We start from the raw sequence: 115,343 nt of genomic DNA, 5'->3' as shown, positions 1-115,343 counted from the left end.
CGCCACCGCCTGGGCCAGGTCGATCTTGCCCTTGAAGCGCTTCTGCAGGCCGTGCCAGTGCTTGAGGATTTCCAGCGTCAGGCGCGCCAGGCGTTCGGCATGTGCGGTCCAGTCGCCGCGCTTGCGCTCGGCCAGGGACGCCAGGGCGGCGCCGTCACGCGGCAGCGGGGCCTCGCCGTCCAGGATGCAGCTGTCCAGGCTGGCCAGCAGGATATCCTCGACCAGCGCGTCGACCTTGCCCATATCGCGGTAGAGCAGGCCCAGTTCGGTCAGCCCCGGCAGCTTGTTGCGCAGGTACTTGGCGGGTTCCGCCAGCTGCTGCAGCAACAGGCGCTGCAGCGCGCGGCGATGTTGCCACTCGGCCTCGGCCTGGGTCGGAAAACGCCCCTCCTTGACCACCCCGCCCTCTTCCACCAGCGCCGGATAGACCGTCATCGACAGCCCGGCCATCTTCGCCTGCGCCTTTTCCGCGACCTGGGCAAAACCCTTGGCCTCGACCGGCTTCTGCTCGGCCTTCTGCTGCGGCGGCGCCAGCGCGGCCTGACTGGCCTCGGCGAAGCGCGCAGTGAGTTCAGCCAGGTCACGCCCTTCACCAAGGAATTTGCCGCGCGCATCGACCACTTCGATGTTCATCTTCAGGTGGTTCTCCAAACCGGCAGCCGCCTCGGCCCAGGCCTCCTCCGGCACCCGCGCGCCGGTCATGCGCAGCAGCTCGCGACCCAGCGCCTCGGGCAGCGCGCCTTCGCCGAAAGCGATCTTGGCCAGCGCGGCACCGACGAAATCCGGCACCGGCACGAAGTTCTTGCGCAGTGCCTTGGGCAGGTTGCGCACCAGCGCCACGGCCTTGGTTTCCAGCAGCCCGGGCACCAGCCAGTCGAGCCGCTCGCTGCGCAATTGAGGCAACAGCGGCGCCGGTACGCGCAAGGTCACGCCATCGCGCGGATGGTTGGGTTCGAAATGGTATTCCAGCGGCAACTGCAGCTCGCCGATGCGCAGGTGATCCGGGTACTGCGCGGCGGTGACTTCGCTGGCCTCGCGGGCGAGCACGTCTTCCTCGCGCATGATCAGCAGCTGCGGGTTCTTCGCGCTTTCGCGCTTGTACCAGTTCTCGAAGCTGGCGGTCTGGTAGATGTCCGCCGGCAGCCGCGCATCGTAGTAGTCGAACAGGGTTTCCTCGTCGGCGAGGATGTCGCGGCGCCGCGCCTTGGCTTCCAGCTCGTCGAGGCGTTCGAGCAGCTCGCGATTGGCGCTGAGCGCGCGGGCGCGGCTGTGCATCTCGCCGCGCACCAGCCCTTCGCGGATGAACAGCTCACGCGCCGCCGGCGGGTCGATGGGCCCGTAATGCACCGGCCGGCGGCCGACGACGATCATGCCGTAGAGTGTCACCTGCTCGTAGGCCACCACCTGGCCGCGCTTCTTCTCCCAGTGCGGCTCGAAGTGGTTCTTCTTGATCAGATGCCCGGCCAATGGCTCGATCCAGTCCGGTTCGATCTTGGCGACCATGCGCGCGAACAGCTTGGTGGTTTCCACCAGCTCGGCGGCCATCAGCCAATTGGGCTTCTTGCGGCCGATCACGCTGGATGGATGCACCCAGAAGCGCCGCTGGCGCGCCCCGAGGAAGTCGCCCTCCTCGGTCTTGTTGCCGACCTGGCTGAGCAGGCCGGCGAGGATCGCCTTGTGCACCGCCGCATAGCTCTTGGCTTTCTGCGCCGCCTCGCTGGCTTCGGCCTGCTGGCGGAGGATGACGTTGACCTTGGTGTCCTTGGTCGGGACGGGTTGGGCGCTAGCCTCGGCCGGACGCGTGGAAGAGGCTTCGCCGTCTTTCACCCTACGTGCCTTGTCGGCGTGCTGTGGTTGGCCGGAGCCATCCACCGACCTGCCAGAACCGAGCTTGAGTTCGCGGGCGATCAGCGTCAGCTGGCGATGCGCGTCGCGCCACTCGCGCAGGCGCAGGTAGTTGAGGAAGTTCTTCCGGCACCAGCTGCGCAGCGGGTTGGAGCCCAGTTCCTGGCGCTTCTCTTCGAAACCACGCCAGAGGTTGATCAGCGCGGCGAAGTCCGAATCCGGGTCCTTCCATTGCGCATGCGCCTGGTCGGCGGCCTGCTGGCGGTCGGCCGGACGCTCGCGCACATCCTGTACCGAGAGTGCGCTGGCGACGATCAGCACCTCGGCCAGGCTGCCCTGCTGCGCGGCTTCCAGCAGCATGCGACCCAGTCTCGGGTCGATCGGCAGGCGTGCCAGTTGGCGGCCCAGCGGGGTCAGCTGGTTCTCGCGGTTGACCGCCGAGAGCTCCTGCAACAGGTTGAAGCCGTCGCTGATGGCCTTGCCATCCGGCGGCTCGATAAAGGGGAAATCCTGAATATCGCCCAGGCGCAGATGCAGCATCTGCAGGATCACCGCGGCGAGGTTGGTGCGCAGGATCTCCGGATCGGTGAATTCGGGCCGACCGAGGAAATCTTCCTCGCTGTACAGGCGAATGCAGATACCCGGCTCGACCCGCCCGCAGCGCCCCTTGCGCTGGTTGGCGCTGGCCTGGGACACCGCCTCGATCGGCAGGCGCTGAACCTTGGCGCGGTAGCTGTAGCGGCTGATGCGCGCGGTGCCGGAATCGATCACGTAGCGAATGCCCGGCACGGTCAGCGAGGTCTCGGCGACGTTGGTGGCCAGCACGATCTTGCGCCCCGGTCGCGGCTGGAAGATCTTCTGCTGCTCGGCCGGCGTCAGCCGCGCGTACAGCGGCAGCACCTCGGTGAACTTCAGATTTGCCTTGCGCAGCACCTCGGCGGCGTCGCGGATTTCGCGCTCACCGGGGAGGAACACCAGCACATCGCCGGGACGCTTGCCGACGCTCTGCTCGTGGGCGGCGATCTCGTCAAGCGCGGCGAGGATGCCCTGGTCGACGGTCAGGTCGTCCTCGACCCGGTTGCCGTCCTCGTCGATCTCGGCCGCCAGTGGCCGATACCAGGTTTCCACCGGGTAGGTACGCCCGGAGACCTCAACGATGGGCGCACCGTCGAAATGCTCCGAAAAGCGCTGCAGGTCGATGGTCGCCGAAGTAATGATGACCTTCAGATCCGGCCGCCGCGGCAGCAGGGTCTTGAGAAAGCCGAGCAGGAAGTCGATGTTCAGCGAACGCTCGTGGGCCTCGTCGACGATGATGGTGTCGTAACGCTCGAGGAAGCGGTCGTGCTGCGTTTCGGCCAGCAGGATGCCGTCGGTCATCAGCTTGATCAGCGAGCTGTCCTTGCTCTGATCCTCGAAACGCACCTGATAACCCACCAGCTCACCCAGTGGCGTGCCGATTTCCTCGGCCACGCGGGTAGCGACGCTACGTGCCGCGAGCCGGCGCGGCTGGGTATGGCCGATCAGCCCGTGCACGCCACGGCCGATCTCCAGGCAGATCTTCGGCAGCTGGGTGGTCTTGCCGGAGCCGGTCTCACCGGCGATCACCAGCACCTGATGCTTTTCCAGCGCGGCCTTGATCTCGTCGCGCTTGGCCGCGATTGGCAGGCTGTCGTCGTAGCGAATGCGCGGCACGCTCTGCCGGCGCGCCTCGACCTTGGCCACCGACGCCTGGAAGCGCTCCAGCCACTGGGCGAGTTTGGCCTCGTCGGGCTTCTTTCTCAGCTCGTGCAGCTGCCGGCGCAGGCGGTGGCGATCTGCGAACAGGGCCTGGTCGAGATTCTTCAGCAGGGTATCGATAGCGGGCGTTGCGTCAGTCATGGACAGCCGTGGGGCAATTCGTGAAGGGCGCGATTGTCGCAGATTTGCCCGGCCGGCCGAAGGGCAAGGGTGTTTGTGCAGGGACCGCGCCGGCATGCCGGCGCGGTATTCAGCCGATCAACGGATCCAGTGACCCCAGCGCGACTTCTCCTGCACCTGCTGGATGCGCATACTGCCGATGCTCTGCTCGGCCGCCGCGGCGATTTCGTCATCGATCATCCGGGTCGACAGCGATAGCCAGCTGGTGGCGAAGGCCAGCGCATCGCCGTGCAACTCCAGCGCCTCAATGGAGATGTTGCCGAGGTCGTCGCATTCGTTGTGATAGCACGGATCGAACGACTGGCCGGCTGCGCCGCCGTAACGCTGCGCCTGCTCCTCGGTCTTGATGTCCTCGGCGCCGGTGAACAGTCCGCCGAAGGCGATGCCGTCCTCGAAGAACTGCGCGTAGTCGGAGCGGAAGTCGATCTCTGTGCCTTCCGACGGCGCGTTGCGCAGCTGGAAATAGGTGCGCAGCAGGCGTTCGATGGCGGCCGAGCCGGGTGGGCCCTGCAGGCCGAAATCGGAGCCATCGCCGTCATAGATGAAGTTGGCGTAGTTCGGCGAACCGATCATGTCGACGTTCAGATAGGCCTTGATGCGCTGTTTCTCCTCGTCCGGCAACTGCGTGACATAGTAGGTCGAGCCGACCAGCCCGGACTCCTCCGCCCCCCACCAGGCAAAGCGCACCTTGTTTTCCGGCCGCGCCTTGCTCATCAGCAGGGCCATTTCCAGCAGTGCGGCGCTGCCCGAGCCGTTGTCGTTGATGCCCGCCCCTTCGAATACCGAGTCGAGATGCGCGCCGACCATGACCACGTTGCCCGGATCGCCGCGGCGCGTCTCGGCCAGCAGGTTGTAGGTCTCGGTCTGCTCGCGCACCACATCGACGTTCATGCTCAGTTGCAGACCCGCGCTCTGCGACCAGGCCACGCCGTTGTCATAGGTCGAGAACATCACCGGGATGCCGCCGCTGTAGTCCTCGCCCAGGGTCGCGACCAGCAGCCCCTTGCGGTCCTCGGTATCCCCCTGGTTGAAGATGATGGCGCCAGCTGCACCGGCCGCTGCCGCATTGCTCGCCTTCTGCCCGAACGGACAGGTGCCGCGCTGCATCAACGCGATGGCGCCAGCCGGAAAGCCGGCGAAGTCCTCGGGTTCACAGCCACTGGTGGAGGTGTTGCCAGCGCCGAGAGCCAGGTCGACCGACACGACCGGCGCGCTGACGTTGCCCGGATCGGTCTGATCGGCGTAAGTGAAATCCTCCTCCCAGACGTACTGCACCGGCTGCGGCGCCACGGCGCTCAACGTGCCGGGGCTGACCGGATAGAACGCGAGGAACGGGAAGGTCTGCACTTCGACGCGATAGCCGGCGCGCTGCAGGCGGCTGCGCACGTAGTCGATGGAAGCCTGATAGCCGGGCTGACCGGACGCACGATTGCCGTCATTCATCGTGGCGATGTCCTGCAACGCCTCCAGGTGCTTCATGACATTGCTCGCCTGCATGCAGCGCGGCAAACCGACCGGCGTGCCGACCAGCAAGGGCGAACGGCAAAGCGCGGCGTTGGGCTTGTCCGGCGTCCAGAAGTCGTTGAATTGCGAGGTGTCTACCTGCGGCGCCGCGAACGCGACACTGCCGGTGAGTAATGCGAGAGAAGCAACTACCCGAACAGCATTGTTTTTCTTGTGCATGGGTAACTCATCCTTGCAACGGATTGATGGGCAGGCCGCCTGTGGCTTGCGCCATCGTCCCCTACTGCTTTCAGCGGACGCGGCCATAGGGAGCTAGACCGAACGGCCGCCGTCTCGGTTCTGAGACAGCCGCCCGCCGGTAGCGCCGTTGATCGGGCTGCAGGGAACTTCATGCGAGGTGCTTCAGTGGCGCCTGACGGAACGGTGCTGCGAGCAGCACCGTCCGGCAACGGCGGCAGGCATTGCACCGGCCGCCGGAGAGCGTCGCGATCAGATGCGGAACTGGCCGACCAGCTGCTGCAGGCGTTCGGCCAGGCCATTGAGCTCGCGGGAGGTCTGGGCACCCTGGGCGGCGTCGCTGGCCACGCCGTCCACCGCATCGGCAATGTGGTGCACGCTGCGGTTGATCTCCTCGGCCACGGCGGTCTGTTCCTCGGCAGCGGCGGCGATCTGCGCGTTCATCGAATTGATGGTGCCAATCAGTGCGGAAATGGCGTCCAGTGATTCGCCGGCCTGGTTGGCCTGGCCACGGGTGCTCTCGCCTTTCTCGCCAGCGCGCAACATGGTGACGACGGTATTGGAGGTGGCGCTCTGCAGGCGGTCGATCATGCCCTGGATTTCACCGGTGCTCTGCTGGGTACGGCTGGCAAGGGCACGTACTTCATCGGCGACCACGGCGAAACCGCGCCCCGCCTCACCGGCACGGGCTGCCTCGATGGCCGCGTTGAGCGCCAGCAGATTGGTCTGCTCGGCAATGGCACGGATCACGTCGAGCACACCGACGATGCCTTTCACGTCCTGCTGCAATCCTTCCAGCGACTCACCGCTACCACGCAGCTCGCCCACCAGTTCGTGAATGTGGCGGATGCTCTGATCGACTATCTGCTTGGCCGCGACACCCTGCTGATCGGTTTCACGCGCGGCCTCGGCGGCACGCTGGGCGCTCATCGCCACTTCATGGGCCGCGGCCGACATCTCGTTGATCGCCGTGGCGACCTGATCGGTCTCGCTGCGCTGATCGGCCATGGCCTGTTCCGAACGCTGCGCATGGCTGGCCACCGCACCGACCAGCCCGCTCAACTGCGTGGTGGTACCGGCGACCTGCTGTACCAGCGAATGGATCTTCTCGACGAAGCGGTTGAACGACATGGCCAGCTCACCCAGCTCATCCTGGCTGGTGATCGGCAGCCGCTGGGTCAGGTCGCCGTCGCCCTGGGCCATGTCATCCAGGTTGCGCTTGATCAGCAGCAGCGGACTGAGCAGGGCATTGCTCATGAAGACGGCCAACAGCGCCATCAACGCCAGCAGCGCGAACGCCGACACCAGCATGATGGCTACCAGCCCATCGATGCGCTCCTGGAACTCTGCCCGGGCGGCCTGCACGTCACGCTCGACGCCATCCAGGTTCAACGACGTGCCGAAGACCATGTTCCATTTGGGCAGGAATTCGGCATAGCCGACCTTGGGTACCAGCACGCTGCTGTCACCCAGCACGAAGCTGTAGTCGACGTAGTGGCTGCCGTCCTGACCGGCGCGCACCAGCTCGCGAATGGCGTAGACGCCGTTCGGGTCACGGTAGTCGTAGAAGCTCTGGCCGATCTTGTCCTTGGTGTTGCCCTGCAGGATGCGCACGGCCTGGGTGTCGTAGCCCCAGAAATAGCCGTCCTTGCCGTAGGACATCCGCTCGAGAATGGCCACCGCCTGATCGCGCGCCTGCGTGTCGCCTTCGGCGGAGCGCTCGTGGATCGGCCCGATGGCGTTGCGTGCGAGTTCCACGTAATGCTTGAGCTCGGCACGCCGGTCCTGAATGAGGCTGTTGCGGGTGTGCGCTTCCTGCTGTTCGGCCAGAGCGCGCAGTTCGTATACGGCGATACCGCTGAGCAGGATGGCAAGCAGTAGAATCGGGCCCAGTGTGAGCAACAGCAGCTTCATTCGCAAACGAAGATTGGAGAGCATTCTGATCGACCCCTTAGGTACCTGGAGCAAGAGAAATTGCGACAAAAAACAGGCGCGGCTTAAGCACCAATCGCGCAAGTACCTTCGGGTTGTCGACCTGGGCGGATCTTTCTTTACCCCCCTGAACGACGAAACCCTGCCTGGCAGGGTTTCGCGATCGCCCGTGCTAGAGCGGTTTGCCCATCAAATGCGGAACTGACCCACCAACCGCTGCAGCCGTTCCGCCAAGTCATTGAGTTCACGTGTCGTTTGCGCGCCATGGACGGCATCGCTGGCCACGCCATCCATCGCATCGGCGATATGGTGCACGCTGCGGTTGATCTCCTCGGCCACGGCGGTCTGCTCTTCGGCGGCGGCGGCGATCTGCGCGTTCATCGAATTGATGGTGCCGATCAGAGCGGAGATGGCATCCAGTGACTCACCGGCCTGAACGCTACCAAGCGCTAATTCAAGCTGTGCGGCACGCTGCCGATGGACGCTGTTCGCAAAAACAAAAAAACCCCGCCGAGGCGGGGTTTTCGTCGAGGTGCGGAGGGGCGTTATTTCTTGTGGCCCAGCTTGCGCAACTCTTCATCGCGCAGCTCGCGGCGCAGGATCTTGCCGACGTTGGTGGTCGGCAGGCTGTCGCGGAACTCCACGAACTTCGGTCGCTTGTAGCCGGTCAGGTTGTCGTGCATGTGCTGCATGACCTGCTCCTTGGTCAGGCTCTCACCGGGCTTGACCACCACGAACAGCTTGATCGCCTCACCGGACTTCTCGTCCGGCACACCAATGGCGGCGCACTGCAGCACACCCGGCAGGGCGGCAAGCACGTCTTCCAGCTCGTTGGGGTAGACGTTGAAGCCGGAGACCAGAATCATGTCTTTCTTGCGGTCGACGATACGGATGTAGCCGTCTTCCTGAACGACACCGATGTCCCCCGACTTGAACCAGCCTTCGGCATCGATCACTTCGGCAGTGGCCTCGGGGCGCTGCCAGTACCCCTTCATCACCTGCGGGCCCTTGATGCACAGCTCGCCGATCTCGCCTTGCGCCAGATCCTGGCCATCGTCATTGATGACCTTGAACTGCGTCGAAGGAACCGGAATGCCGATGGTGCCGATCTGGATGTGCTCGATCGGATTGACCGAGGCCACCGGGCTGGTTTCGGTCAGGCCGTAGCCTTCGCAGATCGAGCAACCCGTCACCTGCTTCCAGCGCTCGGCTGTCGCCAGCTGCAGCGCCATGCCGCCCGACAGGGTGACCTTGAGCGCGGAGAAATCCAGCTTGCGGAAGTCTTCGCTGTTGCACAGCGCCACGAACAGCGTGTTGAGGCCGACGAAGCCGCTGAAGCGATACTTGGACAGGTCCTTGATCATCGCCGGCAGGTCGCGCGGATTGGAGATCAGGATGTTGTGGTTGCCGCTGAGCATCATCGCCATGCAGTGAAAGGTGAAGGCGTAGATGTGGTAGAGCGGCAAGGGGGCGATCAGCACCTCGCTGCCGTCATTGAGGTTCGAACCCATCAGCGCCTTGCACTGCAGCATGTTGGCGACGATGTTGCGGTGGGTCAGCATCGCGCCCTTGGCGACGCCAGTGGTGCCGCCGGTGTACTGCAGCACGGCGACTTCGTCGCTGCTCGGCGATACGTCACGCACTGCCTTGCCGCGACCCAGGGCCAGCGCATCGTTGAGCTTGACCGCCTTCGGCAGGCTGTAGGCCGGGACCATCTTCTTCACATGCTTGACCACCGCGTTGACCAGCATGCGCTTGAGCGGCGGCAGCATGTCGGCGACTTCGGTGATGACCACGTGCTTGATGCCGGTCTTGGGCAGCACTTCCTCGGCCAGGTGCGCCATGTTGGCGAGGCAGACCAGCGCCTTGGCGCCGGCGTCGTTGAACTGGTGTTCCATCTCCCGCGCGGTGTACAGCGGGTTGGTGTTGACCACGATGAGGCCGGCACGCATGGCACCGAACACCACGATGGGATACTGGATCAGGTTGGGCAGCTGCACGGCGATGCGGTCGCCGGGCTGAAGATCGGTGTTCTGCTGCAGGTAGGCGGCGAAATCGCCGGACAGCTTGTACAGCTCACCATAGGTCAGGGTCTTGCCGAGATTGCTGAAGGCCGGCTTGTCGGCGAAACGCTCGCAAGACTGCTTGAGCACAGCCTGGATGTTCTGATACTCATCGGGATCGATCTCGCTGGCGACACCAACAGGATACTTATCCTTCCAGAAGTTATCGGTCATGAACCCCACTCCTAAGCAACAGCTTTATTACTGCGCGATGGCAGCTGTTTTGTTGTGATTTGTTAACTTTTGTACCACTGATCGGGCTAAAAGCGTGCCCGAGGTTAGCAGCTTTGCCCAGGAGCGAACAGAGTCCGGAACGCGTCGATTCGACATAAAGTGACCGGAACATATGTCCCGGTCACTCAGATCGCGCCGCCCACTGCGGGCTGCGCCTGTCGTTATCAGGCGCTCTCGCGCAACTCCCGGCGCAGGATCTTGCCCACCGGTGTCATCGGCAATGCATCCCGGAACACGTAGTGCCGCGGCATCTTGTAGCCGGTGAAATTCTCCCGGCAGTAAGCCTGCAGCTCTTCCTGGGTGAGGCTCGGATCGCTGGGCACGACGAACAGCTTGACCGCTTCGCCGGACTTCTCGTCCGCCACACCGATGGCGGCGCAGGCGGCGACCTTAGGGTGGGCCATCACCACATCCTCGATCTCGTTGGGGTAGACGTTGAAACCGGAGACGATGATCAGGTCCTTCTTGCGGTCGACGATGCTGACGAAGCCGTCCTCGTCGATCACCGCGATGTCGCCGGTCTTCAGCCAGCCCTCTTCGTCCAGCACCTCGGCCGTCGCGTCGGGACGCTGCCAGTAGCCCTTCATCACTTGCGGCCCCTTGACGCACAGCTCGCCGCGCTCGCCGAGCGGCAAGGCGTTGCCTTCGTCATCGATGACCTTGACCGTGGTGCCGGGCACCGGCAGCCCCACCGTGCCGAGGCGCGAATGTTCGCCATGGGGATTGGCGCAGACGACCGGCGAGGTTTCCGTCAGGCCGTAGCCTTCGACGACGGTGCAGCCGGTCAGGCTCTTCCAGCGTTCAGCGACTGCCGAAACCAGGGCAGTGCCACCCGAGTTGGTGCCTTTGAGCCGAGAGAAGTCGACCTTCTTGAACTGCGGGTGAGCCATCAGCGCGACGAACAGCGTGTTGAGCCCGAGGAACGCGGAGAATTGCCAGCGCTGCAATTCCTTGACGAAGCCGTTGATGTCCCGCGGGTTGGTGATCAGCACGTTATGGTTGCCGGTCACCGTCATGCACATGCAGTTAACCGTGAAGGCGTAGATGTGATACAGCGGCAGCGGCGCGATCATCACTTCCTGGCCCTCACGGATGACCGGGTGGCCCTGATCGTCCAGTTGCTGCATGTTGGCTCGCACCTGTTGCATGTTCGCCACCAGGTTGCCGTGGGTCAGCATCGCGCCCTTGGCCACTCCGGTCGTACCGCCGGTGTACTGCAGCACGGCGACGTGGTCGAGTTCCAGCGGTGCGGGCTTGTGGCTGTGGCGTGCGCCATCGCGTAGCACGTCCTTGAAGGAAACGGCTTGCGGCAGGCTGTAATCCGGCACCATCTTCTTCAGGTGCTTGACCGCCGCGTTGACCAGCGCGCCCTTGAGCGGCGGCAACATGTCGCCGATGCGCACTTCGATCAGGTGCTCGATGGCGGTATCAGGCAGCACCTCCTGCACGTTGTGACCGAAGGTATTGAGATACACCAGCGCCCGCGCGCCGGAATCCTGGAACTGGTGACGCATCTCCCGCGCGGTGTACAGCGGGTTGGTATTGACCACGATGAGACCGGCGCGCAATGCACCGAACACCGCGATGGGGTATTGCAGCAGGTTGGGCATCTGAATGGCGATGCGATCGCCAGGTTGCAGATCGGTGTGGTGCTGCAGCCAGGCGGCAAAAGCGGCGGAGTGCCGTTCCAGATCGGAGTAACTGAGGGTAACACCCATGTTGCTGAATGCAGGGCGGTCCGCGTGGGTCTTGCAGGCACGCTCGAACACTTCGACGACCGAGCGGTAAGCAGCTAGATCGATATCGTTGGGTACGCCTGCGGGGCGTTTGTCATTCCAGAATTCAGGCTGCATTGTTATTGGCCTCGTTACCTGAGAGTGTCTGGCCCGCGCACGGCGGACTCTGGCGAACTTATCAGGTCGGCATCGCGACGCAACAGCCCAAGCCGTACAAATCACTGCTGTGAATCTTTCGTCACGCTGCCGAGGCCGTCCTCGCCCGGGACAATCGCGCTGCATGCCTCTAGAATGCAGCCCCAGCGCGCAGGGACCGGGCTGTGCCGGCTTGCGCGGAATCTGATTCGATCAGGCGCAGCAGTTGACGCGCCGCCCCAGCACCTGAGGACAGTCCATGAGCACCATCAGCAATACGCCCTACGCCGAACTGGAAGTCGGCCAGCAGGCGAGCTTCGAAAAACACGTAGAAGAACGGGACATCCAGTTGTTCGCGGCCATGTCGGGCGACCGCAACCCGGTCCACCTGGATGCCGAGTTCGCTGCCGGTACGCTGTTCAAGGAACGCATTGCCCATGGCATGTTCAGTGGCGCGCTGATCAGCGCCGCCGTGGCTTGCACCATGCCGGGGCCGGGCACCATCTATCTCGGCCAGACCATGAAATTCACCCGCCCGGTGAAGATCGGTGACACCCTGACCGTGCGCCTGGAAATCCTCGAGAAGCTGCCGAAGAACCGCGTGCGCATCGCCACCCGCGTGTTCAACCAGAACGATGAACAGGTGGTCGACGGCGAAGCCGAAGTGCTCGCGCCACGCAAGCAGGAAACCGTCGAACTGAAGGAACTGCCGGCGATCACCATCGGCTGAGCATTCCCGTGTTCACTGCCCCGTCGCGACGGAGGCAATCCGAGGGCGCCTAATTGGCGCCCTCGGCATTTCCAGCCATCCCTCCGTGCCCGGCACGGGGGACAAGCAGAACGCCATTACCGCCTTGGCCTACGCCCCGAGCAGTTCCCTGGCGGAGGATGCGTGTCGGATTCTCCGCGCCGACCATCCGGCGAGCAGTACAACAAGAACAACAACGGGACCCTCCCCATGCTTACTCGCTCGATCGCTTATCGGCGCCTGGCGGCGCTCGTCCTTGCCGGCTTCTCGCTGGCCATGCAATCCGCTTCGGCTGCCCCGCTCGACCCTGGCCCCGACGAGGCCCTGCTCTACTACCAGCGCGCCGATGGCGACTACAACGGCTGGGGTCCGCATCTGTGGAACACCGCCGACTGCAGTGGCAGTGCGGCTGAAACCAGCTGGGCGCAACCGCTCGCGGCGGTGGATACCGACCCGCAGTACGGCGCCTTGTACCGCATCCCTCTGAGCGCCGACGCCAGTTGCCTGAATCTGATCATGCACAAGGGCGACGAGAAAGACCTGGGCGGTGGCGACCTGACCTGGCGCTTCGACGAGCTGGGCCGTCGTGTCTTCACGGCCAGCGGCAACCCACAGCTGTCCAGCACGCCGCTAAGTGGCAGCACCGTGGCGATCAAGGGCGCGCGGGCGCATTGGCTCGATCCGTTCACGCTCGTACTGGTGGGCGGTGCGCCGGGCGCCAGCCGGGCCGAACTGCGCTATGCCAACGACGCCAGCATCCGCATCGACGGCGAAGCGCGCACCGTCAGCGGCGGACAGATCCTCGCACTGCAGCCGTCCACCCTGCGCAACGGCCTCAGGCGCCAACACCCACATCTGGCCGATGCCTCTGCATACCGGGTCACGGCAGGCGTACGTGACATACGCCGCGCCGTGATGAGCCAACTGGTGGTAATCGCCTATGACGCGGACGACCGGGTCATCGATGCCACCGAAGTGCAGACCGCCGGCATTCTCGACATGCTGTTCGCCTACAACGGCGAGCTGGGTGCGGCGCTCGATGCCGGAGGCGTTTCCTTCAAGCTCTGGGCACCGACCGCACAGCGGGTTCGCCTGCATGTGTTCGATGCCGCCAAGCGGCTGCTGCCTGGCTATCCCAGGCTCATGCGGGAGCGGCTCGGCGTCTGGAGTCTGGAAGGCCCGCGCTCGCTGGATCGCCAGTACTACCAGTACGAAGTCACCGCCTACCGGCCAAGCACCGGCAGGGTCGAGACGACGCTGGTCAGCGATCCCTACGCCCTGAGCCTGTCACGCAACAGCCAGTACGCCCAGATCGTCGACCTGAATGCCGCTGATCTCAAGCCTGCCGGCTGGGATGCCGTGCGTCCGCCGCACCCGGAGCGCCCCGAGGCGAGCGTGATCTACGAAACCCATCTGCGCGACTTCAGCGCCAGCGACACCAGCTTGCCGGCCGCGCTGCGTGGCACCTATGCCGCGTTTACCCAGCAGCACAGCAACGGCATGCGCCACCTGCGTGACTTGCAGAAAGCCGGACTCACCCACGTGCAGCTGCTGCCGGTGTTCGACATCGCCACCATCGATGAAGACCCCGCGCAGCGGCTCAATCTGGACGACCCCTTCGCCAAGCTCTGCGACCTGTCGGACCAGGCCCGTCAGCGCTGGGCCCAGTACTGCAGCGCAGCGAGCATCCGTCAGGTGCTAGAGGGCTTCGACCCGGCCAGCGGCCTGGCGCAATCGCTGTACAACGACCTGCGCGGGCTGGATGACTTCAACTGGGGTTACGACCCCTTCCACTTCACCGCGCCCGAGGGCAGCTACGCCAGCGACGCCGAAGGCGTGCAGCGCATCATCGAGTTCCGCCAGATGGTGCAGGCCTTGGCCGGCAATGGCCTGGCCACGGTGATGGACGTGGTCTACAACCACACCAACGCTTCCGGCCTGGCCGACAAGTCCGTCCTGGACAAGGTCGTGCCCGGCTATTACCACCGCCGCAACCCCGCCACCGGCGCGGTGGAAACCTCGACCTGCTGCGAGAACACCGCCAGCGAACATCGCATGATGGCCAAGCTGATGATCGACTCGCTGAAGGTCTGGGCCCGCGACTACAAGATCGCCGGCTTTCGCTTCGACCTGATGGGGCATCACATGCGCGAGCAGATCGTCGATGCCTATCGCGCCGTTCGCCGCATCAATCGCGACACCTACTTCTACGGTGAAGGCTGGGAGTTCGGTGAGGTCGCCGGCAATGCGCGCGGCATCAACGCCAACCAGTTGAACATGGCCGGTACCGGTGTCGGCACCTTCAACGACCGGCAACGCGATGCGGTCCGTGGCGGCAGCCCCTTCGACGGCGGCGACAGCATCCGTCGCAACCAGGGTTTCGCCAACGGCCTCTATCTGTGGCCCAATGAGTCGAGCGGCGCCGGGGCGCAGGAAAAAGCGCAACTGTTGCACGCCGCCGATCTGATCCGCGTCGGCATCGCCGGCGGGCTGCGTGATTACGAGTTCGTCACCGCCGACGGCAGCACGCGCAAGGGCAGCGAGATCGACTACAACGGCCAGCCCGCGGGCTATACGCTGGACCCGCAGGAAACCGTCAACTACGTCTCCAAGCACGACAATCAGACCTTGTGGGACAACAACCAGTACAAGTTCGCCAGCAGCCTGTCGGTTGCCGACCGGGCCCGCCTGCATCTGCTGGCGCTGTCGGTGCCGCTGTTCAGCCAGGGCGTGCCGTTCATCCATCTCGGCTCCGACATCCTGCGGTCGAAGTCCATGCAGCGCGACAGCTACGACTCGGGAGACTGGTTCAATGCGGTGGACTTCAGCTACCAGGACAACAACTGGAACAAGGGTTTGCCGCGTGCAGACAAGGACGGCGACAACTGGCCGCTGATTCGCAGGATCATCGCCGACCCGCAAGCCGAACCGGGCGCTGCCGACATCGTCACCGCAAAGCGGCGCTTTCTCGAGCTACTGAAAATTCGCAGCGACAGCGCACTGTTCCAGCTCGACAGCGCCCGCGAGGTGCAGCGACGCTTGCAGTTTCACAACACCGGCTCCGAACAGCAGCCCGGCGTGATCGCCTTCAGCCTTGCCGATGGCCCACGTGACGGCCGCGATCTGGACCGCCGCTACAGCTCGCTGATGGTGGTGATCAATGCCTCGGACAGGCGGATTCGCCTGCCGGGCGGGAACGGCTACCAGCTGCATCCGGTGCTCATGGGCTCGGTCGACCCGATCAGCCGCCAGGCCAAGGTCGCCAGTGGGGAGTTCGAGGTACCGGCATTCACGACGGTCGTGTTCGTCCAACCTCAGACACGTCGGTAAATCGCGCGCAAAAAAAAGGCGACCATAGGTCGCCTAAATGCCTTGCGTGCTCTTTGAATCTGTCGGGAATCGACTACTTCTTGTGCGCGTCCCGCCAGATGAAATATCCGAAGCCTCCGAGGAAGGCGACCATCAGGCCGACCGTGACCACCCCTGCGAGCACCACATTATCGACAAACATGAGACCTACCTCCGAAACCTGATTCGTGTTCGATGGGTTCAAGTTAAACCCGCTCCCGCCTAAAAAAATTGACCCCGGTCAATGGCCGCAAAGCAGCGCGCACAGCCGTGCGCAACGACTGATCCAGGTCAAGAAAACAGGGGTGTTGAAGGCAATAAACAGCGGGCAGGAGCAAAAGCCGATCGGCTAATAGCGAATCGATATGTGCAAATGTGGAGGGGGAACGCGGTTAACGCTTCTTCGGAGAGTGTTTACCCTTCTTCTTCGCCTTGCCCAGCGGCAGGGCCTGCTCGAAAGTCTTGCGCATCTCCTCGAGGCGTTTGTCGTTGAGGTCGTGAATGCGCTTTGCGCGCTCTGCACTGAAGTCGATCAACTTCTCGTCGCTGCTCATTTGCTCGGTCTCGTCTCGATCAGGCGGAAGGTCAGGTTGAGGCGCGGCTGCAGCACCTTGCTGGTCCGCGCGATCTGGTGTTGCCAATGATGCTGCGTCGCGCCCCTCATGACCAGCAGCGAGCCATGAGCGAGGACGAGCGAATATCGAATCCGCCCACTGCCCTTGCGCCGCAGATCGAAGCGCCGCTCGGCGCCGAGACTCAGCGAAGCGACCGTCGGGCAATCGCCCAGCTCGGGCTCATCGTCACTGTGCCAGCCCATGGCGTCGCGTCCGTCGCGATACAGGTTCAGCAACACACCGTTGAAGTGGTGGCCGGTCTCGTTCTGCAGACGCTCACGGATGTCGTGCAACAGCGGGGTCCAGGCCAGCGGATCATGTCGCAGACCGGAATAGCGATACCCAGCATCCGCGTCGCCATACCAGGCGACCAGGCGTGGTACGGCAACCTGGCGGCCATAGATTCGAATTTCGGGTTGCGACCAGGGCGTGGCGCTGATGAGCTCCTGCAGCCAGGCATCGGCGGTTTCGCTGTCGGCCCACCCCGGGCGGTAGTCCAGTGCCGCGTCCGGCAACTCGATCGATGAAGCGTGGCCAGGGTCGGTCATGAACACCTCAGACCTCGACGTCTACCCAGAGTCCCTGGCGCGGCAGCTCTTCGAGCTCGGCCTGGTCCTGCTCATCGGTCTCGCCGGTCGCCAGTTCCTCCGGGGTATAACCCCGGCGCTGACGCCGCCGCTGCTCGTCGCGCAGCATCTCGGCGCTCTCCTGCGGATGCCGTCGGTCGAGGGTAACCGCACTTTCGCCCGAACTCGGCTGCACGGGCACCACCGGTGCGATCTCCGGGCGCGGCTTGACCGCGTCCTGCTGGGCGTTGACCGGGAATACGCCTGATGGGATGGGTGGCAGCATGCTGGTTACCCTTCTTTACCGATGAATCGGCGTGGCACCGGCCAACTTTAACAGGACCGCTACACTTCATGCGTCACGCAGTCGCCATCGGTCGTCGCCCTGATGGCGACGTTCCGTTACCATAGCCGGCTTTTTCACAGCGGGAGGCAGCATGGCGCAGCAGTATCTACCGGGGCAACGCTGGATCAGCGACAGCGAGGCGGAACTCGGCCTCGGAACCATCCTCACCCAGGATGGGCGGATGCTCACCGTGCTCTACCCGGCCACCGGCGAAACCCGCCAGTATGCGACGCGCAGCGCGCCACTGACCCGCGTACGCTTCGTCCCGGGTGACGAGATCACCCACTTCGAAGGCTGGAAGATGACCGTGCGCGAGGTCGACGACGTCGACGGCCTGCTGGTCTACCACGGCCTGACCGCGCAGAACGAAGCCCGCACCCTGCCGGAAACCCAGCTGTCGAACTTCATTCAGTTCCGCCTGGCCAGCGACCGCCTGTTCGCCGGGCAGATCGACCCGCTGGCCTGGTTCAGCCTGCGCTACCACACCCTGCAGCATCAGAGCGCCCAGTTGCAGTCCTCGCTGTGGGGCCTCGGTGGCGTGCGGGCGCAACCCATCGCGCACCAGCTGCACATCGCCAAGGAAGTCGCCGACCGCATCGCCCCGCGCGTGCTGCTGGCCGACGAAGTGGGTCTGGGCAAGACCATCGAGGCCGGCCTGATCCTCCATCGCCAGCTGCTCTCCGGCCGCGCCAGCCGGGTGCTGATCCTGGTACCGGAGAACCTGCAGCATCAGTGGCTGGTGGAGATGCGCCGCCGCTTCAACCTGGAAGTCGCGCTGTTCGATGCCGAGCGCTTCATCGAGAGCGATGCCCGCAACCCCTTCGAAGACACTCAACTGGCGCTGGTCTCGCTGGAGTGGCTGAAGGAAGACGAGCGCGCCCAGGACGCCGCCTTCGCCGCCGGCTGGGACCTGCTGGTGGTGGACGAGGCGCATCACCTGGTCTGGCATCCGGAAGGCGCCAGCGCCGAATACACGCTGGTCGAACAGCTGGCTGAAGTGATTCCCGGCGTGCTGCTGCTGACCGCGACACCCGAACAGCTCGGCCTGGACAGCCACTTCGCACGTCTGCGCCTGCTCGATCCGAATCGTTTCCATGACCTCGATGCCTTCCGCGCCGAGAGCTCCAGCTATCAGCCAGTGGCCGAAGCCGTGCAGGAACTGCTCGACGAGGGTCGTCTCTCGCAGCAGGCACACCAAACTATCCACGATTTCCTCGGCGCCGAGGGCGAAGCCCTGCTGGCCGCCGCCACCGATGGCGACATTGAGGCCAGCAGTCGGCTGATCCGCGAGCTGCTCGACCGTCACGGCACCGGCCGCCTGCTGTTCCGCAATACGCGCGCCGCCGTGCAGGGCTTTCCCGAGCGCCAGCTGCACCCCTACCCGCTGCCCTGCCCGGCCGAATACATGGAGCTGCCGCTGGGCGAGCACGCCGAGCTGTATCCGGAAGTCGCCTTCCAGAGTCAGCAGGAACCGGCCGACGAGCAGAACCGCTGGTGGCAGTTCGACCCGCGTGTCGAGTGGCTGATCGACACCCTGAAGATGCTGAAGAAGTACAAGGTGCTGGTCATCTGCGCCCACGCCGAGACTGCGCTGGATCTGGAGGACGCGCTGCGCGTGCGCTCCGGCATCCCGGCCACGGTATTCCACGAAGGCATGAGCATCCTCGAACGCGACCGCGCCGCGGCCTACTTCGCCGACGAGGAGTTCGGCGCGCAGGTGCTGATCTGCTCGGAAATCGGCAGCGAAGGCCGCAACTTCCAGTTCAGCCACCATCTGGTGCTGTTCGATCTGCCGGCGCACCCGGACCTTCTCGAGCAGCGCATCGGCCGTCTCGACCGCATCGGCCAGCAGCACACCATCCAGCTGCACGTGCCGTACCTGGAAACCAGCCCGCAGGAGCGCCTGTTCCAGTGGTATCACCAGGCGCTGAACGCCTTCCTCAACACCTGCCCGACCGGCAACGCACTGCAGCACCGCTTCGGTCAGCGGCTGCTGGCACAGCTGGAAGAAGGTGACGACGATGCCTATCAACAGCTGATCGACGAGGCCCGCGCCGAGCGCGAGCGTCTCGAAGCCGAGCTGCACAGTGGTCGCGACCGTCTGCTGGAGCTCAATTCCGGCGGCGGCGAACAAGGCAAGGCGCTGGTCGAAGCCATCGAGGAGCAGGACGACCAGTTCGCCCTGCCGATCTATATGGAGCAGCTGTTCGACGCGTTCGGCATCGATAGCGAGGATCACTCGGAAAACGCCCTGGTGCTGCGCCCCAGCGAGAAGATGCTGGATGCCAGCTTCCCGCTGGGCGACGACGAGGCCGTGACCATCACCTACGACCGCGAGCAGGCCCTGGCCCGCGAGGACATGCAGTTCCTCACTTGGGAACATCCCATGGTGCAGGGCGGCATGGACCTGGTGCTGTCCGGCTCCATGGGCAACACCGCCGTCGCGCTGATCAAGAACAAGGCGCTCAAGCCGGGCACCGTGCTGCTCGAACTGCTGTTCGTCAGCGAGGTGGTGGCGCCGCGCGTGCTGCAGCTCAGCCGCTTCCTGCCGCCGTTGGCGCTGCGCTGCCTGCTCGACGGCAATGGCAACGACCTGGCCTCGAAGGTGGCCTTCGATACGCTCAACGATCAGCTGGAAAGCGTGCCGCGGGCCAGTGCCAACAAGTTCGTCCAGGCCCAGCGCGACGTGCTGGCCACCCAGATCGCCGCCGCCGAAGCCAAGATCGGGCCTCGCCACAGCGAGCGCGTTGCCGAGGCGCAACGCAAGCTGAAGGCTGGTCTGGATGAGGAGCTGGCGCGACTGGTAGCCCTGCAGGCAGTCAACCCGAGCGTGCGCGACAGCGAGATCGAAGCCCTGCGCCAGCAACGCGAAGACGGCCTGGCGGCATTGGAAAAGGCAGCCTTGCGGCTGGAGGCGATACGGGTACTGGTCGCCGGTTGAGCCGGCGGCGCTTTGCTCGGGCGTCCTGAAGGCGGGGGCCAGCCCTTCCTTTCAGGTCAACGCGCCAGCGGCTGAACCGCCTCGGTCTCGAACTGAGCGAGGCGGCGCCTTTCCCAGAGCGGCCTGGACGAAGCGCAGGTCGCCTATTCCTGTTCCTTGCGCGCGATACGCCAGTACGCTCCGACCCGTTCCGTCAGCGCCTTTGGCGGTTCGGCATACAAGCGCCGGCCCAGGCGCAGCGCGCCCTGTTGCAACTGTGTCCGCCGCTGCTCGATACAGCGCTGCAACGCTTCACGGGTTTCCGGTGTGCCGAACAGCTCGGGCTCGCCCTGCATCAGCTGCATCATCACTGCCAGGTCGTGGTCGTCACCCAGCGCATCGGCGACCTGCTTGAGCTGTTCCGCACGGCTTTCCAGCGCACCCGGCCAGCACGGCGAGAGCAGCTGGCAGTGATACCAGTGGTCCTTCACCCGCTTGCGCCACTCGTGCAGCAGCGTATCCGAGTCCGCCTTCTGCGCACGTGCGAGATCCCGCACTCCATCGGCGTAGGTTCGCCGAAAGCCCGCGGCGAGCAAGCCGAAGCCCTTGCCCGGCAATTTCCAGTGCTGCACCTCCCGAGTCAGTGCACGCAGATCACCCAGCACCTGCGTCACCTCCACATCGAAGCCGGTATGCACCTCGCCATCCGGCGCGGCGCGCTGCTGCAGGCGCAGACGGATCTGGCGGAACGCATCGCTGACGAACAGAGGCTGATCGGTGCGCGCCAGGGCGTCCCAGCTTTCCAGCATGGCGGCGGCATCGCGTGACTCGGCCAGGCGTCGCCCGGCATCGCGCAGCCGACGATTGTCGACGTTGAAACGCGCACCGAGCGGTTCGCGCACCAGCCGTAGCAGCGCGCGCAGTTCCTTGAAGCGCTTGCGCGCCTGATGAACGCCCTCGGCACGCTCGGACGGTTCGACACAGAGCGCCTGGATCGCCTTGTTGATGCGCCTCAGCGCAGCCTTGCGTACCTCTTTGGCAGCGTTGCGCGCTGGGCGTATTCGATAAGCCATTCGCGTTATTCCCTCAATGACACACTCCGCCGGAGCATCCGTATTGAGACCCGCGCGCCACGCCAGGTGTTATCCCGGCAATGTGAAGATTTTGTGTCAGCGACACCAAGATTTCGCCTCAACCGTAGCGCTTGCACGCCTCGATGGCCAATCCGCTGCCAATGCTGCCGAAACGGTTGCCTTCGACGTGCCGGGCCCGCGGCAACAGGCTGGCGACGCTGTCGCGCAATGCCGGAATGGCGCTGGAGCCGCCGGTGAAAAACACCGTATCGACCTCATCATGGCGCACAGCGGCATCCGCCAGCAGCTGCGCGATGCTGGCACCGATACGCTCGAGCAGTGACGCGATGGCACCTTCGAAACCCTGGCGCGTCAGCTCGACCTGCAATTGCGGCTCGATACGCTGGAAGTCGATGGCGAACCGCTCCGCCTCGGTCAGCTCGATCTTGCCCTGCTCCACCTGCATCGCCAGCCAGTGCCCGGCACGCTGCTCGATCAGGCGGAACAGCCGGTCGATGCCGGAGGGGTCGACGATGTCGTAGCGCATGCTCTGCAGTGCTCGTAGCGAGGCCGGCGCGTAGACCGCGTTGATGGTGTGCCAGGTCGCCAGGTTGAGGTGGGTGCTGGTCGGCATCGGCGCGTCGCTCTTCATCCGGCTGCCATAGCCGAACAGCGGCATGACCCCGCTCAGGCTGAGCTGCTTGTCGAAGTCGGTACCGCCGATATGCACGCCGCCGGTAGCGAGAATGTCCGCCTGTCGATCATCGACAGCACGGCGCTCGGGCGACAGCCGCACCAGCGAGAAGTCGGAAGTACCACCGCCGATATCGACGATCAATACGCGCTCTTCGCGTTCGATACGCGACTCGTAATCGAATGCCGCAGCGATCGGCTCGTATTGGAAGGATACTTCCTTGAAGCCGATCTTGCGGGCGGCGGCGGCCAGGGTGTCCGATGCCTCGCGGTCGGCCTGCGGGTCGTCATCGACGAAAAACACCGGTCGCCCCAATACGACTTCCTCGAATGGCCGGCCGGCGGCCGTCTCGGCACGCTGCTTGAGGGTACCGAGGAACAGACCGAGGATTTCCTTGAACGGCATGGCGCTGCCGAGCACGGTGGTTTCGCTTTTCAGCAGCTTGGAGCCCAATAGACTCTTGAGCGAGCGCATCAGACGGCCTTCGTAGCCTTCCAGGTATTCGCTCAGCGCCTGGCGGCCGTAGACCGGCCGGCGTTCTTCGAGATTGAAGAACACCACCGAGGGCAAGGTCGGTTGCTCGCCTTCCAGCGCGATCAGCGGATCGACGCCGGGACGCCACCAGCCGACCGTTGAGTTGGAGGTGCCGAAGTCGATGCCGCAGGCGCGGGCAGATGGGGCGTTGAGCATGGCGTATTCCACGGGTACTGAAAAAACGGCCGCGCAGTGTAAAGGAGGCGGCCCGCCAATGCAGGCCTATCGTCGGTTGACCGCTCGATGGCTTTCCTCAGGTGAAAAAAATGCCCGGCCATCGCTGGTCCGGGCATAAACCCCATAACGCAACACCGTATCAGGCAGGCACCGCCTCCGCGCCGGACGCATCGGCCGTCATCCCGGCAGTCATGCGCTTGGCATCGGCGCAAAAGGTCCGCGATGCCTGGAACAGGAACAGCATGGTCAGCAGCAGCGTCGCAGGTATCAGGTACATCGCCCCGTGCAGACCCTCGGCGCGGAAGGCCTCGGTCATCTCGCTGGCGCCCGCCGCAAGCATCGCTCCTTCGGCGAAGTGGTCCGAAAGCAGCCCCACCACCACGGTGCCCATGCCACCACCGAGCAGGTATAGCCCGGCGAAGAACAGCGCCATGGCCGTGGCCCGCAGACGCGGTTCGACCACGTCCTGAATGGCCGTGTAGACGCAGGTATAGAAGTTGTAGGAGAACAGCCAACCAATGCTGAACACCGCGACGAACACACCGACTTCGATGCGCCCGGCCAGCAGCGCATAGCCGGTCGCGACGGTGGCGATCAGCATGCTCACCGCGGCGAAAATCAGGCGCCCACGGGCGAAGCGCTGGTGGATACGGTCAGCGACCCAGCCGCCCAGGGTCAGCCCGAACAGACCGGTCAAGCCGACGATCACACCGGTGGCGACCGACGCCTGTACCAGCGAGACACCGTGATAACGCATCAGCAGCGGCACCATGAAGGCGTTGCAGGCATAGGTGGCGAAGTTGAACGCCAGCCCGGCCAGCACCAGCCACCAGAACGTGCGAATCGACAGCACCTTGCGGATCGGCTGCTGCACCCGCTCTTGGGAAACCTTGACGGTCTCGGCGGCGCCGCGCTTGGGCTCCTTGATCAGAAAGATGAACAACGCCAGTACCAGGCCCGGCACGGCGGCGATGAAGAAGGGCGCGCGCCAGCTGCCGAACGCCTCGACCATGGAACCGATGGTGAAGAACGCCAGCAGCAGGCCCAGCGGCAGGCCGAGCATGAAGATGCCCATGGCCCGTGAGCGCTTGTGCGCCGGAAACAGATCGCCGATCAGCGAGTTGGCGGCCGGTGCGTAACTGGCTTCGCCGATGCCGATGCCCATGCGCACCAGCAGGAAGCTCCAGAAGTTCCAGGCCAGCCCGTTGACCGCGGTCAGGCCGCTCCAGGCGGTGAGCCCCCAGCCCATGATCTTGCGCCGCGAACCGAGGTCCGCCATGCGCCCCAGGGGCAGCCCGGCAATGGCGTAGACGATGGTGAAGGCGGTACCGATCAGACCGAGCTGGAAATCGTTGAGGCTCCATTCCAGGCGGATCGGCTCGGCGATGATCGCCGGAATGGTGCGATCGAAGAAGTTGAACAGGTTTGCCAGGAACAGCAGAAACAGCACGCGCCAGGCGTTGGATGCTTGGGTGGAAGGCTGCATGACGTCGGTCTCGATTGTTCTTATATTCCGGCCGCAGACCAGCCGGGACTCGACGACGACTCTAGAGTCTATGCCTGATCCTGTCTCCGAACATCACCTTCGCTTATGCCGCGCGATGGCTCAGCGCCCGCGCCACTCGGCCAGCCAGCCCAGGCTGGCTGCGGTGCCCTGCTCCCCCGGTTTGTATTCGGCGCTCAGCCAGCCTTGGTAGCCGCTGGCCTGCAAGGCCTGCAGCGCTGCGCCGAAGTCCAGCTCACCAGTGCCAGGCGCGCCACGGCCCGGGCAGTCGGCGAACTGCACATGACCGATGCGCTCGCCCAATTGGGTGACGCAGCCGGGCACGTCCAGCTGCTGGCGTGCCATATGGTAGAAATCCAGTTGCGCCAGGCAATTGGGGTGATCGACCCGCTCAAGCAGCGCTTCCAGATCCGCCGCGCTGTTGATTAGAAAGCCCGGCATGTCGAGCGGATTGATCGCTTCGCAGAGCACGCGGATGCCGAGCATGTCGAAGGCGTCGGCGGTCTTCCACAGGTTGTGCTCGAGCGTCTCCAACGCCTGCTCACGGTCGACGCCTTCGGCGAGGCGGCCCGGCAGCACATTGACACTGGCCGGGCGCACCATCAGCGCATAGGTCAGCGTCTCCTGCAGGGCCGCATCGAAGGCCTCTTGCCGGTCCGGCACCGCCGCCAGGCCTGGTCCGCCCTGCAGCAGATCGCCGGCGGGCAGATTGATCAGCACCAGCGGCATGCCGGCGCGCTCGAGCTGCTCCTTCAGGCGAATGGCCGGCACTTCGTAAGGAAACTGGATCTCCACGCCATCGAAACCGGCGGTGCGGGCGGCCAGGATGCGCTCGGTGAGCGGCAGTTCGGTGAACAGCAGCGATAGGTTGGCGGCGATCTTCATTGGTCGCCCTCCCGGTACATCTGCACCAGCGTGGCGGGGTCACGCTCCAGATTGCCCTGGCTGCCGTGCAGGCGCATCAGCTGCGCGGCCAGGCCGCTCAAGGGCGTCGCCGCCCCCTGCTCGCGAGACAGCTTCACTGCCGTATCCAGATCCTTGAGTAGCGTGCGCACATGCCACTTCACCGGTTCGAACTCGCTCGCTGCCATCTGCGGGGCGAGGATCTGCAGTGGCTTGGAATCGGCGAAGCCGCCGGCCAGCGCCGGTGCCAGCAGGCTGGCGTCGACCCCGGCACGTTCGGCCAGGGCCACCACCTCGGCGATCACCAGCGCATTGCAGGCGACGATCATCTGGTTGCAGACCTTGGTCACCTGGCCGGCGCCGACCCCACCCATATGGGTCAGGCGTTGGCCCAGGTTCATCAGCACCGGCCGTACCCGCTCGACATCCTCGGCGCGGCCGCCGGCCATGATCACCAGGCTGCCGGCTTCCGCGCCCGGCGTGCCGCCGGACACCGGGGCATCGACCCAGCGCATGCCATTGCGAAATTCCAGCTCGGCGGCCATGTCGCGGGTTGCTGTCGGCTCCAGACTGGAATGATCGACCAGCAGCTTGCCGGCCTTGCCGCCCTCGGCGATGCCACCTTTGCCGAACAGCACCTCGCGCACGGCGGCGGTATCGGCAAGGCAGAGCAGCACGATGTCCGCCTCGGCACAGAGCTCGGCGGGCGTTGCCACCGCCTTGGCTCCCAGCTCGACCAGCGGCTGGCACTTCTCGGGCGAGCGATTCCACACCGCCAGGCGATACCCCGCCGCCAGCAGGCGTCGGCACATCGGCAGGCCCATCAGGCCGATACCGGCAAAAGCGAGGGTTGGCAGGTCGGACATGGGGCGGCTCCTTGGCGAACGAGGTCGTGATTCTAGCGCCGCACCGCCAGGAACGGCCAAACGATATACCGCCTGCTATCCTCGGCTGCTCGATGCCCACCATCTACTGTCACAATGCTACTGTGACTGATCCAGCAAATTGCCCGACCCACCGGAACGATCCGTCGCCGAGCGCCTCTGAAGGAGGCCCCGGGGCATCGCCTCGCGCAGACCCATCCGCTCAACGCACGCCCGCCCACGGCAACGCGCGTGCATCAGAAGACATCGCAGGAAACAAGCAATGGATTTAATTCAGATCATCGTCCTGGCCATCGTGCAGGGACTAACCGAGTTCTTGCCGGTATCGAGCTCGGCTCATCTGATCCTCTTCCCGCACTTGGTGGGTTGGGACGACCAGGGACTGGCATTCGACGTGGCAGTGCATCTCGGCACCCTCGCCGCCGTGGTTTGGTACTTCCGCCAGGAAGTCTTCGGCATGACCCGCGACTGGTTCGCGTCACTAGCCCGCCGCGAGCGTGTAGGTGACAGCCGGTTGGCCTGGGCGGTGATCCTGGGGACGATTCCGGTCGGCATCGCCGGGCTGCTGTTCAAGGACTTCATCGAAGTCCAACTGCGTTCGCCGTTGGTGATCGCCTGGGCGACCATCGGCTTCGGCCTGCTGCTGTGGTGGTCGGACGTGGTCAGCCGACGTGTCCCGCAACCGCGCGACGAGCACAGCCTGAGCTGGAAGGACATCCTGCTGATCGGCTGCGCCCAGGCGCTGGCACTGATCCCCGGCACCTCGCGCTCGGGCGTGACGATGACCGCCGGCCTGCTGCTGGGACTATCGCGCTCCGGTGCTGCGCGCTTTTCCTTTCTGCTGTCGATCCCGGTGATCGTGCTCGCCAGCGTGCTTAGTACACTCGACCTGGTGGAAGGCGGCGTGGCTGTTGACTGGACGGCGATGGGGCTGGGTGTGGTGCTGTCGGCGGTGAGTGCCTATCTGTGCATCCACATTTTCCTGAAACTGCTGGAGCGCGTCGGCATGCTGCCGTTCGTAATCTACCGATTGATCCTCGGTGTGGTGCTGCTGGTGCTGTTCACCGGCGCCTGAGCGCGAGCGACTCGATGAACGCCTTGCCGCGGTTCGCGATGCCATCGCGCTGCCGCGGCGCTAGCCAGAGCTACGTCGCGCTATCAGCCCTGGGGCAGATCGATCAGCAATGGGCCGAGCAGGACAGCTGCAATGCGCGCCTCGGTGAACATCTTCTCGGTCAAAGGCACATTTCGCACTTCCGCACTGCCAAGAGGTTGCGCCTGAATCCTCGCGACTTCTCTGAACGAGTAGCCATCTGCCCAAACCATGGTGGACCCACGCTTTTTATCGCACTTCACATTCGCTTCCTTTGCCTGCGGGGTGGCACATTGCACATATTCGGCCACTACAGATCACTTAGGTTTAGGGCCTGAAAAAAGTTCGTCACGTTACACGATATTTCTGCAGTGGATCGCGACGCGAAGGTTCCCAGCGGTCCTGCTCAGCTTTCCCTTGGCGCCACGCCTCTAGCACACTCTATAATCCATGCGCTTTTTCCGCTATTGAACCGGAGAACCCTCAATGCTGAAGCGCTCCCTGGCAGCCGTTGCCGGCCTTGCCCTGTCCCTGTCTGTTGCTAGCACTCACGCCGCCGAAACCCTGCGGGTTTCCGCCATCCCCGACGAAGCTCCGACCGAGCTGATTCGCAAGTTCAAGCCGCTGGGCGAATACCTGGAACAGCAGCTGGGCATGCCGGTGAAGTTCACTCCGGTGTCGGACTATGCCGCTGTCGTCGAATCCCTGGCCTCCGACCGCCTCGATCTCGCCTGGCTGGGCGGCTTCACCTTCGTCCAGACCCGCCTGAAGACCGGCGATGCGATCCCCCTGGTACAGCGCGAGCAGGATGAAAAGTTCACCAGCAAATTCATCACCGCCGATCCCGAAGTGAAGTCGCTGGCGGACCTGAAAGGCAAGACCTTCGCCTTCGGCTCAGTGTCATCGACCTCAGGTAGCCTGATGCCGCGCTATTTCATGCTCAAGGATGGCATCGAGCCGGAGCAGTTCTTCAAGCGCATCGCCTACTCCGGTGCCCACGATGCCACCGCCGCCTGGGTCGAGGCCGGCAAGGCCGACGCCGGCGTGCTCAACGCCTCCGTGTGGGACAAGCTGGTCGCAGCCGGCAAGGTCGACACCGACAAGGTTCGCGTGATCTCCACCACCCCGCCTTATTACGACTACAACTGGACCGTGCGCGGCAACCTGGACCCGGCTCTGGTCGAAAAGATCAAGGCAGCCTTCCTCGCCCTCGATCCGGCCAACCCGGAGCACAAGGCGATTCTCGATCTGCAGGCCGCCAGTCGCTTCATCGAGACCAAGCCGGAGAACTACGCAGGCATCGAAGAAGCCGCGCGCGCCGCCGGTCTGCTCAAGTGATGCCGCGTAATCATCAGCAATGAGCACGCTGCAAACACCGCCGGCGCAGGGCCTCGCTGTGCAGCCGGCGCTGAAGCTGGCCGGCGTGGGCCACACCCACGCCGGCGGCCAGATCGCACTGCGCGGGCTCGATCTGCAGGTCGCGCAGGGCGAGCGGGTCGCCATCATTGGCCCGTCCGGAGCCGGCAAGACCACGCTGCTGCGCCTGCTGGCCACGTCGCTCAAGCCTGACCAGGGCGATCTCGAACTGCTCGGCAAGCGCCCCTGGACACTCTCGAGCGGAGCGCGTCAACGACTGAGGACACAGATCGGCCTGATCCACCAGGCGCCGCCGCTGCCACCGCGACAGCGGGTGGTGACGGCGGTACTGGCGGGGCGTCTCGGCAAATGGTCGCTACCCAAAAGCCTGCTAAGCCTGCTCTATCCCCTGGACCGCCAAGGCGCTGCCGAGGTGCTCGGGCGCCTCGATCTTGCCGACAAGCTGTACGTACGCTGCGACCAGCTATCGGGTGGCCAGCTGCAGCGGGTCGGGATCGCTCGCATGCTTTACCAGACGCCGGAGCTGATCCTGGCCGACGAACCCGTCTCGGCCATGGACCCGGTGCTCGCCAGCCATACGCTGGGCGTGCTCAACCGCGAGGCCCAGCGTCGCAACGCCACTCTGCTGGCCAGCCTGCATGCGGTGGAGCTGGCACTGGAGCACTTCCCGCGGATCGTCGGCGTGCGTGACGGTCGCATCCTGTTCGACAAGCCTGCCAGCGAGATCGGTCCGGACGAACTGACCGCGCTGTACGCCAATGAGCAGCTTCAGCACGCCCCGTCGCCACCCGCTGCAGCGACCCCGCCACTGAACATTCCGCGATGCTGAACCGCGCAGTTGCCCGACACGATCCTGCCGCCGCGCCACGCCTGATGCTGACCCTGTTGGCCGTAGCGCTGCTGTGGCCGGGGATACGGCTGAGCGAGCTGGACCTGGGCGTGCTGTTCGACGGCAGCAATGCCGACACCATGGGCATGTTTCTGTCGGCGTTCTGGCCGCCGGAGCACGGTGGCGAATTCCTCGGCCTGCTCTGGCAGGCGACACTGGAGACCCTGGCGATCGCCACTGCCGGCATGAGCCTGGCTCTGGCCGTCGCCATCCCCTGCGCCCTGCTTGCCACCCGTGCCCTGTCGCTCTCGGCGCTCAGCCGGGGTGGTCGCCCGGCCTGGTGGGCGCAAGCGCTGCGCTGGCCAGTCCGCGGACTGCTGATCGTGCTGCGCAGCATCCCAGAGATCGTCTGGGCGCTGTTGTTCGTCCGCGCCGTGGGCCTGGGGCCGACCGCCGGCGTGCTGGCCATCGCCATCACCTACGCCGGCATGCTCGGCAAGGTCTATGCGGAAATCTTCGAATCGGTCGACCCGCTACCTGCCCGCGCACTGCTCGGTGCCGGTGCCTCGCGGATGCAGGCCTTCCTCTACGGCGTGCTGCCGCAAGCCACGGGCGAGATGCTGTCGTACAGCGTCTACCGCTGGGAATGCGCGATCCGCGCCTCGGTGGTAATGGGTTTCGTCGGCGCCGGCGGGCTGGGTCAACAGATGGATCTGTCGATGCGCATGTTCGCCGGCGGTGAAGTCGCCAGCATGCTGTTGACCTTCCTGGCGCTGGTGCTGTTGGCGGACTTGCTCAGCCGTCTGCTGCGCTGGAGGTTCGCATGAGGGTGCTGTCACGCCTGCTGATTCCAGCCGGGCTGGTCGCTGCCGTGGTGGCCGCCTTTGCCTTCCTGCAGCTGGAAAGCACCGCCCTCCTCAGCCGCGACGGCCTGACGCAGATGGCCGCCTACGCTTCGGGCTTCATGGCACCGGATCTGTCGGCCGCCCATCTGCAGGCGATCGCACACGGCACGCTGGAAACACTGGCGATGTCGGCCATCGGCACATTGCTCGCAGCCCTGTTCGGCTTGCTGCTGGCACTCCCCGCGGCGGGTCGTTTCGGCCTGCTGGCGCAGGCGGCATCACGCCTGCTGCTCAATGCGCTGCGGGCGATTCCGGAGCTGGTGTGGGCGGCCTTGATGGTGCTGGCCGCAGGGCTCGGGCCGAACGCCGGCACCCTGGCGCTGGCGTTGCACACCGCAGGCGTGCTGGGTCGGCTGTTCGCCGAGGCGCTGGAAAACATCCCACCGCAGCCCGGCGACGCCCTGCGCCTGGCCGGTAGCGGACGCATCGCGGCATTCTGCTACGGCACCCTGCCCTCGCTCTGGCCACAGCTGGTGGCCTACACGCTGTACCGCTGGGAAAACAACATCCGCATGGCCAGCGTGCTCGGCTTCGTTGGCGCCGGCGGCCTGGGCCAGATGCTCTACATGAGCCTCAGCCTGTTCCAGGAAGCCCAGGCCTCGACGGTGATCCTGGCCATGCTGGCGATGGTACTGGCGGTCGACAGCCTGAGTGCCTGGGCCAGGCAGCGCTGGGTAAGAGGCTAATCGTCGCGGCCGACTCCGTTGACTTTTGTGAACTGATTAACCGAACATCCGTGATGTCGTTTTGAGATCATCAAGGATGATGGAGTGTCGGCCCTACCGCGCCAGCTGTCTACGTTAAGAACCGTATTGGCATTGCTGGCGATCCTGCTCGATCCCTTCGGCCTGACTACAGCCACCGACGGCGCATCGTCCCGCCTGCTCAACCAATTGCAAGCCAACGCCTACGGCGATGCCGGCGCCAGAGAGCAAATCGCCGTTGTCATCATCGATGACGCTTTTCTGCGCCAGCGCGAAAGCCATTGGCCACTGCCCTACAGCGAACAGAGCAAGCTTTTCCGCCAGCTCCTGGCCTATCGGCCAGCCGCGGTCATGGTTGACCTGATGTACAGCTATGACCACTCTCGTGGACGCAACAGCGATAGCAGCCGACTCCTGTCCAACGTGTTCGAACGCTATCGAGCTGCCGGCGTGCCGCTGTATCTCGCCAACTCCGGCAGCGCTGAATCCAATGCCCTGCCGATCTTTACCGAAGTCAGCGAACCGGCACTCGTCAGCTGGAGCGGCTTTGAAGATCAGTATCCGCTGGCAGCCGAAACCGCATACGGCTGGATGGACAGTGCGGCCTTCGCGTTGTACCGAAGCTACTGCACGCGCCAGGTCTGCCCGCCGCTGCCAACCACGGCGCAGCTCGCCGGAGAGCAGCCGCCGATCGCTGTGCAATGGGGCGCTGACCCGGCGCGCGAGCAGGCGCTGGTCAGCGACATCAGCCAGTGTGCTTCATCATCCGGAGTCTGGAGCAGAATTCTCAGCCAGCTTGCTCAGGCGGTGTTCTGGCGCATCAGCGCGCCTGCGGAAGCACGCTGTCCGTATCACCTGACAATTACCGCGAGCGCTCTGGCTACGACCGTACCGGAGGAGCGCGCCTTGTTACGTGAGCTGCTTGGCGATCGCCTGGTTCTGGTCGGCGCCTCCATCAGCTCCGCCGAGGACCTCACCAGCTCACCGGTTCACGGCAAGCTACCGGGCGTTTACGCCCATGCCATGGCGCTCGATAACCTGATCGAGTACGGCCCGGACTACCTCGCCGCGCCACCGCGGCTGTTGGACACCGAAATCGATGTCCTGGACCTGCTCGAATTCTTCTTCGCTCTGGCCATTCTCTGGTTTCACTCGGCCCGCGCAGGACTATCGTCCAGACGTCGCCTGGCGTTCGCGCTCAGCGCGACGCTCTGTCTGCTGCTAATCAGCCTGCTGCTTTATCAGTTGCGTGTCGCTCCAGTGAACATCCTCGGCTTGTTGCTGCTGATTGGCGTGCTATTGCCAGAAGAACCGGAATGCCCCTCCCTCCCCTCGACCAGCACACGAAAGGAGTCATCATGCGCACACCCCTCACCCTGCTCTGCGCCCTGTTGCTCAGCAGTACCAGCTACGCGGCCGGATTGACCGTAGAGCAATACACCAACGATCCGATCGCCCTGCTTGATGCGGAGGGTCGTTTGCTGAAGAAGGTTGCACGCTCCGAGTTACCCGCCACACCACTGGCCGCACAGCAGTGGAATGACGATCTCGAACTGGTGCAGGTCGAGGTAGCCGGGCAGCTGGTCTGGCTGGACGGCGTGGATGTCCGCCTGAGTCAAGGCAAGACCGTGCCAATGCCGTGTGCAGCGCTACCCAAGGCCCGCGCAGAAAGCGCAACCAATCTCTCCACCATTGGTTACGGGGCCGGCTGTGCGAAGAACTGACCTACTGCCTAAGCCGGCCGCATTGGCGTCGGCCCTACTGCTGGCTTGTCTCGGCGGATGCAGCACGCTCAAGGGAGCACCCGACGCGCTGATCAATCTTGCCGGGCAAAGCACACAAAGCAGATTCCAGGGCAAATACCTGGAGCAGGAGGAGGTTCGCAGTTACTTCCGCCTCGATCCGCAACACACCCAAAACCTGCGACTTAGCTATGACGGTCGTAGCCTGCCAGCCAATGAAATCCGCCAACAGAACGTGGTGCTGATTCCTGCGCTGCAGAACTATCTGCAAGGCATCGTCGAACGCCTTGCCAAGGGTTGGCCTGGTGAGCAGCCACAGTTGCGGGTAACGGTCACCGACAGTTACTCGTTCGGGCCATCAGCCGACCCGTACGGCAATCTCTACGTGCCGCTCGGCATGCTGGAAAGCGTAGAAAGCGAGGACGAAATCGCGGCGATGCTGGCCCATGAAATGAGCCATGTGCTGCTGCGTCACCATGATCGCCGCCAAGCCTTCAACGAGCAGCGCGAACTGCTGACCAACATTGCCACTACCGCGGTCATTGCGACGATGGTCGCCGACTCTCGTCTGGATCGCGGGGCATCGAAGTGGAAGGTGGTCAGCAAGAATCCGCAAGCCACGCAAAAGGCTATCGACGATACAGTGCTCTACACCTCTCTCGCCAACACCTTTTCGGACAACGTATGGAACACGGCCTGGGGTCGTGCCCAGGAAGACCAGGCAGATCTGCTGGGGACCGACCTGCTAATCCGCGCGCATTACGCGCCGCGCGGTGCCAGCCATAGCCTGCAGCGGCTCAGCGACTTTCAGGGCAAGCAGGAACCCCTCATGGCCGGTTTCATACAGGCTAGACGGAGCGCGATGCAGGATTCGCTGCAGCGCCTCGACCTGAACGGCTTTACCCAGGAGATCAACACGTTCGTCAATCAGGGCCTGATGACGACCGTCAGCGCAGTCGGCCAGCACCTCACCCGCTCACACATGTCAGCCCAGCGTCGCGACGACGACCTGCGCCAATATCTGCAGCGCGAGTACGATGCCGAGCGCTACAACCGGGTGAATAAACGGAACTGGCTTACAGTCCGCAACGCCCCAAGCGTGAAAGCCTCACTGGACGCTTACAGGAACGCCTACGGAGCCAACGAGGCCCTGGCTCAGAAGAATCTCAAGGATGCCCGAACCTTGGCCGAGCGAGCCCTCAAGTCTCCGGTGGCTAACCAGCCAGGCATTCGTCGTAGCCTCTTCAACGTCCACATGGCAAGCGGAGACAAACGTCGTGCCCTGGCGCAGCTCAACGCGATCAAGGACTGGTCGCTAGCGGGACCGGAAGTCTACGAACAACTGGTTCACTACCATCTGAACAATGGCGATGCGGGTGCAGCGCTTGCGACCATTGAACGGGCTGAACGCCACCTGGGTTCACAGGAACAGTTCATTGTCGAAAAGATGCTCGCCCATAAGCTCAAGAACAATGAGAGCGAACTGCGCGCACTCGGCGAAAAATGCAAGCAGATGCCAAACCGCAAAGAAGTCTGCAAGAAGCTCGGCTGAACCTTGGGCACGCGACGCTGGCAACACTCCCAGCTCGCGAGCTTGGCCCCATTTCAGTGCAGTGCAGGTTTGCCGACGCGTTCCTGCACCAGCACCCAGGGTGCGACCACGACGGCCCAGAGGTCAGGATCGCGTTCCAGCCAGTCCTGCGCCCGCTCGGCCTGCATCTTCGACAGCTGCCCACCCTCGAGCCACACCGCCACCTTGGCCTGATCATCCTCGGCGACGGCCAGCGCGACCTCGACCAGATCGGCATCCCCAGCCACCTGCAGCAGCGCGCCGCGGGCGAAGAACGGCTGCAGTTCTTCCCAGGTAATCGCTGCGGTTTCGCCCAGCAGCTTGGCATAAAGAGTGCTTGCGTCGTCGGCCATGGGACTCACCAGATACGAAAAGGGCGCAATGATACCCGCGCCCCGATTCCCATCAAACGGTTGAATCTGCCGGCTGTGCAAACGGAGGAGACACTTCTACACTGTGCCGGTACAGTTGCCGGAGCGTTTCGGGATGTTCGCCTCTTAACGGCACTCCGGCCCGCAGGATTCAAACAATAACGATGCAAGTGGAGCACTTATGAAGACCAAGCAGCGTCTTTCGAAAATTTTTCTGGCAATGGCATTGACCGGCGCAGCCAGCTACACCCTGGCCGCAGACACAATCCGTATCGGTTTGGCAGGGCCGGTAACCGGGCCAGTGGCGCAGTACGGGGACATGCAGTTCATCGGGGCCGAAATGGCCATCGAGCAGATCAACAAGGCCGGCGGGGTGAACGGCGCACAACTGCAGGGCGTGCGCTACGACGACGCCTGCGATCCGAAGCAGGCCGTGGCGGTAGCCAACAAGATCGTCAACGACGAAGTGCAATTCGTCGTCGGCCACCTCTGCTCCAGCTCCACTCAGCCGGCGTCCGACATCTATGAGGACGAAGGCATTCTGATGATCACCGCGGCTTCCACCAGCCCGGACATCACCTCCCGCGGCTACGAGCTGATTTTCCGCACCATCGGCCTGGACAGCCTGCAGGGCCCGACCGCCGGCAACTTCATCGCCGACCACGTCAAGCCGAAGAACGTCGCCGTCATCCACGACAAGCAGCAGTACGGTGAAGGCATCGCCACAGCCGTCAAGCAGACCCTGGAAAGCAAGAACATCAAGGTCGGCCTGTTCGAAGGCATCAATGCCGGCGACAAGGACTTCTCCTCGCTGATCGCCAAGCTCAAGCGCGAAGGCGTGGACTTCGTCTACTACGGCGGCTACCACCCGGAACTGGGTCTGCTGCTGCGCCAATCCAAGGAAAAAGGCCTGAATGTGCGCTTCATGGGGCCTGAAGGCGTCGGCAACTCGGAAATCTCCGCCATCGCTGGCCCGGCTTCCGAAGGCATGTACGTGACGCTGCCGAAATCGTTCGATCAGGATCCGCGCAACAAGGAACTGGTTGAAGGCTTCAAGGCCAAGAAGCAGGACCCGAGCGGTCCGTTCGTGTTCCCCGCCTACGCCGCCGTGCAGGTCATTGCCGAAGGTATCGAGAAGGCCGGCAGCACCGACACCGACAAGGTGGCCGAGGCGCTACGCAGCAACACCTTCGACACCCCGACCGGCATGCTCGCGTTCGACGAGAAGGGCGACCTGAAGGACTTCAACTTCGTCGTCTACGAATGGCACCAGGACGGCACCAAGACCGAAGCCAAGTAATTTCCATCAGCCTGACGAAGCCCACACTCGCTTGTGGGCTTTGTTTTAAGCAGGCGGCCCAGCCAAAAGCACCCGGGCCGCCCTGCCGTACCTGTAATTCAACGAGCGGCCTGAACAGCAGGCCCACCTCGAACCGATGCCGTGCGTGATCCGCAGGGCACCGTACCGCAGTGGCGCCGTGCCAGGGTGTGCGGTGCGTTCGACGTGGGCAGCGCAGCAGACCGAAACGCAATTGCAGGGACTTCGGGAGAGCAGTGATGCCTGAGCTTTACCACTACCTACAACAGCTGATCAACGGGCTCACCGTTGGCAGCACCTACGCGCTGATCGCCATCGGTTACACGATGGTGTACGGCATCATCGGCATGATCAACTTCGCCCACGGCGAGGTGTACATGATCGGCTCGTATGTCGCCTTCATCGCCATTGTCGGCCTGTCCATGATGGGCCTGGATGCACTGCCTATCCTGATGATGGGTGCGTTCGTCGCCGCCATCATCGTCACCAGCGCCTACGGTTACAGCATCGAACGGGTCGCCTATCGCCCCCTACGTGGCAGTAATCGCCTGATCCCGCTGATCTCGGCCATCGGCATGTCGATCTTTCTGCAGAACGTCGTGCTGCTGGCTCAGGACTCCAAGGACAAGGCGATTCCCAACCTGATGCCGGGCAATCTGGTGTTCGGTGAAAGCACCATGAATGGCGTGGTGATTTCGTACATGCAGATCCTGATCTTCGTGGTCACCTTCGTCGCCATGTACGGGCTGACGATGTTCATCTCGCGCTCACGCCTTGGACGCGCCTGCCGCGCCTGCGCCGAAGACCTGAAGATGGCCAACCTGCTGGGCATCAACACCAACGGCATCATCGCCCTGACCTTCGTCATCGGCGCTGCGCTGGCTGCCATCGCGGCGGTGCTGATCAGCATGCAGTACGGCGTGATCAACCCGCACATCGGCTTCCTCGCCGGCATCAAGGCGTTCACCGCCGCGGTACTCGGCGGCATCGGCAGCATTCCGGGTGCCATGCTCGGCGGCCTGGTGCTCGGTGTAGCCGAGGCCTTCGGTGCCGACATCTTCGGCGACCAGTACAAGGATGTCGTGGCGTTCAGCCTGCTGGTGCTGGTGCTGCTGTTCCGCCCCACCGGCATCCTCGGCCGCCCGGAGGTGGAAAAGGTATGACCGGCAATCTCCGTACAGCCTTCTTCAGCGCCCTGCTGGTCATCGCCGTCGCGGTGCCGGTATTCGGCCTGAAGCTCACCACCGTCGGCATCCGCGTCGAAGTGCACGGCGCCGAAGCCGGTACGTTCTGGATCATCGCCGCCTGCGCGGTGGCCATGTTCTTCTGGCAGCTGTTCCGCACACACCTGGCCGCCGGCTGGGCCGCCAGCCCCAACCTGCCCAGCGTGCCTGCCGGTGCCGGCAGCTTCCTTACCCTGCCCTCGACGCAACGCTGGATCATCCTGGCGCTGATTCTGGTGGCGCTGGCGTGGCCGTTCTATGGTTCGCGCGGCGCGGTGGACATCGCCACGCTGATCCTGATCTACGTGATGCTCGGCCTCGGCCTGAACATCGTCGTCGGTCTGGCCGGCCTGCTCGACCTGGGTTACGTCGGCTTCTACGCCGTCGGTGCCTATACCTATGCGCTGCTCTCGCACTACTACGGGGTCGGGTTCTGGACCGCACTGCCCATCGCCGGCGCGATGGCGGCGCTGTTCGGCTTCCTGCTCGGCTTCCCGGTGTTGCGCCTGCGCGGTGACTACCTGGCCATCGTGACCCTCGGCTTCGGCGAGATCATCCGCATCCTGCTGCGCAACATGACCGATCTCACCGGCGGCCCGAACGGCATCAGCGGCATCGACAAACCGACGCTGTTCGGCCTGTCCTTCGACCGCCGTGCAGCCGAGGGCATGCAGACCTTCCACGAGTATTTCGGCGTGGCCTACAACTCGGTGAATAAGGTGATCTTCCTCTACCTGATCGCCCTGCTGCTGGTGCTGCTGACGTTGTTCGTGATCAACCGTCTGCTGCGCATGCCGATCGGGCGCGCCTGGGAAGCCCTGCGCGAAGACGAGATCGCCTGCCGCGCGCTGGGCATGAACCCCACCGTGATCAAGCTCTCGGCCTTCACCCTCGGTGCGACCTTCGCCGGTTTCGCCGGCAGCTTCTTCGCCGCACGTCAGGGGCTGGTATCGCCGGAGTCGTTCACCTTCATCGAGTCGGCGATCATCCTCGCCATCGTCGTGCTGGGCGGCATGGGCTCGCAGCTCGGGGTGATCCTCGCCGCCATCGTGATGATCCTGCTGCCGGAGCTGATGCGCGAATTCAGCGAATACCGCATGTTGATGTTCGGCGCCCTGATGGTGCTGATGATGATCTGGCGTCCGCAAGGCCTGCTGCCGATGCAACGCCCACACCTGGAGCTGAAGCAATGAGCCGCCCGATTCTAGAAGTACGCGGCCTGATGATGCGTTTTGGCGGCCTGCTGGCTGTCAACGAGGTGGGGCTGAAGGTACATGACAAGCAAGTGGTATCGATGATCGGCCCCAACGGCGCCGGCAAGACCACGGTATTCAACTGCCTGACCGGCTTCTATCAGCCGACCGCGGGGGAAATTCTCCTCGACGGCACGCCGATCCACGGCCTGCCCGGCCACAAGATCGCCCGCCAGGGCGTGGTGCGCACCTTCCAGAACGTCCGCCTGTTCAAGGACATGACGGCGGTGGAAAACCTGCTGGTGGCGCAGCACCGCCACCTGAACACCAACTTCCTCGCCGGTCTGCTGAAGACGCCGGCGTTCCGCCAGAGCGAACGCGAGGCCATGGAGTTCGCTGCACACTGGCTGGAACAGGTGAACCTTACGGATATCGCCAACCGCCCGGCGGGCACCCTCGCCTACGGCCAGCAGCGCCGCCTGGAAATCGCCCGCTGCATGATGACGCGCCCACGCATCCTCATGCTCGACGAGCCGGCCGCCGGCCTGAACCCGAAGGAGACCGAAGACCTCAAGGCGCTGATCGCCATGCTGCGCGACGAGCACGGCGTCACCGTGCTGCTGATCGAGCACGACATGAAGCTGGTCATGAGCATTTCCGACCACATCTACGTGATCAACCAGGGCACCCCGCTGGCCAACGGTACGCCCGAGCAGGTCCGCAACAACCCGGACGTGATCAAAGCCTATCTGGGAGAGGCGTAAGCATGCTGACTTTCGAAAACGTCTCGACCTTCTATGGCAAGATCCAGGCCCTGCACGGCATCAACGTGCAGGTGGAACAGGGCGAAATCGTCACCCTGATCGGCGCCAACGGTGCCGGCAAATCGACCCTGCTGATGACCCTCTGCGGCTCGCCGCAGGCGGCCAGCGGCAGCATCCGCTTCCAGGGTGAAGAGCTGGTCGGCCAGCAGACCTGCGACATCATGCGCAAGGCCATTGCAGTGGTACCCGAGGGGCGGCGGATCTTTGCTCGTCTGACCGTTGAAGAGAACCTCTCCATGGGCGGTTTCTTCACCGGCAAGGCCGATTTCCAGGAGCAGCTGGACAAGGTGCTCGGCCTGTTCCCGCGACTCAAGGAGCGCTATCAGCAGCGCGGCGGCACCATGTCCGGTGGTGAACAGCAGATGCTCGCCATTGCCCGCGCGCTGATGAGCAAACCCAAGCTGCTGCTGCTCGACGAGCCATCGCTGGGCCTGGCGCCGATCATCATCCAGCAGATCTTCGAGATCATCGAACAGCTGCGCGAGGATGGCGTGACGGTGTTCCTGGTCGAACAGAACGCCAACCAGGCGCTCAAGCTGGCCGACCGCGGTTACGTGCTGGAAAACGGCCACATCGTCATGCAGGGTAGCGGCGAGGATCTGCTGACCGATCCGAAGGTGCGCGACGCCTACTTGGGCGGCTGACACCACAACCATACTCGACGAACGAAGCCCTGCCAGCCGGCGGGGCTTTTTCGTTTTCAGCCATACCCATCGCGCCGCCAGACGAACCCGGGCGCTGCGCGCACAGTCGAACACCCGCTATTCTTCGTCGAACCGCCTCTCTCACCTGATGCCCGTCAAGGAGACCTCATGATGCGCCACTGCCTACTCGGCCTGCTCATGGCTGCCAGCGTCACTGCCAACGCCGCGGTACAAACCCAGGAAATCCCCTACACCGCTGCCGACGGCACCAAGATGATCGGCTATTACGCCTACGACGACGCCATCGAAGGCAAGCGCCCCGGCATCGTCGTGGTGCACGAATGGTGGGGCCTGAACGACTACGCCAAGCAACGCGCCCGCGACCTCGCCGAGCTGGGCTACAGCGCGTTGGCAATCGACATGTACGGCGAAGGCAAGAACACCGATCACCCGAAAGACGCCATGGGCTTCATGCAGGCCGCCTTGAAGGACGCCGATGCGGCCAAAGGCCGCTTCAATGCCGGGCTGGATCTGCTCAAGGAGCAGGCCCAGACGGATAACGACAAGCTCGGCGCGGTGGGCTACTGCTTCGGCGGCAAGGTGGTGCTGGACATGGCGCGCCAGGGCGTGCCACTGGACGGCGTGGTCAGCTTCCATGGCGCATTGGCCACCGAAACCCGCGCCGCGCCGGGCAGCGTCAAGGCGCGCGTGCTGGTCGAGCATGGTGCCGAAGACAGCATGATCAGCAGCGATGACATCGCCGCGCTTAACGTCGAGATGGTCAAGGCTGGCGCCGACTACCAGTTCGTCAGCCTGCCGGGCGCCAAGCACGGTTTCACTAACCCCGGTGCCGATGCCCATCAGAAGAACGGCCTCGACGTGGCCTATCAGAAAGCCGCGGACGAACGCTCCTGGCGCGACATGCAGCGCTTTTTCGAAGACACCTTTGGCACGTTGGCGACCGCCCGGGCGCAGTGATCGGCTCGCTTCTCGACCGTGATTCGTCCCGGCGGCACGCCTGCCGCCGGGGCGCGTGCTAGCATTGCGCGCACAATTCACCGTCGATCACGAGTCATGGCCGAACACGATTTCCGCTACACCCTGCTCAACCCCGCCCACACCCTCACCGAATGCCGCGCGCTGGCGCCGGGCCGCTATCAGGTCACCGGTAATGGCGGCTCGATTCGCAGCGGCGATGTACTGATCGTCACGCTCAAGGGCAGCCGCGACCTTTCCCAACGCCTGACGGTGGAGAAGGTCCGCCACCTGATCAACCCACCCGGGCAATGGATGGCCGTGGCCAGCGGGCCGGTGTTCCGCGAACTGGAAATTCTCAACTGGCAGGTTTCCTGCGACAGCTGCGGCAAGCAGCTGGACTTCGAGTTTGCCGTCGACGCCAAGCTCGGCGAGGCCGCACGCAAACCCGCTGCCCAGGCACGCATCACCGAACTGGGCTGGTCCGGCCAGAACGACCAACACCGCTGCCCCAGCTGCCAGAAGGAGCAACAGGCATGAATTCACGAATCCTGCCTTTTATCGCAGCCCTCGGCCTGACAGGCTGTGCCACCGAGCAACTGGAGCTGCGAAGCGACGTCACCTACATCGCCGAATGGATCGGCGATGACGCCGTGATCGGCCGCACGCCCGTCTCGCTCACGCTGAGCGACGGCCGCGCGTACGGCAACGCGGGCTGCAACCACTGGTTCGGCAGTTACGAGCGCGATGGCCAGCAGATCCGCTTCAGCAACCTGGGCAGCACACGCAAGATGTGCGCGGAACAAATCATGGAGCAGGAGCACCACTTCCTCGATCTGCTCAATCGCGTCGAGCGCTGGGATGTCTCGAACATCGACCAGCTGCGCCTCTGGCCCGCCCAGGGTGCCCCGCTACGGCTCTGGCCGGAACAGGAATAACGCGCCAAATGTGCGCATGCAGCAAGGCATGCGCACTGCGATCAGGCGCCGCGGCTCCTTTACCGGCTCCGCGCGTATACGCCCGTCATGCGGTCGAAAAGCGGATCAGCAATCGGCAAAGGCCTGTTTTTTAGGCCTTACGCCCACTCCACTGCTTAATCCTCACCCATCGCGACCTCCCCCAGCGAAACTGGCACATGCAGTGCATAGTTTTATCCAGCCAGTTTCGGGGACCTCGGTACAGGCAGGCCGAGAATCCCCTCTTTTATTCGTCAGCTCGGTGAGCGGCCCTTTTATCGATAAACCTCTCGGCGAAAGATCAGGGGTTTGGGGCCTTGGTAGATGCCGAAGGTGGCAAGGCCTCTACTTGCCTCCCATCCTTCGCCATACCAGTCATACCAGAGCCATTCGGGCACGTCGGGGAATCCGGCCCGGACGCTACCGCGCCTTTGCGGCGAAGCCAGAAGCAACTGACCCTGATAGCCACTTCTATCGCTGGATACAGACGGCAGGCTTCCCGTCACCAGTTCGCCGGTAGCATCGCTCAGATCGGGTTCAGACCACTTCGGCGCGCTACAGACATCCTCCGTTTCCGGCAGGAAAACACCAGGCACTCGCCAGCTCTCGATCGTCCAGGGAAGACTGAGCGGCTGCAGCTCCGAACCATGAGCATTGCCGACACGCAACCGCCCCAAACGAATTTCGCTGGCCTCGTAGGGCAGTTCATATGACTGGCAGGCCTCCGTTCCCACCATATGGCAGACGCCATCGGCATCGGTTAGAGCGGTCGCAGAAAAGCGCTGCAGGATCGAGAAGGGCAAATCATCGGCGCCCGGAGTCGGACTCTCAGAGTCATACTTCAGACCGTCTCCCGACCACTCGTACTCACGCTGGCCATCCCTATCCTCGGCATCGGTCAAGGCGGAATCCTGCCCAGGAAAGCTCAGCTTAGCCGTCAGTTCCCGCTCACCGTCCAGGGTCCACCACGTGCTGGGCAAGGCCGACGACAAACGCCAGAAATCGCCACGATCATAGTTTTTCGTCGTACCGCCCTGACGGTTCTTGCCCGTTACCATCAGTCTCGGAAACACGCCATAGGGCACCAATTCCCGCTGATAGCTGAAGCCATCGCAGCTGTTCAGGCTGGCGGCACCGGAGACGTCCAGCCAGGCCGGGATAAAACGACCGACCAGCCCGCTCTCGCCACCACCGACGGTCTCACCGAAATAGTGGCCGGATGCCGGCGTGGCCTTCAGCTTGAAGATCCCCACTTCGGGCATCACGACGTTCTCTTCGGTCTGGGCACCGAGCTTGTGATCGTAGCTAGATGGCTTCAGCTCCTCGGGATTACTGCCGTCCTCCGGCTCGACCAGCAGGCTGCTCAGCGAAATGTCGTTCAAGCGAAAGTTGGGCGTGGCGGGGTTGCCACATAATTGATCCGCCTGCAGGGATTGGCCATTGGCCTGCCAGGCGACGGCCTTGATCCGCAGCGGGAAGCCATCGCCGGCATGCCGGAAAACCGGGCAGTCATCATCGTTGACGACCGCCAGGGTACAGGCCGAATCCGTCTCCAAGCACAAACCGTATGGCTTGACCACGAAGTCATTCGACTGACCGACCATGACCAGGCCGCTATCCGGCTCCTCGTAACGCATGCTCAGCCTGAGCAGGCCTGCATCCGGGTAGCGCAGGCGAATCGCCGCCTCGGCCTGGGCATTGAAATTCAGAGGCACGAGGGTGAAGCCTGAAGACTGGCGGGAAACCGAGACATCATTCACCTTCAGAGCCGGCGCCCCGAGAATCTGTCCCGGTTGCGGATCGATGTAATCGGATGCGAAACCCACTTCGCGCGCCTGCGCGTCCGAAAATCCCGGCACGCAACGCAATGGATCATTCGGATTGCTTTTCACCGCCCGTACCAGCAAATCATGCTGTGTCTCTTGAGCAGACAGATGTGCCGGAATCTCGTCTACAACGAAGCCACTTTCCAGCATGGTCAGCCTGCACTGGGTACTCAGGGCAGCCGAGCCGATCTTGCACAGCGTCTGGCTAAGAGGCTTGGCTGGAGGAGTGGAGGAACCCACGCTCAAGGTCGCCGAGCCGACTTTTCCGGCTCTGAGCGCGTAGGCACCGGAACCGCCCGTGAAGGCTCCGGCATTCTGGGTGACCGTCGTCCCCTGAGTCACTAGCACATCGGCAAGTACAGGGTCCGTATAGAATGTATTGCACGTCGCATCGAGGCAGGCCCTGAGCGTCGCGGCCACCGGGTTGCACGTCAGGCCGGAGCTCGGAGCGATTATCTCGAAATGGTCGATCTGCTGACTGACCGGGTTCATCTTGCTGGCGCATACCCGAAGGTCGTCCAGCTCATGGACATTGTTGGAGCCACCCGTGGAGCCCGTAAGGGTCAGGTAGAAATTATCCGGTAGCGCCGCCTGCCCTGGGCTGTCCAGCGCGTTGAACGTATCCACCAGTGTGGTGAAGCCTGACCCCGTGTTTCTCTCGACTTTCACCATCGCCTTTCCGCTCACCGTACTGTCGACGGTAATACGATAGGTGTGCCCCGGCCCAGCGGACGAGCCGGACACGTCGATGCCCGGACTCAGATTGGCTGCAGTTCCCCGCAGATAGGCATAGCCACTAGCGCCCGATCCGGAACCCCGGATGGCCACGGAATCCTGGCGAGCACCGGGGCCGCCAATACGGTCCTCGGTTGGGTTGGAAAAGTTGCCGTATTCGTCCAGCGCAATACCCAGCCAACCACCTGCGAAACCACTTTCGCCATGGCCCTGGGCATATCCCAGCGAACCACCGAAACCACCTGGCTGTGGCGTGTGGGCCGCATTCGACAGAGTGATCGCCAAGCCGTCGGCGCCATTGCCGTTATAGGCGTAGTACTTGAACTGCACCTGAATGTAATTGTTCTTGGCTGGTAGCAGGCGCTGGACCGTTGCGCCAGTGGCGACGTTCCCGCTGTTATCAGTCAGGCGCAGACGGTTGCTGACGATCCGTGGCACACCGAAACTGCCATTACGACTGGTCACCGCCCAATCGAGGCCAAGCGTACTGCGATTGAAATTGTCGTCCAGGCAAATCAACGTGGTCTCGCTGATACACAAATCGACCGGTGTGGTCGCGGCTGGTCTACAGATGCCGTAGACCCTACTGTTCCCGCTACCATTGATAGTTCTATCGTGCCAATCGGCAGCCTGGACATTGCCATGCACCGTGCTGTTGCTCAGGCTGACCGTATTGTTCGTGGTGATATTGCCGGTGACACTGCTGTCGTTGATCTCGATGTCATTCGAGGTCAACGAAATATTGCCGATGAGCGTGAGGCCATTACTCAGGGTGATCTTGCAGCAACCACCGCTGACGTTGCCGGTAATGCTGCCGCCGCTAAGATCCATGGCGCCGTTGCTGGCCGATACATTACCGGTGATCGTCGTGCCGCTGGTCGTCACGCCATTGGTGCCCGAAACATGGCTGGTCACATTCCCAGCGCTCAGAGTCACCTTGCCGTTGCCGGTTACCGAACCTCGTACGGTGGTACCGGCTAGGTCGATGGCTCCCGAGTTGGACAGCACTGAACCGAAGATGCTGTTGCTGTTGATCGCGTTGATGGTTCCCCAGTCGGAACGCAAGGTAATGTTCTTCGACGAAGTGCCGACGGTGTTGTTGTTCAGCGAAAAGCCGTTGTTCGCTACGACGGTGATATGACCGAGGCTTTCAAACAAACCGGTCGCGACCTGCAACACATCGCCCGAGGCCAGGGTCACGCGTCCAGTACAGGTGAAGGTACTGCCGCTTCGACTCCAACTTCCACCCTGACAGTCTGGTGGGTTACTCGGCGTCAACCAGCCGCCACTGCCGAAACTGTAGGTCGCCGCCTGTGCGGCACCATTAGCCAGCAACAGCACGAACAGCAATAACCACGCGAGGCCGATACGGCTCATGGTATTTCCCTCCCCAGCTCCACCACGGTGGAGAGCTTTCGATAGGCATAGTCGGGACTGCCCACACTCGAATATTCCGCCGTGGCGACGATGCGCTGAATCACGATGCCCTGCAGGTCCTCCTCATGCAGATCATTACGCTCCACCCGCTCACCGACAGGGCACTCGACTGTCACCACGAAACCATCCAGCCCTGGCACGCTGAAAGGCGGCGCTGTACATGTCTCATCGTTCAGAAAACGTGAAATCCCCCACTCCAGCCCCGCCCGCGCCGCCTGATAAGCGCGAGTCTGCTGCAAGGTGAGGTTATTGGTGGCAGTTTGAGTGGCTGACATGCGCCACATCGCGGCGATAACACCGGCAATCACGATGATCAGGAACATCGCGGCGACGAGTCCAAAGCCGTGCTGCCTCTGTAGGAGCGGGCCGTGCCCGCGAAGCTTGTGCATGGGCCCGGTTCGCGGGCATGGCCCGCTCCTACGGGGGGCTTTGGGATCAGGGCGCATTGTCGACGTGGACCTGTTGCAGCAGGGTGATGGTTTCGCCGTCCTTGCTCAGTGACAGACGGAGGGTAACGAGGCCGTTACGGGTGTTGGTGGCGGGCTCGTAGGTGAAGGTGCAATTGGATGCCGCATTGACGACAACTGCTGGCGTAAAGGCGCTGGAGCCATCCAGATTCTCCGATGTCGCTCGTAGTAGTTCGTCACCCCCACAGTGGTATATCAGGGTTTCCCTGGCGAGGTAAAAGCGGCGTTGAGGCGAAGCATACTTGAATCGAAAATCTTGCAAGCTGGCCTCTAGCACCCCGTTATTCCAAGTGAATTCTTTAGGTGAAATTACGGAAACTTGGGGTTCCTCTGCGATGGGACCCGTAGGGTAGATAATCAGCCAGTGCTTTTCACTGCTGTTTGACTCCAGAGGACTAAGTATCTCTATCTCGCAATCGGCACTTGTCTGAGTGCAGGCAGGCGGGTCCATACGCGGACCATCAAGCTCTGGCTGGTTGGCGCGATATCGCCCGGCAGCAGCTATGTGCAACAACCTCAACTCGTTGTTATTCACTACAACAATCGAGTTCGGCACCGCCAGCCGGATATCCCGCGCCATACGATTGAGCGCGCTGGCGGCGAGGTCGGTGAGTTCGGCGCGGCGGCTTTGGTCGGCGAAGCCTTGCAAGGGGCGGGACATGACGGTGGTGATCATGACCGCGACGATGCCGGCCAGGGCGATGACCATGATGAGTTCTACTAGGGTGAAGCCGCATTCGGCGCTCTTGCTGGAGCGGGTTTGCTGGCGGTTCGTCGCTGCACTGGGGGGACAGCTCGCGAACAAGTTCGCTCCTACATTAGTTTGTGGGAGGGCTAGATACATGCGTCACCCCCCGCCTCATCGTATTCGCCATAGCAGGTGCGCCAACCAACCAATTGCAGGTCCTGACCTGATGGATCTGTGACGATAACGGTCACCTGTATAGCGTCAACTCCATTAAGGCCATTCTCTATTTCTATGGCTTTAACTCGTACCGGATAGCCATCCAAACCAATTTCATTACCATTAATGTCATAGGGCTTATTGGTGGCCAGCTCGTGATACTTCCTGACATCTTGAAAGCAGGATCGCTCGTTACAATCGCTCGGCGTAATTTGAGAATACGACTGTTGCAGAATCTCTTCCATATACGCCTCGGCAATATACAAACTCTGCTGCCGCAACATCGGGTCGGCGGAGCGAGCGGTGATGGAGGCCATGGCGGAGAAGAGTGCGGCGGCGGCGATGCCGATGATGACAATGGTGATAACCAGTTCGACGAGGGTCATGCCGTGCTGCTTGCGGGGCGTGGCGCGTGCCGGGTGGTGGCTGGGTTGCCGGGGGGCTGCAAGCGGCGGCATGGTCAGTTCCTTCTGCAATCGGCAGCGGTGACGGGCAGGCTGCTGCCGGGCCAGGGCTCGAAACGGGGTGCTTCGCCGGCGGCGGTCGGTGCGATATAGCGGAAGCCGCAACGGCCCGTGCCCAGGTCGTAGGTGTTCTTGTGCACGATGCCATCAGCACCTGCGCCGTCGAAATCTGTCTCCATGCCGGCGGCGATCAGCAGGGAATAAGGTTGCGCGGGATAGCCGAATTTCACAGCTATGGCCTGCCCTTCCAGAAATATTTGCTGCTCCTCTTCGCCCATGCCGATGCCCGATAGCCGGGCCTTGGCATTGACGATTGCCAGCGCGCTGCGAGCCGCACCCAAACCGGCATTGACCCGCGCCGCACGGGCGTCGGCGGAAACGTCGAAAAAGCGTGGCAAGGCGAAGGCCGACAGGATGCCGAGAATGATGATGACCATGATCAGTTCGATCAGGGTAAAGCCGCTCTGCCTGGTCATTTGGCCAACCCTTCGCCGGTCCGTCGGGTGGATGGCCATCCTGTGGAAAAGCATGCGGCGGTTTCCAGCAAGGGTCTGGTGGTTGGCTTGTTGGTGGATGGGTGAAGCGTCATCCACCCTACGGTTGGAGGTAGGTTGTGGTTGAGACGCGTAGCGTCGAAGCCCAACGAGCATCGAAGCGATGGCAAGCACGAGCCGTCGGGGTCGGCCGATAGTTCGCTCGTTGGGCTTCGCAGGCTCAACCCAACCTACGGTTCGGGTCATTGGCCCACCTCGATAAAGCCGGTGGCGGCGTGGACGGTGAATGAAAGGCCGCCAACCGTTACGATGTTATTCCCGACGCTGCAATTAATAGAGGCATTGCTCGTAATACAACCGAGCGAATTGAACTCGATATCCATCCCGCTCTGAACTTCAACATCAGCCGGAGGCTTAATTGGATAGTTTTTATCGGAAGGGTCTTTGATCTGGACACCGTTGCAATCGCCAGTCCCGTAAGCCAGCCCATAACCGCGGTTGTCTACTGTTACCCTAACCAGGCAACCGCTCGCCACTGCCAGTTTCTGAGCATAGCGAACGGCAGAAAGAGTTTCTTCAAAATAAAAGCGCTCATCGAAGACCTTGCGGTCGAAAAAGCGCGGGACGGCCACGGCGGAAATAATGCCGAGGATCACGATTACCATGATCAACTCGACGATTGTAAAACCGCGTTGTTTAATCATTGGCCAGCCTTTTTATCCAAGCGGGTTTGAAGGCAGGAGTTGACCACCCCCAAGAGATTTGTGGCAACCCGGCCAGAAACCGGGTTGCCATGCAGCTGCAGGGAAGGATGAGATCCGCCAACCGTAGGTCGCAGCTAATTCAGGATATCGGCAGGTCTCCCCCCGCCCTACAAGGCTAACTAACAACCGCTAGTCAAAACCGCAACTTGTGGCGGAGTGACAACCGGAGGGGTAGCGGTTGTTGCAGACGCAGCAGTGTAAGTGACCCTGCAGTTAGCTCCATCAGCAGCACCGTTTGCTATTACGACACCGGGGGTGGTCGCAGTATCGAACTCAGTCGAACTAACCTGCGCTGCAGCCAAAATACCGGCAACTGTTGGGTAACCCAACCCATCAACTGCAACAGAGGCGCCTTCGAGTTCAATAGCAGTAAGCGGATCTCCCGAGCCATCAACTCCATTCTTTGCCAGCCATGCCGAATGTACAATTGCTGATGCTGATTTCATGGAAGCAGCAACACCCTGTAGGGTTGCTGCTCGCGCATCCCCTCCCAAGTTTGCAAACCTCGGCAATGCAAACGCCGCCAAAATCCCCAAAATCACAATCACCATAATCAATTCGATCAAGGTAAAACCGCTTTGTTGTCTCTTCATGATGCAGCTCCTGTTTTACGTTCAGTTAAAGGTGACGAAAACTTCGCCGGTATTGGCGTTGTATTCGATGACGTCGTCGCCGCCATCGAGGTTGTAGGTGTACCGGCAGCGGGTGCCGTTGGCCGTGGCGGTGAATGCCGGATTGGTGCCGGTCAGGCTGTGCGAGGAGGCCTGCAGCAGGTTGCTCCAGAGGTTGCGGCATTCATCGGCGGACATGCTGGTGTTGGCGAGCGGGGTACCGCTGCGCTCGGTGCCGATGGGCCAACCGTCGGCGTTGACATCGATGGCGCCGTTGCCGTAGCCCTGTACGTTGATCTGGCAGTTGCCGGCCAGGCAGGCATTGCTGCCGCCGCCGCGATTCAGTTCGTATTGGCCGCGCACAAGCGAGACGGCGGATGTGAGCGCACCGCCGGCGCTGCGCACGCTGGCGCGGTGGGCGTCCTTCGCCGAATCGATGAAGTGGGGCAAGGCCACCGCGGCCAGGATGCCGAGGATGGCGATGACCACGACCAGCTCGATCATGGTGAAACCCTTGTGTCGTTGCATCGTGCCTCCGCGGCTTTTGTGGAATGTCGCGATTAGTGTGCCCATCACCCCCTCCCCTGCGCCGCGCTACCCAGTTCCCACATCGGCAGAAACACGCCGAGCGCGAGAATCAGCACCATCACGCCCATGGCCACGATAAGGATTGGCTCGATGGCATCGGCCAGCTGCTTGAGGTCGTAGTCGACTTCCTGCTCGTAGAAGTCGGCGACTTCGATGAACAGGTCGTCCAGCGCGCCGGTTTCTTCGCCGACGGCCATCATCTGCAGTACCAATGGAGTGAACAGGCCGGAGTTGTGCGCCGAGCGGGTCAGCGCTTCGCCGCGTTCGACGCTTTCGCGGATGCCGAGAATCGCCTGGCCGATATGCTGGTTGCCGACACTGGCGCTGTTGATCGAGAGCGTCTGCAGCAGCGGCACGCCGGCGCGATACATCATCGCGAAGGTGCGGGTGAAGCGCGCCAGGGCGATACGTTCGAAGATGCCGCCGACGATGGGCAGGCGCAGCTTGATGCGATCCCAGCGCAGCCGACCGGCGTCGGTTTCGATCCATTTGAAGAAGGCGTAAAGCCCGCCAACGATGCCCAGCAGCAACAGCCACCAATAGTCGCGCATGAAATTCGAGGTGCCGATCAGCACGCGCGTGGCCCACGGCAGTTGCGCATGGAACTGGGCGAAGACCTTGGCGAACGCCGGGATCACCAAGAGGTTGATGACGCCCAGCGCCACCCCCATGGCCACCAGCACGAAGATCGGATAACGCGTGGCCTGCTTGATACGCTTGCGGGTCTCGCGTTCCAGCTCGAGATAGGCGGACAGCTGCTTGAACGCCTGATCGAGCTGGCCGGTGTTCTCACCGACGCTGACCATGCTGACGAACAGATTGTTGAACACCTTGGGATGGGCGTTCAGCGCGACCGCCATGGACTGGCCACTCTCAAGACTGGCGCGCACGTCCTGCAGGATGCCGCGGAAATACAGGTTTCGATTGGATTCGGCCAGGCCGCCGATGGCGCGAATGATCGGCACGCCGGCCTTGTTCAGGCTGTACATCTGGCGGCTGAAGATGATCAGTTCGTCCAGATCGACACGTTTGCGCCGCAGCTTCTCGCGCAGCACGGCGAACACGTCGACGCTATCGGCCTGGGCACGCTCCGCATCGATGGTCAGCGGGGTGATCTGGCGCGACACCAGTTCGCTGGCCACGGCGTCAGCGCTGGCGCCATCGAGCGCCCCGCTGACCCGTGCGCCGCGCATATCGCGGCCGGTATAGCGGAAGCTAGGCATCGGCACGCACCCCGCGAAGCGAGCGGATGACGCCCGTGGCGCTGGCGCCTACGGTCGCGATGAGCAGGAGATTAGCGACGATCACGCGATCACCTCGTCGTCCGCCAGGGTCGCGCAGACCTTCAGCACCTCTTCGATACTGGTGACGCCGGCAATGGCGTAATCCAGCGCGCAAGCCGCCAGTGGTCGATAGTGCGCCTGCTGGCGCGCGGCCTCGGCGAAGCCTTGCGGGTCGCCGCGGCGCAGGGCGGCGATCATCGGTTCGTCCAGTTCCAGCAGCTCGTACACACCGACACGGCCGGCATAGCCACTGTTGTGGCATTGATGGCAACCACTGCCGCGCTTGAAGCGGTTGTCGCGCAGCGAGCCGCCGTGCAGCGCCTCCAGCCAGGCCAGTTGCCGAGGATCGGGCTGGTCGTCCTCCATGCAGTTCTCGCACACCCGGCGAATGAGACGCTGGGCCAGCACCGCATTCAGCGCGGTGGCGACGAGGAAAGGCTCGACGCCCATGTCGATCAGGCGCATGGCCGAGGTCAGGGCATCATTGGTGTGCAGCGTCGAGAGCACCAGGTGGCCGGTCAGTGCGGCGCGCAGGCCGATCTCGGCGGTTTCCTGATCGCGGATCTCGCCGACCAGGACGATGTCCGGGTCCTGGCGCAGCGCGGCGCGCAGCACGCGGGCGAATGTCAGCTCAATCTTGGCGTTGACCTGCACCTGGTTGATGCGCGGCAGGCGGTATTCCACCGGGTCTTCGACGGTGATGATCTTCTTCTCCGGGCTGTTCAGCTCGGAGAGCCCGGCATAGAGCGTGGTGGTCTTGCCCGAGCCGGTCGGGCCGGTGACCAGCACCATGCCGTGCGGGCGTTGCAACAGGCGCCGGAAGCGTTCGAGCATCGCCGGCGGCATGCCGGTGCCGTCGAGCTTGAACATGGCGCCGCTCTGGTCGAGCAGACGCATGACCACCGACTCGCCGAACTGCACCGGCATGGTGGAAACCCGCACATCGAGGTTGCGGTTCTTCACACGGATGTTGAAACGGCCGTCCTGCGGCAGGCGCTTTTCCGAGATATCCAGACCGGACATGATCTTCAGGCGCATGACCAGCGCCGAGGCGACGCGGTGCTCCTTCATCACCTGCTCGTTGAGCACACCGTCGATACGCTGGCGAATCCGCACCACGCCTTCGTCCGGCTCGATGTGGATGTCCGAAGCCTTCATCTGTACGGCGTCCTCGAACAGCGTCTGCAGCAGGCGCACCACCGGCGCATCGCTGTTGCTTTCGCCCAGGCGCGAGAGGTCGAAGTCGCTTTCCTGCAGTTCACCTTCCAGCTCGCCGGCCAGCGAGGCGATCTCGCTGGTACGGCGGTAGAGCTGATCCAGTGCGCCGAGCAGCTCGCTTTCACGCACCACCGCCGGGTGAACGCGCTTGCCCAGCAGGCGCTCGATCTCGTCCTGGGCGAAGATGTCCAGCGGGTCGGTCATGCCCACCAGCAGGCCGTCACCCTGGCGGGACAGCACGATTACCCGGAAGCGCCGGGCGACCGCCTCGGGCAGGCTCTGGGTCAATTGGTTATCGAACTTGTAGTGCTTGAGTTCGACGAAGGGAATCTGCAGCTGCTCGGACAGCGCACGCAGCAAACGGCCTTCGTCGATGAAGCCGAGGTCGAGTACCGTGCGCCCGAGCTTGGAGCCGGTGCGCTTCTGGTCCTGCAGCGCCTGCTGCAGCTGCGCCTCGCTGATCAGGCCGGCCTGGACCAGCAGATCGCCAAGACGAATCTTGCGCTGACGCATGTCTTGCGCGGTCATCGGGCACCTCCGAGTACGCCGGCACGTTCAGCGGCGAAGCGCCGCGAGTTGTCATCGAGCCCCTGCCCTTGCGCGGCCAGGCGGTAATGGCGCGCCGCCCGGGCGGGCTGATCGATCTGCTCCAGCGCGATGGCCAAGCCCAGCTGCCAGGCCGCCTGCTGCGGCTGGGAAGCGACCAGCTGGCGATACACCGCTGCGCTGCCCGCCCAGTCGCCGACCTGCTGTTGCAGAGCCGCCAGCAATGCGTGATAGCCGGGGTCGCTCGCCAGCGCCGGCGCGTTCTGCACCAAGGTGGCGAGCGCGGTTTGTTTGTCGCCACTCTGCAGCTGCCCACGGGCGAGCAGCATGCGCAGCTCGGCATCGAACGGTCGGCTTTGTAGCTGGGCGGGCAACCAGGCGAGCAGTGGCTCGATCTGTCCAGCCGCCAGGTAGGCGCGAGCCAACCAGCGCGCCGCCTCGGCATTGTCCGGCTGCGCGGCATGGAGCGCCTGCAGCAGCTCGATGGCACGGGGGAAGTTCCGCTGCTGCAACGCGTCGCGCGCCTGGGCCAGCGGGTCCGGTCGATGACTGCCGATCTGCACGGTGGGTGTGGTGGCGACCTGGGGTCTGGCAACCGGCGCCGGGGCTGGCTCGGCGACCGGCTGCACATCCGGCGCGATAGCCGGCACGGTGTTCGCGTCGGGCGCTGTGCGGGTGACCCAGTCCGGCAGACTCGCTTCGTCCAACGCCGGCTCGGCGAAAGGCAGGTCCAGATCCTCAGGGACGGTCACTGGTGCACCATCCATATGGACTTCCAGCCAGAGCTGCGCATGGCCAGCGACCGGCTCGAGCCGATCACGCACGTCGAGGCGATCGGTCATGCCGATCAGCAGTACCTGCACCTGGTCGCCCTGCTGTTCGACACGCCAGAACAGGCTCAGGCCGTTGCTCTCCACGCGGCCGTTTCGCGGGCCACCGGCGAGCGTAACGTCCGGTAGACGCAGGCTGATCGCGCCGCCCTCGTCGGTGCGCTGGTAGCTGATCGAGCGATCGAGCAGCAGTTGCAGCACGAAACGGTCGCCGTCTTGCTGCGGCAGGATATCAAGGAGCTGAGTTGAGGGCACCGCAGCGGTCATCGCAGCGTCGACAGGCGCTTCCGGCACCACCGGGGTTTGCGCGAAACGTTCGAACAGTGCCACCGAGGCCGCAGCGACCAGCACCACGCCAGTCAGCGGCAACAGCCAACGGCGCAACCGTGCTGATCGCTGGCGCCGGGTTGCGGCTGTTTCATCGACGGCCTGCATGTCGAGGAACGGGCTCTGCCCGCCGGACGCCGCGCCGCGCGCTTCGAGATCGCGCAGCATGTCGTTGACCAGGCTCATGGCCGCACCTCGGCCAGCTGCGACAGCCAGGGCAATGCACTTAGCAGTAGGCTCAGTGTGGCCGCACCCGCCAGCAGCGCCCAGCGCAACGGAAGGGCTGCACGCAGGAACGGTCGCGCGCCCTCGGTATCGGCCAGGGCGCGGCGCACGTGTCGGCTGGCGACGCGTCGCTGGCCTTCGCCAAACGCCGCCATCAGGCACTTGTTCGCCAGGATGTTGAGCAACCGCGGAATGCCACCGCTGCCCTTGACCAGCAGGCGAATCGCAGCCGGCTTGAACAGCGGTTCGCCTTGATAGCCGGCCACCGCCAGACGTTCGTGCAGGTAGCGCCGGGCGTCGCTGACATCCAGCGGGCGCAGGCGGTAGGAGAATGTGATGCGCTGGCGCAACTGCCGGAAACTCTCGCTGGCCAGCGTAGCGTCCAATTCAGGTTGACCGAACAGCACCACCTGCAGCAGTTTGCGCTGCTCGGTTTCCAGATTGGTCAGCAGGCGCAGGGCCTCCAGCGTTGCCGGTGGCAGCGCCTGCGCCTCATCGATCAACAGCACGGTGCCCTTGCCCTGGCCGGCCAGCTCGATCAGCCGGCGATGCAGTGCCGTCAGCAGTCCGTGGTTATCCAGCTGCTCGACCCGCGGTACGTGCAACTCATGGGCCAGCGCCTGGCGCAGCGCCATGGGCCCGAGCGCCGGGTTCGGCAGCCACGCCAGCTGGTAATGTTCGGCATCCAGTTGCTTGAGCAACGCGCGGCAGAGCAGGGTCTTGCCGGTGCCCACCTCGCCAGTCACCTTGATGAAGCCCTCGCCTTCGGCCAGCGCCACGCGCAGCAGGTTCAGGCACGCCTGGTAAGGCGGCAGGCGAACCATGAAGCCGGTATTCGGCGTCAATGCGAATGGCTTTTCCTGCAGGCCGAAGAATGCTTCGTACATACCGGCGCCTACCTGACCTGGCGGAACGAATCGGCGCTGCGGCGCAGCTCGTCGAGCCAGACCTGATCGTCGATCACCTGCGGGCGCACCAGGATGACCAGTTCGGTCTGCTCGAGCGATTTGCGTTGCTGCTGGAACAGGCCGCCGACGATGGGCAGCTTGGAGGCCCAGGGAATGTTGGCGTCGTTATTGCTGTTGCGGTTTTCCAGCAGGCCGCCGATGACCACGACCTGACCGCTGCGCGCACGCACGATGGAGTCCGACTGGCGCGTGGTGGACAGCGCCAGCGGCAGGTTGAAGACGTTGTCGGAACCGCCGAGCTGGATGCTCTTGTTCTGATCCTGAACGCGGCTGACGGTGGGCCGGACGTGCAGAGTGACCTGGTCGTTCTCGTCGATCTGCGGGGTAACGTCCAGCGAGATGCCGGAGAAGAACGGCGTCAGGGTGATGTCCAGGTCGGGCGCCGTGGTGCCGCCCGCCAGCGACGTGGTGGTGGTCGAAACATCGGTGACGAAGAACTCGTCGGTGCCGACCTTGATCACCGCCTTCTGGTTGTTGAGGGTGGAAATCCGCGGACTGGAAAGCACCCGCACATCGCCCTGGGTTTCCAGCAACTGCAGCACGCCGCTGAAGTCGCCGACGCTGACCGCAGCGCTGAACACGCCACCGACATTGTTGACGCCGTCGAGTGTGTCGCCCTGCACACCCAAGGCGAAATCGGCGTTGCCCATGGAGCCCAGCTGTGCCCAGTTGATCCCGGACTGGAAGCCGTCGGACAGCCTCACTTCGAGAATCTTGGTCTCCAGAATCACCTGCCGCTGCAGGTTGCGCTGCGCCTGTTGCAGAAAGCGCTCGACGCTCTGCTGGTCGGCACTGGACGCACGAACCACCAGCAGGCCGGCCTGCGGGTTGACCACCACGCTGTTGCCCGCCTCGCTGCCGATCATCATCGCCACGACTTCGCGCACCTCACTCCAGAAGTCGACGGTGCTACTGGTCAGCAACTGGCTGGCATTGACGGTGCTGGAGGTCGAGTTGGTCGTGGTGCCGCTTGCGCCGGTATCAATGTTGTCGCTGGTGGTGACCTGGCCGGAGCTGACCCGGGTATCGGTCATGCCCTGACGCTGCAGGTTGAGGTAGTTCAGGTCATAGGTGCGGGTGACCGCGGTATTGGCCTGGATCTGGTAGCCATAGCTGGTGCGGCGATAGTCGTAGCCGTAGCTGTCGCGCACCGCCGCGAGCACTTCTTCCAGCGTCACGTTGCGCAGGCTGAAGGTGATGTTGCCAGTCACCGCCGGGTGCACCAGCAGGTTCTGTCCGGCGTTGTCCATCAGGCTGAGGAAGAATTCGCGGGCCGGCATGTCGTTGGCGACCACATCGAAGCGCGGGCCACTGACCGCCGAACTGCCGTCGACACTCAGCGGCGGAATCAGCGCAGCCTGTACCGACGGCGGCGGCAGCGCCTTGGCCTGGGTCTGCTGCAGGCTTTCCTCGAACAGACGGTTGCTCTGCTCGTAGAGGCGCTTGTCACCGTCCTCGAATGTCTGGCAAGCGGCCAGCAGGCAGAACAGGCTCAGCAAGCCGAGACGTGGCAAAAGGGTCGGCATCATGGTCGGGTTTGGCTCGGAGTGATGATCGGGGCAACCAGATGCAGCGTTTGCTGCTGGCCATCGCGCTCGATCAGGACGGAATTCGTGTGGATGGCCAGGACTCGGGCATCGGCCAGGGTGTCGCCGACACGCAGCGATTGGCCGTTGAGCACCGCCCTGGCGCTCTGTGCACCACGGAAAATGGCTTGCAGGTGCAGCGTCGCCGGTGCCTGACGCTCCACTGCCGCGGTCACGAACGCCGCGGGCGGGCGGGTGGGATCGAGCGCGTAGGCCGAAGCGGGCAGCAAAAGGAGCAAGCACAACGCACGAGAAAAATCAGACACCAACCCACCCCGCTTCGCGACTCAAGGTATGCAGCTCCAGCGTGATCCGCGCCTGGTCCGGCCCGGCCTCATCGATGTGATAGTCCAGGCTGTCCCAATGCAGACGCCAACCACTGTTCTGCACCGCCTGCAGGTAATCGAGCAGGTCGAAGTAGCCACCTTGCAGGGTCAGACGCAAACCGTGCCGATAGAAGCTGACCGCCGCTGGCGGCGCATCCTTCGCTGCATCCGTGGCACTGGCGGGCAACTCCAGCGGCGCGCTGAAACTCTGCAGCGCGACCATCTGCAGTTGAGGCTGCCGGCGCAGCAGGTCCTGCAGCAGCGCTTTCATACGCGCAGGCGAAACCAGTGAGCGAGTCTCCTCGTCGATGTTGCGCAGAATCTGTTCGCGATTGGTGAGCGCCACATCGAGGGCATCGCGATAGGGACGATTGGGATCGGCTGCGAGCTTGGCCTGGAGTTCGCGCAACGCATTGTTCGCCTCCAGCTGACGGGCTTCGGCGAGACGCAGCTGGCTGTCCTGATGGGCGATGCGCCCGGCGAGCGGCTCAGCCACCAGCAACAGATAAAGCATGCCCAGCAGGGACGCGCCGACCAGCACGCTCAACCACTGTTCGCGCGGAGCCAGCGTCTGCCAGCGCTGTCGCAGGCTTTGCATGGCGTTATTCATCGTCGCCCTCCTCAGCCGCACGAGATGCCAGGCGGAACGCCAGCATGCCACTGTCGTCGCGCCGCAGATCGAAGCTGCCGAACTCGCGCCCCTGCAACGTCTCGCTGCGCCCGAGGCTTTCCAGATAAAGCGGAAGCAGTTCCTGATCCTGACTCAACCCACGCAACAGCATGTCGCTACCGCCCGCCTGCAGACGGATGCGGGTCAGCCAGAGCCCGTGCGGCGGGTGCCGATCGGCCAGGGCCGTGAGTACCGGCGCGAAGCCGCCACGCAGCTGGCCGTCGAGCGTTCGCAGATGCGTTGCGAGGCGCTGCAGCTGGCGGTTTTCCGCTTCTCGCTCCGCCAGTTGCGCTGGCAGCCGGGTATCCAGCGTCGGTTCCCGATAGTTAGCCTTGAAGGCGGCCAACTGCGCCTCCGCAGAGACTGCCTGCGCCTCGGCCAATTGGCGGTCCGAGGCGCGCTGCTTGAGATTCCAGCCCTGCCAGGCAGCGTGCGAAGCCAGGGCAAGCGCCAGCGCACATGCGCCAAGCAGCAGTTGCCGCGGGCGCGGACCACCCTGCTGACGACGTTCGCGCTGATAGAGATTGACGTTCTGCATCATGCCGCTTCCTGACGCAGGGCGGCGCCGACGGCGCCAATGCAGAACGCCTGCTGCGCCTCGGTCAGCTCGACACCAGGCTGGCCGGGGAACAGTTCACGCAGGTCGAGGCGTTGCAGGTTCACCGCCAATCCGCTGGCCAGCCCCTGATATGCGCGTTCGCCATCCTGCTTCATAGGCAGCAACATCAAGCGATTGATATAGCCCTTGCCGAGCTGGCTCTCGAAATAATCGAGCGAACGCTGGATTTCCAGTGTCGTACTGCTCAGATCCTGAGCAGCGCGCGCCAGCCCTTGCTCGATACGCCGAGCCATGTAGAGATCGGCGCCGTTCTGAATGCAGATCAGGCCTTCGCTGGTGCGCAGGCGCAGCAGTGCGAGATTCATGCCTTCGGCACCGGCGAGCGAGCCCAGGTTGCGAAACGCCATCTCGGTGATGTCGATGCTCGCCATGTACAGGCCGGCCTGGCGGACGAGCTGGGCGTAGTGCTGCATCCGGGCTTTCTCGAGAACGGCGCAATAGACCATGCGCGTGCGTCCGCGATAGGCGTCCTCGGGCAGCGCGAAGCAGTCGATCACCACATCATCCAGCGGCTGGCTGATCATGTCCTTGATGCGCCAGCGCATGGCGTCACGCAGCTCCTGCGGCGGCACTTCAGGCGCTTCGAGAAGGAACATCTGGTATTCGGAAGGATGCAGCAGCACGTTCGTCGGCAAGCCCTGCAAGGCACGTTCGCTCACGGCCTTCTCCAGCAGCGCTGCCTGCACTTCGGCGCTACCTTCCAAGTGTTCGCAGTACGGCAGCATCGGCCGTGCACCGGGCCCCCGAACGACCTGCGCCAATGCAATGCCTTGCGGACCAGCCTCGATGCCAAGCATGCCGGCTGGTTTTGATTTCTTGGTTTTGGAAAACAGACCCACCAATGGCTCCCTCGCCAAGACGTCGGTGCTCAACTGCCAACAAGCAGAGAATCGATACTGAGGGCGTCAATAGATAGCACATTGCCATCCTGCGTGACTCTAACAATATCCGATGAATGCGTCCAAATATTGTCGTAAATCAATCGCGCAACAAAAAACCGTCAACCTAAGGACGTCAAAGATCGCGCGCATTCTGGGTCAATTAATTATCTGGCGCTATATCGGCCTAAGCCCTTTCGTCGCTCGAATTCATCACAAACTTCGTATCTGACGAACGGTGCCAGCGGAGGGCTTATGCGACGGACAAAGGAACTGAAGCTCTAGAACAGGGTGAGCTGCTCGAAACCACCACGCAGATCGACCAAGCGTACGCCGACACCGATCAAGCGAACCGGCCGGGCACCACGGGAAAAGGCGATGGCGAGCAGATCAGCGTAGTCATCGAGTTCGAGTCCGGCGCCGGCCTGCTCCATCGTGGTCTGGGTGAAGTCATGGAATTTGAGCTTTACGAAAGGCTTGCCGGGCCGATAGCCGCTGTCCAGGCGTGCCATGCGCGCAGCCAGCTGCTGCAGCAGCTCCGGCAAACGCTCAAGGCACGCCGCCAGATCCGGCAGATCGCGGTCGTAGGTCTGCTCTACGCTCACCGACTGGCGCCGACTTTCCACCTGTACCGGGCGCTCATCGATGCCCCGCGCCAGCCCCCAGAGCCGCTCACCGAAGGCGCCGAACTCGCGAACCAGGTCCAATCTGCGCCACTCGCGCAAGTCGCTACAGGTGCGGATGCCGAGCCGGCCCAGCTTCTCGGCGGTGACCCGACCGACGCCATGCAGCCGCTTGACCTCCAGCATCTGCACGAACTCGTCGACCTGTGCCGGGGTGATAACGAACAGGCCGTCGGGCTTGTTCCATTCGCTGGCGATCTTGGCGAGAAACTTGTTCGGTGCTACGCCCGCCGACACCGTAATGCGCAGCTGTTGCCAGACCCGACGGCGGATGTCCTCGGCGATACGCGTGGCGCTGCCGGAAAAATGCTCGCAGGCGGTGACATCTAGATAGGCCTCGTCCAGCGACAGCGGTTCGATCTGCTCGGTATAGGTGCGAAAGATGTTATGGATCTCACGCGACGCTTCCCGATACACGTCCATCCGTGGGCGCAGGATCAGCAAGTCAGGACACAATTTCAGCGCATGCCCGGAAGCCATGGCCGAGCGAATACCGTATGCACGCGCCTCGTAATTGCACGTGGCGATGACCCCGCGCCGGTCCGCAGCGCCGCCAACCGCGATTGGCCGCCGAGCCAGGCTGGGGTCGTCGCGCATCTCGATCGCGGCGTAAAAGCAGTCGCAATCGATGTGGATGATCTTGCGGAGAATGGACTGACTCACGGAAAACGGAGCACCAGGCAGGAGTGAACGAATCTTCAGCGCAGCAGGTCGGTTATTGAGATGGTAAGTCCTTTATTACCCGATAGCCGGAGGTTCAGATGAAAATCTTGTACGCAGGCATCATCGCACTGGGCAGCTTGTTTTCCGCAGTCGCACTGGCCGACCAGGACATGATGAACACTCAGTCGCAAGGCACCAACATTCAGCAGGAAAAGAAGGGCGAGGGTATGGTTCGCGAAAACGAAGACGGCGGCGCCGACCCGAAGATGAAAGAGGAAATCCAGGAAGACTGGCGCGAGGATGCCGAGAAGCGCCGCGAGAGCGATGTCATGAAGCCCGAGCAGCGCGGCTGAGCAACCAGCCTCGTCAAAGCTCCAGCGGGTACGGTTGCACCAGCGCTTTGCCGTAGCCGTCGATGAACTCCAGCGGCATACGCTTGGGTTTCCCGCTGGAGAGTTCGATACAGACGAAAGTCGTCTGTGCACGCAACAGCGTTGCACCATCGGCTGGCCTGATCAGCTGGAAATTGCGCTTCATTTTCAAACGCTGATCGGATTCCGAAATCCAGGTTCCCAACTGCAGCAGGTCGCCTTCGTAGGCTGCGGCCAGATAGTCGATCTCATGCCGGAGCACCGCCATGGCCCGATCCAAGCGGCGATAGTCGTCGATGCCCAACCCCAGACTCTGCGAATGCTGCCAGGCACACCGCTCCAGCCAGGTCACATACGCAGCATTGTTGGCATGGCCCAACTCGTCGATATGCTCGAACTGCACCTGCAGGTCGATGGTGAACGCGTCCGCCTGATCCCAGCTCATTCGTTGCAAGCCTCGTTGGCCGTTTGCGATGACCTATGAAACCGTAGTCGCCGCGATGAGTCACGCCTGTTCCTGCGAGCAATGACAAGACATTCAGCGCAGCGCGACTCAGCCGTCTTTTCGGCCGCGCAAAACAAAAAGGGCCATCTCATGAAAGATGACCCCTTGAAGCCCAAAACGGGCAATAAAATGGCGTCCCCTAGGGGACTCGAACCCCTGTTACCGCCGTGAAAGGGCGGTGTCCTAGGCCACTAGACGAAGGGGACGAAACCTTCGTGAACCTGCCGAACAATCTATCGGCAAGCCGTGATTGGTGGAGCTAGACGGGATCGAACCGTCGACCTCTTGCATGCCATGCAAGCGCTCTCCCAGCTGAGCTATAGCCCCGGATTTATCGTCTCTCGACGCGCGATGCGAACATCGCTGAATAATGGCGTCCCCTAGGGGACTCGAACCCCTGTTACCGCCGTGAAAGGGCGGTGTCCTAGGCCACTAGACGAAGGGGACGCAAACCCTTCAAGCGCAACCCGTATTGCTTATTCGGCAAATACAAGCTGGTGGCAAATTCTGCTCTTCGAGATTGGTGGAGCTAGACGGGATCGAACCGTCGACCTCTTGCATGCCATGCAAGCGCTCTCCCAGCTGAGCTATAGCCCCATCTCGAGGACGGGGCGCATATTAGGGGCGCCCCCAGGTAGTGTCAACAACAATTTCCAACGGGCCGAAGATTTTTTGGCATTAGGAACAACTACTTACCACCGACGAATGGTAACGGCTGCACCTCCGGGCAATGCAGGTCGCGAGCACTGCCCCTGCTCGGCACTCAGACAATCGTCGCTGCGAGCTTCTCCCACTCCTTGGCTTCCTTCTTCGACGCACCGCCGAGCAACTCGAGTGCGTTGCGCAGGCGGAAGCGCGTCAGATCCGGGCCGAGAATCTCCATGGCGTCGAGTACCGATACCGAACTGGCCTGCCCGGTGATGGCGGCGAACATCAGCGGCATTACATCGCGCAGCTTGAAGCCAAGATGTTCCGCTACCTGGGTGATGCACGCGGTGATGCGCTCCTTTTCCCACTGGCGCAGTGCTTCCAGCTTCCACAGAATCAGCTGCATGACCTGGCGCACCTGCGTCGCATCGAGCTTCTTGTGGGCGAACAATGCGGGATCCAGCGGCAATGCACCGGAGAAGAAGAAGCCAGCCAATGGCGCGATCTGGCTGAAGGTTTCGACGCGCTGCTGCACGTGCGGTGCGATCTGCATCATGTACCGCGGATTGAATGCCCACTTCTGCACTTCGGCAGCGAATTGCTCGACCGGCAGCTCGCGCAGCCACTGGCCGTTCAGCCAGGAGAGCTTCTCCAGATCGAAGATCGGCCCACCGAGCGATACACGATTGATGTCGAAGTGCTCGATCATCTCGTTCAGCGTGAATTTCTCGCGCTCATCAGGCATCGACCAACCCATGCGCCCGAGATAGTTGAGCATCGCCTGCGGCAGGAAGCCCATACGCTCGTAGAAGGTCACCGAGGTCGGATTCTTGCGCTTGGACAGCTTGCTCTTGTCCGGATTGCGCAGCAGCGGCATGTAGCACAGCTGCGGCTGCTCCCAGCCGAAGTACTCATACAGCTTGATCAGCTTGGGCGCCGACGGCAGCCACTCCTCGCCACGCAACACATGGGTGATGCCCATCAGGTGGTCGTCGACCACGTTGGCGAGGAAGTAGGTCGGCAGGCCGTCGGCCTTCATCAGCACCTGCATGTCCATGCGGTCCCAGCCGATCTCGACGGTGCCGCGCAGCATGTCCTGCACCTGACACACGCCTTCGCTCGGCACCTTCATGCGGATCACATGGGATTCACCAGCGGCGATGCGACGCTGAGCTTCGGCCGGATCGAGGTGCATGCAATGGCCGTCATAACGCGGTGTTTCCTTGTTCGCCATCTGCTCGGCACGCACCTGATCCAGGCGCTCGCTGCTGCAGAAGCACGGGAACGCATACCCCTTGGCGACCAGCTCGTCCGAGTACTTCTTGTAGATTTCGCCGCGCTCGCTCTGTCGGTACGGGCCATGCGGACCGCCAACGTCGGGGCCTTCGTCCCACTCGATGCCCAGCCAGCGCAGTGCGTCGTAGATCTGCTGTTCGGATTCGCGGGTCGAGCGCAGCTGATCGGTGTCCTCGATGCGCAGGATGAATTGGCCACCGTGCTGGCGGGCGAAGCAAAGATTGAACAGCGCGATGTAGGCGGTACCGACATGGGGGTCGCCGGTCGGGGACGGCGCGATACGGGTGCGGACGGTGGTCATGTTGGTCTCGAATCCAGGCCACGGAAGAACACGGCGACCGGCGGCTGGGCAGGTCGCACGCGGAAAGGCGCGATGTTAGCAGGCGGACCTCTTCGGGCTCCACCAGGCGGGCATCCGCGACTGGCTGCGGCTGCGTCCGCAGCGGAAGAAGCGCGTCCCGACGTTTCCTGAATGCAAAGGAATTTCCACGACTGTAACAGTTTATTTCTAAGACCTAACGCTGCTAGATTGCCCGGCTGTCCTCCATGGCAACGAGCTTCGACATGCCCGCCACGCTGAAACGCCGACTCTTCATCTTCTTGACTCTTGTGCTGCTGGCCGCAGCCGCCCTGTTCGCCCACTGGTTCTTGATCGGCCGCCATTACGAGCACACCGACAATGCCTACGTGCAGGGTGAGATCACCCGCGTCTCCAGCCAGTTGGCCGCGCGCATCGAGCGGGTGCACGTCGAGGACAACCAGCATGTCGAGCGCGGCGACCTGCTGGTGACGCTCGAAGCCGGGGATTTCCGCCTTGCGCTCGAACAGGCCCGCGCCAACCTGGCGATCCACGAGGCCGAGCTCGCCCAGGTGCGCAGCCGCCTGACCCAGCAGAACAGCCTGATCGCCGCCAGCCAGGCCGCCCTGGACGCGGCACAGGCGAACCTGGAGCGCAGCCAGCTCGACCTGTCGCGCGTCGAGGCGCTGCGCAAACCCGGCTTCGTCTCGGAAGAGCGCGTGACGACGCTGTCGGCCGATGCCCGCGTGGCCCGCTCGCAGCGGCAGAAAGCCGGGGCGGACCTGAACGCCCAGCACCAGCAGGTCGACACGCTCGAGGCGGAGGTGCAACGCCTGCAGGCACTGATCGGCAGCGCCCGCGCGCAGATCGAGCAGGCCGAGTTGAACCTCCAGCGCACCGAGATCCACTCACCCATCAGCGGCGTCGTCGGCCAGCGCTCCGCGCGTACCGGGCAATACGTGGCGGTCGGCGCCTATCTGATGTCGGTGGTGCCGGACGAGGACATCTGGGTCCAGGCCAACTTCAAGGAAACCCAGATCGGCCGCATGCGCGAAGGCCAGGTCGCCGAGCTGACCTTCGACAGCTTTCCCGATACGCCCATCGAGGGCCGCGTGGCGAGCCTCTTCCCGGCTTCCGGCGCGCAGTTCAGCCTGCTGCCGCCGGACAATGCCACCGGCAACTTCACCAAGGTGGTCCAACGCATTCCGGTCAAGCTGACCTTCGCCCGTGACAACCCGCTCGAGGGCCGCATCCGCCCCGGCATGTCGGTGGAAGTGAAGGTCGACCTTCGTGGCCGCTGATGCGCTGACCCGCCCGGTCGGCGAACCCAGCCGGCGCGACTGGATCGCCGTGATGAGCGCCATGCTCGGCGCCTTCATGGCGGTGCTGGATATCCAGATCACCAACTCGTCGCTCAAGGACATCCAGGGCGCGCTCTCGGCCACGCTGGAGGAAGGCTCGTGGATTTCCACCTCCTACCTGGTGGCGGAAATCATCATGATTCCGCTGACCGCCTGGCTGGTGCAGTTGCTCTCGGCACGCCGATTGGCGGTCTGGGTGTCGATCGGTTTTCTGATCTCTTCCCTGCTCTGCTCCTTCGCCTGGAACCTTGAAAGCATGATCGTCTTCCGGGCGCTGCAGGGCTTCACCGGCGGTGCGCTGATCCCCCTGGCTTTCACGCTGACGCTGATCAAGCTGCCGGAGCACCACCGCGCCAAGGGCATGGCGCTGTTCGCCATCACCGCGACCTTCGCCCCGTCGATCGGCCCGACGCTCGGCGGCTGGCTCACCGAGAACTGGGGCTGGGAGTACATCTTCTACATCAACGTGCCGCCGGGCCTGGTGATGATCGCCGGCCTGCTCTACGGCCTGGAGAAGAAGCCGCCGCACTGGGCGCTGCTGAAGAGCACCGACTACGCCGGTATCGTCACGCTGGCGGCCGGCCTCGGCTGCCTGCAGGTGTTTCTCGAAGAAGGCCATCGCAAGGACTGGCTCGAATCGAGCCTGATCGTCGAGCTGGGCGCCATCGCCCTGCTGAGCCTGATCCTGTTCGTGATCCTGCAGCTGTCGCGGCCCAACCCGCTGATCAACCTGGGCATCCTGCGCGAGCGCAACTTCGGCCTGACCAGCATCGCCAGTCTCGGCATGGGTCTCGGGCTCTACGGTTCGATCTACCTGCTGCCGCTGTACCTGGCGCAGATCCAGCAGTACAACGCCCTGCAGATCGGCCAGGTGATCATGTGGATGGGCATTCCGCAGCTGTTCCTGATTCCGCTGGTGCCCAAGCTGATGAAGATCATCCCGCCGAAATGGCTATGCGCCGCGGGCTTCGCCCTGTTCGGCCTGTCCAGCTTCGCCTCGGGGGCGCTCAACCCGGACTTTGCCGGTGACCAGTTCCATCCCATTCAGATCATCCGCGCGATCGGTCAGCCGCTGATCATGGTGACCATCTCGTTGATCGCCACCGCCTACGTGCAGCCACAGGACGCCGGCTCCGCCTCCAGTTTGTTCAACATCCTGCGCAACCTGGGCGGCGCCATTGGCATCGCCCTGCTCGCCACCCTGCTGGACAGCCGCACCAAGGTCTATTTCGACTACCTGCGCGAAGCGCTGGTGCCGACCAACCCAGCGGTAGCCGAGCGCCTGAGCACCCTGGCCGCGCAACTGGGCAGCGAGCAGGCGGCGCTGGGCCGACTCAGCGAGATCACCCACCAGCAGGCGATGATCATGGCCTACAACGACGCCTTCCACTTCGTCGGCATCGCCCTGGCCATCAGCATGGTCGCGGTGATGCTGACGCGCGCACTGCCGCAGGACATGCAGGCCGGCGCGGGCGGCCACTGAGCTGCCGTCAGACCTGCAGCAGCCGCTCGCGCAGCTTGTGGATTTCGTCGCGCGCCTCGGCGGCCGCCTCGAACTCCAGATCGCGCGCCAGGCTCAGCATTTTCTCTTCCAGCTGACGAATCCGCTTGGTGATCTCGCTCGGCGAACGCAGATCGTTCTCGTAGCGCGCACTCTCTTCCGCCGCCCTGGCCTCGCCGCGCCGCTTCTTGCTGCGCGAGCCGGGGACCGTGGCGCCTTCGAGAATGTCCTGCACATCCTTCGTGACGCCCTTCGGCACGATGCCATGAGCCTCGTTGAAAGCGATTTGCTTGGCACGACGACGCTCGGTCTCGTCGATGGCGCGCTGCATGGAGCCGGTGACGTTGTCCGCGTAGAGAATCGCCCGGCCATTGAGGTTGCGCGCGGCGCGGCCGATAGTCTGGATCAGCGAGCGCTCGGAGCGCAGGAAGCCTTCCTTGTCCGCATCGAGAATCGCCACCAGCGACACCTCGGGCATGTCCAGGCCTTCGCGCAGCAGGTTGATGCCCACCAGCACGTCGAAAGTGCCCAACCGCAGGTCGCGGATGATCTCGACCCGCTCCACCGTGTCGATGTCCGAGTGCAGGTAGCGCACCCGCACGTCGTGATCGCCAAGGTAGTCGGTCAGGTCCTCGGCCATGCGCTTGGTCAGCGTGGTGACCAGCACCCGCTCCTCCTTGGCCACGCACTTGCGGATCTCCGACAGTAGATCGTCGACCTGCGTCAGCGCCGGACGTACCTCGATCTGTGGATCGACCAGCCCCGTCGGACGCACAACCTGCTCGACCACGCGGCCTGCATGTTCGGCCTCGTAAGGGCCGGGTGTCGCGGAGACAAAGATGGTCTGCGGGCAGATCGCTTCCCATTCGTCGAAGCGCATCGGCCGGTTGTCCAGCGCCGATGGCAGGCGAAAGCCGTATTCCACCAGGGTTTCCTTGCGCGAGCGGTCGCCCTTGTACATCGCGCCGACCTGCGGCACCGACACGTGGGACTCATCGATCACCAGAAGAGCATCGGCCGGCAGGTAGTCGAACAGCGTCGGTGGCGGCTCGCCAGCATCACGCCCGGACAGATAGCGCGAGTAATTTTCGATGCCGTTGCAGTAACCCAGCTCCATGATCATTTCCAGATCGAAACGCGTGCGCTGCTCCAGACGCTGCGCCTCCACCAGCTTGTTCTGGCCGCGCAGATAGTCGAGGCGCTCACGCAGCTCGTCCTTGATCTTCTCGATGGCATCGAGCAGGGTCTCGCGCGGCGTCACGTAATGACTCTTGGGGTAGAAGGTGAAGCGCGGCAGCTTGCGGATCACTTCGCCGGTGAGCGGATCGAAGGCCGACAGGCTCTCCACCTCGTCGTCGAACAGCTCGATGCGCACCGCTTCGAGGTCCGATTCGGCCGGGAACACGTCGATCACGTCGCCGCGCACACGGAAGGTCGCGCGAGCGAAATCCATGTCGTTGCGGGTGTACTGCAGGCCGGTCAGCCGGCGCAGCAGCTCGCGCTGATCGAGGCGGTCGCCGCGATCGACGTGCAGCACCATCTTCAGATACGACTGCGGATCACCCAGACCGTAGATGCACGACACCGTGGTGACGATGATCGCATCCGGCCGCTCCAGCAGCGCCTTGGTCGCCGACAGGCGCATCTGCTCGATATGGTCGTTGATCGAGGCGTCCTTCTCGATGAAGGTGTCGGACGATGGCACATAGGCTTCCGGCTGGTAATAGTCGTAGTAGGAAACGAAATACTCCACCGCGTTGTTCGGAAAGAACGCTTTGAACTCGCCATAGAGCTGCGCAGCGAGCGTCTTGTTCGGCGCCAGCACCAGCGTGGGTCGCTGCACGTGGGCGATGACGTTGGCAATGCTGAAGGTCTTGCCCGAGCCGGTGACGCCCAGCAGCGTCTGGTGCGACAACCCCGCCTCGATGCCTTCGATCATCTGCCGAATGGCCTCCGGCTGATCGCCGGCCGGCTTGAAACGGGTGACCAGTTCGAACTTGGACATTTCGCCTCTCTAGGTAACGTGTGCGAGCTTGGCAGCCGGACTTTCGACAGCCATCCAGCGGCTTGGCGCGACGGCGAGCGAATCCTGAAATCCGCTGCCAGCGATGGCGCGCAAAGCTGAGAAACCGCCCATCTTTTCAGTACGCAAAACGCACCGAAAGTGATCAGAAAACCTCGGTAGCATATCGCAGGCAACAGGCATGACCGCTATACTACCGCCCCGTTTGCGCATCACCCTGCGCGCCGACGCGAGGGTGGTGAATCTAGTCACTCTTCTCTTTCGAGCCCCCTCACCATGAGTTTGTTCTCTGCTGTCGAAATGGCGCCGCGCGATCCTATCCTCGGCCTCAATGAAGCCTTCAACGCCGACACGCGGCCGAACAAGGTCAATCTCGGTGTCGGTGTCTACTACAACGAAGAAGGCCGCATTCCGTTGCTGCGCGCCGTGGTCGAAGCCGAGCAGGCCCGTATAGCTGCCCACGCGCCCCGCGGCTACCTGCCGATCGAAGGCATCGCCGCCTACGACGCTGCCGTACAGAAACTGCTGTTCGGCGAGAATTCTCCGCTGATCGCCGAAGGCCGGGTGGTGACTACCCAGGCGCTCGGCGGAACCGGCGCACTCAAGGTCGGCGCAGACTTCCTCAAACGCCTGCTACCGGACGCCGTGGTTGCCATCAGCAACCCGAGCTGGGAAAACCATCGCGCGCTGTTCGAGTCGGCCGGCTTTCCGGTGCAGAACTACAGCTACTACGACGCCAGCAATCACGGCATCGACCGCGCCGGTCTGCTGCAGGACCTGAAGAACCTGCCGCCGCGCTCCATCGTCGTGCTGCACGCCTGCTGCCACAACCCGACTGGCGTCGATCTGAACCTGGATGACTGGAAGCAGATTCTCGACGTGCTGCGCGCCCAGGATCACGTGCCGTTCATCGACATCGCCTACCAGGGCTTCGGCGACAGCATCGAAGAGGACGCTGCCGCCGTGCGCCTGTTCGCCGAGTCGGGCATGACCTTCTTCGTTTCCAGCTCGTTCTCCAAGTCCTTCTCGCTGTACGGCGAACGCGTCGGCGCACTGTCGATGGTGACTCAGAGTCGCGAGGAGTCGGCACGCGTACTGTCGCAGGTCAAGCGCGTGATCCGCACCAACTATTCCAACCCGCCGACCCATGGCGCCATCATCGTCTCCGCTGTACTCAACAGTCCGGAACTGCGCGCGATGTGGGAAGCCGAGCTGGGCGAGATGCGCAGTCGCATCCGCGAGCTGCGTCTGAGCATGGTCGAGCAACTGGCGGCCAAAGGCGCGAAGACGGACTTCAGTTTCGTTGCAGCGCAGCGCGGCATGTTCTCCTACTCCGGCCTTACGGCCGAGCAGGTCGAGCGACTGCGGGTCGAGTTCGGCGTCTACGCTATCAGCACCGGCCGAATCTGCGCCGCCGCACTGAACCGCAACAATATCGGTCACGTCACTGACGCCATCGTTCAGGTGCTCTGACTCGATCCGCCCGGGGCCTTCTCAGACTCCGGGCGCGGCGTCGTTCCTTGCGTTGCAAAGGGTTGACTTCTCTTTTGCAAACAGTAGGATACGCACCGTTGTTCCGCGATAGCTCAGTCGGTAGAGCAAATGACTGTTAATCATTGGGTCCCTGGTTCGAGTCCAGGTCGCGGAGCCAAATTTCTAAGCCTCGGTTGATACCGGGGCTTTTTTATTGTCGCCGGACTCTCACCAGGGACCATGTCCCAGGTTATTCGCTTCGCTCACCCCTCCGGGGCCGCGCTGAAGCGCGTTCTGCTGGCGCAGTCGAGTCCAGGTTGCCGAATCCTACTCGGTCAGCGGTTCACCCAGACGCTGACGCCACCAGCCTTGCGCAATCAATGAGCAGCCCCAGCCCAGCAGCACACCCAGAACATTGGCCAGCATGTCCCAGCGCGAAGCGGTCCGATAAGGCAGCAAGCCCTGACCGATCTCGATCGACAGCGCTGCAATAACTGTCAGGCTCAGTCCCCACAGGAATGGCACCCGCGGGAACGCCAGGCGAAGGGTAAACGCCAGCGCGGCGAAACCCAGCAGATGATGCAGCTTGTCTTGCTGATCGAACAGCTGCGGTACCGGCTCTGGCTTCAAGCCGTTGAACAAGACAATCGCCAACACGATCAGGAAAGGCAACACTCGCATATAGGGCATCAGGTGGCGTCTCTCACATCAAGGGATCAAGCAGAACAGAGGGAAGCGCCCTCACCGCGACCTCTGACCCGGAAAGAACCATAAAGATCAACGCGTCAGCCGAGCGGCATTTTTCAGCGAAGTGACACAAACAAAAATGCCCGCATCCTTGGATGCGGGCATCAGGCAGAGCCTACGCGGTCAGACCGGGCTCAGGCCTCGGCCTTGCCGACAGCGGACTTGATCAGGGTCTGCAGTTCACCCTTCTCGAACATCTCGAGGATGATGTCGCTGCCTCCGACCAGCTCACCGTTCACCCACAGCTGCGGGAAGGTCGGCCAGTTGGCATAGGTCGGCAGGTTGGCGCGAATTTCCGGGTTCTGCAGGATGTCGACGTAAGCGAACTTCTCGCCACAGCCCATTACCGCCTGGGTCGCACGAGCGGAAAAGCCGCACTGCGGGGCGTTGGGCGAACCCTTCATGTAAAGCAGCACCGGGTTGTTGGCGATCTGTTCTTTGATGGTTTCGATGATATCCATGGAGTACCTCGGCTAGACACGGTTGCCGCGCATTGTAACGGAAAAAGCGTGGGAAAGCCGAGCGGAGGACTCGGCTTTGTTGCGGCGCAAAGGCCGTCAGCACGGCGATTCAGCCCACCGGAGGCCGTGGGCTGCGGATTTGCGCCTATGCTCGCTTTCTGGATAAGATCGCGCCTTTCCCGTTTCGTCGCTCCCCGTGCGACCCCCAGTCGTCGGTCCCCTTTTTCTGTCGAAAAGCACTGGATCGCGCTGCGGCAATAAAGGTAGTTGATATGAGCGCAAGGCATTTTCTCTCACTGATGGACTGCACGCCCCAGGAGCTGAACAGCCTGGTCCGCCGCGGCATCGAGCTGAAGGATCTGCGCGAGCGCGGCGTCCTGTTCGAACCCCTGAAGAATCGCGTGCTGGGCATGATCTTCGAGAAGGCCTCGACCCGCACCCGACTGTCGTTCGAAGCCGGCATGATCCAGCTCGGCGGCCAGGCGATCTTCCTGTCCCCACGCGACACCCAGCTCGGGCGCGGCGAGCCGATCAGCGATTCGGCCATCGTCATGTCCCGCATGCTCGATGCGGTGATGATCCGCACGTTCGCCCACTCGACCCTCACCGACTTTGCCGCCAACTCGAGCGTGCCGGTCATCAACGGTCTTTCCGATGACCTGCACCCCTGCCAGCTGATGGCCGATATGCAGACCTTCCATGAGCACCGCGGCAGCATCGCCGGCAAGACGGTGGCCTGGATCGGCGACGGCAACAACATGTGCAATACCTATATAGAAGCCGCCATCCAGTTCGACTTCCAGCTCAAGGTCGCCTGCCCCGAGGGCTATGAGCCCGACGCCGAACTGATGGCGCGCGCCGGTGATCGCGTGCAGGTAATGCGTGATCCGCGCGAAGCGGCTGCAGGCGCACACCTGATCAGCACCGACGTCTGGGCCTCCATGGGCCAGGAAGACGAGGCCGCCGCGCGCCTGGCCACGTTCCGCCCCTATCAGGTGGACCGCGCTCTGCTCGATTGCGCTGCCGAGGACGTGCTGTTCATGCATTGCCTGCCGGCCCACCGCGGCGAGGAGATCAGCCACGACCTGCTCGACGATCCGCGCTCCGTGGCCTGGGATCAGGCCGAGAACCGCCTGCATGTACAGAAGGCGCTGCTGGAGTTTCTCGTCGAGCCGGCCTACCACCACGCATGAAGCACGAGCCGCCGCTGCTGCAACTGCGTGACCTGGCCTGCGGCTACGGCGAGCAGAGCATCGTCCAGCACCTCAACCTGCATCTGAACCGCGGCGACATCGGCTGCCTGCTGGGCCCGTCCGGTTGCGGCAAGACCACTACGCTGCGTGCCATCGCCGGCTTCGAGCCGGTGCACCAGGGCGAAATCCACCTGGCGGAGTCGGTCATTTCCCGCTCGGGCTTCACCCTGGCGCCGGAGAAGCGCCGCATCGGCATGGTCTTTCAGGACTACGCGCTGTTTCCCCATCTGACCGTGGCGGAAAACATTGCCTTCGGGATTCGCAAGCAGCCTGACTGCTCGCGAATCGTCTCCGAGATGCTCGAACTGGTGCACCTGGCCGCCCTTGGCAGACGCTATCCGCACGAGCTCTCCGGGGGACAGCAGCAGCGCGTCGCACTGGCCCGCGCCCTGGCGCCCGAGCCTGCACTTTTGCTGCTGGACGAGCCGTTCTCCAACCTCGACGTCGAACTGCGTCGGCGCCTCAGCCATGAGGTGCGCGAGATCCTCAAGGCACGCAACACCAGCGCCATTCTGGTTACCCACGACCAGGAAGAAGCCTTCGCCGTCAGCGATCAGGTCGGCGTGTTCAAGGACGGTCGCCTGGAGCAGTGGGACACCCCGTTCAACCTTTACCACGAACCGCTGACGCCCTTCGTGGCCAGCTTTATCGGCCAGGGCTATTTCATCCGAGGGCAGCTGCTAGACCCGGAAACCGTGCAGACCGAACTCGGTGTGATTCGCGGCAACCGCGCCTACACCTGGCCGGCAGGCAGCTCGGTGGATGTGCTGCTGCGCCCGGATGACATCGTCTACAAGCCGGACAGCCCGCTGCGGGCGCTTATCGTCGGCAAGACCTTCCTCGGCGCGTCGACGCTGTACCGGCTGCAGCTGCCCACCGGCAATCAACTGGTGGCGATCTTCACCAGCCATGCGGACTACCCCACCGGGCAGGAAGTCGGCATCGCCATCGCCGCCGACCATCTGGTGGTCTTTCCGGCACAGGGCAGCGTCGCCGCCCATGAAACGCTGCAGCCGACAACAGCGGCGCGCTAACCCTTCTGCCGGCGCTGGCGGAAGAACTCGCTGAGCACCATCCCGCACTCCTCGGCCAGCACACCACCCTCGACCAGCACCCGGTGGTTGAGAAAGCCCTGATCGAAAAACTGGCCGCGACTGACAACCACGCCGGCCTTCGGCTCGGTGGCGCCATAGACGACGCGCTGGATCCGCGAATGCACGATCAGACCGGCGCACATGCTGCACGGCTCCAGCGTGACGTAGAGCGTCACACCGGGTAGCCGATAGTTCTGCAGCACCTGCGCCGCATCCCGCACCGCGACCATTTCCGCATGCGCACTGGGGTCGTGTCGGGAGATCGGGCAGTTGAAGCCGCGCCCGATGATCTGTCCATCCTGCACCAGCACAGCGCCGACCGGCACCTCTCCCAACGCAGCGCCCTGCGCCGCCAGCGCCAGGGCTTCGCGCATGAAGCGCTCGTCCTGGCTGCGGTCGATGATCTGCGGCTTCCTCACTGCCCTACTCCGCCCTGTCTCATACCACCTCGATCGCTGCCATCAACCCGGTTTCCATGTGGTCGATGACATGACAGTGAAACATCCAGACACCCGGATTATCGGCGACCAGCGCGATACGGGCCGCCTCGTTCTTGCCCAGCAGGTAGGTATCGGTGAACCACGGATCGATCTTGCGGCGATTGGACGAGATCACCTTGAAGGTCATCCCGTGCAGATGAATCGGATGCTGGTACTGACTGAGGTTGCGCAGCTCGAAGATGTAATGGCCATCCTTTTTCAGCGTCGCAATCGGGCGATCGGCACAGGTCTTGTCGTTGATGTCCCAGGCCTCGCCGTTGATCTGCCAGAAGGTATAGGCGCCGCCCTGTGCGGCGTCTGTCGACAAGGTACCGGCCCACTCGAAGTTGAAGCGCAGCGTTTCCGCGCGCTGCAGATCCGGCTCCGCCACGGGATTGGCCGGCAACGCCGGCGGCCAGTCGCCGGCGACTTCGTCATGCGCCACCGAGCGCAGCGTCGCCAGCCGTAGCGGACCATTGCGCAAGGACAGCTCCGTGCCAGCGTCCGGCACCTTCAGCGCCAGGTCGATACGCATGCCCGGACCGAGCCAGTACTCCTTGCCCAGCGGCATCGGAACGACCGGATGTCCATCGAGCGCATAGATGCGCGCCTCGCTATCTGGCAGGTTCAGGCGATAGGTCAGGGTGTTGTCGAGATTCAGCAGCCGCAGCCGCACGACCTGCCCGGCCGGCAGATCAAGCGTGGGCGCATGTGTGCCATTCACCGTCGACAGCACGCCCGGCGTGCCGCCACGGGCCGCCTCGCGCGGCACGCTGAATTCGGTGAACGCCCCCTGCTTGTCGACATGCCAGCTTTTCAGGTTGAGCGTGCGCTCGTGCCTGAAACCGCTTGGTTCGCGCTCCTCGACAATCAGCGGACCGACCAGCCCGCGACCTAGCTGCGCGGCACTGCTGGTGTGCGGGTGATACCAGAAGCTGCCGGCATCGTGCAGCTGGAAGCGATAGTCGAAGAACTCGCCGGGCAACACCGGCAACTGCGATACGTAGGGCACGCCATCCATTTCCAGCGGCAGACGAATGCCATGCCAATGGATGGTGGTGGGCTCGGGCAGATTGTTGATGAAGCGCACCCGCAGCCAGTCGCCCTGACGGCCACGCAGCTCCAGGCCAGGCGCTTGCCCGCCATAGGCCCAGGCAGGCGTGACGTGACCAGGCACCAGCTCCACGTCCAGCGGGGCGGCAATCAATTCGTAGTCATGAGTGGTGATGTCGGCCGGGCGACCGAGCCAGTAGCGCGCGCCACTGCCGGCGAGACCGACGACACCAAGACCGGCCAGGCCGGTGAGAATCTGTCTACGGGTAAAGGACATGCATGGGCTCCAGCCAGTCCGAATTGATGGGCCCATCAGGCTCGACGCGCCTCTCTGCGGAGGCTGCGCATAGCATGAGGGCAGCCTGGGCTGCCCTCATTGCTTCAGATCATTCCCACTCAATCATCAATAGGTCGCCTAAACCCGCATGGTTAAAGGGACAAATTTAATCGATATAGGTTTTACCGTCACATTTACCGCCATTCCGCCAGCATCTATATTGCGCGGTGATGGAGCTATTCGGACAGTGAAGACTTAGCGGTCGCCGGCAATTTTAGCCGTCTTTAGCATCCTTGACCAATGCCGTCGGATGCGGCAAAACCAGAGCCTTTACGCACAATCCGGGGTTGGGCGGGTTTATTGAAGTTTGTTGACGCATGGTGATCCGCTTGCAAGGACTAAATAACTGTCTCGCTTGAAATAGTCGACATAATCGCCCTTAACTTAATGATTAGAAAACTTGTTCATGGAATGTGTGCAGTTCCCTAGCCTGTTAGCCACTAACATTCGCATCATCCCATCTCCTGAACCAGTCGCTCCATTTCTTGAGCGAATTGAGGCTGGCATATGTGAAAACCCTGCACCACTGCGCAGTCTGCTTCTTCCAACCATTCAAGCTGCTCACCAGACTCAACGCCCTCGGCGGTAACCGTGAGCTCCAAGGCCTCGGCGAGCCCAACGATTGCCTTGATGATCAAACGGTCATTAGCAGAACTTAGCGCGTTGCCAATGAAGCTGCGATCTATCTTCAACCCGTCGAACGGATAACTTCGTAGGTAATTGAGCGAAGAATAGCCCGTACCGAAGTGGTCCATGGTCAGGCGTACGCCTAATTCCTTGAGCGCATTGAGGGTTGCTAACGCACCTGCGGACTCATCCAGCAAAATGCTCTCGGCAACCTCCAGCTCAAGCCGCGAGGCAGCCAGACCGGCTTCCGTCAGTGCCCGCTGAACATCCAGTCGGAGGTCGCTCTGACGGAACTGGACAACGGACAGGTTGACTGACACGCAGATATGCTCGGGCCAGCGTGCTGCTTCGTTGCAGGCCTCATTTAACACCCATCGTCCGAGCGGAACGATGAGCCCGGTTTCCTCCGCTAGGTCAATGAAGTGCGCCGGGCCGAGCAACCCCTTCAGTGGGTGCTGCCAGCGCACCAGTGCTTCAGCTCCGATGATGTGCATACCATTTGTTCGATAGCGCGGCTGATACTGAAGCGCCATTTCCCCCATAGCCATGGCTTGCCGCAGGTCCATCTCAAGCTGTCGTCTTTGTAATAACCGCTGGTTCATTTCGCTGGCGTAGAACCGCCACGTGGCACGTCCATCTTCCTTGGCCTGATAGAGCGCAATGTCCGCACAGCGCAACAGCTCGTTCGCCTCGGTCGCGCCCTGCGGCGCAAGCGCAATACCGATGCTTCCGCCGACGAAGATGTTCTGGCCTTCGTATACGATCGGTTGTTTGATCTGATCGATAAGGCGTACACAAAGCGCCTCAATGCTTTCCTGGGAGCTTATGCCATCAAGTACCATGATGAATTCGTCGCCGCCAAGCCGAGCGACGAGGTCTTCGTTGCGCGTACAGTTAAGCAAACGGAGCGACATTTCCTGGAGCACCAGATCGCCTGCAGCGTGCCCAAGGGTGTCATTTACTGGCTTAAATCGATCCAGGTCCAGACTGATCATTGCCAACGGCCTATTGGCTCCCAGCTTGCCGGCCAGAAAACTGTGCAAGTTGTTACGATTGGGCAGGCCAGTCAGAGCGTCGTGCATGGATAGATGCTCTACCTGCGTCTGCGCTTTTACCTCCTCGGTGATGTCGCTGGCGGTACCTCTGTAACCGACACATTTCCCGTCCGCCATGATCGGCCGCGACGCCAGGCGACAGATCCGAACGTCACCGTTACGGTCCGAATACTTGCAACGCAAGGGTTTTCTGCTCTGTGTATGTAACCACAGCGCGATACCCTGCGTATCAGCCTGAAGCAGCTCATCTAGCGGGCGTCCCAGCCATTGGCTGGCTTTGAATTCGGTGACGCGTTCAAACCGTTCGGAGAGGTATATCAACCTCAAGCGCTCATCGGTTTCCCACAACCAGTCCGATGCAGCCTCGGCGATATCACGAAAGCGCTTCTTGAATCGCCCCTAGTTTCGTAGACACCTCCAAGCCTCATAATGAGGCCCAACAGGAGGTGCCATGAGCAACCAGCGTTACCCCGAAGAATTCAAGATCGAAGCGGTCAAGCAAGTCACCGAGCGCGGTTTGCGCGTTGCCGATGTGGCGGAGCGTCTAGGCGTGTCCGCGCACAGCCTGTACGCCTGGGTAAAGCGCTACAGCAAGCCCCAAGCACAGCGGCAGCAGGTAGATGATCAACAGGCCGAGCTGCGTCGCTTGCGCGCGGAACTCAAGCGGGTGACCGAAGAGCGAGACATCCTAAAAAAGGCCGCCGCGTACTTTGCCAAGGAGTCCGGCTGAAGTACGCCGTCATCAGCAAGCTGTCGGTGGAGTACCCGGTACGGCGTCTCTGCCAGACCCTACAGGTACATCCCAGCGGTTACTACGCCTGGCTGGCCGAGCCGAAATCCGCACGCGAGAAGGAAGATCAGCGCCTGCTCGGATTGATCAAGCATGCCTGGCTGGAAAGCGGCGGGGTCTACGGCTACCGCAAGATCCACGACGACCTGCGTGAGCTGGGCGAGTCCTGTGGCCGGCACCGCGTGGCTCGCCTGATGCGGGTGGAGGGGCTGCGTTCGCAGACCGGTTATCGTCGGCGCCCCGGCTATTACGGCGGTAAGCCGACGGTGGCTTCGCCCAACCGCCTGGAGCGGCAGTTCAAGGTCAGCGAGCCGAACAAGGTCTGGGGCACCGACATCACCTACATCCGCACCTATGAGGGCTGGTTGTACTTGGCGGTGGTGCTGGATCTGTTTTCGCGCCAGGTGATCGGCTGGTCGATGAAACCACGGATGTGCAGCGACCTGGCCATCGATGCGTTGCTGATGGCGGTCTGGCGGCGCAAGCCCAGGCAGGAGGTGATGATCCACTCCGACCAGGGCAGCCAGTTCAGCAGCTCGGACTGGCAGAGCTTCCTAAAGGCCAACAACCTAATCAGCAGCATGAGTCGACGCGGCAACTGTCACGACAACGCGGTCGCGGAAAGCTTTTTCCAGTTGCTGAAGCGGGAGCGCATCCGACGGAAAACCTACGGCACTCGCGAAGAAGCCCGCAGTGATGTGTTCGATTACATCGAGATGTTCTATAACCCCAAGCGCCGGCACAGCAGCGCTATGCAGCTGTCGCCAGTGGAGTTTGAAAAGCGTTATTTCCAGAGCTTGGAGAGTGTCTAGGAAAGCCGGGGCGATTCATAGGTACCACTCTGCGATCACAACTAAACTGGGTATTGACATACCAACGGCAGAAGAAGAATCAGCGAACCCTGACAAAGCGGACGACATCTACATCGGAGCAACCAAGCGACTTCGCGAACTCACGCGTACCAATAAGCAACTCCTACTGAAAGAGAATATTGCCTACGGATTCCACCGCAATATGCTGGCGATGAAGCCTGTAGGCATCCTGTCGAGCCTCCTGGGAATCCTCTACGGATTGCTGATTGCAAAGGTTCTGCAGATCACGCCTCCCCATTTTTACCCCGTGCATTTTGCAGACCCGGGGCTCGCCGCTGGCTTGACGCTGCTTATTTCGATGGCGTTACTCGCGGCCTGGCTGCTGTACTTCGATCAGAGTGCCGTCAGACGTATGGGGTTTGTGTATGCGGAACGTCTGTTTGAGTGCCTGTCGTCGCTGACTTCTTCAGCATCACGAAAGAAGGCACCAAAATCGACATCTACAGTATGATCCCCTCCGGCTGCACTCTCGTGCAGCCGGCTGAGCTGCTGGGATAAGGGGCAGGATCAAATTAACTGGAGAACTGCCACAACTTCAGCGATGAAATAACATCACTGAAAGCTATCTAGCAACCAATAATCGCACCAAAGTCTGCCCCTGTACGCCGCAGCGGGTTGTCCCGATAAGGCACTGAACCGCACGATGCCCCATCCAACCAGACTCATGGAGTCCGAGATGGAACATCTATCGCCTACGCCCGGAGCGTCAATCTCCGAGACCGGCCAGTCTCTTCCGATGCCTGACACGGAAGCCTACGAGGCACTGCCGCAGTTTCCGAAGCGGAGCCCCCTGCCCTTCCGGCGCACCATTCGGCGACAAGAGCTGAGGCAGATCATCCCGCTATCTGAGACGACCATCTACGAGATGGAGCGTCGTGGCGAGTTCCCTCGACGCTTTAACCTGACACCACGTTGCGTAGTGTGGGACTTGGCCGAGGTCGAAGCATGGATTGAGGAGCGCAAGCAGGCGCCTCGCAGAGAGATCAGCGGCCCGGATGTCCGCCTACGGAAAACCCGCCCGGTTCGGGCGGGTTCGGATCAAGCATGAGGCCTATGATTGCCTTAGCCGACCAGAGCCCCCAGTTCCTCAGAAGTCGAACGCGGTAGACGCCGACTTTCCTTGGCCAGATTGACCTGCAAGGCCACTCGCGCCACTTCCAGTACATCTCTGGCTAGCGAATAGCTGCCCCTGGCCTGCAACCAGGTCAGCACATCCGCCAGGTGCCAGATCGACGCACTGCCCTCGTGCACAGGTGCCGGGAAGCTGCCCGGGTTGGCCAGCATCAGTTTGCGCATGTTCTGTCGCGATACCCCGACCATTTCGGCCACGTCGGTCAGGCCGACCAGATCCGGGGCGACCTCGATCAGCCTGGCCGAGGGCACTGCACTGCGCACATCGGCCAGTGCACTGCGCACAGCCGCATCTGCATTCTCCGCCTCGCGAATGAACTCCAGCGCCAGCCGCCCCGGCTGACCGATACCAACCAGGGCATCGTCGCAACCAGCTTCGCCAAGGCGTTCGACCAGCACATCCGGGTTCCGGTCATCATCGGCGAGCTGGTATTTCAGAGTGAAGGTGTATTCCATCGTGCTACTCCTCTGCGCCGTCGGCAGCCTCTTGCGGCTTACGGTGCGCGGTGCAGTTATCCACGACGCGTCGCAAGGCGCGTGCGTGGTTACCAGGGCTCTTTGGCGTGCTCCACACGCTGGTGATGCAGAACTCGCCGCAACGACACTCCTCGTCGTTGTAGGGACAGTAGATCCGTCCCCAGGCGTGGCTGCCGCCAACTTCGATGCGCCACCCCTGCCCTTCGGCATGCTTGAGCGCTTCTTCGACCTCTTTCTTCGGATGTGCGGGACGGGCCATTAATGATCTCCAGTATTCCCATGACTCGACAGGTTGTCAAGTGACAACCTGTCCATTCCTTTAAACGGCGGCACTCAACACCGGCACGGTCACATTGTCCGGCAGCAGCTTCGGTACATGAGTCCGACCATCGACCCAGGCATCAACCATATCGGCCCACTCTTGCAGCATGTGGCGGCGTTGCTCAGCGTATTCGGCCTTGTTGTAGACCGAGCGCGAGGAACGCCCGTCCTCATGCGCCAAGCACTTCTCGATCCAGTCACCATTGAAGCCCACTTCGTTGAGGAGCGTGGAGCCAGTCCTGCGCAGGTCGTGAACAGTGAACGGCTCCAACGGCAGCCCCGCTTCCTTGGCACGCGATGCGATAAGTTGGGTGATCCGGTTCAAGGTGGCGTGCGACATGCAGCGGTGGATGTCATAGCGCGAGGGCAGCACGAACCTCGAGCCTGCAGCACACGTGTGCAATGCCACGAAGATGTCCAGAGCCTGGCGCGACAGGTGGACCACGTGAGGATTGCGTCCCTTCATACGCTGCTTGGAGATCGTCCACGTGGCGTTCTCAAAATCCACCTCATTCCAAGTAGCTTCGATCAGCTCGCTTTTACGCACCAAGGTCAGCAGTACCAGGCGCAAGGCCAATCGAATGGTGGGGTACGCCGCAATCGACTCCAACTGGTGAAAAGCCAGGCGAATCTCGGTCGGGGTCAGCGCTCGGTCTTTCGGCACGAAGGTGGCGATCGATGCTGCCTTAACACCGTCGGCCGGATTCTCCACCTTCTCACCGTGCAGGATTGCAAACGCAAAGACCTGCTTCACGATGTCGCGAATGTGGACGGCCGTTGCCGGCGCACCACGCCCCTTCACCTTGGCGCAGAGCATGCGGAGATCGTCTGCAGTGATTTCGGTCAGGAGACGGTTCTCGAAGACCGGCAGGATGTCGCGATCAATGATGCTCTTACGCATGGATCGCGTGCTGTCGGCCATACGCGCATCAGTCAGCCATCTCTTCAGCATCTCACCAAACGACTTGGCAGCGGTCAGTCGCCGCTTGGCTCGCTGTTTTTCCAAGGAGGGTGATATACCCTGGACAACCATTCGCTTGGCATCCAGCAGCTTTTCGCGCGCCATGGCCAATGAAATCCCCGCTGGCCCATACCGTCCGATGGTCAGCGTTTCCCGGCGTCCATTGAGACGGTAATCGTAGCGAAAGGTGACGGTACCGCCGGGCGATACCGTTACGTACATCCCGTCGCGATCGGAAGCCTTGTAGGGCTTGGCTTTGGGCTTTAGTTTGCGCAGTGCGGTGTCGGTCAGCATTGAGGTTTTCCTCCTGTTCAGGACGGCTTTTACCGTCCAGGCTCAGGAGACCTGCTGATGCCGGGAAAGCCGTATGGCGCAAGCTTTCCGGAGGAGAGATTTACCGTCAAAGACCGGTTTGGTCTCGATAGTAAACGGGAGGGTCCGAATCCGGGCATCGGTTCTTACCGTTACCAGTACCGCCAAACCATCCCGCTGCCTGGCGATAGCTACCGATAGGTGCCGCGACGTATTTTATTATAAATCAACACGTTACAGCATCTTATCGATAGGTACCGATAATCCCCGAAGGACCTGATATCACTCCCACTCGATGGTGGCCGGCGGCTTGCTCGACACATCGTAGGTCACGCGGGAGATGCCTTCGATTTCGTTGATGATGCGGTTGGACACCTTTTCCAGCAACTCATAAGGCAGGTGCGCCCAACGTGCGGTCATGAAGTCGATGGTTTCCACCGCTCGCAGCGCGACGACCCAGGCGTAGCGGCGGCCATCGCCGACCACACCGACCGATTTCACCGGCTGAAACACCACGAAGGCCTGGCTGGTCTTGTGGTACCAGTCGAAGTTGCGCAGCTCTTCGATGAAGATGTGATCCGCGCGACGCAGTAGGTCGGCATATTCCTTCTTCACTTCGCCGAGGATGCGCACACCCAGACCCGGGCCCGGGAACGGGTGACGGTAGACCATGTCGTAGGGCAGGCCGAGCTCGAGACCGATCTTGCGCACCTCGTCCTTGAACAGTTCACGCAGCGGCTCGACCAGCTTGAGGTTCATTTCCTCCGGCAGGCCGCCGACGTTGTGGTGCGACTTGATCACATGGGCCTTGCCGCTCTTGGCGCCGGCCGACTCGATCACGTCGGGGTAGATGGTGCCCTGGGCGAGGAACTGGATGTTGTCCAGCTTGCTGGCTTCTGCATCGAACACGTCGATAAAGGTACGACCGATGATCTTGCGCTTCTTCTCTGGATCGGCCTCGCCCTCGAGGTTGCCGAGGAACTGTGCCTCGGCGTCGGCGCGAATCACCTTGACGCCCATGTTCTCGGCGAACATGGCCATCACCTGGTCACCCTCATGCAGGCGCAGCAGGCCGTTGTCGACGAACACGCAGGTCAGCTGGTCGCCGATCGCCTTGTGCAGCAGCGCCGCAACCACCGACGAATCGACACCGCCGGAAAGGCCGAGCAGCACGTTGGCATCACCGACCTGAGCGCGCACCTGGGCGATGGCGTCTTCGACGATGTTGGACGGCGTCCACAGCGCTTCGCAGCCACAGATGTCGAGAATGAAACGGGAAAGGATGCGGCCGCCCTGGCGGGTGTGGGTCACTTCCGGATGGAACTGCACGCCGTAGTAACGGCGGTCGTCGTCACCCATGGCTGCGATCGGGCAGCTCGGCGTGCTGGCGAGAATATGGAAACCTTCCGGCAGCGTGGTCACCTTGTCGCCGTGGCTCATCCACACGTCGAGGCCGAACACACCGTCGTCATCCATGTGGTCTTCGATGCCGTCGAACAGCTTCGACTTGCCGACCAGATCGACGCGGGCATAGCCGAACTCGCGAACGTCGGAGCCCTGCACCTTCCCACCCAGCTGCTCGGACATGGTCTGCATGCCGTAGCAGATGCCGAACAGCGGCACACCGAGATCGAACACGGCCTGCGGCGCGCGCGGGCTGCCCGCCTCGTGAACCGACTCCGGGCCGCCGGCGAGAATGATGCCGCGTGGCGCGAAGGCACGGATGTCGTCCTCGCTCATGTCCCACGGATGCAGCTCGCAATACACGCCGATCTCGCGCACGCGGCGGGCGATCAGCTGGGTGTACTGGGAACCGAAGTCGAGGATCAGGATGCGGTGGGCGTGAATGTCTTGGTGAGCCATGAGCTTTCCTTCGGAAAGAGCCTGAAGCTGAAAGCCGGAAGCTGGAAGCCGAAGCCAGGATCTCTCCCCGCTCCCGCTGCCAGCTTCCGGCGCCTGTCTAGCTGAGCGGATCAACCCACTCGGTAATTCGGGGCTTCCTTGGTGATCTGCACGTCATGCACGTGTGACTCGGCCATGCCGGCACCGGTGATACGCACGAACTGCGGCTTGCTGCGCATCTCGTCGACGGTAGCACTGCCGGTATAGCCCATGGATGCACGCAGACCGCCCATCAGCTGGTGGATGATCGCGGCCAGCGAGCCCTTGTACGGTACGCGGCCTTCGATGCCTTCGGGGACCAGCTTCTCGGCGCCGGCGGCGGAGTCCTGGAAGTAACGATCCGAGGAGCCCTGTGCCTGGGACATGGCACCCAGCGAGCCCATGCCGCGGTAAGCCTTGTAGGAACGGCCCTGGAACAGCTCGATTTCGCCCGGGGCTTCTTCGGTACCGGCGAACATCGAGCCCATCATCACGGCGTTGGCGCCTGCAACGATGGCCTTGGACAGGTCACCGGAGAAGCGGATACCACCGTCGGCGATCATCGGCACGCCGGTGCCTTCCAGTGCGGCGGATACGTTGGCGATGGCGGAGATCTGCGGCACGCCGACACCGGCGACGATGCGTGTGGTGCAGATTGAGCCCGGGCCGATACCGACCTTGACCGCATCGGCGCCGGCCTTGACCAGGTCCAGCGCAGCTTCGGCAGTGGCGATGTTGCCGCCGATCACCTGCACCTGCGGGAAGTTCTCCTTCACCCAACGCACGCGATCGATCACGCCACGGGAATGGCCGTGGGCGGTGTCCACCACCACCACATCGACACCGGCAGCAGCCAGTGCTTCGACGCGATCACCGGTATCGGCGCCGGTACCGACCGCTGCGCCAACGCGCAGACGCCCCTGGCTGTCCTTGGAGGCCAGCGGGTAGGTCTTGGCTTTCTCGATGTCGCGGAAGGTGACCAGGCCGCGCAGGTGGAAATTGCCGTCTACCACGAGCATCTTCTCGATGCGGTGCTTGTAGAGCTCAGTCTTGATTTCTTCCAGGGCGGTGCCTTCGAGCACGGTGACCAGCTTTTCCTTGGGCGTCATGATCGCCGCGACCGAGTCGCCGGCATTGGGCGTGAAGCGCAGATCTCGACCGGTGACAATGCCGACCAGCTTCTTGCCGGACACTACCGGAAAGCCGGAGAAGCCCAGTTCATGCGCCTTGCGCAGCAGCTCGCTGATCTTGGTTTCCGGCGTGACGGTGACCGGATCGTGAACGATGGCGGTCTCGTGACGCTTGACCTTGCGCACCTCGGCAGCCTGCTGCTCGATGCTCATGTTCTTGTGGATGATGCCGATGCCGCCTTCCTGAGCCATGGCAATGGCCAGGCGCGCTTCGGTGACGGTGTCCATGGCCGCGGAAACCAGCGGAATGTTCAGCTCGATTTCGCGGGTCAGACGGGTCTTCAGGCTGACATCCTTCGGCAAAACCTCGGAATATCCCGGGATCAGGAGAACATCATCGAAAGTCAGGGCTTCTTGGCTGATACGCAGCATGGCGGGGGCTCCCAGGCGGGAAAAAGGAAGCGCGGCATTATACCCACGCACCCCTTCACGCTCAATGCGGATGTGAGGCGCGTCGCGCACGGCGAAATGCGCGGCATCGCCGAAATGACCGATCGGTCACGGCCGATCAATCACCAGCGCCACCTTGAAGCCCAGGCGTTCGGCGAATTCATCGAGAAACGACTGGCGAAGGCCGGCCTCGCCCCAGCCATTGAAGATAAAGCCGAGATTGGAAAAGCCGCACGCCGGAATGAACAGGAAGCCGTTGATGTCGTCTTCGAAGCCACACTCCGGACAGGTAAAATTGTCGGTCTGCTTAGGCATCCACTCGTCGAGGCTTTCAAACAACGCCTCGCCAATCTCGCGACGGCATTCGGGGCAGCCTGCCTCCTCGGCGAAATCCCGTGTTGGCGTGTAGATGCAGCGCTTGGTCACCACTTCAAGGCCGTTGATGGCCTCGCCAAAAGGCAAGCGTTCCGGATGCTGCACGACACTGCGCGCGCCGGAAGCGATAGCGTAGCCCATGCCGCCAACGCCGCGACCGCAGGTGGTCGGCAGCGCCTCGACGATGCGCCGCTCGGCCAGCCAGCGCAGAATCATCCGCGCCTTGGCTTCGTGCGCTGGAAACGTGGAAATGCGCGGCACAATGATCGCTTGACTGTGGCTCATGGCGGCTCGGAACGGGAGATGAAGAAAGGCCGCGCAGCTTAGCGCCACCCATTGGCCGGTCAAGGCCCGCTGGACGGACGCGAAGCAGTTTCGGTTTCCGCCTGGCCGCGCCCGGCTTATCATCGTCGCCATGCTCAAAGATCCCTTCCAGCGTCTCAATCTCGATCGCGAAGTACTGACCGTCAGCCAGCTCAACGGCCGCGCGCGGCTGCTGCTGGAGGACGTGTTCGCCCAGGTCTGGGTCGAAGGCGAGATTTCCAACCTCGCCCGCCCGGCTTCCGGCCACATCTATTTCACCCTCAAGGACAAGAACGCCCAGGTGCGTTGCGCGTTGTTCCGGCAGAACGCGGCGCGGGTACGCCAGGCGCTGCGCGACGGCCTGGCGGTGCGGGTACGCGGCAAGGTCTCGCTGTTCGAGGGGCGCGGTGATTACCAGCTGATTCTCGATACGCTGGAGCCGGCCGGTGACGGCGCTTTGCGCCTAGCCTTCGAGGCACTCAAGGAAAAGCTCAGCGCCGAAGGTCTGTTCGCTGCCGAACGCAAGGCTGCCCTGCCCGCCCACCCGCGGCGCATCGGCATCGTCAGCTCGCCGACCGGCGCGGTCATTCGCGACATCATCTCGGTGTTCAAACGCCGCGCGCCGCAGGTCGAGCTGACGCTGATTCCAACCGCCGTGCAAGGTCGCGAAGCCACCGGACAGATCGTCCGCGCACTGCAGCTGGCCGATGCCCAGGGCTTCGATGCGCTGATTCTGGCCCGCGGCGGCGGTTCGCTGGAGGACCTCTGGTGCTTCAACGAAGAAGCGGTGGCGCGCGCGGTGGATGCCTGTGTCACGCCGATTGTCAGCGCCGTGGGCCACGAAACCGATGTCTCGATCGCCGATTTCGTCGCCGATGTTCGCGCGCCGACGCCATCCGCGGCCGCCGAGCTGCTGGCCCCCAGCAGCGCCGACCTGCAACACCGGCTGAGCGGGCTGCAACAGCGCCTGGTGCTGCGCATGCGCGACCGTCTGCACCGTGACGCCATGCGACTGGAAGGCCTGACCCGTCGCCTGCGCCACCCCGGCGAACGGCTGCAGCAGCAGGCCCAGCGCATCGACGACCTCGAGCAGCGCCTGCTGCGCGCCGTTGACCGTCGCCTGTGCAGCGGCCGGGAGCGTCTGGCCCGCCTGGAAACACGCCTGGCCGCGCAACACCCGGGGCGTTCGCTGAATCTGTTGCGCCAGCGCCTCGAACACCTCTCCTCGCGTCTGCCGCGAGCGATGCAAGCCAATCTGAAAGGCCGCCGGCAACAGCTACAGGGCCTCGCCCAGACGCTCAATGTGGTCAGCCCGCTGGCTACGCTCAGTCGCGGCTACAGCATCCTGCTCGACGAGCGCGGCCAGGCGATCCGCAGCGCCAGCCAGACGCAACCTGGCCAGCGCCTCAAGGCCAGGCTCGGCGAGGGCGAATTGGAGGTGCGGGTGGAAGACAATCATCTGACACCGGTCACGCTGCCGCTGCTCTGACCGGCGGACGCCAGATGGCCAGCCTTTTCCCCAGCGCAGCTTTACGCGAGGATGGGCCGTTTATTCCAGCGGATCCTTTCATGCCACGCCTTCTCGCCCTGCTGTTGTGCCTCGCCCTTCCCCTTTGCGCCTATGCCGAGGGCTTCATCACCCGCCTGCTGAACAAGCCTGTGCCCGGCGGTGTTGCCGTGATCGAGCTAGGTGACGGCGCTAGCGCACCGCAGGCTCGCTATCAGGGCAAGCCGACCCTGGTGTTGCGTGAGGATGGCAAACGCTGGATCGCCATCGTCGGCATCCCGCTGTCGGTGAAGCCGGGCGCGCAGCAGCTGGAGATCGATGGTCGTCCCCAAACCTTCCAGGTCGAGAGCCGCGACTATCGAGCGCAGCACATCACGCTGAAGAACCAGCGCCAGGTCAATCCGAATCCGGCAGACCTCAAGCGCATCGAGCGCGAACTGGACGAACAGACCCGCGCCTACCGGCAGTTCAGCGCCAACCAGCCAAGCAATCTGTTGTTCGATCGCCCGGTGGACGGCCCGCTGTCGTCGCCGTTCGGCCTGCGCCGCTTCTTCAACGGTGAGGAACGTAACCCGCACTCGGGCCTGGATTTCGCCGCCAAGAGCGGCACGCCGATCAAGGCACCGGCGGCGGGCAAGGTCATACTCACCGGCGACTATTTCTTCAACGGCAAGACAGTCTTCGTCGACCATGGCCAGGGGTTGATCAGCATGTTCTGCCATCTTTCCGAGATCGGTGTGAAAGTCGGCGACCAGCTGGCACGGGGTCAGGTGCTCGGCAAAGTCGGGGCAACCGGGCGTGCCACTGGCCCCCACTTGCACTGGAACGTGAGCCTTAACGACGCGCGAGTCGACCCGGCCATCTTCATCGGCGCGTACAAACCCTGAACCACGAGGAAGCACTGCGATGCGTATCAAGGCAACGGATTCCACCCTGCTGATCATCGACATCCAGGAACGCCTGTTTCCGGTGATCCTCGACAATGCAGCCATGGCCGAGCACACCGCCTGGCTGCAACAGGTGGCGCAGCGAGTCGGTGTGCCGGTGCTGCTGACCGAGCAGTACAGCAAGGGGCTCGGCCCAACGATCGCCGCCCTGCGCAATGGCGTGGATGACGCGGCCATTGTCGAGAAGCTGCATTTCTCCGCGGCCGGCGATGGCGAACTGTTCCAGCGCCCGGGTGGCGAACGCCGGCAGTTCATCATCTGCGGCTGCGAGACGCACGTGTGCGTGCTGCAGACGGTGCTGGACCTGCGCGCCCGTGGCAACGAAGTCTTCGTCGTCGAAGAAGGCGTCAGCTCGCGGCGGGCCAGCGACAAGGCGCTGGCCCTGGAGCGCATGCGCCAGGCCGGCGCGGTGATCGTCTCGCGGGAGATGGTTGCCTTCGAATGGATGGAACGCGCCGGCACCGAACTGTTCAAGAGTATCAGCCGCGAATTTATCCGCTGACCCACCACACCGACAAGCCGCCGCGGCCAAGGCAATTTGCCAAGGCCGCGCCCTCACCTCTCAATGGAGATTCACATGTCTGACGATCTGGCCGGCTGGCTGGACTGGCTCAGAGCCCACCCCGAACTGCAAACGCTGCTCGCCAGCGCCACGCTGATCTTCGCTGCCTGGCTGTCCAACTGGATCGTCAAACGCATCCTGGTGCGTGGCCTGTACCGCCTGCTGCGCCACACCCGCGATGGCGAACTGCAGGATTTCGGCATCATCAAGCGGCTGTCGAACATCGTCCCGGCGCTGGTGCTGTCGCTTGGCGTGACGACCGTACCGGGCCTGCCGGAGGCCGCGGTGACCGTGGTGCAGAATGTCTGCGGCGGCTTCATCGTGCTGACCATCGCACTGGCCCTCGGCGCGGTGCTCGACATCATCAACGTGGTCTACCAGCGCCGGCCGGACGCCCGCCTGCACCCGATCAAGGGCTATCTGCAGGTGGTGAAGATCGTCATCTATGCGATCGCCACCATCCTCATCATCGCCACCCTGATCGACCGTTCGCCGCTGATCCTGCTCTCCGGCCTCGGTGCCATGGCGGCGGTGCTGATGCTGATCTTCCAGGACACCCTGCTTTCGCTGGTGGCCAGCGTACAGATCACCTCCAACGACCTGATCCGCGTCGGCGACTGGGTGGAGATGCCGCAGCTCAATGCCGACGGCGACGTGATCGATATCGCGCTGCATACCGTGAAGGTGCAGAACTGGGACAAGACCATCACCAGCATCCCGACCAAGCGCTTTATCTCGGATTCGTTCAAGAACTGGCGCGGCATGCAGGAAAGCGGCGGCCGGCGCATCAAGCGCAGCCTGTATCTGGATCAGCAGAGCGTGCATTTTCTCGATGCCGACGAGCGCAAGCGGCTGTATCGCTTTAGCCTGCTGGAGGATTACCTGGTCAACAAGCGCAAGGAGATCGACGAGTGGAACGCCAAGCTCGCCGAGCGTGGGCAGGACCCGGTCAACACCCGCAGGGTGACCAATCTCGGGACGTTCCGCGCCTATGTCGAGCGCTATCTGCGCGCCCACCCCGGCGTGCACCAGAACATGACGCTGATGGTGCGCCAGCTGAGCCCGACTGCGGACGGCCTGCCGCTGGAAATCTACTGCTTCACCAATACGGTGGCGTGGACGCAGTACGAAGCCATCCAGTCGGACATCTTCGACCACCTGCTGGCGATCCTGCCGGAATTCGGTCTACGGGTATTCCAGCACCCAAGCGGCGGCGATGTACGCGATTGGCGCGATTCACTGCGCCAGCCGGGCGCGCCAGCATTGCAGCAACCGGAAGGACATCCTGCCGAGGAAAGAAGTTAATCGTAGGTTGGCGCTGAGGCACGAAGCCGCTGAAACCGCCTTGAGCGCTGCCCATGCGTCATCCCTGATGCCAGCGCCGCGAGCCGCTCCAGCACGCCCCGCGCCTCAGCGCCAACCTACGTCCGGAGCGAGGCGAACCCTCGCTCCTTTACCGCCGTTGTCTCGTTAGAAGCTCATGTCGACCCGCGCCCAGTAGGTGCGGCCCGGTTCGTTGACTCGGCTGGTGGGCTCAAGGCCGTAATCGGCGAAGCCCGCACTGCCGGCTAGATTGAGATGCTCGCTGTAGGCCTTGTCCAGCAGGTTGTCGACGCCCGCACTGAGCTTGAAGTTCTTGTTCAGCCGGTAGGCGCCGTTGACCGCCAACACGCCGAAGCCGGCGCTCTCGTCGAAGTCCTTGCCGACCACCGTGCCCTGGTTCTCTGCAACCCGACCCTGCGAGGCGACCACGCGCCAGAGGCCGCTGGTGCTCCAGTTGTCTCGCTCGTAGGTCACGCCCAGACGTCCTTCCAGTGGCGGGATCTGCGGCATGGCACGATCGTCGCTGCGGTTCTTGCCCCAGGCATAGGCCAGACTCGCATCACCCTTCCAGTTGCTGGTGAAGCGGTAGCTGGCGCCCATCTCGGCTCCAGCGATGGTAGCGTCGATGTTGCTGACCTCGGCGCGAAGCATGCCGGGCATTACGCCGGGCACATAGCTGAACAGAATGTAATCCTCGACCAGGCCGGCATAGACGGAAACCCAGGCCTCCAGCGGCCCCTTGGCGTATTGCAGGCCGACGTCCAGCTGCGTGGTCTTCTCCGGCCGCACCGAGTCGAAGGGTTGCAGCGTGCCCACCGGGCCGGGATTGGAAACGAACAGCTCCCAATAGTCGGGGAAGCGTTCGGCATGGCCGAGGCCGGCATACCAGGTCGCGGGCAGGCTGACGAGCTCCTCCTCATAGCGCAGGAAGCCGCTGTAGAGCGTGTCGCGACGCGTTTCACCGGCAGTAGGGTTGTCCCAGTTGCGGGAAACGATGGGCATGCTCGAAGCGTCATGACTGCGGAAGAACTCGCGCTCGTCGGTCGCTTCGTGCAGGTCCAGACGCAGGCCGCTGATGAGCTTCTCGCGCTCGCTGAGCTGCCAGGTCAGCTCGCCGAAGACGCCGTAGCTGTGCAACATCGCGTCCGGCACCCAGGGCAGTACGTCGCTTCCCGCAGCGGTGACCATCTGGTTGGCGGCGCCGGCCGGGTTCATGACCTTGCGGTGCTCGCTACGCTGGGCATCGACCCCGGCCTTGAGCTCGACATCCGTCCATTGCCAGGTGCCGACCAGCCGGCCACCCAGCGTACGTCGGTCGACCCGCGACAGCGTCGGGTTGGGCATCATCATCGACGGCACGAAATCGCGCAGGCTGTAGTTGTCCATGATGTGGTCGGCGTAGTTGTAGTAGACCTGCGCCTCCAGCCCGTAGAAGGTCTCGCCGAGATTGGTCTTCTCGAAGCGCAGCCCCAGGCTCTCACGCTGGAACTGGCTGCCGTCCATCCCGCGCCCGGCATAGCGTGCGTAGCCATCGCCGCGGCCGGCGGTCAGCTCGACCAGGGTGTCCGCATCCGGCGTCCAGCCCAGGGCGATGTCGGTGTTCCACTTGTCGTAACGCGACGGCACGGTATCGCCGTTGCCATCGGCGTAATCGTCAGCCTGGGAGCTGTTGGCCATCAGCCGCGCATAGCCCTGACTGTTGCCGGCGGCGGCGTCCAGGTTGCGGTCGAAGCGACCGTTGGAGGCGGTCAGCAAGCTGCCGTTGAGGCGATAATCCGGCTCACTGAACTGCTCCGGCTCGCGCTCGAAGAGCACGGTGGCGGCCGAGGCACCTGGCCCCCAGAGCACGCTCTGCGGCCCTTTGATGACCGTGAGCTTGTCGAAGGTGTCCGGGCTGATGTACGAGCTCGGCGAATCCATGCGATTCGGGCAGGCGCCGAGCATTTCGCCGCCGTTGGAGAGCAGTTTCAGGCGCGAGCCGAACATGCCGCGGAACACCGGATCGCCGTTGACGCCGCCGTTACGCACGGCGGAAAAGCCGGGAATGGTCTTCAGGTAGTCGGCACCGTCGCTGGCCGGCATCGGCTGACGGGGAATCTTGGGGTCGGTCACCACGGTCAGTGGGGACTGCTGGCCGACGCCGGTAATGACCATCGGCGCCAGTTCAACGGCTTCGGCGTGCTCCGCATGGCCGGCATGCTCAGCCTCCGCGGCCAGTGCGCCACTGGCGAGCATTCCCAGCAGCGCGGCATGGGCGAACTGCCAACGCAGGCGGGATGGTTGAATCGAAAAACGCTCAGACAGGCGCGCTCGCGCCGTACAGCCATGAGTAATGCTGGACATAAGAACTTCCACTTCTGCATGTGATTAGGCCGCAACGAGGCGGCTGGTTGCGGTCAGCAGTGGAGATGCGGTGGGGCGCGGGGATGGCCGCTGCTGCGTCGCAGCGCAGGAGCCTGCGGCTGCTCGGGAAGTGGGTGGAAGTAAGCCGGCGCGTGGCTAGGCAGCACCAGATCGACGGACAGGCTGAGCGGCGGATTGACCGTCAACAGCTCGCAGTAGCCGCAGAGTTCGAGCGCTGCCAGCCAGGCGGGATCGCCCGCACGTGCCTGGCCGTGATGACCGTGAGCGGTTGGCTCATGCTCGGCATGGTGATGATGCTGCGCACTGGCCTGGGCGGCCTGGACTGCCGAATACAACGGGCCGACATGGATCATCAGCATGGCGAACAGGCCAAGCCAAATGCTCATTGTCGAATACCGTTTGCGTGTCACCGGCGTGTCCTTCGTGACATGACCCTATGGATTGGCGGGATGATCGCACAGCCTTTTCGCCCCGTCCGCTGCGACATGAGGCCGCAATAGAGTCGAGCAATCAATCTTCTCTTTTCACCTTCGGACCAGCACAAATCACCTACAAGGTCTGAATACAGCAATAAACCATCAATTTTCTATCACGACTTGCAAGACCCAACCATGAAGCAATAGCTTTGCACCATAAACCACTGCCCGTACTGGGCAAACAAGTTGCTTGCTCAAGCTTCACCTGGGGAAACGCCATGACCATGCTCAAGAACCCGTCGAAAAAATATCGCGCCTTCCCGGCCATCGACATTCCGGATCGCACCTGGCCGTCGAAGACGATCACCCAGGCACCGATCTGGCTGAGCTCGGATCTGCGCGACGGCAATCAGTCGCTGATCGAGCCGATGGATGCCGCGAAGAAGATGCGTTTCTTCAAGACACTGGTGCAGGTCGGCATCAAGGAAATCGAGGTCGGCTTCCCCTCTGCTTCGCAGACCGACTTCGACTTCGTCCGCGAGCTGATCGAAGGCGGGCACATCCCTGACGACGTCACCATCCAGGTGCTGACCCAGGCGCGCGAAGACTTGATCACCCGCACCTTCGAGTCGCTGAAGGGCGCCAAGCAGGCCATCGTCCACTACTACAACGCCACCGCGCCGAGTTTCCGCCGCATCGTCTTCAATCAGGACAAGGCCGGCGTGGTGAACATCGCGGTCAACGCGGCACAGATCATCAAGCGCCTGGCTGCGCAGAACCCGGAAACCGCCTGGCGCTTCGAGTATTCGCCGGAAATCTTCAGCTCCACCGAGCCGGAATTCGCCGTCGAGGTGTGCAACGCGGTGATCGAGGTGTTCCAACCGACGCCCGAGCAGAAGCTGATCCTCAACCTGCCGGCCACGGTGGAAGCCGCCACACCCAATATTTACGCCGACCAGATCGAGTGGTTCTGCCGCCACGTCGAACGTCGCGACAGCGTGCTGGTCAGCCTGCACACCCACAACGATCGCGGCACCGGCGTGGCCGCCACCGAGCTGGGCCTGATGGCCGGCGCTGATCGCGTCGAAGGCTGCCTGTTCGGCAATGGCGAGCGCACCGGCAACGTCGACCTGGTCACCGTGGCGCTGAACATGTACACCCAGGGCATCGACCCGCAACTGGACTTCTCCGACATCGACGCCGTGCGCAAGGTGGTCGAGGAATGCAACCAGTTGCCGGTACACCCGCGCCATCCCTATGTCGGTGATCTGGTGCATACCGCGTTCTCCGGCTCGCACCAGGATGCGATCCGCAAGGGCTTTTCCCTGCAGGACCCGGAAGGCGTCTGGGAGGTGCCGTATCTGCCGATCGACCCGGCCGATATCGGCCGCAGCTACGAGGCGGTGATTCGCGTCAACAGCCAGTCCGGCAAGGGCGGCATCACCTTCCTGCTCGAGCAGGAATACGGCATCAGCCTGCCGCGGCGCATGCAGATCGAGTTCAGCCAGGTGGTGCAGAAGGAAACCGACCGCCTGGGCCTGGAGATGAGTGCCAAGCAGATCTACGCGCTGCTGGAAGCCGAGTACCTGCAGGCCACCGCGCCGTACACGCTCAAGGGCCATCGCCTGCAGGAAGAGAACGGCACCAGTGCGGTGGATGTGGAAGTCGCGACCGATGGCGAGATCGCTCACTGGCGCGGCATCGGCAAGGGGCCGCTGGAAGCGCTGGTCGCCGCGTTGCCAGTGAAGCTGGAGATCATGGACTACCACGAGCATTCCATCGGCGCCGGCAGCAACGCCAAGGCCGCTGCTTATATCGAGGTACGCCTGGACGGCGAGCGCCCGCTGCACGGTATCGGCATCGACGAAAACATCACCACCGCCAGCATCCGTGCGCTGTTCAGTGCCATGAACCGGGCCTTGCGAGAGGCGCGGGAGCAGGCCGCCTGAGCCCCTGCGGCGAAGCCCATCGGGCTCGCCATTCCTGAGTGCCACGCCGGCAAGCTCGTCCCGCCGGCGCCATCACTGATGGCGCCGGCACCTTGCTACAGCACCGCCACGCGTCGCCGGTCGTGACCGACTGCGGTGAGCGACTGAACTGTTCGCCTCCCAATACCCTCCCAACTCAGTCAGCCAGGCCACGGCAATTCGGCAGAAACACATCAGCCATCGGCAGGATTGTGCAAACGCTCCTGTTTCCGGTGCCATTAGGCTTGGCCTCTGCAAATCCCGAACGAACAAAGGAGCCGTCATGAGCAACAGCATCGGTTACGCCGCCCTCGACCCCAGCGCCCCACTCGCCCCCTACTCGTTTTCGCGCCGCGAAGTAGGGCCTAACGATGTACGGATCGAGATTCTCTTCTGCGGCGTCTGCCATTCGGACCTGCATACCGCACGCAACGAGTGGAACAACACCCTGTATCCCTCGGTGCCCGGCCATGAAATCGTCGGCCGCGTGAGCGCGGTCGGCGCGAACGTCAGCAAGTTCAAGGCGGGCGATATCGCCGGCGTCGGCTGCCTGGTCGACAGCTGCCGCAGCTGCTCGTCCTGTGGCGAAGGGCTGGAGCAGTATTGCGAGAACGGGTTCGTCGGCACCTACAACGGTCCGGCGTTCGGCGGTGGCGAGAACACCCTCGGCGGCTATTCCGACAATATCGTGGTGGATGAAAAGTACGTGCTGCGCATCAACCACACCGACAACCTCGCCGCTGTCGCGCCGCTGCTGTGCGCGGGGATCACCACCTACTCGCCGCTGCGCCAGTGGAAGGTCGGTCCGGGGCAGAAGGTCGGTGTGGTCGGCCTCGGCGGTCTCGGCCACATGGCGGTGAAGATCGCCAACGCCATGGGCGCGAAGGTTGTGCTCTTCACCACCTCGCCGGACAAGCGTGAAGATGCCCTGCGCCTCGGCGCTGCCGAAGTGGTGGTGTCGAAGAACAAGGAAGAGATGGCCGCGCACGCCAACAGCTTCGACTTCATCCTCAACACCGTTGCCGCGCCGCACAACCTCGATGCGTTCGTGAATCTGCTCAAGCGCGACGCCACCATGACGCTGGTCGGCGCACCGGCATCGCCGCATCCGTCGCCCAGCGTGTTCGGCCTGATCTTCAAGCGCCGCCGCATCGCCGGCTCGCTGATCGGCGGCATCGCCGAAACCCAGGAGATGCTCGACTTCTGCGCCGAGCACGGCATCGTCTCGGACATAGAGATGATCCGCATGCAGGACATCAACGAAGCCTACGAGCGCATGCTCAAGAGTGACGTGAAGTACCGCTTCGTCATCGACATGGCCACCCTGAAAGCGGCCTGATCGTTCGGCTGGCGAGCCCAGAGGCGCGCCAGCCCTTCCCTCTTTCATGCGCAGCCGCTAAGGTCGCCGGCCTTCGTCGTGGAGGCGGCATGCGCTATCTGATCTTCGTCACCCTGCTCTGGGCCTTTTCCTTCAACCTGATCGGCGTCTATCTGGCCGGCCAGGTGGACAGCTATTTCGCCGTGCTGACGCGGGTAGTTCTCGCCGGGCTGGTGTTCCTGCCACTGACCCGCTGGCGTGGCGTGGCGTGGCGCCCGGCTTCATCGCCGGCGTGACCCTGGTCGGCGCGCTGCAATTCGGCGTCACCTACCTGTGCCTGTACATGAGCTTCAACGTGCTGACGGTCGCCGAGGTGCTGCTGTTCACCGTGCTCACGCCGCTGCACGTGACGCTGATCGACGACGCGCTCAACCGTCGCTTCAACCCCTGGGCGCTGGTCGCGGCAGCCGTGGCGGTGTTCGGCGCCGGGCTCATCCGCTACGACGGCGTCTCAGGCGACTTTCTCGGCGGCTTCCTGCTCATGCAGCTGGCCAACTTCACCTTCGCCACCGGCCAGGTGTTCTACAAGCATCTGGCGCAGCGTTACCCCTCCGACGTGCCATTGCACCGCCGCTTCGGCTACTTCTTCCTCGGCGCACTGCTGATCGTGCTGCCGGCGTGGCTGCTGTTCGGTAACGTCGAGAAACTGCCGACTACCACGACGCAGTGGTCCGTACTGATCTGGATGGGCGTGCTGGCCACCGCGCTGGGCCAGTTCTGCTGGAACAAGGGCGCGACGCTGGTGGATGCCGGCACGCTGGCGGTGATGAACAACATGGCGGTGCCGGTGGGCCTGCTGCTCAACCTGCTGTTCTGGGGCACTACGACCAACCTGCTACTGCTCGCGGTCGGCGGCGCGATCATTCTCGCCTCCCTGCAGATCAATCGCCTGGGCCGCATGAAGGCCTGACGCCATCATACAAGTCTTTGTTTTTTATGACTTTTACCTGGCCGAAAGGTAAGATGCCGGCCCGCGCATGGATGCGACACTCGTTCAGTTGTCGAGAATCCCATGCGTCGCCTCTGTCTCTTTCTGCTTGCCCTGCTCTGCTGCACCAACACTTACGCCGATGCACCTCGCACCTTCCGCGAAGCGAAGAAGGTCGCCTGGACGCTCTATGCCGACCGACCGGTGGACTTCTACTGCGGCTGCAGCTTCAAGGGCAATCGCATCGACCTGCGCAGCTGCGGCTACGTCCCGCGCAAGCAGCCCAAGCGCGCCGCACGGGTGGAGTGGGAGCACATCGTCCCGGCCTGGGTCATCGGCCATCAGCGTCAGTGCTGGCAACAGGGCGGGCGCAAGCAATGCACCGCCAAAGACCCCGTTTTCAGCCTGGCCGAAGCCGACCTGCACAACTTGGTTCCGGTGGTCGGCGAGGTGAACGGCGACCGCAGCAACTTCGGCTTCGGCATGCTCAGCGAAAAGCCCAGCCAGTACGGGGCCTGCCCCTTCGTGGTGAACTTCAAGCAGCGCACGGCCATGCCGCCCGAGTACAGTCGCGGCGCCATCGCCCGCACCTATCTGTACATGAGCGAGCGCTATAAGCTGCGCCTGTCGAAACAGGACCGGCGCCTGTACGACATCTGGAACCGCCAGCATCCGGTCAGCGAATGGGAACGCACGCGCAACCAGCGCATCGCCTGCATACAAGGTAATGCCAATGCCTATGTCGGTGCCGTCGATCTGCGGCGCTGCGATCGTTCGATTTCCCGCTCGGCAGCCGCGACCGCCCGCCAGGGTTGAACCGCCACGAACCTGCGTCCGGTTGCAGGCCGTCCGACTCCTCGGCATGCTGCCGGCTGGATCGATCACGGCGGCTAACTCGATGCAGGACAGAACACTCTATTCAACGTTGGGGTCGGTAGTACTGCTGGCGTTGGCCTGCTCCGCGATCGCTCCGTATGACCGTGCCACCTGGTTGCTGGAAGTCGCTCCGGTACTGATCGCCGCGCCCCTGCTGCTGTGGAGCCACCAGCGCCTGCCGCTGACGCGGCTGCTCTATGCGGTGATCGCCATTCATGCGCTGATCCTGATCCTCGGCGGCACCTACACCTATGCGCGGGTACCACCGGGATTCTGGGTGCAGGAATGGTTCGACCTCAGCCGCAATCCCTACGACAAACTGGGCCATTTCATTCAGGGCGTGACGCCTGCGCTGTTGGCGCGGGAGATCCTGCTTCGCCTGCGCTTCATTGAGCCAGGAAAGATGCTCGGCTTTCTCGCACTGTGCGTCGCGCTGGCCTTCAGCGCCTTCTATGAGCTGATCGAGTGGTGGGTGGCGCTTATCGCCGGGCAGGGCGCGGAGGATTTTCTCGGCACTCAGGGCGACCCATGGGATACCCAATCGGACATGTTCATGGCATTGCTCGGCGCACTCCTGTCCGTCACCCTCATGGCGCGCCTGCAGGATCGCCAGATCGGCGGCATGAGTCGCGCAGACGCGGCAGCGTAGCCAATGTTCTATCGAGTTGGCGCGGACGCCGTGTTGCTCCTGCACCTCGGTTTCATTCTCTTCGTGCTGTTCGGCGGCTTGCTGGTCGCGTGGAAACGCGGCTTCGTGCTGCTGCATGTTCCGGCGATCGTCTGGGGCGTTTTCGTCGAGCTGAGCGGGCGGCCGTGTCCGCTGACGTACTGGGAGAATCTGCTGCGGCGGTTGGCGGGTGACGCGGGGTATGAGGCGAGCTTTATCGAGCACTACCTGTTGCCATTGATCTACCCGGCCTGGCTGAGCATACCGGTGCAATATGTGCTGGCGGCAATAGTGCTGCTGGTCAATCTGCTGATCTATGGCTGGCTGTTGTGGCGTCGACGGCGCCACAACACCACACACTAACCAGCAGGTACTCGGCCGCGGTTCCACAACGGCCGTGCACGCTCACCGCCGCTTGCGCAGCACCTCGCTGCCTCGCCTTAGTGCAGCAGGCGCTCGCCCGAGATCCAGACCTAGGGTTTGAGCTCGAACTGATCGCCATCGTGGTAGGCCGGAAAGCGCTCGCGGAACGCCGCCAAATCGCGTGAGCGCAGCGTGCAGCGCAACACGGCGTCACGATCTTCGCCGTTCAGTAGCGTGTCACCCTTGAAGTCGAGCACCTGGCTGTCGCCACTGTAGGGATAGCCCTTGCCGTCTTCGCCGACCCGGTTGACCGCCGCGACGTAGCACAGATTCTCGATGGCCCGCGCCGGCAGCAGACGATTCCAGGCATCGCGGCGCGCGGCTGGCCAGTTCGCCGTATACAACAGCAGGTCGGTGCCGTGCGGATCGCGGCTCCACACCGGAAAGCGCAGGTCGTAGCAGATCAGCGGGCGCACGCGCCAACCGTTCACCTCGAACAACGCCTGCTGCTGCCCGGGTGTGTAGTGCTTGTGCTCACCCGCCATGCGGAACAGATGACGCTTGTCGTAGTGCAGCACCTCACCATCCGGACGCGCCCAGAGCAGGCGGTTGCGGTGACTGCCGTCGGCCGCCTCGACGATCACGCTGCCGGTGATCACCGCATCCAGTCGCGCGGCCTGCGCGCGCAGCCAGGCGTAGGTCGGCCCCTCTTCCGGCTCGGCCAGCGCGGCCGAGTCCATGGAAAAACCGGTGGTGAACATCTCCGGCAGGACGATCAGATCCGCACCGCTGGCCTGATCCAGCAATGTGGCGAAGCGTTCGTGGTTGGCGGCAGCGTCCTGCCAGATCAGGCTGGTTTGCACCAGCGCCAGTTCGAGGTCGGGCAGATTGTTCAGATCGCGCATAGTCGTTCCGCTGCCTGACGCAGCGTCTCCTCTCGTTTGGCGAAGCAGAAGCGCACCAGCCTCACATCGGTCGGTGGGCTCTGATAGAAAACCGAAATCGGAATGCTCGCGACCCCGTGTTCACGGGTCAGCCATTCGGCCATGGCGACATCATCCAGATCAGGACGGATCGCCGAATAATCGGCGAGCTGGAAGTAGGTTCCGGCGGCGCGGATGAAGCTGAAGCGCGAGCCGGCCAGCAGGTCGCAGAACAGATCGCGCTTGGCCTGGTAGAACGCTGGTAGCTCGCTGATGTGCTCGGGATGCTCGGCCATGAAATCGGCCAGCGCCCACTGCAGCGGCGTGACACCGGTGAAGCTGACGTACTGATGCACCTTGCGCAGCTCGCTGCTGAGTGCAGGCGGCGCCACCACGTACCCGGTCTTCCAGCCGGTGACGTGGTAGGTCTTGCCGAACGAGCTGACGACGAACGCGCGCTGATAGAGCTCATCGTGGCGCAGCACGCTGGCATGCTCGCGACCGTCGAACACAAGATGCTCATAGACCTCGTCGCTGAGCAGATAGATGTCACGCTCGCGGATCAGTGCCGCGAGACGGTCGAGATCATCGGCACCGATCAATGCACCGCTGGGGTTATGCGGTGTATTCAGCACGATCATCCGCGTGCGCGAGGTAATGGCGTCGGCCAGGCGCTGCCAGTCGATATGGAAATCCGGCAGGCTCAGTTGCTGGTGAATGCAGACGCCACCAGCCAGCTGCACCGATGGCTCGTAACTGTCGTAGCACGGATCGAAGACGATGACCTCATCACCTGGCCGGATCACCGCCTGGATCGCACAGAAGATCGCCTGGGTCGCGCCGGGCGTGATGGTGACCTCGGTGGCGGTATCCACTTTGCGTCCGTACAGCCCGGTGACCTTCATCGCAACCTGCTCACGCAGGGCTGGCAATCCGGTCATCGGTGCGTACTGGTTGTGTCCCGCCATGACGTGGCGGGCCAGCGCCTCGCGCAGCGCGTCGGGGCCGTCGAAATCGGGAAAGCCCTGGGAAAGATTCAGCGCACCGGTGTCCGCGGCCAGCTGGGACATGGTGCTGAAGATGGTCGTGCCAACGTTGGGCAATTTACTGATGAGCATGTCAGCCTTCCGACAAGCCTGCCGCATGGGGGTTCGGCAGGAAGGCAAACAGGATAGCCGAACAGCGATGCACGATACGAGGGTGCGCGGCGCCTGCCATCGGGCTGCTACAGTGCAGCGAACGAGCCCCCTCGCGTATCGACCATAAGGAACCTCGCATGCCCAGTCATTCAGTCAGCACGCTGTGGAACGAGCTACGCGCCCAGGCGCAACTCGCGCTGGATACCGAGCCGACGCTGGCCGCACTATTCCAACGGGCTATCCTCGACCATCCCGACTTTGGCTGTGCGCTAGCGCAGCGCATTGGCCAGGCACTGGCGGAAGGCAATGAGCAGAGGCACACGTTGACCGATCGTTTCGCTGGCATTCACCACCAGGCCGCAACGCTCGCCGAGGTGGCGTGCTGTGACCTGCAGGCAATCGTCAGTCGCGACCCGGCGTTCGACACGGCGCTGGAAGTCTTCCTGTTCTCCAAGGGCTATCTGGCGTTACAGGCCTATCGCGTCGGGCACCACTTGCACGAACGGGGCGAACGTCTGCTGGCGATGTTCATCCAGGCGCGCTGCAACGAACGCCTGGGCATCGACATCAACCCAGCCAGTCGGATTGGCAGTGGCATCATGCTCGATCACGGGACCGGAATCGTCATCGGCGAAACCGCTGTGGTGGGCGATGACGTGTCGATCCTGCAGGGCGTTACCCTGGGCGGTACCGGCAAGGAAGGCGGCGACCGTCATCCGAAGGTACGCAGCGGAGTGATGATCGGCGCTGGGGCGAAGATCCTTGGGAACATCGAGATTGGCGAAGGCGCCAAGGTTGGCGCTGGCAGCATCGTGCTGCATCCGGTAGCGTCACATACCACGGTGGTCGGGAATCCGGCACGCCAGGTCGGCAAGCCACGGCATGCGCGGCCAGCGCTGGATATGGATCAGTCGTTCGACGAGGAAGGCTGAGAGCCCGTTCGCGATCTGTGGCGTTAAAAGCGGTTTATCGCGCTTTCTCGGGGGAAGCAAGGATTGATATCGGACTGGCAAGATTGGGTATTTTCTAATGAAATTTTCGCTTTCATTGGCCCTTGTCGAGCTGTCTGATAGCTTGGTTTCGCCCTGCTGGGCGAGTCCCTTTTGGCAGTCGCCCGGATGGCCGGCCCCGCCAAAAGGAACCAAAAAGTCTTGCCCCTGCATCCGGCCTCGGCTGCGCCGGGGTTCGTTACTCGCTTCGCTCGCCCTTCGGGCCAGCCTGCGGCTGTTACTCCGCTACGCTCCGTTTCGCTCCATCGCCTCTCCAGGGGTCGGCTTACAAGGGCCATCCATGGCCCTTTGAGCGGGGACGCCCAGTCCTTTCGCCGCATCCCTGCGGCTCAACCCCTTACGCGACGATTCCGCTCACCCTCCTGATGGGGCGTTTGGAGTCGCCTGATAGTTTGTGCATCGAGCAAAAAGCAATAATTCTCGATCTCCACGATCTTCCAGGCGACTCGGACTCCGTTCCCGTCAGGAGGCCGACTGGAGGTGTCGCGCAGGGGGACGCGAGGCATGGACGCCGAGCGAGGAACGAAGGGATAGGGACGTCCCTTCGTGACGGCCCCCGGAGCGGCACCGGAAGGAGGGAACCCCGGCGCAGCCGGGGCCGGATGCCGGGCGCGCTTTCTCTTTGGTTACTTTCTCTTTCGCGCGAGCAAAGAGAAAGTGACTCGGCCGGGGGCCGAAACCAGAAACATCAGCACACTCGGTAAGAGCCCTGATCTCCGAGGTACAAGGCTAAACGAGCTGGCAGCACCACCCAATCCTGCCAGTCCGGTGTCAGGCAACCCTGTCCTCCATAAAACGCGAAGAACCTTAACAGGGACGCTCAGCGCTTCTTGTCGCGGCGCTTCTTCTCGGCCTTCTTGTGGTGCGACATGAGGCGCCGCTTCTTGTTGACCTGGCGATCGGTGAGGGTGTTCTTTTTGCCTTCGTACGGGTTCTCGCCCCCCTTGTATTCGATGCGGATAGGCGTACCAACCAGCTTCAGAACACGCCGATAGGTGTTCTCCAGATAGCGCGTATACGATTTGGGGATCGAATCCACCTGGTTACCGTGAATTACGATCAAGGGCGGGTTGGCCCCCCCAAGGTGCGCATAACGGAGTTTGATCCGGCGACTGGCAACCATGGGTGGTGCATGCTCGCGCACCGCATCTTCTAGAATCTGCGTCAGACGGCTGGTCGGCCAACGGGTGATAGCGGACTTGAATGCAGCCTGTACCGACTTGTACAGATGGCCGACGCCCGTGCCGTGCTTGGCGGAGATGAAGTGGATGTCGGCGAAATCGACGAAGAACAGCCGGCGTTCCAGCTCGGTCTTCACGTAGTCCTTCTCGCCCGGCTCCATGCCGTCCCACTTGTTCAGCGCGATGACCAGCGCACGACCAGTCTCCAGCACGAAGCCCAGCAGGTTGAGGTCGTGCTCGACGACACCTTCGCGGGCATCCATGACGAAGATGACCACGTTGGCGTCCTGGATCGCCTGCAGCGTCTTGACCACCGAGAACTTTTCCACCGCCTCGAAGATCTTGCCGCGACGACGTACGCCGGCGGTGTCGATCAGGGTGTATTTCTCGTCGTCACGCTCGAAGGGGATGTAGATACTGTCGCGCGTGGTGCCCGCCTGGTCGTAGACGATGACCCGCTCTTCGCCGAGCATGCGGTTGACCAGCGTCGACTTGCCGACGTTGGGACGGCCGATGATGGCGATCTTGATGCCGTCTTTCTCGCTCGGACCGGGGATGCGCTTGGGCTCCTGCCCTTCGGCGACGATTTCCTCGCCCTCAACGGCGTCCGCACCGTCGGCGCCTTCGGCGTCCTCAGCGTTGTCCTTGGGGAAAATGCCCAGCGCCTCTTCGAGCATATGACTGATGCCGCGACCATGAGCGGCAGCGATCGGCAGCGCATCCCCCAGGCCCAGCGGGCTGAACTCGGCGCGGGCGATGTCCGGGTCGACGCTGTCGACCTTGTTCGCCACCAGGAAGCAGCGCTTGTTCCGCTTGCGCAGGTGCTCCCCGATCATCTGGTCTGCCGCGGTCATCCCGGCGCGGGCGTCGACCAGGAACAGAACGGCATCGGCCTCTTCGATGGCCTGCAGTGACTGCTCGGCCATCTTGGCGTCGATACCCTCCTCGTCACCGGAAATACCACCGGTGTCGATCACGATGTAGGTCCGCCCCTGCCACTTGGCCTCGCCGTACTGGCGGTCACGGGTCAGCCCGGCGTATTCGGCAACGATGGCGTCGCGGCTCTTGGTCAGACGGTTGAACAGGGTGGACTTGCCGACGTTCGGGCGGCCCACCAGGGCGATTACGGGAACCATGCGGCTCTCCACTGCGATATTTCAGAAAACACGAAGGCCGCTGCAAGGCAGCGGCCGAATATTCCTGGCTCCGCCAGGCGGAGCCGTGGGCACAACGTGCGGTCAGTCAGCCTGACGGATCGTCAGCGCCACCAGCTTGCCGTCGTTGCCAAAGGCATACAGCCAGTCGCCCTCGATCACCGGACGGGCACGGACGCCGGAGCTGTCGATACGCTCACGAGCGACGAAACGCCCATCGACCTGGCTCAGCAGGTGCAGATAGCCTTCGATGTCGCCCACCACAACATAGCTGGAAAACACCGCGGGAGCCGAGAGCTGACGACGTGCCAGGGACTCGTTGCGCCACAGGGCAGTCGTGGAGCGCTCATCGATACCTTCGACCGTACCGTCGGCGAGGCTCAGGTAAACGCTGCCGTAGCCAAGCGCAGCGCCCGAGTAGCTAGACGCATCGCGCTGCCAGAGGACACGGCCGCTTTCCAGTTCCAGCGCTGCGGCACGGCCCTGATAGCTGGTGACGTAGAGCGTGCCACCGGACAGCAGCAGACCGCCGTCGATGTCGACGACCCGCTCGAGCTCCGAACGTCCTTGCGGAATGGCGACGCGCTGCTCCCAGACCGGAAATCCGCGACGGGTATCCAGTGCGACCACCTTGCCGCTGGACAGACCGGCAATGGCCAGCTGATTGGTCAGCAACGGCGCGCCGGTACCGCGCAGCGTCAGCACCGCAGGCGAACTCTCATAGCTCCAGCGCTGCTCGCCGGTATCCATTTCCAGCGCGATCAACCGATCATCCTGGGTCTGCACCAGGACGATGTCGCCATTGACGGCTGGGGCGGCCAGCACTTCACTGCTGACCTGACTGCGCCAGCGCTCCTCGCCCGTGCTGACGTCCAACGCCAACACTTCACCGCGCAGGGTGCCGACCAGTACGAGGCCGTAGCCGGCGCCTACTCCGCCGGAAACCGGTGTTTCGAGCTTGTTCTTCCAGTTGACCTTGCCGGTCAGGCGATCCATGGATACCACCAACCCTTCGACATCGGCGGCGTAGATCTGGTCGCCATACACCGCCGGCGTCAATAGGTTGTAGGTCTCGCCCTGCCCCTCACCGATCGAACGACTCCACTCCTTCTTCAAGGAGATTTCCGCCTCGAACTTGGTCAGTTCCGCCGGCCCCGGTTCTTTAGTGTCCTTGCTGCTACAACCCGCGGCCAGAACGGCCAGGGTCAGCAATGCTGCAGTCTTCCAGCGCATCGTTTACGCCTCCCCTCGGGCCAGATCATCCAGCTTCATTTGCAGACCGCCGATGGCCGCATCCTGGGACAGCGACTCTTTGGCCGCGGTGTAGGCGGCATGCGCCTCATCGCGTCGACCAAGCTGCACCAGCAGATCGCCACGCAGTTCCTCGCGACTGGCTGCAAAGGCCTGATCAGCCTTGCCGTCCAGCAGCTTGAGCGCTTCATCTGCCTTGTCCTGGGCAGCCAGAACGCGCGCCAGGCGCTGACGAGCCAGCTCGTCCAGCGTCTTGTCGGCAGGCTTGTCGACGACGGCGCGAAGTTCGCTAGCCGCTTCGTCCAACCGCCCCGACTCGACTGCCACCTTGGCCACGAACAGGCTGCCGTACTGCGCATAATGCGTGCCGGCGAAATCTTTCTTCAGCAGATTGCCTAGTCGCGCAACTTCCGCCGCATCGGCTTCACCGCCTTCCAGCGCCGCGCCGAGCAGCTGCTGATAGATCACCGAGGCACTCTGCGCCTGGTTGACCTGATGGTTCTGCCAGAATTGCCAGCCAAACACCAACACCAGGGCGAGCACAGCCCCAAACAGAAGAGGCTTGCCGTTGCGCTGCCACCAGTCTTTGATCTGCGCCAGTGTTTCTTCTTCGGTACCCGAGGTCACGCTGTCACTCCTTTCATTCGCTTAGTCTCAGACCTGCTCGAGGCAGGCGGCCAGACGCTCGGGCAGAGCATCCCAGGCAATGCTTTGTTGCTCGCTGTCGTCGCGCAGCGGCTTGCAACCTACCACGCGCCCGGCCAGTTCGTCCTCACCCAGGATCAGCGCAAAGCGCGCACCGCTCTTGTCCGCTTTCTTGAACTGACTCTTGAAACTGCCGCCACCGGCGTTCACCAGCAGACGCAGCCCTGGCAGCTCATCGCGCAGGCGCTCGGCCAGAGCAAGTGCAGCCAACTCGGCAGGCTCACCGAAGGCGCAGATATAGGCGTGCGGTACCGGGTTCAGGGCGTCCGGCACCAGGCCAAGGGTTTCAAGCAGCAGCACCAGACGCTCGACGCCCATGGCGAAGCCGACACCCGGGGTAGGCTTGCCGCCAAACTGGCTGATCAGGCCATCGTAACGTCCGCCAGCGCAGACGGTGCCCTGCGCGCCCAGTTTGTCGGTAACCCACTCGAAGACCGTGCGACCGTAGTAATCCAGGCCGCGGACCAGCTTCGGGTTGATTTCGTAGGCGATGCCGACCGCATCGAGACGCGCCTTCAAGCCTTCGAAATGCATGCGCGACTCTTCGTCGAGGTAGTCATGCAACGTCGGCGCATCGGCCAGCAGCGCTTGGGTCTGGGCATTCTTGCTGTCGAGGATGCGCAGCGGGTTGGTGGTCAGACGCCGCTGGCTGTCCTCGTCGAGCTGATCGAAACGCTGCTGCAGGTAGGCCACCAGCGCATCGCGGTAGCGCGCACGTGCTTCGCTGGAACCCAGGCTGTTGAGCTGCAGCGTCACCGCGTCGGCCAAACCGAGTTGCTTCCACAGACGCGCGGTCAGCACGATCAGCTCGGCGTCGACATCAGGTCCGGGCTGGTTGAAAACTTCCACGCCGATCTGGTGGAACTGCCGATAGCGGCCCTTCTGCGGCTTCTCATAACGGAACATCGGCCCGGTGTACCAGAGCTTCTGCACTTGGCCGCCGCCGGTCATGCCATGCTCGAGCACGGCGCGCACGCAGCCGGCAGTGCCTTCAGGACGTAGGGTCAGCGACTCTTCGTTACGATCGAGGAAGGTATACATCTCCTTGTCGACCACGTCGGTGCCTTCACCAATGCCGCGGGCGAACAGATCGGTGAACTCCAGGATAGGCAGGCGAATCTCGCTGTAGCCGTAGCTGTCGAGCAGCTGCGCGAAGGTGCTTTCCAGATAACGCCAGATCGGGGTCTGCGCAGGCAGGATGTCGTTCATGCCACGAATGGCTTGCAGGGACTTGCTCAATGGGATTCCTTAAAGATCAGCTGCGCGCGATGACCGCCGCGTCGGCCGCGAGCTTCTCGGCGGCCTTGCGTCGGATGAGCTGCTCGAGCTCATCGACGAGATTTTCGTTGTTCAGTTTCTGCGCCGGCTTGCCGTCGATGTAGACCAGGTTGTTAGGGCTGCCACCGGTCAACCCGACATGGGCCTCCTTCGCCTCTCCCGGACCGTTCACCACGCAACCGATCACGGCAACGTCCATCGGTACCAGCAGGTCTTCCACACGGGTTTCCAGCTCATTCATGGTCTTGACCACATCGAAGTTCTGCCGCGAACAACTCGGGCAGGCGATGAAGTTGATACCGCGTGAACGCAGACGCAGAGACTTGAGGATATCGAAGCCGACCTTGATTTCCTCGACAGGATCAGCCGCCAGCGACACGCGAATGGTGTCACCGATGCCTTCGGCCAGCAGCATGCCCAGCCCGACCGCGGACTTCACGGTGCCGGAACGCAGCCCCCCTGCCTCGGTAATCCCCAGGTGCAGCGGCTGTTCGATCTGCCCGGCCAGCAGTCGATAGGCCTCGACTGCCATGAACACGTCGGACGCCTTGACGCTGACCTTGAAGTCCTGGAAGTCCAGACGGTCGAGATGATCCACGTGACGCAGGGCGGATTCCACCAGCGCCTGCGGCGTCGGTTCGCCGTACTTCTTCTGCAGATCCTTTTCCAGCGAACCGGCATTCACCCCGATACGGATCGGGATGCCCTTGTCGCGCGCCGCATCGACCACCGCGCGCACGCGATCTTCGCGACCGATATTGCCCGGATTGATCCGCAGGCAATCGACGCCCAGCTCGGCCACGCGCAAGGCGATCTGATAATCGAAATGGATGTCGGCCACCAGCGGCAGCTGCACCAGCTGCTTGATGCGGCCAAAGGCCTCGGCAGCCTCCATGGAAGGCACTGAAACCCTGACGATATCGGCACCGGCATTGGCCAGGCGCTGGATCTGCGCGACCGTCGCCTCGACATCACAGGTCTCGGTGTTGGTCATGCTCTGTACGGAAATCGGCGCATCGCCACCGACCGGCACGTTGCCCACCCAGATCTTGCGGGATTGGCGACGCTTGATAGGAGATTCGGAATGCATGGTCAGCTTACTGTCCGAGCTTGAGGCGCGCTGTTTCGCCGCGCATATGAGAGGCGAGGTTTACAGCTTCGCCGTTGTAACTGAGTCGGGCGCCGCGAGCGTAGCCCAGATGTACGTCCAAGGGTGCCTTGCCACTGACCGTCCTGCTGGTCCCGGCCTTGGCCAACGCGCTGAACAGTACACGTCCGTCGGCATCACTGACCCGCGTCCAGCAGTCGGCAGTGAAGCTCAGTTCCAGCTGTGCCTCACCGGCAACTGGAGGCACCGTGTCGTTCGAAGCACTCGTGGGCGCCGGGGAGGCGGTCGCGGCCGGCGCGTCAGCGCTTTGCGCGGGGCCGTCAGGCAGCGTCAGCGGCAGAGACTGCGCGGCCTCGGCCGCCGGTTCGCTGATCCTACCCGGCTCCTCAGTGGTGACTGGAGCCTGTTGCGCAGACTCGATCGTTTCACTCTCGTTCGAATCGGCTAGCGGTGATGTTTGCTCGGCCGGCTGTTCGCTTTGCTGCTCGGCAACCTCGTCAGCGCGATCAAGCAGATGGATCTCGGTGGTTCCATCCGCGCCTTCCACCTCGATTCGTTCCAGCGCCGAAACCGGTGGCGTCGTGGCCTCTCGTGCCATGCGTTCCTGCCACCAATACCAGGCGACTGCAGCCAGGAGCAGCAGCAAAACAAAGCCGAAGAAACGCATGAAGCTTCGCGACAGACGGCCGGGTTCTTCGATGCGCCCCAGGCTGTTGACGCTGCTTCCGGAAGCGTTGGTACCGGTGTGCAGGTCGAATTCCTGAACCAGGCGATTCTGATCCAGCCCGAGCAACTTGGCGTAGGCTCGAACGTAACCTCGGGCAAAGGTGTGCCCTGGCAACTGGCTGAAATCGCCAGCCTCGATGCGGGCCAGCGAACGCTCGGTGAGATTCAGCTGCTGCGCAACTGCAGAGAGCGGCCAGCCCTTGTCTTCGCGAGCCTTACGCAGCGTCTCGCCAGGATTGTTGCCCATCGGTGCAGCGGATTCTGGGTGCGGCGCGGTCATCGTTGCTCCGAAAGATATTGCTTGTATTCATCCGTACCGGGATACAGCCGCCTCAGCTGCAGCGCGAGGCTTGCAGCAGTGTCGCGGTCCTGATGGATGTTGGCCAGACGGATACCGAGCAGCAGACTCCTTGCGTTCTGCTCGGCCAGCTGGCTGAAGCTATCGTAGTAACGCTTGGCTGGAACGTATTGCTTGTCCTCGAAGGCCATGAGCGCAAGTTCGAGCAATGCGCGGGGCTGACGACTGTCGAGGCGCAGCGAGCGGGTGAAATGGAGCTCGGCCTCTTCGCGCTGGCCCAACTGCAGTGCAGTCATGCCCAGATTCTGAAAGACCCGCGCCCGCTCGGGATACATGTTGTCTTCGGAAGCCTGACGGAAACGCTCCATGGCTTCGGGATAGCGCTTCTGTTCGAACAGAAAGCTGCCGTAGTTGTTGAGTATGCGGGCGTCCTTGCGACCGGACAGCGCTTCACGGTAGTGCTTGTCGGCCAGGTCGTTTTCCATTTCGGTCTGGAACACCAGCGCCAGGGCGGCGTGTGCATCGGCGCTGTTCGGATCGATTTCGAGGGCCTTGCGCAGCGGCGTCTTGGCGCGCGCGGCTGCGCCCTGCTGCAGGTAACCGATCCCCAATTGAATATAGGCGTCGCGGGCCTGCTGGCGACCTTCATCGGTTTTCAGCGGATCGGTGGATCCAGAAGACACACAACCGGCCAACAGGCCGGTCAGTAGAAGCAGCAGCGCAGCGCGCAAAATCATCAGCATCCCCCTCAGGATCGGTTCGAAGCAGTTTGCGCCGCACCTGGCTCGCTCTGTAGCTCACGCACAGCGATGTATCTCTCGCTTCGACGCGTCCGATCCAGCACCTGGCCGACGAGCTGACCGCAAGCCGCGTCGATGTCTTCGCCGCGGGTGGTACGCACCGTTACATTGTGCCCACCTTTGTGCAGGATGTCCTGAAAACGGCGGATGGCATTGTTGCTCGGCCGCTCATATCCGGAATGAGGGAACGGATTGAACGGGATCAGGTTGATCTTGCACGGAATATCCGCCAGTAGCGCGATCATCTGCTCGGCATGCTCGGGCTGATCGTTGATGCCCTTGAGCAGCGTGTACTCGATGGTCAGCACGCGCTTCTCGCCGAGTCTTGAGATATAGCCTTTGCATGCCGCCAGCAGCATCTCCAACGGGTACTTCTTGTTGATCGGCACCAACTGATCGCGCAACGCATCGTTGGGTGCGTGCAGCGACAATGCCAGAGAAACGTCGATGACCTTGGCCAGCTCGTCGATCATCGGCACGACACCGGACGTCGAGAGCGTCACCTTGCGCTTGGAGATTCCGTAACCGAGATCATCCATCATGATCTGCATGGCGGCGACGACGTTGTCGAAATTCAGTAACGGCTCGCCCATCCCCATCATCACCACGTTGGTGATCGCGCGATCGATTTTCGCCGGAATGGAGCCGAATGATTTGTTGGCAATCCAGACCTGACCGATTACCTCGGCCGCTGTCAGGTTGCTGTTGAAGCCTTGTTTGCCGGTGGAGCAGAAACTGCAATCCAGCGCACAGCCGGCCTGCGAGGACACGCACAGCGTTCCACGCCCGCCCTGCGGGATGTACACGGTTTCCACACAGCTGCCCGAGGCGACACGCACGACCCACTTGCGGGTGCCGTCACTGGAGATGTCTTCACTGACGACCTCCGGGCCACGAATCTCGGCACAGGCCTTGAGCTTTTCGCGCAAGGCCTTGCCGAGATTGCTCATGGCGTCGAAATCATCGACACCAAAATGGTGAATCCACTTCATCACCTGACCGGCGCGAAAACGCTTCTCCCCGATGGACTCGAAGAAGCTCTCCAGTTGCGACTGGGTAAGCCCGAGCAGATTCACTTTACCGGTCGTGGCAATCATCGAATTCACCTTCGCTCAATCAGCGAATGCGTGCGCACACTTCGGTGGCAGCGAAGAAGTAAGCGATTTCACGGGCAGCGGAGGCTTCCGAATCGGAACCGTGCACGGCGTTCTCGTCGATGGAAACGGCGAAATCGGCGCGGATAGTGCCGGCAGCCGCTTCTTTCGGGTTGGTGGCGCCCATCAGCTCACGGTTCTTGGCAATGGCGTCTTCGCCTTCCAGAACCTGAACGATGACCGGGCCGGAAGTCATGAAAGCAACCAGGTCCTTGAAGAAGCCACGCTCGCTATGCTCGGCGTAGAAGCCAGCCGCTTCGCGCTCGGACAGCTGAACCATCTTGGAAGCGACGACGCGCAGGCCGGCCTTCTCGAAACGGGTGGTGATTTCGCCGATGACGTTCTTGGCTACAGCGTCAGGCTTGATGATGGAGAAGGTGCGTTGCAGGGCCATGTAGGACTCCAAAACTGATGGGTTAAAGCGAACGAGTAAACCCGCGGATTATACGCGGGTTCATGTCAAAAAACATAAGGGTAGAGGCTAGAAGCCCGGATGATGCCGGGGACCGCCGAACGGTCCCGACATGCCTAACCAGCGGAAAACGAAAACTTCGAAACCGCTTATTCGGCCTCTTCGATCCAGGCCGCCTGGATGGCTTCGAGCACTTTCTCGCCGCCCCGGCCGGGCTCATCGGCGAAGCCCGGCAGCTCTACCACCCAGCGATGTAGATCGAGGAAATTCACATAGCGCGGATCCACATCGGTCTTGCGCTCGGCCAGCTCGATGGCGATTTCCTGCACGTCACTCCATTTCAACTGCATGACGCCTACCCTCAATGCCCTTCGGAAACCTGATTGATCGTGTACTTCGGTATTTCCACGACGAGATCGGCATCAGCTACCACCGCCTGGCAGGACAGCCGGGAATTGGGCTCAAGCCCCCACGCCTTGTCGAGCATGTCGTCCTCCAGCTCATCGGACGCTTCCAGTGACTGAAAACCTTCGCGAACCACGACGTGGCAGGTGGTGCAGGCACAGGATTTTTCGCATGCATGCTCGATGTCGATGCCATTGCGCAGCGCGGCGTCCAGCACCGTCTCGCCGGTCTGCGCCTCGATAACGGCGCCTTCCGGGCAATGGTCGGCATTGGGCAGGAAAATGATCTGCGGCATCTGGGTCAATCCTCGATATCGTTTAGCCGCCGCCCGGCCAACGCGGCCTTGACGGTGGAATCCAGCCGGCGCGCAGCAAAGGCGTCGGTGATCTGGCTCAGGCGTTTGGTCTGGCGCTCGATGGCCAGCGCATCCTGGCTGTCCAGCAATCCGCGCAACTCGGCGACCTGGGAGTCGATCGCCACACGCTCTTCAGCGGACAGCAAGCGCTCGCCATCGGCGACCAACGCAGCCTCGACCGCCTCGAGCAGGCGCTGGGCATCAACCAGCTGCTCACGCAACGCCCGGGCGTCACGGTCCTCGTCCGCCTTGCGGAAAGAATCCTCCAGCATTCTGGCGATTTCGCCATCGGTGAGGCCATAAGAAGGCTTGACCTGAATACTCGCCTCGACGCCGGAGGCCAACTCACGCGCGGACACACTGAGCAAACCATCAGCATCGACCTGGAAAGTGACGCGGATCTTTGCCGCCCCGGCGACCATCGGCGGAATACCGCGCAGCTCGAAGCGAGCCAGCGAACGGCAGTCGGAGATCAGCTCACGCTCGCCCTGCAGCACATGAATCATCATGGCGGACTGGCCGTCTTTGTACGTGGTGAAGTCCTGCGCACGCGCTACCGGAATCGTAGTGTTGCGCGGAATGATCTTCTCCATCAGCCCGCCCATGGTCTCCAGCCCGAGAGACAGCGGGATCACATCGAGCAGCAGCAGCTCTTCACCATCACGATTGTTGCCGGCCAAGGTCTCAGCCTGAACCGCCGCACCAATCGCTACGACCTCGTCAGGGTCGATGTCGGTCAGCGGCTCGCGCCCGAACAGCTGCCCAACTGCCGAGCGCACTCGCGGCACTCGGGTCGAACCACCAACCATGACCACGGCGGTAATCTCCTCAAGCTCCACACCCGAGTCGCGCACGGCACGCCGGCACGACTTGAGACTGCGCGCAATCATCGGCTCGATCAGCGCATCGAAGGTCTCGCGCTGCAGCTCGCCCGACCAGCCGGCATACGCAACCTCCACCGCATCCACATCACTGAGACGCTCCTTGGCATCACAGGCAATCTTCAGCAACTCACGCTGCGCGCCCGGTTCGAGATCGCCGGAAACACCTGCACGTTCGAGAATCCAGTCCGCTACCGCATGATCGAAATCATCACCACCCAGAGCCGTGTCGCCGCCAGTGGCCAACACCTCGAAAACGCCCTTGGTCAGGCGAAGAATCGAAATATCGAAGGTCCCGCCACCCAGATCGTAGATCGCGACGACGCCTTCGGCCTGACGATCCAGACCATAGGCGACAGCGGCAGCGGTCGGCTCGTTGAGCAGGCGCAGCACGCTGAGCCCGGCAAGCCGTGCGGCGTCCTTGGTCGCCTGACGCTGGGCATCGTCGAAATAGGCCGGAACGGTAATCACCGCACCGACCAGCTCGCCGCCCAGAGTCGCCTCGGCACGCTGACGGAGTGCGCGCAGGATTTCAGCCGAGACCTCCACGGGGCTCTTGGCGCCCTGCACCGTCTCGATGAACGGCATCTGTGACTCCGCCTGACGGAAGCGGTACGGCAGCTGGTCACCCAACTGCTTCACATCGGCCAGCCCGCGACCCATCAGCCGCTTGACCGAACTGATGGTGTTGAACGGATCGGTGGCTGCGGCAAGCCTGGCTTGCGCGCCCACCTCAATGCGTTCAGCGTGATAGCGCACCACCGAGGGCAGAATCACCTGCCCATCGGCGTCGGCCAACGGCGCAGTGACACCACTGCGCAGGGCAGCTACGAGGGAGTTGGTGGTCCCCAGGTCTATTCCGACAGCCAGGCGCCGCTGATGGGGCTGCGGGGTTTGTCCGGGCTCGGCAATCTGAAGTAAGGCCATGTCTGTCTGATATCGGGCGCAACGCCGGGCGCTGCGCGGGGTT

At 63.0% G+C, this 115,343-nt stretch carries 102 protein-coding genes, 5 tRNA genes and 3 pseudogenes (2 of these 110 cut by a window edge); 40 read left to right on the top strand and 70 right to left on the bottom strand.

The window, feature by feature from the left end:
• From hrpA to fadD2, 6 genes and pseudogenes are all read right to left on the bottom strand, one after another.
• Positions 1–3,723, bottom strand: partial view of an ATP-dependent RNA helicase HrpA gene (gene hrpA / locus P5704_020530; GenBank protein ID WOF78370.1) — the 5' portion only. It extends 360 nt beyond the left edge of the window; the window shows 3,723 of its 4,083 coding nt (coding positions 1–3,723); the start codon lies at positions 3,721–3,723; its stop codon lies beyond the left edge, outside the window.
• Between the two features lie 117 nt (positions 3,724–3,840).
• Positions 3,841–5,445: a M28 family metallopeptidase gene (locus P5704_020525; protein ID WOF78369.1), complete on the bottom strand. Its 1,605-nt coding sequence runs from the start codon at positions 5,443–5,445 to the stop codon at positions 3,841–3,843.
• A gap of 270 nt (positions 5,446–5,715) precedes the next feature.
• Positions 5,716–7,401, bottom strand: coding sequence for a methyl-accepting chemotaxis protein (locus tag P5704_020520; GenBank protein WOF78368.1), 1,686 nt, complete (start codon positions 7,399–7,401; stop codon positions 5,716–5,718).
• Between the two features lie 183 nt (positions 7,402–7,584).
• Positions 7,585–7,830: pseudogene (locus P5704_020515) on the bottom strand (methyl-accepting chemotaxis protein).
• A gap of 110 nt (positions 7,831–7,940) precedes the next feature.
• Positions 7,941–9,632: a long-chain-fatty-acid--CoA ligase FadD1 gene (fadD1, locus tag P5704_020510; GenBank protein WOF78367.1), complete on the bottom strand. Its 1,692-nt coding sequence runs from the start codon at positions 9,630–9,632 to the stop codon at positions 7,941–7,943.
• A gap of 224 nt (positions 9,633–9,856) precedes the next feature.
• Positions 9,857–11,545, bottom strand: coding sequence for a long-chain-fatty-acid--CoA ligase FadD2 (fadD2, locus tag P5704_020505; protein WOF78366.1), 1,689 nt, complete (start codon positions 11,543–11,545; stop codon positions 9,857–9,859).
• 277 nt (positions 11,546–11,822) lie between these two features.
• Here fadD2 and P5704_020500 point away from each other — a divergent pair, with 277 nt between their 5' ends.
• Positions 11,823–12,293, top strand: a complete 471-nt coding sequence (locus P5704_020500) for a MaoC family dehydratase (protein ID WOF78365.1) — start codon at positions 11,823–11,825, stop codon at positions 12,291–12,293.
• Positions 12,294–12,521: 228 nt separating this feature from the next.
• Positions 12,522–15,641 (top strand): pullulanase-type alpha-1,6-glucosidase, encoded by a 3,120-nt coding sequence (gene pulA, locus P5704_020495; protein ID WOF81292.1) that lies wholly within the window; start codon positions 12,522–12,524, stop codon positions 15,639–15,641.
• Between the two features lie 73 nt (positions 15,642–15,714).
• Here pulA and ccoM read toward each other — a convergent pair whose 3' ends face one another.
• The 4 genes from ccoM to P5704_020475 all read right to left on the bottom strand — a co-directional run bounded on the left by ccoM (position 15,715) and on the right by P5704_020475 (position 17,125).
• The gene (gene ccoM, locus P5704_020490; protein ID WOF78364.1) at positions 15,715–15,822 is read right to left on the bottom strand and encodes a cytochrome c oxidase subunit CcoM; all 108 of its coding nucleotides are present in this window, start codon (positions 15,820–15,822) and stop codon (positions 15,715–15,717) included.
• 229 nt (positions 15,823–16,051) lie between these two features.
• On the bottom strand, positions 16,052–16,213 hold the full coding sequence (locus P5704_020485) for a hypothetical protein (protein ID WOF78363.1): 162 nt from the start codon (positions 16,211–16,213) through the stop codon (positions 16,052–16,054).
• The gene (locus P5704_020480; GenBank protein ID WOF78362.1) at positions 16,210–16,821 is read right to left on the bottom strand and encodes an alpha-ketoglutarate-dependent dioxygenase AlkB; all 612 of its coding nucleotides are present in this window, start codon (positions 16,819–16,821) and stop codon (positions 16,210–16,212) included. Before P5704_020480 ends, P5704_020485 begins: the two co-directional genes overlap by 4 nt.
• Positions 16,822–16,828: 7 nt before the next feature.
• The gene (locus P5704_020475) at positions 16,829–17,125 is read right to left on the bottom strand and encodes an aspartate-semialdehyde dehydrogenase (GenBank protein ID WOF78361.1); all 297 of its coding nucleotides are present in this window, start codon (positions 17,123–17,125) and stop codon (positions 16,829–16,831) included.
• 151 nt (positions 17,126–17,276) lie between these two features.
• Here P5704_020475 and rapA point away from each other — a divergent pair, with 151 nt between their 5' ends.
• Entirely contained in the window at positions 17,277–20,126 is a 2,850-nt protein-coding gene (gene rapA, locus P5704_020470; protein WOF78360.1) for an RNA polymerase-associated protein RapA, read from the top strand.
• 143 nt (positions 20,127–20,269) lie between these two features.
• Here rapA and P5704_020465 read toward each other — a convergent pair whose 3' ends face one another.
• From P5704_020465 to P5704_020445, 5 genes are all read right to left on the bottom strand, one after another.
• Complete coding sequence (locus P5704_020465; protein ID WOF78359.1) at positions 20,270–21,178, bottom strand: CHAD domain-containing protein; 909 nt, start codon at positions 21,176–21,178, stop codon at positions 20,270–20,272.
• Between the two features lie 118 nt (positions 21,179–21,296).
• A complete protein-coding gene (locus P5704_020460) occupies positions 21,297–22,562 on the bottom strand; it encodes an Hsp70 family protein (protein ID WOF78358.1) in 1,266 nt (421 codons plus the stop codon).
• 160 nt (positions 22,563–22,722) lie between these two features.
• Positions 22,723–24,069, bottom strand: a complete 1,347-nt coding sequence (locus tag P5704_020455; protein WOF78357.1) for an MFS transporter — start codon at positions 24,067–24,069, stop codon at positions 22,723–22,725.
• A gap of 120 nt (positions 24,070–24,189) precedes the next feature.
• Positions 24,190–24,972 (bottom strand): TIM barrel protein, encoded by a 783-nt coding sequence (locus P5704_020450; GenBank protein WOF78356.1) that lies wholly within the window; start codon positions 24,970–24,972, stop codon positions 24,190–24,192.
• Complete coding sequence (locus P5704_020445) at positions 24,969–25,856, bottom strand: NAD(P)-dependent oxidoreductase (GenBank protein WOF78355.1); 888 nt, start codon at positions 25,854–25,856, stop codon at positions 24,969–24,971. Before P5704_020445 ends, P5704_020450 begins: the two co-directional genes overlap by 4 nt.
• 280 nt (positions 25,857–26,136) lie before the next feature.
• Between P5704_020445 and P5704_020440 the strand changes: the two genes are divergently transcribed.
• Positions 26,137–26,949, top strand: coding sequence for an undecaprenyl-diphosphate phosphatase (locus P5704_020440; GenBank protein WOF78354.1), 813 nt, complete (start codon positions 26,137–26,139; stop codon positions 26,947–26,949).
• A gap of 83 nt (positions 26,950–27,032) precedes the next feature.
• On the opposite strand, the gene P5704_020435 is transcribed toward P5704_020440, so the two are convergent.
• The gene (locus P5704_020435) at positions 27,033–27,278 is read right to left on the bottom strand and encodes a hypothetical protein (protein WOF78353.1); all 246 of its coding nucleotides are present in this window, start codon (positions 27,276–27,278) and stop codon (positions 27,033–27,035) included.
• A gap of 175 nt (positions 27,279–27,453) precedes the next feature.
• On the opposite strand from P5704_020435, the gene P5704_020430 reads away from it, so the two are divergent.
• The 7 genes from P5704_020430 (at position 27,454) to P5704_020400 (ending at position 34,076) form a co-directional block, all read left to right on the top strand.
• Entirely contained in the window at positions 27,454–28,305 is an 852-nt protein-coding gene (locus P5704_020430; protein WOF78352.1) for a putative selenate ABC transporter substrate-binding protein, read from the top strand.
• A 19-nt stretch (positions 28,306–28,324) separates the two neighbouring features.
• The gene (locus P5704_020425) at positions 28,325–29,173 is read left to right on the top strand and encodes an ATP-binding cassette domain-containing protein (protein ID WOF78351.1); all 849 of its coding nucleotides are present in this window, start codon (positions 28,325–28,327) and stop codon (positions 29,171–29,173) included.
• Positions 29,167–30,000 carry an ABC transporter permease subunit gene (locus P5704_020420; GenBank protein ID WOF78350.1) on the top strand — a complete coding sequence of 278 codons (834 nt, stop codon included), beginning with the start codon at positions 29,167–29,169 and terminating at the stop codon, positions 29,998–30,000. Before P5704_020425 ends, P5704_020420 begins: the two co-directional genes overlap by 7 nt.
• On the top strand, positions 29,997–30,764 hold the full coding sequence (gene phnE, locus P5704_020415; GenBank protein ID WOF78349.1) for a phosphonate ABC transporter, permease protein PhnE: 768 nt from the start codon (positions 29,997–29,999) through the stop codon (positions 30,762–30,764). Before P5704_020420 ends, phnE begins: the two co-directional genes overlap by 4 nt.
• A gap of 84 nt (positions 30,765–30,848) precedes the next feature.
• The gene (locus P5704_020410; GenBank protein WOF78348.1) at positions 30,849–32,207 is read left to right on the top strand and encodes a CHASE2 domain-containing protein; all 1,359 of its coding nucleotides are present in this window, start codon (positions 30,849–30,851) and stop codon (positions 32,205–32,207) included.
• On the top strand, positions 32,141–32,506 hold the full coding sequence (locus tag P5704_020405) for a hypothetical protein (protein WOF78347.1): 366 nt from the start codon (positions 32,141–32,143) through the stop codon (positions 32,504–32,506). The genes P5704_020410 and P5704_020405 overlap by 67 nt, the downstream gene beginning before the upstream one ends.
• Positions 32,493–34,076 (top strand): M48 family metalloprotease, encoded by a 1,584-nt coding sequence (locus P5704_020400; protein ID WOF78346.1) that lies wholly within the window; start codon positions 32,493–32,495, stop codon positions 34,074–34,076. The genes P5704_020405 and P5704_020400 overlap by 14 nt, the downstream gene beginning before the upstream one ends.
• Positions 34,077–34,129: 53 nt before the next feature.
• Here the strand turns inward: P5704_020400 and P5704_020395 are convergent, their stop codons facing one another.
• Positions 34,130–34,447, bottom strand: a complete 318-nt coding sequence (locus P5704_020395) for a DUF2288 domain-containing protein (protein ID WOF78345.1) — start codon at positions 34,445–34,447, stop codon at positions 34,130–34,132.
• Positions 34,448–34,646: 199 nt separating this feature from the next.
• Between P5704_020395 and P5704_020390 the strand changes: the two genes are divergently transcribed.
• The 8 genes from P5704_020390 (at position 34,647) to P5704_020355 (ending at position 41,580) form a co-directional block, all read left to right on the top strand.
• Entirely contained in the window at positions 34,647–35,765 is a 1,119-nt protein-coding gene (locus P5704_020390) for a branched-chain amino acid ABC transporter substrate-binding protein (GenBank protein ID WOF78344.1), read from the top strand.
• Between the two features lie 257 nt (positions 35,766–36,022).
• Positions 36,023–36,946: a high-affinity branched-chain amino acid ABC transporter permease LivH gene (livH, locus tag P5704_020385; GenBank protein ID WOF78343.1), complete on the top strand. Its 924-nt coding sequence runs from the start codon at positions 36,023–36,025 to the stop codon at positions 36,944–36,946.
• Positions 36,943–38,199 carry a high-affinity branched-chain amino acid ABC transporter permease LivM gene (locus P5704_020380; protein WOF78342.1) on the top strand — a complete coding sequence of 419 codons (1,257 nt, stop codon included), beginning with the start codon at positions 36,943–36,945 and terminating at the stop codon, positions 38,197–38,199. The genes livH and P5704_020380 overlap by 4 nt, the downstream gene beginning before the upstream one ends.
• A complete protein-coding gene (gene livG, locus P5704_020375; protein ID WOF78341.1) occupies positions 38,196–38,963 on the top strand; it encodes a high-affinity branched-chain amino acid ABC transporter ATP-binding protein LivG in 768 nt (255 codons plus the stop codon). Before P5704_020380 ends, livG begins: the two co-directional genes overlap by 4 nt.
• A 2-nt stretch (positions 38,964–38,965) precedes the next feature.
• On the top strand, positions 38,966–39,667 hold the full coding sequence (locus P5704_020370) for an ABC transporter ATP-binding protein (protein WOF78340.1): 702 nt from the start codon (positions 38,966–38,968) through the stop codon (positions 39,665–39,667).
• A gap of 171 nt (positions 39,668–39,838) precedes the next feature.
• Positions 39,839–40,645, top strand: coding sequence for a dienelactone hydrolase family protein (locus P5704_020365; protein ID WOF81291.1), 807 nt, complete (start codon positions 39,839–39,841; stop codon positions 40,643–40,645).
• 96 nt (positions 40,646–40,741) lie between these two features.
• Positions 40,742–41,182 carry a hypothetical protein gene (locus tag P5704_020360; GenBank protein ID WOF78339.1) on the top strand — a complete coding sequence of 147 codons (441 nt, stop codon included), beginning with the start codon at positions 40,742–40,744 and terminating at the stop codon, positions 41,180–41,182.
• Complete coding sequence (locus tag P5704_020355) at positions 41,179–41,580, top strand: META domain-containing protein (GenBank protein WOF78338.1); 402 nt, start codon at positions 41,179–41,181, stop codon at positions 41,578–41,580. The genes P5704_020360 and P5704_020355 overlap by 4 nt, the downstream gene beginning before the upstream one ends.
• Positions 41,581–41,873: 293 nt before the next feature.
• Here P5704_020355 and P5704_020350 read toward each other — a convergent pair whose 3' ends face one another.
• From P5704_020350 to dinB, 18 genes are all read right to left on the bottom strand, one after another.
• The gene (locus P5704_020350; GenBank protein ID WOF78337.1) at positions 41,874–45,536 is read right to left on the bottom strand and encodes a DUF6701 domain-containing protein; all 3,663 of its coding nucleotides are present in this window, start codon (positions 45,534–45,536) and stop codon (positions 41,874–41,876) included.
• Complete coding sequence (locus P5704_020345; protein WOF78336.1) at positions 45,533–45,985, bottom strand: pilus assembly protein MshP; 453 nt, start codon at positions 45,983–45,985, stop codon at positions 45,533–45,535. Before P5704_020345 ends, P5704_020350 begins: the two co-directional genes overlap by 4 nt.
• Before the next feature lie 46 nt (positions 45,986–46,031).
• Entirely contained in the window at positions 46,032–46,868 is an 837-nt protein-coding gene (locus tag P5704_020340) for a type II secretion system protein (protein ID WOF78335.1), read from the bottom strand.
• A 29-nt stretch (positions 46,869–46,897) separates the two neighbouring features.
• Positions 46,898–47,425: a prepilin-type N-terminal cleavage/methylation domain-containing protein gene (locus tag P5704_020335; GenBank protein ID WOF78334.1), complete on the bottom strand. Its 528-nt coding sequence runs from the start codon at positions 47,423–47,425 to the stop codon at positions 46,898–46,900.
• 2 nt (positions 47,426–47,427) lie between these two features.
• The gene (locus P5704_020330; GenBank protein ID WOF78333.1) at positions 47,428–47,907 is read right to left on the bottom strand and encodes a type II secretion system protein; all 480 of its coding nucleotides are present in this window, start codon (positions 47,905–47,907) and stop codon (positions 47,428–47,430) included.
• A gap of 260 nt (positions 47,908–48,167) precedes the next feature.
• Complete coding sequence (locus P5704_020325; protein WOF78332.1) at positions 48,168–48,629, bottom strand: type II secretion system protein; 462 nt, start codon at positions 48,627–48,629, stop codon at positions 48,168–48,170.
• A gap of 179 nt (positions 48,630–48,808) precedes the next feature.
• The gene (locus tag P5704_020320) at positions 48,809–49,282 is read right to left on the bottom strand and encodes a type II secretion system protein (GenBank protein ID WOF78331.1); all 474 of its coding nucleotides are present in this window, start codon (positions 49,280–49,282) and stop codon (positions 48,809–48,811) included.
• Positions 49,283–49,303: 21 nt separating this feature from the next.
• Positions 49,304–49,828: a type II secretion system protein gene (locus P5704_020315; protein WOF78330.1), complete on the bottom strand. Its 525-nt coding sequence runs from the start codon at positions 49,826–49,828 to the stop codon at positions 49,304–49,306.
• A 44-nt stretch (positions 49,829–49,872) separates the two neighbouring features.
• Entirely contained in the window at positions 49,873–51,111 is a 1,239-nt protein-coding gene (locus P5704_020310) for a type II secretion system F family protein (protein ID WOF78329.1), read from the bottom strand.
• 81 nt (positions 51,112–51,192) lie between these two features.
• Positions 51,193–52,917, bottom strand: a complete 1,725-nt coding sequence (locus P5704_020305) for a GspE/PulE family protein (GenBank protein ID WOF78328.1) — start codon at positions 52,915–52,917, stop codon at positions 51,193–51,195.
• Positions 52,914–54,278 carry a tetratricopeptide repeat protein gene (locus P5704_020300; protein ID WOF78327.1) on the bottom strand — a complete coding sequence of 455 codons (1,365 nt, stop codon included), beginning with the start codon at positions 54,276–54,278 and terminating at the stop codon, positions 52,914–52,916. The genes P5704_020305 and P5704_020300 overlap by 4 nt, the downstream gene beginning before the upstream one ends.
• Complete coding sequence (locus P5704_020295) at positions 54,275–55,204, bottom strand: AAA family ATPase (protein ID WOF78326.1); 930 nt, start codon at positions 55,202–55,204, stop codon at positions 54,275–54,277. Before P5704_020295 ends, P5704_020300 begins: the two co-directional genes overlap by 4 nt.
• An 8-nt stretch (positions 55,205–55,212) precedes the next feature.
• Positions 55,213–56,814 (bottom strand): pilus (MSHA type) biogenesis protein MshL, encoded by a 1,602-nt coding sequence (gene mshL, locus P5704_020290; protein ID WOF78325.1) that lies wholly within the window; start codon positions 56,812–56,814, stop codon positions 55,213–55,215.
• Positions 56,811–57,137: a Type II secretory pathway component gene (locus P5704_020285; protein ID WOF78324.1), complete on the bottom strand. Its 327-nt coding sequence runs from the start codon at positions 57,135–57,137 to the stop codon at positions 56,811–56,813. The genes mshL and P5704_020285 overlap by 4 nt, the downstream gene beginning before the upstream one ends.
• On the bottom strand, positions 57,130–57,807 hold the full coding sequence (gene gspM, locus P5704_020280; GenBank protein WOF78323.1) for a type II secretion system protein GspM: 678 nt from the start codon (positions 57,805–57,807) through the stop codon (positions 57,130–57,132). The genes P5704_020285 and gspM overlap by 8 nt, the downstream gene beginning before the upstream one ends.
• A complete protein-coding gene (locus P5704_020275) occupies positions 57,800–58,408 on the bottom strand; it encodes a PilN domain-containing protein (GenBank protein ID WOF78322.1) in 609 nt (202 codons plus the stop codon). Before P5704_020275 ends, gspM begins: the two co-directional genes overlap by 8 nt.
• Positions 58,405–59,325 carry an MSHA biogenesis protein MshI gene (locus tag P5704_020270; protein ID WOF78321.1) on the bottom strand — a complete coding sequence of 307 codons (921 nt, stop codon included), beginning with the start codon at positions 59,323–59,325 and terminating at the stop codon, positions 58,405–58,407. Before P5704_020270 ends, P5704_020275 begins: the two co-directional genes overlap by 4 nt.
• A 320-nt stretch (positions 59,326–59,645) precedes the next feature.
• A complete protein-coding gene (dinB, locus tag P5704_020265) occupies positions 59,646–60,710 on the bottom strand; it encodes a DNA polymerase IV (GenBank protein WOF78320.1) in 1,065 nt (354 codons plus the stop codon).
• A 98-nt stretch (positions 60,711–60,808) separates the two neighbouring features.
• On the opposite strand from dinB, the gene P5704_020260 reads away from it, so the two are divergent.
• Positions 60,809–61,063, top strand: coding sequence for a hypothetical protein (locus P5704_020260; GenBank protein WOF78319.1), 255 nt, complete (start codon positions 60,809–60,811; stop codon positions 61,061–61,063).
• A 13-nt stretch (positions 61,064–61,076) separates the two neighbouring features.
• Here the strand turns inward: P5704_020260 and P5704_020255 are convergent, their stop codons facing one another.
• The 6 genes from P5704_020255 to gltX all read right to left on the bottom strand — a co-directional run bounded on the left by P5704_020255 (position 61,077) and on the right by gltX (position 63,831).
• Positions 61,077–61,526: a thioesterase family protein gene (locus P5704_020255; GenBank protein ID WOF78318.1), complete on the bottom strand. Its 450-nt coding sequence runs from the start codon at positions 61,524–61,526 to the stop codon at positions 61,077–61,079.
• Positions 61,527–61,716: 190 nt separating this feature from the next.
• Positions 61,717–61,792 (bottom strand) — tRNA-Glu (locus P5704_020250).
• Between the two features lie 45 nt (positions 61,793–61,837).
• Positions 61,838–61,913, bottom strand: a tRNA-Ala gene (locus tag P5704_020245).
• 44 nt (positions 61,914–61,957) lie between these two features.
• Positions 61,958–62,033, bottom strand: a tRNA-Glu gene (locus tag P5704_020240).
• Between the two features lie 74 nt (positions 62,034–62,107).
• A tRNA-Ala gene (locus P5704_020235) sits at positions 62,108–62,183 on the bottom strand.
• Positions 62,184–62,349: 166 nt separating this feature from the next.
• Positions 62,350–63,831 (bottom strand): glutamate--tRNA ligase, encoded by a 1,482-nt coding sequence (gene gltX, locus P5704_020230; GenBank protein ID WOF78317.1) that lies wholly within the window; start codon positions 63,829–63,831, stop codon positions 62,350–62,352.
• Positions 63,832–64,094: 263 nt separating this feature from the next.
• On the opposite strand from gltX, the gene P5704_020225 reads away from it, so the two are divergent.
• Both P5704_020225 and P5704_020220 read left to right on the top strand, forming a co-directional pair.
• The gene (locus tag P5704_020225; protein WOF78316.1) at positions 64,095–65,129 is read left to right on the top strand and encodes an HlyD family secretion protein; all 1,035 of its coding nucleotides are present in this window, start codon (positions 64,095–64,097) and stop codon (positions 65,127–65,129) included.
• Positions 65,130–65,178: 49 nt separating this feature from the next.
• Positions 65,179–66,672 (top strand): MDR family MFS transporter, encoded by a 1,494-nt coding sequence (locus P5704_020220; protein WOF81290.1) that lies wholly within the window; start codon positions 65,179–65,181, stop codon positions 66,670–66,672.
• Between the two features lie 7 nt (positions 66,673–66,679).
• Here the strand turns inward: P5704_020220 and uvrB are convergent, their stop codons facing one another.
• On the bottom strand, positions 66,680–68,695 hold the full coding sequence (uvrB, locus tag P5704_020215; protein WOF78315.1) for an excinuclease ABC subunit UvrB: 2,016 nt from the start codon (positions 68,693–68,695) through the stop codon (positions 66,680–66,682).
• 294 nt (positions 68,696–68,989) lie between these two features.
• On the opposite strand from uvrB, the gene P5704_020210 reads away from it, so the two are divergent.
• Complete coding sequence (locus tag P5704_020210; protein ID WOF78314.1) at positions 68,990–70,186, top strand: amino acid aminotransferase; 1,197 nt, start codon at positions 68,990–68,992, stop codon at positions 70,184–70,186.
• 102 nt (positions 70,187–70,288) lie between these two features.
• A tRNA-Asn gene (locus tag P5704_020205) sits at positions 70,289–70,364 on the top strand.
• A gap of 149 nt (positions 70,365–70,513) precedes the next feature.
• Here P5704_020205 and P5704_020200 read toward each other — a convergent pair.
• Complete coding sequence (locus P5704_020200; protein ID WOF78313.1) at positions 70,514–70,876, bottom strand: VanZ family protein; 363 nt, start codon at positions 70,874–70,876, stop codon at positions 70,514–70,516.
• 191 nt (positions 70,877–71,067) lie between these two features.
• On the bottom strand, positions 71,068–71,394 hold the full coding sequence (grxD, locus tag P5704_020195) for a Grx4 family monothiol glutaredoxin (protein WOF78312.1): 327 nt from the start codon (positions 71,392–71,394) through the stop codon (positions 71,068–71,070).
• Positions 71,395–71,666: 272 nt separating this feature from the next.
• Here grxD and argF point away from each other — a divergent pair, with 272 nt between their 5' ends.
• Positions 71,667–72,587, top strand: coding sequence for an ornithine carbamoyltransferase (gene argF, locus P5704_020190; GenBank protein WOF78311.1), 921 nt, complete (start codon positions 71,667–71,669; stop codon positions 72,585–72,587).
• The gene (locus P5704_020185; protein WOF78310.1) at positions 72,584–73,681 is read left to right on the top strand and encodes an ABC transporter ATP-binding protein; all 1,098 of its coding nucleotides are present in this window, start codon (positions 72,584–72,586) and stop codon (positions 73,679–73,681) included. The genes argF and P5704_020185 overlap by 4 nt, the downstream gene beginning before the upstream one ends.
• Here P5704_020185 and tadA read toward each other — a convergent pair.
• From tadA to P5704_020170, 3 genes are all read right to left on the bottom strand, one after another.
• Complete coding sequence (tadA, locus tag P5704_020180) at positions 73,678–74,160, bottom strand: tRNA adenosine(34) deaminase TadA (GenBank protein ID WOF78309.1); 483 nt, start codon at positions 74,158–74,160, stop codon at positions 73,678–73,680. The two genes, P5704_020185 and tadA, sit on opposite strands and share 4 nt — an antisense overlap.
• Positions 74,161–74,179: 19 nt before the next feature.
• Positions 74,180–75,550, bottom strand: coding sequence for a multicopper oxidase family protein (locus P5704_020175; GenBank protein WOF78308.1), 1,371 nt, complete (start codon positions 75,548–75,550; stop codon positions 74,180–74,182).
• 512 nt (positions 75,551–76,062) lie between these two features.
• Positions 76,063–77,640 carry an EAL domain-containing protein gene (locus P5704_020170; protein WOF78307.1) on the bottom strand — a complete coding sequence of 526 codons (1,578 nt, stop codon included), beginning with the start codon at positions 77,638–77,640 and terminating at the stop codon, positions 76,063–76,065.
• Positions 77,641–77,743: 103 nt separating this feature from the next.
• On the opposite strand from P5704_020170, the gene P5704_020165 reads away from it, so the two are divergent.
• The 3 genes and pseudogenes from P5704_020165 to P5704_020155 all read left to right on the top strand — a co-directional run bounded on the left by P5704_020165 (position 77,744) and on the right by P5704_020155 (position 80,002).
• A protein-coding gene (locus tag P5704_020165; GenBank protein WOF78306.1) for an IS3 family transposase occupies positions 77,744–78,894 on the top strand; the annotation gives its coding sequence in 2 pieces (ribosomal slippage) (positions 77,744–77,981 and positions 77,981–78,894; 1,152 coding nt in all).
• A 19-nt stretch (positions 78,895–78,913) separates the two neighbouring features.
• Positions 78,914–79,405, top strand: a pseudogene (locus tag P5704_020160) (hypothetical protein).
• 192 nt (positions 79,406–79,597) lie between these two features.
• Positions 79,598–80,002, top strand: a complete 405-nt coding sequence (locus P5704_020155) for an AlpA family phage regulatory protein (protein WOF78305.1) — start codon at positions 79,598–79,600, stop codon at positions 80,000–80,002.
• Between the two features lie 14 nt (positions 80,003–80,016).
• Here the strand turns inward: P5704_020155 and P5704_020150 are convergent, their stop codons facing one another.
• The 6 genes from P5704_020150 to P5704_020125 form a co-directional block, all read right to left on the bottom strand.
• Positions 80,017–80,541 (bottom strand): DNA-binding protein, encoded by a 525-nt coding sequence (locus P5704_020150; GenBank protein WOF78304.1) that lies wholly within the window; start codon positions 80,539–80,541, stop codon positions 80,017–80,019.
• Between the two features lie 4 nt (positions 80,542–80,545).
• A complete protein-coding gene (locus P5704_020145) occupies positions 80,546–80,821 on the bottom strand; it encodes a hypothetical protein (GenBank protein WOF78303.1) in 276 nt (91 codons plus the stop codon).
• Between the two features lie 60 nt (positions 80,822–80,881).
• Entirely contained in the window at positions 80,882–82,138 is a 1,257-nt protein-coding gene (locus tag P5704_020140) for a tyrosine-type recombinase/integrase (GenBank protein ID WOF78302.1), read from the bottom strand.
• Between the two features lie 300 nt (positions 82,139–82,438).
• Complete coding sequence (gene guaA / locus P5704_020135; GenBank protein ID WOF78301.1) at positions 82,439–84,019, bottom strand: glutamine-hydrolyzing GMP synthase; 1,581 nt, start codon at positions 84,017–84,019, stop codon at positions 82,439–82,441.
• A gap of 110 nt (positions 84,020–84,129) precedes the next feature.
• A complete protein-coding gene (gene guaB / locus P5704_020130; GenBank protein ID WOF78300.1) occupies positions 84,130–85,599 on the bottom strand; it encodes an IMP dehydrogenase in 1,470 nt (489 codons plus the stop codon).
• Between the two features lie 126 nt (positions 85,600–85,725).
• Positions 85,726–86,277, bottom strand: coding sequence for a sugar ABC transporter ATPase (locus P5704_020125; protein ID WOF81289.1), 552 nt, complete (start codon positions 86,275–86,277; stop codon positions 85,726–85,728).
• A gap of 130 nt (positions 86,278–86,407) precedes the next feature.
• Here P5704_020125 and xseA point away from each other — a divergent pair, with 130 nt between their 5' ends.
• From xseA to P5704_020105, 4 genes are all read left to right on the top strand, one after another.
• Positions 86,408–87,784 (top strand): exodeoxyribonuclease VII large subunit, encoded by a 1,377-nt coding sequence (gene xseA / locus P5704_020120; protein WOF78299.1) that lies wholly within the window; start codon positions 86,408–86,410, stop codon positions 87,782–87,784.
• 80 nt (positions 87,785–87,864) lie between these two features.
• Positions 87,865–88,689: a peptidoglycan DD-metalloendopeptidase family protein gene (locus P5704_020115; protein ID WOF78298.1), complete on the top strand. Its 825-nt coding sequence runs from the start codon at positions 87,865–87,867 to the stop codon at positions 88,687–88,689.
• A gap of 19 nt (positions 88,690–88,708) precedes the next feature.
• Entirely contained in the window at positions 88,709–89,251 is a 543-nt protein-coding gene (locus P5704_020110; GenBank protein ID WOF78297.1) for a hydrolase, read from the top strand.
• A gap of 75 nt (positions 89,252–89,326) precedes the next feature.
• On the top strand, positions 89,327–90,616 hold the full coding sequence (locus P5704_020105) for a mechanosensitive ion channel family protein (GenBank protein ID WOF78296.1): 1,290 nt from the start codon (positions 89,327–89,329) through the stop codon (positions 90,614–90,616).
• 165 nt (positions 90,617–90,781) lie between these two features.
• Here the strand turns inward: P5704_020105 and P5704_020100 are convergent, their stop codons facing one another.
• Positions 90,782–92,977: a TonB-dependent copper receptor gene (locus P5704_020100; protein WOF78295.1), complete on the bottom strand. Its 2,196-nt coding sequence runs from the start codon at positions 92,975–92,977 to the stop codon at positions 90,782–90,784.
• A 53-nt stretch (positions 92,978–93,030) separates the two neighbouring features.
• Positions 93,031–93,384, bottom strand: a complete 354-nt coding sequence (locus P5704_020095; protein ID WOF78294.1) for a DUF2946 domain-containing protein — start codon at positions 93,382–93,384, stop codon at positions 93,031–93,033.
• Positions 93,385–93,692: 308 nt separating this feature from the next.
• On the opposite strand from P5704_020095, the gene leuA reads away from it, so the two are divergent.
• The 6 genes and pseudogenes from leuA (at position 93,693) to P5704_020065 (ending at position 99,593) form a co-directional block, all read left to right on the top strand.
• Positions 93,693–95,363 carry a 2-isopropylmalate synthase gene (gene leuA / locus P5704_020090; GenBank protein WOF78293.1) on the top strand — a complete coding sequence of 557 codons (1,671 nt, stop codon included), beginning with the start codon at positions 93,693–93,695 and terminating at the stop codon, positions 95,361–95,363.
• A gap of 301 nt (positions 95,364–95,664) precedes the next feature.
• Positions 95,665–96,720, top strand: coding sequence for an NAD(P)-dependent alcohol dehydrogenase (locus P5704_020085; protein WOF78292.1), 1,056 nt, complete (start codon positions 95,665–95,667; stop codon positions 96,718–96,720).
• Positions 96,721–96,809: 89 nt separating this feature from the next.
• Positions 96,810–97,669, top strand: a pseudogene (locus P5704_020080) (carboxylate/amino acid/amine transporter).
• 102 nt (positions 97,670–97,771) lie between these two features.
• A complete protein-coding gene (locus P5704_020075; protein ID WOF78291.1) occupies positions 97,772–98,503 on the top strand; it encodes an endonuclease in 732 nt (243 codons plus the stop codon).
• Between the two features lie 46 nt (positions 98,504–98,549).
• Positions 98,550–99,212, top strand: a complete 663-nt coding sequence (locus P5704_020070) for a DUF2238 domain-containing protein (protein WOF78290.1) — start codon at positions 98,550–98,552, stop codon at positions 99,210–99,212.
• Between the two features lie 3 nt (positions 99,213–99,215).
• Positions 99,216–99,593 (top strand): DUF2784 domain-containing protein, encoded by a 378-nt coding sequence (locus tag P5704_020065; GenBank protein ID WOF78289.1) that lies wholly within the window; start codon positions 99,216–99,218, stop codon positions 99,591–99,593.
• Between the two features lie 110 nt (positions 99,594–99,703).
• Here P5704_020065 and P5704_020060 read toward each other — a convergent pair whose 3' ends face one another.
• Complete coding sequence (locus tag P5704_020060) at positions 99,704–100,498, bottom strand: amidohydrolase (protein ID WOF78288.1); 795 nt, start codon at positions 100,496–100,498, stop codon at positions 99,704–99,706.
• Positions 100,486–101,634, bottom strand: a complete 1,149-nt coding sequence (locus P5704_020055) for a pyridoxal phosphate-dependent aminotransferase (protein ID WOF78287.1) — start codon at positions 101,632–101,634, stop codon at positions 100,486–100,488. The genes P5704_020060 and P5704_020055 overlap by 13 nt, the downstream gene beginning before the upstream one ends.
• Positions 101,635–101,792: 158 nt before the next feature.
• Between P5704_020055 and cysE the strand changes: the two genes are divergently transcribed.
• The gene (gene cysE / locus P5704_020050; GenBank protein WOF78286.1) at positions 101,793–102,587 is read left to right on the top strand and encodes a serine O-acetyltransferase; all 795 of its coding nucleotides are present in this window, start codon (positions 101,793–101,795) and stop codon (positions 102,585–102,587) included.
• A gap of 898 nt (positions 102,588–103,485) precedes the next feature.
• Here cysE and der read toward each other — a convergent pair.
• From der to hscB, 13 genes are all read right to left on the bottom strand, one after another.
• Entirely contained in the window at positions 103,486–104,982 is a 1,497-nt protein-coding gene (der, locus tag P5704_020045; GenBank protein ID WOF78285.1) for a ribosome biogenesis GTPase Der, read from the bottom strand.
• A 102-nt stretch (positions 104,983–105,084) separates the two neighbouring features.
• The gene (gene bamB / locus P5704_020040; GenBank protein WOF78284.1) at positions 105,085–106,233 is read right to left on the bottom strand and encodes an outer membrane protein assembly factor BamB; all 1,149 of its coding nucleotides are present in this window, start codon (positions 106,231–106,233) and stop codon (positions 105,085–105,087) included.
• Between the two features lie 3 nt (positions 106,234–106,236).
• Positions 106,237–106,878, bottom strand: a complete 642-nt coding sequence (locus P5704_020035; GenBank protein WOF78283.1) for a tetratricopeptide repeat protein — start codon at positions 106,876–106,878, stop codon at positions 106,237–106,239.
• A gap of 27 nt (positions 106,879–106,905) precedes the next feature.
• Positions 106,906–108,195 (bottom strand): histidine--tRNA ligase, encoded by a 1,290-nt coding sequence (hisS, locus tag P5704_020030; GenBank protein ID WOF78282.1) that lies wholly within the window; start codon positions 108,193–108,195, stop codon positions 106,906–106,908.
• Between the two features lie 16 nt (positions 108,196–108,211).
• Positions 108,212–109,324 (bottom strand): flavodoxin-dependent (E)-4-hydroxy-3-methylbut-2-enyl-diphosphate synthase, encoded by a 1,113-nt coding sequence (ispG, locus tag P5704_020025; protein WOF78281.1) that lies wholly within the window; start codon positions 109,322–109,324, stop codon positions 108,212–108,214.
• A 7-nt stretch (positions 109,325–109,331) separates the two neighbouring features.
• Positions 109,332–110,348: a RodZ family helix-turn-helix domain-containing protein gene (locus P5704_020020; GenBank protein ID WOF78280.1), complete on the bottom strand. Its 1,017-nt coding sequence runs from the start codon at positions 110,346–110,348 to the stop codon at positions 109,332–109,334.
• Positions 110,345–111,103, bottom strand: a complete 759-nt coding sequence (gene pilW, locus P5704_020015; GenBank protein WOF78279.1) for a type IV pilus biogenesis/stability protein PilW — start codon at positions 111,101–111,103, stop codon at positions 110,345–110,347. The genes P5704_020020 and pilW overlap by 4 nt, the downstream gene beginning before the upstream one ends.
• An 11-nt stretch (positions 111,104–111,114) precedes the next feature.
• Positions 111,115–112,263, bottom strand: coding sequence for a 23S rRNA (adenine(2503)-C(2))-methyltransferase RlmN (gene rlmN, locus P5704_020010; GenBank protein ID WOF78278.1), 1,149 nt, complete (start codon positions 112,261–112,263; stop codon positions 111,115–111,117).
• A gap of 19 nt (positions 112,264–112,282) precedes the next feature.
• Positions 112,283–112,714, bottom strand: coding sequence for a nucleoside-diphosphate kinase (ndk, locus tag P5704_020005; protein WOF78277.1), 432 nt, complete (start codon positions 112,712–112,714; stop codon positions 112,283–112,285).
• Between the two features lie 167 nt (positions 112,715–112,881).
• A complete protein-coding gene (gene iscX, locus P5704_020000) occupies positions 112,882–113,082 on the bottom strand; it encodes a Fe-S cluster assembly protein IscX (GenBank protein ID WOF78276.1) in 201 nt (66 codons plus the stop codon).
• An 11-nt stretch (positions 113,083–113,093) separates the two neighbouring features.
• A complete protein-coding gene (fdx, locus tag P5704_019995; GenBank protein WOF78275.1) occupies positions 113,094–113,432 on the bottom strand; it encodes an ISC system 2Fe-2S type ferredoxin in 339 nt (112 codons plus the stop codon).
• 5 nt (positions 113,433–113,437) lie between these two features.
• Entirely contained in the window at positions 113,438–115,300 is a 1,863-nt protein-coding gene (gene hscA / locus P5704_019990) for a Fe-S protein assembly chaperone HscA (GenBank protein WOF78274.1), read from the bottom strand.
• A 41-nt stretch (positions 115,301–115,341) separates the two neighbouring features.
• Positions 115,342–115,343, bottom strand: a 2-nt sliver of a protein-coding gene (gene hscB / locus P5704_019985) for a co-chaperone HscB (protein ID WOF78273.1). 520 nt of this gene lie beyond the right edge of the window; a 2-nt sliver of its 522-nt coding sequence is all that appears in the window; its start codon lies off the right edge, out of view; its stop codon straddles the right edge of the window (only 2 of its three bases are visible, at positions 115,342–115,343).

The sequence above is a fragment of the Pseudomonas sp. FeN3W genome (genome assembly GCA_030263805.2).
Lineage (GTDB): Bacteria > Pseudomonadota > Gammaproteobacteria > Pseudomonadales > Pseudomonadaceae > Stutzerimonas > Stutzerimonas stutzeri_G.
This window is presented reverse-complemented; position numbering and strand designations above follow the sequence as displayed.

Bases quoted from the DNA above. Each gene is read 5' to 3' on its own strand.
- P5704_020315 (WOF78330.1), bottom strand. From the start codon at position 49,828: ATGCAACGACACAAGGGTTTCACCATGATCGAGCTGGTCGTGGTCATC.
- P5704_020055 (WOF78287.1), bottom strand. From the start codon at position 101,634: ATGCTCATCAGTAAATTGCCCAACGTTGGCACGACCATCTTCAGCACC.
- P5704_020455 (WOF78357.1), bottom strand. From the start codon at position 24,069: ATGCAGCCTTCCACCCAAGCATCCAACGCCTGGCGCGTGCTGTTTCTG.
- P5704_020420 (WOF78350.1), top strand. From the start codon at position 29,167: ATGCTGAACCGCGCAGTTGCCCGACACGATCCTGCCGCCGCGCCACGC.
- P5704_020425 (WOF78351.1), top strand. From the start codon at position 28,325: ATGAGCACGCTGCAAACACCGCCGGCGCAGGGCCTCGCTGTGCAGCCG.
- mshL (WOF78325.1), bottom strand. From the start codon at position 56,814: ATGATGCCGACCCTTTTGCCACGTCTCGGCTTGCTGAGCCTGTTCTGC.
- P5704_020185 (WOF78310.1), top strand. From the start codon at position 72,584: ATGAAGCACGAGCCGCCGCTGCTGCAACTGCGTGACCTGGCCTGCGGC.
- P5704_020335 (WOF78334.1), bottom strand. From the start codon at position 47,425: ATGCCGCCGCTTGCAGCCCCCCGGCAACCCAGCCACCACCCGGCACGC.
- P5704_020390 (WOF78344.1), top strand. From the start codon at position 34,647: ATGAAGACCAAGCAGCGTCTTTCGAAAATTTTTCTGGCAATGGCATTG.
- rapA (WOF78360.1), top strand. From the start codon at position 17,277: ATGGCGCAGCAGTATCTACCGGGGCAACGCTGGATCAGCGACAGCGAG.
- pulA (WOF81292.1), top strand. From the start codon at position 12,522: ATGCTTACTCGCTCGATCGCTTATCGGCGCCTGGCGGCGCTCGTCCTT.
- P5704_020445 (WOF78355.1), bottom strand. From the start codon at position 25,856: ATGTCCGACCTGCCAACCCTCGCTTTTGCCGGTATCGGCCTGATGGGC.
- P5704_020310 (WOF78329.1), bottom strand. From the start codon at position 51,111: ATGCCTAGCTTCCGCTATACCGGCCGCGATATGCGCGGCGCACGGGTC.
- ccoM (WOF78364.1), bottom strand. From the start codon at position 15,822: ATGTTTGTCGATAATGTGGTGCTCGCAGGGGTGGTCACGGTCGGCCTG.
- P5704_020430 (WOF78352.1), top strand. From the start codon at position 27,454: ATGCTGAAGCGCTCCCTGGCAGCCGTTGCCGGCCTTGCCCTGTCCCTG.
- P5704_020115 (WOF78298.1), top strand. From the start codon at position 87,865: ATGCCACGCCTTCTCGCCCTGCTGTTGTGCCTCGCCCTTCCCCTTTGC.
- der (WOF78285.1), bottom strand. From the start codon at position 104,982: ATGGTTCCCGTAATCGCCCTGGTGGGCCGCCCGAACGTCGGCAAGTCC.
- hscA (WOF78274.1), bottom strand. From the start codon at position 115,300: ATGGCCTTACTTCAGATTGCCGAGCCCGGACAAACCCCGCAGCCCCAT.
- P5704_020370 (WOF78340.1), top strand. From the start codon at position 38,966: ATGCTGACTTTCGAAAACGTCTCGACCTTCTATGGCAAGATCCAGGCC.
- phnE (WOF78349.1), top strand. From the start codon at position 29,997: ATGAGGGTGCTGTCACGCCTGCTGATTCCAGCCGGGCTGGTCGCTGCC.
- P5704_020520 (WOF78368.1), bottom strand. From the start codon at position 7,401: ATGCTCTCCAATCTTCGTTTGCGAATGAAGCTGCTGTTGCTCACACTG.
- P5704_020330 (WOF78333.1), bottom strand. From the start codon at position 47,907: ATGACCAGGCAGAGCGGCTTTACCCTGATCGAACTGATCATGGTCATC.
- P5704_020065 (WOF78289.1), top strand. From the start codon at position 99,216: ATGTTCTATCGAGTTGGCGCGGACGCCGTGTTGCTCCTGCACCTCGGT.
- rlmN (WOF78278.1), bottom strand. From the start codon at position 112,263: ATGATTGCCACGACCGGTAAAGTGAATCTGCTCGGGCTTACCCAGTCG.
- P5704_020475 (WOF78361.1), bottom strand. From the start codon at position 17,125: ATGCTGCCACCCATCCCATCAGGCGTATTCCCGGTCAACGCCCAGCAG.
- P5704_020155 (WOF78305.1), top strand. From the start codon at position 79,598: ATGCCCCATCCAACCAGACTCATGGAGTCCGAGATGGAACATCTATCG.
- P5704_020450 (WOF78356.1), bottom strand. From the start codon at position 24,972: ATGAAGATCGCCGCCAACCTATCGCTGCTGTTCACCGAACTGCCGCTC.
- P5704_020320 (WOF78331.1), bottom strand. From the start codon at position 49,282: ATGAAGAGACAACAAAGCGGTTTTACCTTGATCGAATTGATTATGGTG.
- P5704_020110 (WOF78297.1), top strand. From the start codon at position 88,709: ATGCGTATCAAGGCAACGGATTCCACCCTGCTGATCATCGACATCCAG.
- P5704_020355 (WOF78338.1), top strand. From the start codon at position 41,179: ATGAATTCACGAATCCTGCCTTTTATCGCAGCCCTCGGCCTGACAGGC.
- P5704_020485 (WOF78363.1), bottom strand. From the start codon at position 16,213: ATGAGCAGCGACGAGAAGTTGATCGACTTCAGTGCAGAGCGCGCAAAG.
- P5704_020060 (WOF78288.1), bottom strand. From the start codon at position 100,498: ATGCGCGATCTGAACAATCTGCCCGACCTCGAACTGGCGCTGGTGCAA.
- P5704_020500 (WOF78365.1), top strand. From the start codon at position 11,823: ATGAGCACCATCAGCAATACGCCCTACGCCGAACTGGAAGTCGGCCAG.
- P5704_020175 (WOF78308.1), bottom strand. From the start codon at position 75,550: ATGTCCTTTACCCGTAGACAGATTCTCACCGGCCTGGCCGGTCTTGGT.
- P5704_020305 (WOF78328.1), bottom strand. From the start codon at position 52,917: ATGACCGCGCAAGACATGCGTCAGCGCAAGATTCGTCTTGGCGATCTG.
- argF (WOF78311.1), top strand. From the start codon at position 71,667: ATGAGCGCAAGGCATTTTCTCTCACTGATGGACTGCACGCCCCAGGAG.
- P5704_020300 (WOF78327.1), bottom strand. From the start codon at position 54,278: ATGAGCCTGGTCAACGACATGCTGCGCGATCTCGAAGCGCGCGGCGCG.
- bamB (WOF78284.1), bottom strand. From the start codon at position 106,233: ATGCGCTGGAAGACTGCAGCATTGCTGACCCTGGCCGTTCTGGCCGCG.
- P5704_020295 (WOF78326.1), bottom strand. From the start codon at position 55,204: ATGTACGAAGCATTCTTCGGCCTGCAGGAAAAGCCATTCGCATTGACG.
- fdx (WOF78275.1), bottom strand. From the start codon at position 113,432: ATGCCGCAGATCATTTTCCTGCCCAATGCCGACCATTGCCCGGAAGGC.
- ispG (WOF78281.1), bottom strand. From the start codon at position 109,324: ATGCATTCCGAATCTCCTATCAAGCGTCGCCAATCCCGCAAGATCTGG.
- P5704_020140 (WOF78302.1), bottom strand. From the start codon at position 82,138: ATGCTGACCGACACCGCACTGCGCAAACTAAAGCCCAAAGCCAAGCCC.
- ndk (WOF78277.1), bottom strand. From the start codon at position 112,714: ATGGCCCTGCAACGCACCTTCTCCATCATCAAGCCTGACGCTGTAGCC.
- pilW (WOF78279.1), bottom strand. From the start codon at position 111,103: ATGATTTTGCGCGCTGCGCTGCTGCTTCTACTGACCGGCCTGTTGGCC.
- P5704_020440 (WOF78354.1), top strand. From the start codon at position 26,137: ATGGATTTAATTCAGATCATCGTCCTGGCCATCGTGCAGGGACTAACC.
- P5704_020225 (WOF78316.1), top strand. From the start codon at position 64,095: ATGCCCGCCACGCTGAAACGCCGACTCTTCATCTTCTTGACTCTTGTG.
- gltX (WOF78317.1), bottom strand. From the start codon at position 63,831: ATGACCACCGTCCGCACCCGTATCGCGCCGTCCCCGACCGGCGACCCC.
- iscX (WOF78276.1), bottom strand. From the start codon at position 113,082: ATGCAGTTGAAATGGAGTGACGTGCAGGAAATCGCCATCGAGCTGGCC.
- P5704_020275 (WOF78322.1), bottom strand. From the start codon at position 58,408: ATGATGCAGAACGTCAATCTCTATCAGCGCGAACGTCGTCAGCAGGGT.
- P5704_020350 (WOF78337.1), bottom strand. From the start codon at position 45,536: ATGAGCCGTATCGGCCTCGCGTGGTTATTGCTGTTCGTGCTGTTGCTG.
- P5704_020125 (WOF81289.1), bottom strand. From the start codon at position 86,277: ATGAGCCACAGTCAAGCGATCATTGTGCCGCGCATTTCCACGTTTCCA.
- P5704_020460 (WOF78358.1), bottom strand. From the start codon at position 22,562: ATGCTCAACGCCCCATCTGCCCGCGCCTGCGGCATCGACTTCGGCACC.
- P5704_020405 (WOF78347.1), top strand. From the start codon at position 32,141: ATGCGCACACCCCTCACCCTGCTCTGCGCCCTGTTGCTCAGCAGTACC.
- guaB (WOF78300.1), bottom strand. From the start codon at position 85,599: ATGCTGCGTATCAGCCAAGAAGCCCTGACTTTCGATGATGTTCTCCTG.
- P5704_020075 (WOF78291.1), top strand. From the start codon at position 97,772: ATGCGTCGCCTCTGTCTCTTTCTGCTTGCCCTGCTCTGCTGCACCAAC.
- cysE (WOF78286.1), top strand. From the start codon at position 101,793: ATGCCCAGTCATTCAGTCAGCACGCTGTGGAACGAGCTACGCGCCCAG.
- P5704_020365 (WOF81291.1), top strand. From the start codon at position 39,839: ATGCGCCACTGCCTACTCGGCCTGCTCATGGCTGCCAGCGTCACTGCC.
- livG (WOF78341.1), top strand. From the start codon at position 38,196: ATGAGCCGCCCGATTCTAGAAGTACGCGGCCTGATGATGCGTTTTGGC.
- livH (WOF78343.1), top strand. From the start codon at position 36,023: ATGCCTGAGCTTTACCACTACCTACAACAGCTGATCAACGGGCTCACC.
- grxD (WOF78312.1), bottom strand. From the start codon at position 71,394: ATGGATATCATCGAAACCATCAAAGAACAGATCGCCAACAACCCGGTG.
- xseA (WOF78299.1), top strand. From the start codon at position 86,408: ATGCTCAAAGATCCCTTCCAGCGTCTCAATCTCGATCGCGAAGTACTG.
- P5704_020085 (WOF78292.1), top strand. From the start codon at position 95,665: ATGAGCAACAGCATCGGTTACGCCGCCCTCGACCCCAGCGCCCCACTC.
- P5704_020380 (WOF78342.1), top strand. From the start codon at position 36,943: ATGACCGGCAATCTCCGTACAGCCTTCTTCAGCGCCCTGCTGGTCATC.
- P5704_020325 (WOF78332.1), bottom strand. From the start codon at position 48,629: ATGATTAAACAACGCGGTTTTACAATCGTCGAGTTGATCATGGTAATC.
- P5704_020200 (WOF78313.1), bottom strand. From the start codon at position 70,876: ATGCCCTATATGCGAGTGTTGCCTTTCCTGATCGTGTTGGCGATTGTC.
- gspM (WOF78323.1), bottom strand. From the start codon at position 57,807: ATGAATAACGCCATGCAAAGCCTGCGACAGCGCTGGCAGACGCTGGCT.
- P5704_020360 (WOF78339.1), top strand. From the start codon at position 40,742: ATGGCCGAACACGATTTCCGCTACACCCTGCTCAACCCCGCCCACACC.
- P5704_020145 (WOF78303.1), bottom strand. From the start codon at position 80,821: ATGGCCCGTCCCGCACATCCGAAGAAAGAGGTCGAAGAAGCGCTCAAG.
- P5704_020480 (WOF78362.1), bottom strand. From the start codon at position 16,821: ATGACCGACCCTGGCCACGCTTCATCGATCGAGTTGCCGGACGCGGCA.
- P5704_020345 (WOF78336.1), bottom strand. From the start codon at position 45,985: ATGCACAAGCTTCGCGGGCACGGCCCGCTCCTACAGAGGCAGCACGGC.
- P5704_020395 (WOF78345.1), bottom strand. From the start codon at position 34,447: ATGGCCGACGACGCAAGCACTCTTTATGCCAAGCTGCTGGGCGAAACC.
- P5704_020150 (WOF78304.1), bottom strand. From the start codon at position 80,541: ATGGAATACACCTTCACTCTGAAATACCAGCTCGCCGATGATGACCGG.
- P5704_020525 (WOF78369.1), bottom strand. From the start codon at position 5,445: ATGCACAAGAAAAACAATGCTGTTCGGGTAGTTGCTTCTCTCGCATTA.
- P5704_020095 (WOF78294.1), bottom strand. From the start codon at position 93,384: ATGAGCATTTGGCTTGGCCTGTTCGCCATGCTGATGATCCATGTCGGC.
- P5704_020255 (WOF78318.1), bottom strand. From the start codon at position 61,526: ATGAGCTGGGATCAGGCGGACGCGTTCACCATCGACCTGCAGGTGCAG.
- P5704_020070 (WOF78290.1), top strand. From the start codon at position 98,550: ATGCTGCCGGCTGGATCGATCACGGCGGCTAACTCGATGCAGGACAGA.
- uvrB (WOF78315.1), bottom strand. From the start codon at position 68,695: ATGTCCAAGTTCGAACTGGTCACCCGTTTCAAGCCGGCCGGCGATCAG.
- P5704_020105 (WOF78296.1), top strand. From the start codon at position 89,327: ATGTCTGACGATCTGGCCGGCTGGCTGGACTGGCTCAGAGCCCACCCC.
- fadD2 (WOF78366.1), bottom strand. From the start codon at position 11,545: ATGCAGCCTGAATTCTGGAATGACAAACGCCCCGCAGGCGTACCCAAC.
- P5704_020465 (WOF78359.1), bottom strand. From the start codon at position 21,178: ATGGCTTATCGAATACGCCCAGCGCGCAACGCTGCCAAAGAGGTACGC.
- P5704_020100 (WOF78295.1), bottom strand. From the start codon at position 92,977: ATGTCCAGCATTACTCATGGCTGTACGGCGCGAGCGCGCCTGTCTGAG.
- leuA (WOF78293.1), top strand. From the start codon at position 93,693: ATGACCATGCTCAAGAACCCGTCGAAAAAATATCGCGCCTTCCCGGCC.
- P5704_020260 (WOF78319.1), top strand. From the start codon at position 60,809: ATGAAAATCTTGTACGCAGGCATCATCGCACTGGGCAGCTTGTTTTCC.
- P5704_020020 (WOF78280.1), bottom strand. From the start codon at position 110,348: ATGACCGCGCCGCACCCAGAATCCGCTGCACCGATGGGCAACAATCCT.
- P5704_020210 (WOF78314.1), top strand. From the start codon at position 68,990: ATGAGTTTGTTCTCTGCTGTCGAAATGGCGCCGCGCGATCCTATCCTC.
- guaA (WOF78301.1), bottom strand. From the start codon at position 84,019: ATGGCTCACCAAGACATTCACGCCCACCGCATCCTGATCCTCGACTTC.
- fadD1 (WOF78367.1), bottom strand. From the start codon at position 9,632: ATGACCGATAACTTCTGGAAGGATAAGTATCCTGTTGGTGTCGCCAGC.